Below are 115,343 nucleotides of genomic sequence, written 5' to 3'. Positions count from 1 at the left end.
AGCAGAACGGTTATGACGGGAACGTCGTCGTCTTCGCCCGCCTGGTCGCGGTGAGCTGAGGCCACCGCGGCCGGGCGGGCGAAGAGCCGGGAGACGGTCACACGCGCCGGGTCGGCACGGTCATGTGATATCCGGAGTCCAGGAGATGGGGCAGCCATGTGCGGATCGCACGGACGGTCTGCGACCGGTCGCCCCCGGCGTCGTGGGAGAGCACCACCACGCCGGGGGCGGCGCCGCTCTCCACCCGGTCGACGATGGTGCCGGTGCCGGGCTCCGTCCAGTCGGTGGTGTCGACCGTCCAGGCCATCGGCTCCATGCCCAGCTCGGCGCCCAGTTGGAACGCGGCCCGGTTCCAGGCGCCGTAGGGAGCGCGGAACCACTGCGGGCGCTCGCCGTAGGCGTCCTCGATGACATCGCTGGTCCGCTTCATCTCGGAGCGGATCTGCTTGCGGTCGAGGGTCGGCAGCAGCGGATGGGTCCAGGTGTGGTTGCCGACGACATGGCCTTCGTCGGCCATCCGGGCCAGCAGTTCCCTGTGCTCGACGACGCACTCGCCGCACACGAAGAACATGGCCCGCACGTCGTACTTGGCGAGGGTGTCGAGGATGTGCGGGGTGTAGTCCGGGTCGGGACCGTCGTCGAAGGTCAGCATCATCCGGCGTCCGCGCCCGGAGATCCGGAGGATGGGCTCCTTGCGGACCGTCAGCTTGTGCGGCGCGGCACGCGGCGATGCGTCCCCGGTGAGGGGCTGGAGCCGGAAGGCGGAGGGCCTGAGCGCCTGACGGGCCTGCGGTCCGGGAGCGGGGGCGGGGGCGGCGGTCCCGGCGCCGTCCTCGGCGCCACCCGCCAGGAAAGCCCCCGCGCTACCCGCCGCCCCCAGCGCGGCGGCGCCGGCCAGGAGCATCCGGCGCCGGCTGAGCAACTGATCCTTCTGCATGACTCATCAGTCGCCCCACCGGACTCCGGCGCACCCCAGCGACACCGGTACGGCAGCGGGAAAGCACCCGAACAGCCGAGTGCGGTGCCGTGGTGGTCCGCCGCACCGGCTTCTGACAAGCAGTCAGTCCAGGACAAGTGCCAAGAGGGACACGGGGGTCGAGCCGAGTGGCCGCACACGGGGGAACGCACACGAACGGCATACCGCGCAGCGTCCTCGCGGTGGTGCTGCCGGCCGTCGCCCAGTTCCTGGTGGTCTTCGACACGACGGCCTTCGCGGTGGCGCTGCCGTTGGTCGCGAGGGACCGGGGGCTGCCCTCACCGGGCTGACCTGGCTGCTGACCGCGTACAGCGTGTGTTTCGCCGCGCTGCCGGTACTCGCGGGAGCCCTGGGCAGGGCCTTCGGGCAGCGGCGGGTGTGATGGGCGGGCCGGCGCTGTCGGGCGTCGCCGCGGCGGCACCCGCGGTGTTCTCCGCCCCATGGGTGCTGATGGCCTCGCGTGCGGTGCGGGGGATCGCGGCGGCGGCGATCACGGCCGGTGCGCTGGCCCTGATCGACGCCACACATCCGGCAGGCCCGGACCGGGACCGGGCGCTCAACGTGCACTTCGCGGTCGTCGCCTGTGCCACTCCGGCGGCGCTGCTGCCGTGCGCCCTGTTGGCGGACGCCTCTCAGACCGAGAAGACGATCTTCTGGTGCAGGCCGCCGCCGGGGCGCTGCTCCTGCTGCTGGTTCCGCCGGCGCCGGCCGAGTCCACGCCCGAGCCGGCGGCCCGGCGCCGGGTGGGGCCGGCCGCGCCGGCGGTCGTGCCGCTGGGCCTCCTGGCCCGGTTCGCCGACTGGCTCGGCGACCGGAGCGGGTCCGCGACCACGGTCATCGCCGTGGCCGGTGCGCTGGTGCCGTCCGTGCTGGGCTGGTTCGGCCGGGGCGAGGGCATGCCGGAGCTGCTCGCCCGACTGCACCGGGAGCGGGCCACGTTCGGCGCCTACGCGGTGGCGGCGCTGCCGGCGGCCGGCCTGTCCGGTGCCGTGCTCGTCCTCACCATGGCCCCGCAGACCGTCGGCGGCCTCTCCCCTCTGCAGGTCGGCCGGGCCCTGCTGCCCGCCGTCGCCGGGGTGGTGCTCGGCTGTCTGGTGCTGCCCGGCCTCACGGCCCGCGTCGGGCTCGGCGCCACGGTGGCCGGGGCGTGCGCCGTGTCGGCCGTGGGGTGCGTCCTGCTCGGCGTTCCGGGCGCGGGCCACCGGTTCGCGCAGGTGCTGCTGCCGCTGCTGCTGATCGCGTTCGGCTGCGGTGTGCTCGCGCTGCCGGTGGGCTTCGCGCGGTCCGGGAGCGGTGCGCTGCCCCGGGGTCTGAATTCTTCCCGGCGGCTCGGCGCCGGTCCGGGCGCGTCGCTGTTCGTCGGGATCGTCTCGGTGGCCCAGCAGCGGTTCGGGGCCGTCACTCTCTTCGCATGAAGGAGTACCGCTCCTTCCTCTCGGGCGCGTTCCGCGACTGCTTCGCCCTCGGTACGGCCCTCTGTGCGACCGCCGCCGTGATCGCACTGCTGACCCGCCCCGGCGCGGCGACCGGGTGGCCGCCGGAGACCCGGGGCTCAGCGGCGGCGCACCAGCGGGAACGGCAGGGTCTCCCGGATCGTCAGGCCGGTGAGGAACATCACCAGCCGGTCCACGCCGATACCGAGCCCGCCGGTCGGGGGCATGGCGTACTCGAGGGCCTGAAGGAAGTCCTCGTCCAGCTCCATGGCCTCCGGGTCACCGCCGGCGGCCCGCAGCGACTGCTCGGTGAGCCGCCGGCGCTGTTCCACGGGGTCGGTCAACTCGGAGTAGGCGGTGCCGAGTTCGGTACCGAAGGCGACGAGGTCCCAGCGCTCGGCCAGCCGCGGGTCGGCGCGGTGCTGCCGGGTCAGCGGGGAGACGTCGGTGGGGAAGTCCTTGTAGAAGGTGGGGAGTCGGGTGCGTCCCTCGACGAGCCGCTCGTACATCTCCAGGGCGATGTCCCCGGGCCCGTCGTCCGCGGTGTACGGCACCCCGGCCCGGTCGCACAGCCGGTGCAGCCGCAGCAGTTCGGTGCCGGGGCCGATCTCCTCCCCCAGCGCCTCGGAGATCGCGCCGTACACGGTCCTGACCGGCCACTTCCCGGAGATGTCGTGCTCCTGCCCGTCCTTGCGGGCCACCGGGGAGCCGAAGGCGGCGATCGCCGCGCCCTGGATCAGCTCGCGGGTGAGGTCGAGCATGACGTCGTAGTCGGCGTAGGCCTGGTAGGCCTCCAGCATCGTGAACTCGGGGTTGTGCTTGTAGGAGACGCCCTCGTTGCGGAAGGTGCGGCCCAGTTCGAAGACCTTCTCCAGGCCGCCCACGCACAGCCGTTTCAGGTACAGCTCGGGGGCGATACGCAGATGGAGGTCGAGGTCGTAGGCGTTGATGTGGGTGGTGAAGGGGCGGGCGTTGGCGCCGCCGTGGATCTGCTGGAGCATCGGCGTCTCGACCTCGACATAGCCGCGGTCCAGCAGGCCCTGGCGCAGGGCGTGCACGGCCGCGGAGCGGGCCCGGATCACGGCGCGGGCGGCGGGGCTGGTCGCGAGGTCGAGGTAACGGCGGCGGACTTTCGCCTCGGGGTCGGTGAGACCGCGGCGTTTGTCGGGCAGCGGGTGCAGGCACTTGCCGGTGAGCTGCCAGGAGGTGACGAAGACGGTGGGTTCGCCCGTGTCGCTGAGGCCGGTGCGGCCGGTGGCGGTGAGGTGGTCGCCGATGTCGCATCCGGCGGTGAAGCGGTCGAGGGCGGCGCCGGAGCGGTCCCGGGTGAGGGCGATCTGGTGGTCGCCGGACCAGTCGCGCAGCACGGCGAAGACGATGCCGCCGAGGTCGCGGACCAGCATGAGCCGGCCGGCGACGGTGACGTCCTCGTCGGGGGGCACGTCGGCGAGGGCGTGGGTGGGCGCGGGGACGCCGACGGGATAGGGGTCGGTGCCGCCGGCGCGGAGCCGGTCGAGCTTGTGGTGCCGGACGCGGACCTGGTCGGGCAGGCCCGCGTCCGGTGCGGCGGGCCCGGTCTGGCCCCCTCCGTCGAGGCCGAGCGCCGCCAGGGGCGGCAACCCGTGCGTGGTGGCGGGCCGCTGCCCGTTCTTCGGGTGCCCTTTTCCCCAGAGTTTGCGCAACGACGGTACGGAGACGAAGCCTTCGGCGATGCCGGAGGCGAGGCCGATACGGGCGAGGGAGGCGGTGTCGCAGTAGCAGATGAAGCGCGGGTACCACTCGGGGTGGTATTTGGCGTTGGAGCGGTACAGGGCCTCCAGTTGCCACCAGCGGGAGAAGAACAGCAGCAGGCGGCGCCAGAGCCGCAGGACGGGTCCGGCGCCGATGCGGGCGCCCTCCTCGAAGACCGAGCGGAAGACGGCGAAGTTCAGCGAGATCCGGTGGACGCCCAGTTTGGGGGCGGCGGCGCACAGTTCGGCGACCATGAACTCCATGACCCCGTTGGGGGCGGCGCGGTCACGGCGCATCAGGTCCAGGGAGACGCCGTCCCGGCCCCAGGGCACGAAGGAGAGCAGGGCGAGGAGCCGTCCGTCCTCGCCGAGGGCCTCCACCAGCAGACAGTCGCCGTCGGCGGGGTCGCCGAGGCGGTCCAGGGCCATGGAGAAGCCGCGCTCGGTCTCGGTGTCGCGCCAGGCGTCGGCCTTGTCGACGACCTCCTCCATCTCGTGTTCGGCGAGGGTCGCGTGGCGGCGGATGCGGCAGGTGGCGCCGGTACGGCGGACGCGGTGCACGGCCTGCCGGGTCACCCGCATGTCCCGGCCGTCCAGGTCGAAGGACGCCACCTGCACGATCGCCTCGTCGCCCAGTTGGAGGGCGCCGAGTCCGGCGCGGACGTAGGCGCGGGCGCCGTCCTCGGAGGCGCCCATCACGGCGGGTGCCCAGGCGTAGCGGCGGGCCATGTCCAGCCAGGCCGCGATGGCGTGCGGCCATGCCTCCATGTCGCCGACGGGGTCGCCGCTGGCGAGGCACACGCCCGCCTCGACGCGGTAGGTGACGGCGGCCTTGCCGCTGGGCGAGAAGACGACGGCCTTGTCGCGTCGGGTGGCGAAGTAGCCGAGGGAGTCGCGTGCGCCGTAGGCCGCGAGAAGGGCGCGGATGCGGGCCTCCTCGTCGCCGTGCAGGGCGGCCTCCAGGCGCTGGGAGCGGAACAGGGCGGCGGCGGCGTTGAGCAGGGCGAGGGCGCCGAGCAGGCCGAGCACGAAGGTGACCTTGCGGGGCGGGCGGCCGGAGAAGGAGCGGCTCGAGACCAGTCCGCCGCACACCCGGTCGGCCGCCCAGGCCAGGTGCTGGTTCGCCGGCAGCGTCCCCGGAAACACCATGACCAGGCCCCAGCCCAGCAGGATGGCCACGGCGAGGCCGCCCAGCAGCACGGCGAGCGCCCGCCACACGGCGCCGCGACGGGAGGCGGCGTAGAACTCCCCGCGGGCCACGACGAGCAGGAGCAGCAACAGGCCGCACAGCACCAGCGACGGCAGCGACTCGGCGTACAGGCCGAGGGCCACGCCGAGCGCGTCGGTGAGGACGAGCAGGCCGAGGTAGACGACGACCAGCCACCAGGCGACCTTCTTGCGGGCGGCAGTGGCTGCGGCCAGCAGGAACAGGAAGACGGCGTACGCCAGGTTGGCGCTGATGGGCACCAGCAGCAGGTCGAGGGTGTGGGCGACCGGGCGGAGCAGGCGGCGCAGCGGTTCGATCAGCGCGAGCAGGGCGCACAGCAGGCCGAGCGCGGCGAACAGCGCCGCGAAGGCCTCGGGCACCCAGCCGAGGCGCCCACCGGCGGGCGGGCGTATCGGGGCCGTGGGGTCCCTCCGTGCGGCGGGCTCCGCGCTGGCGGTCATGGTTCCGACTGTAGGAAGGGCCCGCACGGCTCGCCCGTCGAAACGACACCGGGACGCCCGGCAGGCCGGCGCCCCGGTCCGGGTTGTCCGCCCCACAGGGCGTACGCCCGCCCGGCGGTCCGCCGGACAGGCGCCTGGCCTGGGTCGGAACGCGCCCGGGGCTTAGCGGGAACCGTGGATTCCGATAACCTCACGGCCGTGACGGAACAGCACTCGCAGCCGGACTCGCATTCACACCAGTTCGAGCGCGGTACGGACGGGCCGAAGGTCATCGTCGTCGGGGTCGACGGCTCCGACTCCTCGCTGCGTGCCGCGGCGTACGCGGGCGGGCTCGCGCGGCGCCAGCACGCGCTGCTGGCCGTGGTGTACGTCCAGCCGATGCTGGCCGCCGGGGCGGCGCTCGGGGCGCCGGTGGCGGAGACGACCGACGAGATCGCCGAGGACCTGGTCAGCTACATCCGGGAGGCGGCCGAGCGGGTCAAGGGGATATTCGAGGTGCGCTGGGAGTTCCACACCTTCCGCGGCGACCCGTACAGCGGGCTGGTGAAGGCGGCCGACGAGCTCAAGGCGGACGCGGTGGTCGTGGGCGCCTCGGAGCAGGCCGGCCACCGGATCATCGGCTCGGTGGCGATCCGGCTGGTGAAGGCGGGGCGCTGGCCGGTGACGGTCGTGCCGTAGCCTCCCGGGAGTCCCGCAGCAGCAGGGGTGGCGTCGCCAGGAGCAGGACGCCGGCCACGGCGATGGCGGCGCGTGGGCCGATGAGGCTCGCCAGCAGCCCCCACAGGGCGGTCAGCGCGGCCGTGGTCGCCTTGCCGGTGATCGACCAGGCGGACAGGGTGCGGGCGACCCGGTCGTTCGGCGTGCATTCCAGGCGGCGGGTGGCGTACACCGGGCTGTAGACGCCCGAACAGGTGATCACCCCGAACTCCACGGCCATCACCAGCAGCAGTCCGGGCAGCCCGGGCTGGACGAAGGCCAGCCCGAGGGGCCACACGGCACGCAGGGTGCCGGCGGTGCGCAGCACCCGCCGCTGTCCGTAGCGGGCCGCGAGCGGGCGGGCCAGCCGGGAGCCGAGGAGGCCGCCGAGGCAGGGCACGGCGAAGGCGAGGCCGTACTGCCAGGGGGTGAAGCCGAGCGGACCGAGCATGAGGACGGCCAGCGGCGGCGCGGCAACCATGATCAGCGCGTTGGCCGCGAGGTTGTTGAAGAACAGGGGCCGCAGGACCGGGCTGGTGAGGATGTGCCGCCAGCCGTCGAGCAGGTCGGCGGCCCGCAGGCGCTCCCCGCCGGTACGCTCAGGAAGCGGCTCGTCGCCGCCGACGGCCCGGATGCCGAGGGCCGACAGCAGAAAGCTGACCGCGTTCGCCATGACCGTGGTGACCGGGCCGAACAGGCCGATCGCGGCGCCGCCGAGGGGTGGCCCGAGGACCAGGGCGGTCCAGTTCGTGGACTCGAACCGGGAGTTCGCGGTGAGCAGCCGGTCGGCCGGTACGAGACTCTTCAGGAACGCGCCGGAGGCCGCGGTGAAGGTGATGTCGGCCGCCGCGACCGCCACGGACACGAGCAGCAGCTGCCCGAGACCGAGCCCGCCGAGCGCGTAGGCGGCGGGGACGGTGAGCAGCGCGGCGAACCTGACCAGGTCCATCGCCATCATCACCGGTCGCTTGCGGCGGAACTCCACCCACGGCCCGAGCGGCAGCGCCGCCACGGCGCCCACCGCGGGCCCGGTCGCGGCGAGCAGCGCCACCTCGGACGGCCCGGCGTGCAGCGCGAGGACCGCGATCACCGAGAACGCGTCGAAGGCGAGATAGGTGCCGAGCGCACTCACCGCGTACGCGGCCCACAGCCACCCGAACTGCCGACCCAGCCTCATCCACAACCTCCCGTTGACCCGGGACATGAAAACGTGCAGGTGGGCGCCGAATCAAACAACCCAGGGGAAGGACCGTACAACCATCGGTTGTACGGTGACGACGTGGACCTCACGGCAGTGCGCACCTTCGTCACCGTGGCCGACTCGGGACAGTTCCAGGAGGCCGCCGCCGTCCTGGCGATCACCCAGCAGGCCGTCTCCAAGCGGATCGCCGCGCTGGAGAAGGAGCTGGGCGTGCGGCTGTTCACCCGGACCGCCCGGGGCGCCGACCTGACCGTCGACGGCCAGGCCTTCCTGCCGCACGCCCGCGAGCTGCTGCTGGCCGAGGAGCGCGCGGCCGCCTCCGTACGGCTCGGGCGGCGCGCTCTGCGGGTCGATGTGATCGGCGCGCGGCTCGCCCCGGCGGGGCTGCTGCGCGGCTTTCACGAGGCGCACCCGGACATCGCCCTGGACGTCGTCACGCTCTTCGACGTGGACTCGGCGCTCACCGCCCTGCGCTCGGGTTCGATCGACGCGTCCTTCCGCGCCGTGGCCATGCCTGGCCGGCCGCTGCCCAGGGGCGTCGGGGCCGCCCGGGTGTACGACGAGCCGATCCAACTGCTCACCGGCCCGGGGCACGCCCTGGCCGGACTGCGCTCGGTCTCGCCCGGGGAGCTGGCCGGGCACCGGATCTGGATTCCGGGCATCGTGGAGGGCACCGAGTGGGCCGCCTACTACGCCTCCCTCGCCGCCGAGTTCGGGCTCGTCATCGACTCCTCGGGCCCCAACTTCACCGGGGCGGTGCAGAACGCGCTCGCCGGCTCCGACACCCTGGCGACCCTCGTCAGCGAGCAGACCCGGCTGACCTGGCCGGCCGGCCACGATCTGCGCCGTATCCCGCTCCGCGACCCGACACCGGTCTACCCGCACTCCCTCCTGTGGGTCACCGCCAACCCGCACCCGGCACTCGCCACCCTGCGCGCCCATCTCGCCGCAACGCAACCGCCGTGCACCGCCACCCCGACCTGGACGCCCGCCTGGGCCGTGCGTGGTGTCTTCCCTGCGCGGCGCCCCTGAGCCATCATGATCCGCCGTCAGCCGTTACCGTCGGCGAAGAGGTGAGGCGCATGGCCAGGCTCCGCGCGGGCGAGGGGATTCTCCGCCGCAAACCCATCGAACACATCGAGGAGACCGAGGTCGGCGAGGGCACCCGGCTGGACCGCTCGCTCGGCCTGTGGCAGCTCACCGCGATCGGGGTGGGCGGCATCATCGGCGCCGGCATCTTCACGCTCGCGGGCACGGTCGCCAACGGCACGGCGGGTCCGGCCGTGCTGGTGTCATTCCTCATCGCCGGTGTGGCGAGCGCCTGCGCTGCGCTGTCGTACGCCGAGTTCGCCGGGCTGATCCCGAAGGCGGGATCGGCGTACACCTACGGCTACGCGGTGCTCGGCGAGTTCGCGGGCTGGTTCATCGGCTGGGACCTGCTGCTGGAGTACACCGCGATCGTGGCGGTGGTGGCGATCGGCATCTCGGGCTACTTCGGCTTCCTGGTCGAGGAGATGGGCGCGAAGCTGCCCCACTGGATGCTGGGGGCGCCGGGCACCGGGGCCGGACACCGGGTGGACCTGTTCGCGGCGATCCTATGCCTGCTGATCGCCTGGCTGCTCAACCTGGGCATGCGCAGCGCGGCCCGCTTCGAGACGTTCGTCGTCGCCTTGAAGGTGCTGGTGGTGCTGCTGGTGATCGGGGTGGGCGTGTTCCACATCGACAAGGCGAACTACCACCCGTTCTTCCCGTTCGGCATCGGCGGCGCCTTCACCGGCGCGGCGACCGTGTTCTTCGCGGTGTTCGGCTACGACGCCATGTCGACGGCCGCCGAGGAGTCCAAGGATGCCCAGCGGCACATGCCGAAGGCCATCATCTACTCGCTGGTGATCTCGATGGTGCTGTACGTGGCGGCCTGCCTGGTGCTGACGGGCATGCAGGACTACAGGCACATCGACCCGGAGAGCGGCTTCTCCAGCGCGTTCAAGTCGGTGGGCCTGAACGCGCTCGCGGACGTGATCGCGGTGGGCGCGATCATCGGCATCCTCACCGTGATGTTCACGTTCATGCTGGGTGTGACCCGGGTGTGGTTCTCCATGTCCCGTGACGGTCTGCTGCCCCCGTGGTTCGCCAGGACCCACCCGACGCGGCATGTGCCGACCCGGGTGACCTGGATCGTCGGGGCCGCCTCCGCCGCCATCGCCGGGTTCGTCCCGATCGGCTCCGCCGCCGAACTGACCAACATCGGCATCCTGCTGGCGTTCGTGGTGGTGTGCGCGGCGGTGATCGTGCTGCGCTACCGGCGCCCGGAGCTGCCGCGCACCTTCCGCACGCCGTGGATGCCGGTCGTGCCCGCGCTGGGTTGCGTGTTCTCGGTCTGGCTGATCACGTTCCTGCAGTGGCAGACCTGGGTGCGGTTCGCCGTGTGGTTCGTGATCGGGTGCGTGATCTATTTCGGCTACTCCTACCGGCGCTCGGTACTGGCCGAGGTACGGCCCACGGAATGAACACCGGCTGATCACTCCGCCAGGCACACACGTACGCCTCTCCGCGCCGGACCTCTGCGCGCCGGACCGCTCCGCGCCGGACCGTTCGTCCGACCGTTCGCCGACGCGATCGACCGTCCGTCGCAGAACCGTGCGCGCGCCCTGTCCCCGGGCCGTGCCCTGCGCTGCCATACGGCCATGACGGCCGGACCCTCACCGATCCACCAGGCGGCGGCACGGGCCCACGGGACGACGACCGCCGAGCACGAACTGGCCGCGCTCCAGCGCGAGCACGGCGGTCCGCTCTTCGCCCTGCTGCTCAGGCTCTGCGACGGCGACCGGCAGCGCGCCGAGGACCTCGTCCAGGAGACGCTGGTGCGCGCCTGGCAGCATCCCGAGGCGCTGCACGCCGAGAACTTCGACTCGGTACGGCCCTGGCTGCTGACGGTCGCCCGGCGGCTCGCGATCGACGCCCGGCGGGCCCGGCAGGCCCGGCCCGTGGAGACCGGCGCCGAGATCCCGGAGAGCGCGCGGGTGACCGCCGATCACGCCGAACGGGCCGCCGCGATGCTCGATGTCCGGGAGGCTGTGAAGACACTCACGCCGGAACACCGTGACGTACTGATACTCGTGTATTTCCTCGGGGCCAGTGTGGCGGAAGCGGCGCAGACCCTGGGCGTTCCACCCGGTACCGTGAAGTCCCGCGCGTACTACGCGCTGCGCGCGCTGCGCCGGATCCTTCCGGATTATGCGGCCGACCTGCACTGAAACCGGCCGCAGAGCAAAGCTCTCGCAAAGCGCCTTGCTGTGGCCCCCGTTCGGGCAATGGGCTGTCCTCATCCACTTTCCGGGCAGGCAGCCGGAGCCGCGGCCCCGACCGGGGCTCGGGCGACGCGCACGTACCGGAGGAAGGGCAGGAAGGGATGCTGCACAGAGGGCACGAGAGCACGGACGGCACCGACGGTGGTGAACTGGCCGTCCCCATGGCCTGGTTGTACGCCGAGTACATCGCGGACGAGCTGCTGCGCACCGGCGATCTGATGCCGCCGACCTCCTTCGAGTTCCGGGCCGGCCGCGACGCGCTGGCGCTCACCGTCTTCCTGTCCGACACCGACGGGGAGCTGTCCGGCATCCGGGTGATCTCGCAGCTGGAGAACTGGCTCTCCCTGACCGCCTACGATCAGCCGTGGCGGGACTGGGTGCGCGAGCGCATGGCCGAGCTGGCCGAACGGGACGAGCGGTCCGGCACCCGCTCGCCCGACCTGGCCCTCGCGGCCGACGCCTGGCGCTGGCTGGAGGAGACCGAGCTGCTCGCGCCGGACCTGGACGCGGTGCCGGGCGGCGGGCCGGCCGGCGAGGACGACGGGCCGAAGGTGTGGACACCGGCCTGGCGGCTCGGACTGCCCCTCGGGCACCTCGCGATCCATCTGTTCTGACCCCTCGCTCCGGGGCCTTCCGAAGTTTTCCCGAATCGGACCAATCCGCTGGCCGCGCGGCTCCGAATCTCTCGTCCGGGAATCTGTGGTGGCTTGAGTGATTCGGCTGTCGGCTGCGTACGGATGGGTGCACGGAGTAACCCCACCCGCACCCATCGGCACGAGGATTCGGCATGAGGTCCCTGGAAAGGCATCGCGACGTCGGCGCGTACGCGCTCGGCGTGCTGGACGAGGCGGAGGCCTTCCGCTTCGAGGACCACCTCATGGAGTGCCGCCAGTGCGCGGCACAGGTGACCGAATTCGGTCCCGCCACCCGACAGCTGATGCTGTACCGCCGGGCCACGCCGCGCTTCGTGCACCCCATGGCACAGCCCGGTCCCCGGCTGCTGGACCGGCTGCTCGGCGACGTCGCGCACCGGCATCGGGCGCACCGCCGGCGCCTTCTGTACGGCCTGGCCGCCTCGGTGGTGCTGGCCGTGGCCGGTCCGGGGATCGTGGCCTTCGGCGGCCGTGCGGCACCGGCCGCGCACGTCACCGCGGCGACCGATCCGAAGACCGGGGTGTGGGCCGAGGTCACCGCGGACGACGGAGACGCGGGCAGCCGGCTGCTCCTGCGCGTGAAGGACGGCACCGGTCCGCATGCGTGCCGGCTGGTCGTCGTGGGCCGCGACGGCTCCGAGGAGGTCGCCGGCACCTGGATGGAACCCGGGCACGCCACGAACGCCTTCACCGCACTCGGATCCTCCACGATGCACGCCGACGACATCGCCCGCTATGACGTGCGCACCACGGACGGACAGCACCTGGTGTCCGTCGACGCGCCGTAGCTCCTACTTCAGCAGCCGGGACAGTCTGCGGTCCGCCAGGGGCTTGCCGCCCGTCTGGCAGGTGGGGCAGTACTGCAGCGAGGAGTCGCTGAAGGAGACCTCACGGATGGTGTCGCCGCACACCGGGCAGGGCTCGCCGGTCCGGCCGTGGACGCGCAGGCCGCTCTTCTTCTCGGCCTTCAGCCGCCCGGCGGCCACGCCCCGGGAGCGCTCGACCGCCTCGACGAGCGTCGAGCGCAGCGCCTCGTGGAGCCGGTGGATCTCCTCCGGGGTGAGGGAGTCGGCGAGCTTGAACGGGGACATCTTCGCGGCGTGCAGGATCTCGTCGCTGTAGGCGTTGCCGACGCCGGCGATCAGGGACTGGTCGCGCAGGGCGCCCTTCAGCCGGCGTCTCTCGTCCCTGAGCAGGGCGGCGAGGCGGTCCTCGTCGAAGTCGGCGGCGAGCGGGTCGGGGCCGAGGCGGGCGATGCCCTCGACCGCTTGCGGATCGCGGACGACGTAGACCGCGAGGCGCTTCTGGGTGCCGGCCTCGGTGAGGTCGAAGCCCTCGCCGGTCTCCAGGGCCACCCGCAGCGCGAGCGGGCCCTTGCCCGGCTTGGGCGGGCCCGACGGCAGCCGGTCCTTCCACTGCAGCCAGCCGGCCCGGGCCAGGTGGGTCACCAGGTGCAGCCCGCTGTCGGCCGCCAGGTCCAGGAACTTGCCGTGCCGGTGCACGGCCGTCACCTCGCCGCCCTCGAAGGCGGTGACCGGAGGGTCGTACGTCTTCAGGACGCTGACGGCGACCGGCAGCACCCGCGCCACCCGGCGGCCGACCAGGTGCTCGGTGAGGAAGTCCTTCAGCGCTTCTACCTCGGGCAGTTCCGGCATGGGTCCAGAGTGCCACCCGGTACCGACATCGAGCGCCGAGGCGCTTCAGCCGCCCCGGCGGAACTCGCACCAGACCGCCTTGCCGCCGCCCCGCGCCTCCACGCCCCACTCGTCGGCGAGCATCTCGACGAGCAGCAGACCCCGGCCGGAGACGCCGTCCTCCCCCGGCTCGCGGCGGCGCGGCAGGGCGCTGGAGGAGTCCTCCACCTCGATCCGCAGTTTGCGGTGGCCGCCGTCGAGGGCCCGCAGGGTGACGATCGCGGAGCCCTCGGTGTGCATCAGCGCGTTGGTGATCAGCTCGTCGGCGACCAGCTCGATCTCGTCGGCGCGGTCGCGGTAGCCCCAGGAGCGGACCGCGGCGCGGATCAGGTGCCGGGCCTGGGTGAGGGCCGCCGGGTCGCCGGGTGCCACGTGCTGCTGGAGCCGGCCGCCGGCGGGCGGGGCCTCCGCGGTGCGCCGGCGCAGCAGGAGCAGCGCCACGTCGTCGTCGCCGCCGCGCTCCTCGGCCACGTGGATCAGCCTGTTGGCCAGCGCGCGCACGTCCTCGGGACCCTCCGCGACGAGCGCCGTCAGGCGGCGCATGCCGTCGTCGAGGTCGGCACCGGGCTGTTCGACGAGCCCGTCGGTGCACAGCAGCAGGGTGTGGCCGGGGTCGAGTTCCAGGGTGGAGACGGGGTACTCCAGCCGGCCGAACTCGGCGGACAGGCCGAGCGGCAGCCCGCCCTCGACCTGTACCCGGCGGCAGCTGCCGTCGCCGTGCCGGATCAGCGGGTCGATGTGCCCGGCCCGTACCGCCTGCACGACCCCGGTGGACAGGTCGGCCTCGGCGTACAGGCAGGTGGCGAAGCGGTCGGTGTCGAGTTCGTGCAGGAAGACGGAGGCACGGGCCATCACGGCCGCCGGGGTGTGCCCCTCGGCGGCGTAGGCGCGCAGCACGATCCGCAGCTGGCCCATGACAGCCGCCGCGTGGGTGTCGTGGCCCTGGACGTCGCCGATGACCGCGCCGACCCGGCCGCCGGGCAGCGGTATCAGGTCGTACCAGTCTCCGCCGATGTCCCGGCCGAGGGCGCCCGCGGCGGTGCCGGCGCGGTAGCGGACGGCGATGTCGGCGCCGCGGACACTGGGGATGGTGCGGGGCAGCATGGCCTGCTGCAGGCCCTGGGCGAGGTCCTTCTCCTGTTCGTAGAGCATGGCGCGCTGCAGGCTCTGCGCGATGCTGCTGCCGAGCGCGACGAGGACGGCGCGCTCCTCGGTGGAGAAGCCCCGCCGGTCGCTGTAGAGCAGCCCCATCGCGCCGATCGGGCGGGCCTGGGCGATCAGCGGCAGATAGGCGGCCGAGGTGACGTGCAGGTCGGTGAGGTGCGGCCAGAGGATCGGGTACCCCTCGGCGAACTCCTCCGGGGACTCGATGAACCGCGGGACGAGCGTGCGGACGACCTCGCTCATCGGGTACGGCTCGTCGATCCCGGTGACCTGGGTGCCGGGGACCGAGGCGTCGACGGGCCCCTCGGCCACCAGCCGGATGCGGCCGGCCTCCACCAGCCCCATGACCAGGCTGGCCGCGCCGAGATGGCGGATGCCGTGGGTGTCCTTGAGGGCGTCGATGACCTCCTGGACGCTGCGGGCGTGGGCGAGGGAGGCGGAGACGGCCTGGACGACGTTGGTCTGCTGGCGGAACGCCTCGTCCTGGGCGGCCCGCATGCTGCGCCCGTCGCTCTCGGCGAGTTCCTCGGTGGCGTCGCGAACGATGCCGATGACCCGGCGCGGGCGGCCGGTGTCGTCCCGGCGGATGTAGCCCTGGGTGTGGGTCCAGCGCTGGGTGCCGTCGCGGCAGCGGATGCGGAAGTAGGCCCCGTAGTTCTCGCTGCCGTCCTTGATGGCGCGGGCAACCATCGCGTCCAGCCGGGCCGCCTCCGCCGGCAGCACCCGGACGGACAGGGTCTCGGGGTGTCCGTCGTATTCCTCGGGCAGCAGGTCGAACACCGCGTGTGCCTGGGCGTCCATGTGGAACAGGCCCGTGTCCAGGTCCCAGTCGAAGGTGCCCATGCGGTTGAGCGCCAGGATCGGGTCCGGGTGGGCGGGCCAGTCCTCCGGGAGTGACACGGCACTCGCTCCCCGAACTGCCATGGGCCCACCTTGCCAGGATTTGTCCGATTCTTCGACTGTTCCTCCCGGTCGGCCCACGGGCGTACGCGTCCGCCGCCGGAGGGGCTCAGCCGCCGGAGAGGTGCGCGGTGACCTCGCCGTCCGCCGCGCCGGGGACCGCGCTGGACCTGGCGGCGTCCGGCGTGCCCTCCGGGACCGGTCCGCCGCGGTCGGGCGGGCCGAGGGTGTCGGGCATGCCGGGCGGTCCGATCCCGTCCGGCGGGCCGATCTCGTAGGGCGGGTCCGGGCTGCCGGGGGCCTCCGGATCGGGATCGAGGTTCGGCGGGGACCACGGGCCGGCCGTGTCCGGGGCCGGGGCCGGGGTGCTCCGCCCGGAGGCCGGGCCCGGCGCCGTCTGGCCGGCAGCCGTGGGCGGCCCGCCGGTCGCGCCCGGAGAGGTGCCCGGCAGGCTCCGCAGCGGACCGGGCGGGGTGGTGTACGGCGGTGCGCTGCCCGGGGAGGCGGTGTCCGCCGGGTCGGGGGCGGTGCCGGGCGCGGCGGTGGCCCAGGAGGGCGCGGGGACGACCTGGTCGTGGCGTACGTCGTGACCGACGCGGCGTTCGATCCAGGTGCGTGTCTCGGCGTTGACGATCGTGATGCTGGTGACCGCCCGGGGTGCCGGCGCCACCGCGATCACCTGGCCCGGACGGTAGCCGGACCACGCGCTGCCGCGGGCGCCGAAGCCGCCGCGGGTCGGCGCGGGCGACGCCAGCGGGTTGCCGCAGGCGCAGCGCACACGGGGCAGCCCACGGTTGTCGACGAGGACCGCGGTACCGGCCTGGAGGACGGCCTGATAACCGAAGGCCTCCCCGTCCCGGTAGCCGTGGTCGGTGACCCGGGTGTCGGCGCGCAGCACGACGGGGGTCAGGCCGCGCAGATAGCCGCCGAGGCCGCTCGCGGAGACACCGGCCGCGCGGGCGAAGGCGTCCCCCTTGGCCCGGTTCCCCGCCAGATACCCGATCTGCCGTTCGACGTCGCAGCCGGCCTTGCGCGCGGTACCGCCGTAGAGGCCGGGAGTCGCGCCGGACAGGATGCGGAAGGGGCGCGGGGGTACGGCGACCAGCCCGGCGGGCAGTGCCGGCGGGGACGACCCGGGGACGGGCGGTCCGGTGGCGGCGGGATCGGCCGTACCGGTGTGCGGTGGCCCGGTGGGACCGGCGCTCCCCGCACCAGATCCCGTCGGCACGGTGACCATGGAACCGGTGAAGGGGTCGGGCCCTTGGGCCGTGGCGGGCAGGAGATAGACCTCGTCGCCCATCCTGGCCTCCTTGACGCCAGGGCGGTCGCAGCCGGCCACGAGGAGCGCCACCGAGAGCGCGCAGGCCATGACGATGGATCCGGTGGGTATCCGCACCGTACACTCCGCATCACTGTGGGTGATTTCTCCCCATTGTTTGCATCGCACCCGTTTGGCTGGCAACTCGGGGGCGGGTCATGATGAACACGACACCGGCGGTTTGGCCGCGACGAAGGGCGCAGAGCCGTGAACTGGTTCACCGCTCCCGACTACTGGCTGACCCGGCTGGTCTTCCAGCGGGCTCTGGCCGCCGTGTACCTGGTGGCGTTCCTGACGGCGGCCCTGCAGTTCCGGGCACTGCTGGGCGAGCGCGGCATGCTGCCGATCCCCCGGTTCGTGGCGCGGATCCCCTTCAAGCGGGCGCCGAGTCTGTTCCATCTGCGTTACTCCGACCGCTTCTTCGCCGGCTGCGCGTGGGCCGGCTGCGCGGTGTCGGCGGCACTGACAGCCGGCGCGGACTCCCTGCTGCCGCTGTGGGCCGGGATCCTGCTGTGGCTGGTGCCGTGGGCGCTGTATCTGTCGATCGTCAACGTGGGCCAGACGTGGTACGCGTTCGGCTGGGAGTCGCTGCTGCTGGAGACCGGCTTTCTGGCCGCGTTCCTCGGCAACGACGAGGTGGCGCCACCCCTGGTCGTCCTGTTCCTGCTGCGCTGGATCCTGTTCCGGGTGGAGTTCGGCGCCGGGCTGATCAAGATGCGGGGCGACGCCTGCTGGCGGAAGCTGACCTGCCTCGACTACCACCACGAGACCCAGCCCATGCCGGGCCCGCTGAGCTGGTTCTTCCACCATCTGCCGAAGCCGCTGCACCGGGTCGAGGTGGCCGCGAACCACCTGACCCAACTGGTCGTGCCGGTGCTGCTGTTCACCCCGCAGCCGATCGCCTCGGCCGCCGCCGCGCTGATGACCGTCACCCAGTTGTGGCTGGTGCTGTCCGGCAACTTCTCGTGGCTGAACTGGATCACCATCGTGCTGGCCCTGTCCGCGCTGCGGATTCCCGGGTCCGCGCCGTCGGTGCCCGCAGCGCCGCTGTGGTACGAGGTCCTGGTGCTCGCTCTCGCCGCGCTGCTGCTCTTCCTCAGCTACCGCCCGGTGGTCAACATGATCTCCCGCCGCCAGGTGATGAACCGCTCCTTCGACCCGCTGCACCTGGTGAACACCTACGGCGCCTTCGGCAGCGTCAGCCGGGTCCGCTACGAGGTCGTGGTCGAGGGCACGCTGGACGACACACCCCGCGAGGACTCGGAGTGGCGGGAGTACGAGTTCCGCGGCAAGCCCGGCGACACCCGGCACTGGCCGCGCCAGTTCGCCCCCTACCATCTGCGCCTGGACTGGCTGATGTGGTTCGCGGCGCTGTCCCCGGCCTATGCCGGTGAATGGTTCGGCGGTCTGGTGGAACGCCTGCTGGAGAACGACCGCGACACCCTGCGCCTGCTGCGCCGCTCGCCCTTCCCACCGGACACCCCACCGCGGTATGTCCGTGCCCGCCTCTTCCGTTATCGCTACACCACCTGGCGGGAGCTGCGGGAGTCGGGCGCCTGCTGGGAGCGGACGTTCGTACGCGAGTACCTGCCGCCCATTAGGCTGGCCGAGGTGGCGCAGCGGCCGTAGCGGGAACGACGGTACGCAGGGTTCCGGGTGAACCTGCGCGGTAGTCCGTTCACAGGCCGTAGACCCGGGTCGCGGTGCCCGTGAAGATCTGTTCGCGCTCGCCGGCGGTCAGCTCGGCGGTGAGCGTGCGGGTGGTGTCCAGGACCCGCGGGTACGGCGCGGCGAGCGTGCACACCGGCCAGTCGGAGCCGAACATCAGCCGGCCGGGACCGAAGGCCTCCAGGGCCGTGTCCGTGTACGGCCGCAGGTCGGCCGGCGTCCAGGAGGCGGGGTCGGCCTCGGTGACCAGGCCGGAGAGCTTGGCGACGGTGTTGGGCAGGGCGGCGAGCGCGCGCAGGGCGGACGCCCAGGGTTCGCGTTCTCCCGCGGCGATCGGCGGCTTGCCCAAGTGGTCGAGCACGAACGCGAGTTGGGGCAGGCGCGCGGCGGCCTCGACGCAGGCCGGGAGCTGGTGGGGCAGCACGACCAGGTCGTACACGAGCCCCGCCGCCGCAACGGCCGCGAGGCCGCGCCGTACATCCTTCCGCAACAGCCACCGCGGGTCCTGTTCGGCCTGGACCTGGTGCCGGATGCCCTTCAGGAAGGTCCCTCCGGGGAGTTCGCGCAGCCGGGACAGTTCGTCGGCGATGCCGCGGCGGGTGAGGTCGGTCCAGCCCACGACCCCGGCGACGAGGTCGTGCCCGGCCGCGAGCGCGAGGAACTCGGGCGTCTCCTCGGCGACGGTGACCGTCTGGACGAGGACCGTACGGTCCACCCCGGCCGCGCGGGCCTCCGGCTCCAGGTCGGTGAGGCCGAAGGTGCGGCGCAGCGGCTGGAGTTCGGGCCCCTTGATCCAGTCCTGGTCGCGGACGGAGAGGTCCCAGACGTGGTGGTGGGCGTCGACGGTCACGGCAGCTCCCGTACGACGGGCAGCCCGGCGTCCGCGCCGCCCGCGGAGTAGTCGTGCACGACGTCCAGCAGCTCGGCCATCCGGGCCTGCCAGGCCACGTTGACCGGCAACTGCTCCAGTTCGGCGAGCAGGCGGCCGTAGTCCTCGCACTCCAGCAGAGGGAACAGATCCGTGCCTCCCCCACGCTCGGCTTCGCTCGCGCGGGGCGACCGCCACCGCCAGATGGTCCAGGAGGTGGCACCGGCGGCACGGATCGCGGCGGTGAGTTCCGTCGGCACCTCACGGTGGGCCGCCTCGTACGCGGCGATCCTGTCGCAGCGGACCTTGGTGTGCAGGGCGACTGTCATGACGGGCCCTCCTCTCGGGGCAGCAGACCGGACTCCCGCAGTTCGTGCCAGAACTCCGCCGGGACGGGGGACTCGAACTGGTCGGCGCAGTCGTGGACTTCGGGTGCCGAGCGGGGCCCGGGCAGGACGGAGGCGACGGCCGGGTGGGCGGAGGCGAAGGCCAGTGCGGCGGCGCGCAGGGTGGTGCCGTGCCGCTCGGCGACCGCCTTCATGCGCAGCACCCGGTCGAGCAACTCCCGAGGGACGCGGCCGTAGTCGTACGTCGATTCGGGCGTCGGGTCCGCCAGCAGACCCGAGTTGAAGACGCCGCCGAGCACCACCGACACTCCGTGCTCGGCGGCCGTGGGCAGCAGTTCGGCGCCGGCGCCCTGGTCGAGCAGGGTGTAGCGGCCCGCGCACAGGACCACGTCCACATCGGTGTCGCGGACGAACCGGGTGAGCATCCCGGTCTGGTTCATGCCCGCGCCGATCGCGCCGACGACGCCTTCGGCGCGCAGCTTCTCCAGGGCCGGGTAGCCCTCGCGGAAGGCCTGCTCGGCGTGATCGTCGGGGTCGTGCAGGTAGACGATGTCGACGCGTTCCAGGCCGAGGCGCTCCAGGCTCGCCTCCAGGGTGCGGCGGACGCCGTCGGCGGTGAAGTCCCACACCCGGCGGTGGGTGTCGGGTACGGCGAATCCGTGCGCGAGGTCGTCGCCCGTGCCGGCGGTGGGTTCGAGGCGGCGGCCGACCTTGGTGGAGACGGTGTACTGGGCGCGGTCGTATGCGCGCAGGGCGGCGCCGAGCCGGCGTTCGGACAGGCCGAGCCCGTAGTGCGGGGCGGTGTCGAAGTACCGGATGCCGCGCTGCCAGGCGGCCCGTACGGCCTCCCGCGCCTGCTCGTCGGCCACCGGGCGGTAGAGGTTGCCGAGCGTCGCGGCGCCGAAGCCGAGCGGGGTGACCTCGACGCCGCTGCGGCCGAGCCTCGTCACCGGCCCGCCGGACGCAGCCTGAGGCCCTGCATGCCGCCGTCGACGGCGAGGGCGGTGCCGGTGGTGGCGCCGGACAGAGGGCTCGCCAAGTAGGCGATGGCGCCCGCGACTTCGGCGGCGGAGACCAGCCGCCCGGTGGGCTGGCGGGCCTGAAGGGCGGCGCGCTCGGCGGCCGGGTCGGGGGCGGCGTCCAGCAGCCGGCCGATCCACGGGGTGTCCGCCGTACCGGGGTTGACGCAGTTGACGCGGATGCCCTCACGGACGTGGTCGGCGGCCATGGCGAGGGTCAGGGAGTACACGGCGCCCTTGGTGGCGCTGTAGAGGGCGCGTTGGGGCAGTCCGGCGGTGGCCGCGATGGAGCAGGTGTTGACGATCGCCGCGTGCGTGGACCGGCGCAGGTGCGGCAGGGCGGCACGGGCGGTGCGGACCATGCCGAGGACGTTGACGTCGAAGACGTGCCGCCACTCGGCGTCGTCGTTGTCCTCGACCGTGCCCTGGGCGCCGATCCCGGCGTTGTTGACCAGCACGTCCAGGCCGCCGAGGTCCTCTGCCGCCCGCTCGACGGCCGCGCGGACCGAGGCGTCGTCGGTGACATCGGCGCGGTGGGCGAGGAGCGGCTTGTCGACGTCCGCCGGGTCCCGGTCGAGGACGGCGACCCGGGCGCCGCGGGCGGCGAGCAGCTCGGCGGTGGCCCGGCCGATGCCGGACGCCCCACCGGTGACCAGGGCCTTCAGACCCTCGAAGTCGCTCATACGGCCTGTCCCTTCTGGGTCTCGGGATCGGCGGCCCAGTAGGTGCCACCGGGGAAGGTGTACCGCGCGATCGCCTCCGGGCGCAGGGCGGCGGAGAAGCCGGGCGCAGTGGGTGCGGTGTAGTGGCCGTCGCGGATGACGACCGGGGTGACGAAGTGCTCGTGCAGGTGGTCGACGTACTCGACGACCCGGTCCTCGGTGGTGCCCGAGACGGCCAGGTAGTCGAACATCGACAGGTGCTGGACGAGTTCGCACAGGCCGACGCCGCCCGCGTGCGGGCAGACCGGGACGCCGAACCGGGCGGCGAGCAGCAGGATGGCGAGGTTCTCGTTGACGCCGGCGACGCGGGCCGCGTCGATCTGGACGATGTCGAGGGCGCCCGCCTGGAGGAGCTGCTTGAACATGATCCGGTTGTGCACGTGCTCGCCGGTGGCGACCTTCACCGGGGCCACCGCGCGGCGGATGGCGGCGTGGCCGAGGACGTCGTCGGGGCTGGTGGGCTCCTCGATCCAGTACGGGTCGAACTCGGCGAGGGCCTTGGTCCAACGGATCGCCTCGTCCACGTTCCAGCGCTGGTTGGCGTCGACGGCGAGCCGGATGTCCGGTCCGACGACCGCGCGGGCGACCCGGCAGCGCCGGATGTCGTCGTCGAGGTCGGCGCCGACCTTCAGCTTGATCTGCGTGAAGCCGTCGGCGACGGCCTGTGCGGCGAGCCGGGTCAGCTTGTCGTCGTCGTAGCCCAGCCAGCCCGGGGAGGTGGTGTAGGCGGGGTAGCCGCGCTCCAGCAGCCCTGCCCGGCGCTCTTCGGCGCCCGCTCTCCCGCGCCTCAGCAGGTCCAGAGCCTCCTGTGGAGTGAGCGCGTCCGCGATGTACCGGAAGTCGATCTGGCGCACCAGCCACTCGGGCTCGGCGTCGGCGAGCAGCTGCCACAGCGGCTTTCCGGCCCGGCGGGCGGCGAGGTCCCATACGGCGTTGACGACGGCCCCGACCGCCATGTGCATCACGCCCTTCTCGGGGCCGAGCCAGCGCAGCTGGCTGTCGCCGATCAGGTCCCGGAAGAGCGAGCCGGGGTCGGCGCACAGCTCGGCCACGTCACGGCCGAGCACATGGTCCCTGAGCGCGTCGATCGCGGCGACCTGGACGTCGTTGCCCCGCCCGATGGTGAAGACGAACCCGTGCCCCTCGTGTCCGTCGGCGGCGTCGGTGCGCAGCACCACGTAGGCCGCCGAGTAGTCGGGGTCCGGATTCATCGCGTCGGAGCCGTCCAGCTCGCGCGAGGTGGGGAAACGGATGTCGTGGGTGTCGACCGCGGTGACGCGGGCGGGGGCCTGGGACACTGAAGTCCTTTCGGTGGTCGGGTACGTGACGGCCGGTCAGTCCTGGGCGCGGCCCGTCGTCACGCGCGCGATCACGAGGGCGACGAGGATGATCCCGCCGTAGATGGCCTGGATCCAGAACGACGGGACCTGGGCGAGGGTGAGCAGGTTCTGTACGACGCCCAGGAGCAGGACACCGGTCAGGGCGCCGAACATGGTGCCCTTGCCTCCGTCCAGGCTGATGCCGCCGATCACCGCGGCCGCGAACACGGTGAAGATCATGTTCTGGCCCTGGTTGGCGCTGATCGCTCCGACGTACCCGGTCTGCAGCAGGCCGCCGAGCGACGCGAGGACGCCCGCGACGACGTACACGCCGAGCATGACCCGGTCGACGCGGACACCGGCCGCGCGGGCGGCGTCCGCGTTGCCGCCGATCGCGTACAGGGCGCGGCCCGTGCGGTGGTACTTCAGCACGAACCCGGCGACGGCGAAGGCGACCGCGGCGAGCCACACCGACAGCGGTACGTTGAGGAAGGTGGTGGTGGCCAGGGAGTAGAAGCTGTCGGGCATGCCGAAGAGGGTCTTGCCCTTGGTGGCGCCGACCAGCAGGCCGCGCAGCACGATGAGCATCGCGAGCGTCACGATGAACGCGTTGAGCCGGAACTTGACGACGAGGACGCCGTTGAAGGCGCCGATGACCGCGCCGACCACGGGGATCGCGAGCAGGGCGAGCCCGGCAGGGAATTCGGTGCCCCAGCCGGACTGGCTCGCGGGCAGCACCAGCAGGGCGCCGACGGCCGGCGCGATCCCGACCACCGACTCCAGGGACAGGTCGAACTTGCCGGTGATCAGCACGAGGGCCTCGGCGAGCACGACCATCGCGAGCGCGGCGGAGGCACCGAGGATCGAGATCAGGTTCCGCTCGGTCAGGAACGAGTCGTTGACCACCGCACCGAGCACCATGAGCAGCAACAGGGCCGGAACCAGGGCGAGTTCACGGGCGCGGCGGAGCAGGACGGTCCTGGCCGAGCGGGCGTCCGGGGTCTCGAGGGGTGCGAGCGGCGGGGCGGCCCGGGTGTCAGCCATGGTCAACTCCTTCGATGGAGGCGATGAGCTCGTGGTCGCGCCAGCCGGCCGGGTGCTCGGCGACGACACGGCCGTGGAAGAGGACGAGGACGCGGTCGCAGCGGCGCAGGTCGTCGAGTTCGTCGGAGACGACGAGGACGGCGGTGCCGTCGTCGCGGGCGCTGTCCATGCGGGCGAGCAGCGACTCCTTGGACTTCACGTCGACGCCGGCGGTGGGGTTGATCAGGATCAGCAGACGGGGGTCGGAGGCGAGGGCGCGGGCCATGACGACCTTCTGGGCGTTGCCGCCCGACAGGTCGGACACGGGCTGGTCGGGACCCTCGGCGTGGATGTCGAGGCGGTCGATCAGCTCGGCGGCGAAGCGGCGCCGGCTGTCCGTGGCGACGAAACCGAACCGCCCGATCCGGTCCAGCACGCTCAGCGTGGTGTTGTCGCCGATACTCATGCCGGACACCAGTCCCTGCTCGTGCCGGTCGCGCGGCACACAGCCGACCCCGGCCCGCAGGGCGGCTCGTACGTCTCCGAACGGCAGCCGTTCGCCGCCGAGTCGAGCGGTTCCGCCGGCCGGGGTGTGCAGTCCGGCGAACGACTCGGCCAGCTCGGTCTTGCCGCTGCCGCTGGAGCCGGCGAGCCCGACCACCTCGCCGCGGCGGACGATGAGGTCGACGTTCTCGTACGCAGGTGAGGTGAGCCCGTGCGCCTCCAGCAGGACCGGGGCGCCGTCCTCCACTCCCCCGCCGGGTACGGCCTGTTCGGCGACCGACTCCCCCGCCATGGCCTCCACCAGCGCCGCCTTGGACAGGTCGGCGACGGGTGCGGTGGTGATCCAGCGGGCGTCGCGCAGGACGGTGACCGTCTGGCAGACCTCGTACACCTCCTGGAGGTGGTGGGAGATGAACAGGAAGGTGACGCCGGAGTCCTGCAGCGAGCGCATGCGGGTGAAGAGCCGCTCGATCTCGCGGTTGTCGAGCTGGGCGGTGGGTTCGTCGAGCACGATGAACCGGGCGCCGAAGCTCAACGCGCGGGCGATCTCCACCATTTGCCGGTCCTCGACCCGGAGGTCGGCGGTGCGCGCCTCGGGGTCGACGTGCACGTCCCAGGTGTCGAGGAGTTCGGCGGCCTGCCGGCGCAGCCGGCGCCAGCTAATGACGCCGCGGCCGGTCGGCTGCCGGTTGAGGAACAGGTTCTCGGCGACCGTCAGCTCCGGGACGACCGTGGGCTTCTGGTAGACGCAGGCGACCCTGCGGCGCCAGGCCTCCCGGTCGGCGAGCGGGGGCGCGGCCTCGCCGTCGAAGCGGACCGTGCCCGCGTCCGGGGCCTGGAGGCCGGTGAGGACGTTGACCAGGGTGGACTTGCCGGCGCCGTTGCGGCCGACCAGGGCGTGGGACTCGCCGGGCCGGACGGTGAGCCGGCCGTCGGCGAGCGCGACGGTGGGGCCGTACCGTTTGACGACACCCTCGGCTTCCACAAGCGGAGTGCTCATTTGACCGTGTTGCCCCACAGCTTGGGGTCGTCGACGTTGGCCTTGGTGACCAACGGCGCGGGCAACTGGTCCTCCAGGATGCCGCTGGGCAGCCTGACGATCACCGAGCCGTGGTCGGTGGGGCCGGGCTTGAACGTCTTCCCGGCCATCGCCGCCTTGATGTAGTACAGGCCGTACTTGGCGTAGGCGTCGGCGGGCTGGGAGACCGTGGCGTCGATCTGGCCCTTGCGGATGGCGTCGTACTCCTGGGGGATGCCGTCGTTGGAGACGATCGCGATGTGGCCCTTCTGCCCGGCCGGCTTGAGCATGTTCTTGGACTTCAGGGTCTGCAGGGTCGGCGCGAGGTAGACACCGCCCGCCTGCAGGTAGATGCCCTTGATGTCCGGATTGGCGCCCAGCAGGGTGTCCAGCTTGGCGGCAGCGGTGTCGGACTCCCACTTGGCGGGGATCTCCAGCACCTTGAGCTTCGGGTACTTCTTCTTCACGCAGGACCGGAAGGCCTCGGAGCGGTCGCGGCCGTTGACCGAGGCGAGGTCGCCCATGACCTGGACGACCTTGCCGCTGCTCACGTGCTGTCCGAGGTAGTCGCAGGCCTTCTCGCCGTAGGCCACGTTGTCGGCGCGCACCACCATGGCGACCTTGCCCTTGTCGGGCGCGACGTCCACGGCGACCACGGGGACGCCCTTGCGCTCGGCCTGGTCGAGTCCGGCCTGGACGGCGGCGCTGTCCAGCGGGGCGACGACCAACCCCTTGACGCCCTGGTTGAGTTCGTTGTCGATGTCGGTGATCTGCTGCGACGGGTCGCTGTTGGAGTTGACCGTCTTCAGCACCTGGACGCCCTCGGACTGGGCCATCTTGGGCACGTAGTCGTTGTACGACTGCCAGAACGGCGAGGTCAGCAGCGGCAGGATCACGCCGACCCTGCCGGTGCCGCCACCGCCCGCGCTCGCGGTGTCCTTGGTGCTGCCGCAGGCGGCGAGCATGAGCGAGGCACCGGCGGCCAGTGCCACCGCGCCGATGATCCGGGACCTGCTGCGCTTCCTGACCGTGCTGGCGGGCATCTCGCGGCTCCTCGTCGAGGGTGTTCGAGCAGACGCCGCATACTTATCAGACCAATAGGCCGAGTCAACACCCTCATGCAGGGAAAATTCCGCGCCTTCAGCCGTAGTGGTCGGACCACTTGGCTGGCTAGACTGCGGCGAACCGGGGGGGAAGGAGGAGTGGCGTGGACGAGGAGGCCCCACAGAAGGGCACGGTGACCCAGCGCGCCATCGAGGAGATCAAGGCGATGATCGCCGAGGGCCGGCTGGAGCCGGGCCAACGGCTGCCCACCGAGCGGGATCTGGCGGCCCGGCTGGGCATCTCCCGCAGCTCGATGCGGGAGGCGATCCGCGCCCTGACCGTGATGGGCGTCCTGGAGGCCCGGCACGGCTCCGGGATCTACGTCACCGCACTGGAGGCCGGCGACCTGCTGGAGACCTTCGGGGTGGTCGCGGACCTGTCTCGGGGTCCGCGCCTGGTGGAACTGCTGGAGGTCCGCCGGATCCTGGAGTCGACGGCGACCGCGCTGGCCGCCGCGCGCATCACCGAGGACCAACTCGCCGCCGTGGAGAAGCACTTGGCGGCGATGAACGCCACCGACGATCCCGAGGTGATCCTGGCCCACGACCTCGCCTTCCACCGCGAGATCGCCGCCGCCGCGGGCAACGAGACCATGGCCGCCATCCTGGAGGGCCTGTCCTCCCGCACCTTCCGCGCCCGCGTCTGGCGCGGCTACCAGGAGGAGGGGGCCTTCGCCCGAACCCGCCGCGAACACGCCGCCATCCACCGTGCCCTCACCGCCCGCGACCCGGAGGCGGCGCGAGCGGCGGCAGCGGCCCACGTCGGCGAGGTGGAGGAGTGGCTCAGGACGCAGCTGGGGCCCTGACCAGCTCCTTCGGTCAGGCTCCCACCGAGGGCAGAGGCGGTTCCGGGCGCCCGCTCTGCGCCTCGGACCAAGCGCGCAGCTCGTTCGCTCCGACCTCCTCGACCACCGTCTGCAGCGCCTGCCGGGCCGCCGCGTCACGTTCGGTCTCGGGCAGGAGCAGGTAGCGGTCGAGTGCCCGGCGCAACGACTCCCGCGCCTGCGCGGCCAGCACCCAGCGCGAGCCGGCGCCGTACAGCTGGCGCATGCCGGTGAAGAAGACGGCGCCGCCCGCGATCAGCGCGGTCAGCCAGGCGGGAGCATGCAGACCGGCGGCCACGACCGTCACCGACGTGGTGAGGAGAGCGCCGAGTTCGGTCCCGTGGTGCAGCCGCCTGGCGCGGTCGGAGGCCCTCGCGTAGAACGTCAGATCCCTTCGGGCGAGAGCCAGCAGGGGATCCGGCTCCACGGCCCGGGAGCTCTCGGGGACCCTTGTTCGTCTCATCGGCACATCATGGTGGCTGTGCCCGCGCCGGGGAAAGCCCCGACGGTGGGCGAGGGCGGCCGCGCCGGGCGCCCTCGCCCTCCATGGGTCACGCCCTGCGCAGCCTCAGCGTCACCAGTTCGAACGGGCGCAGCCGTACGGTGATCCGCTCGCCGTCGCGCACCGGTGGCTCGGCGCCGCCGCCCGGCCGTTCCAGCAGGTCGGTCACGGTCACCTCCGCCACCTCGAACCCGGCCGTGAGCGTGGCCCTGGCCCGGCCGCCGTGGGCCTCGTGGAAGCGGACCACCACGTCCCCGCTGCCGTCGTCGGCCAGTTTGACCGCGGTGAGCACGACCGCGTCGTCGTCCACCGTGACCAGCGGCGCGACCTCCTGGCCGCCGGTCAGGCGCCGTTCCGGCAGGTTGATCCGCCAGCCCTCGCGGACCGCGTCGGCGATCGAGGCGCCCGGGACGAGGGCGTGCCGGAAGCGGTGGACGCCCTGGTCGGTCTCGGGGTCGGGGAAGCGCGGGGCGCGCAGGAGGGAGACACGCACAGTGGTCGTCGTACCGCGGTCGCCGTCGGTGCGCACCGTGCGGGTCACGTCGTGGCCGTACGTCGAGTCGTTGACGACCGCCACGCCCCAGCCGGGCTCCTCCAGGTGGACGAAGCGGTGGTTGCACGCCTCGAACTTGGCCGCCTCCCACGAGGTGTTGGTGTGGGTCGGGCGGTACACGTGCCCGAACTGGGTTTCCGACGCGTACCGTTCGGCGTGCAGATCGAGCGGGAAGGCCAGCTTCAGGAACTTCTCCGTCTCGTGCCAGTCGACCTCGGTGTCGACGACCAGCCGCCGCTCGCCGGGCGGCAGCGACAGCACCTGGGTGACCCGGGAGTCGCCGAAGGAGCGGGTGACCCGCACCGAGATCCCGTCCTCGCCGGCGCTCACCTCGTCCACGTCCGTGAGGTCCGTGACCGTGTTGCGGTAGAAGGCGTCCACGTCCCAGGCGTCCCACATGTTCGGGAAGTCGGGGTGCAGTTGGAGGAGGTTGGCGGCCCCGCCGGGGGCGACGGTGTCGCGGTCGGCCCCGATGTCGTACGCGGAGACGACCAGGCCCCGGGCGTCGATCTCGACGCGGAGAAGGCCGTTGTCCAGGACGTGACCGCCCGCGGCACGGGGTGACAGCCGCGTTCCCTGCGGCGGGCGCGGTGCACCGGCACCTCCGGCGGGAACGCCGTCACGGCTGTGCGGTGCCGAGTTGAAGACCAGTTCCCGGGACCCCTCCCCCGCCAGCGCCTGCTGGGCCGCAGCGACGATCCCGGTCAGCTCCCCGGCGATCCGTTCGTACGTCGCCCGCGCCTCCCGGTGCACCCAGGCGATGGACGAGCCGGGCAGGATGTCGTGGAACTGGTGCAGCAGGACCGTCTTCCAGATGCGGTCCAACTCCTCGTAGGGGTAGGGGAATCCGGTGCGTACGGCCGCGGTGGCCGCCCACAGCTCGGCCTCCCGCAGGAGATGTTCGCTGCGCCGGTTGCCCTGTTTGGTCTTCGCCTGGCTGGTGAGGGTGGCGCGGTGCAGTTCGAGGTACAGCTCACCGACCCAGACGGGTGGTTCGGGGTACTCTGCCTCGGCCTTCTCGAAGAAGGCGCGGGGAGTCTCCCAGACGACGGCGGCGGAGCCTTCGAGGTCGCCCAGCCGGGCCGCCTTGGCGACCATCTCGCGGGTGGTGCCGCCGCCTCCGTCGCCCCAGCCGGTGGGTGCCAGGGAGTGCCGGGCGCGGCCCTTGTCCTTGAAGTTCCGCGCGGCGTGGGCGAGTTCGCTGCCCTTCATGGAGCAGTTGTAGGTGTCGACGGGCGGGAAGTGGGTGAAGATCCGGGTGCCGTCGATGCCCTCCCACTGGAAGGTGTGGTGCGGGAACCTGTTGGTCTGCGACCAGGAGATCTTCTGCGTCAGCAGCCACTTGGAACCGGCCGCCCTGATGATCTGCGGGAGTCCGGCGGCGAAGCCGAAGGTGTCGGGTAGCCAGGCCTCCTCGTTGTCGACGCCGAACTCGTCGAGGAAGAACCGCTTGCCGTGCACGAACTGCCGGGCCATCGCCTCGGAGCCCGGCATGTTGGTGTCCGACTCGACCCACATCCCGCCGGCCGGCACGAACCGCCCCTCGGCGACGGCCTTCTTGACCCGCGCCCACACCTCGGGCCGGTGCGCCTTCACCCAGGCCCACTGCTGCGCCTGGGACATGGCGAAGACGAACTCCGGCTCGTCCTCGATCAGCGCGGTCATGTTGGAGGTCGTACGGGCCACCTTGCGGACCGTCTCCCGCAGCGGCCACAACCAGGCCGAGTCGATGTGCGCGTGCCCGACGGCGCTGATCCGGTGCGCGGACGGTACGGCGGGGGCCGACAGCACACCGGTGAGGGCGGCGCGGGCCCGGTCGGCCGTGCCGTTCACGTCCTGGAGGTCGACGGCGTCCAGGGCGCGTTCGACCGCGCGCAGGATGTCGTGCCGGCGCCCGGAGTCCACGGGCAGCTCGGCCATGAGCTCGCCGAGCACCTCCAGGTCCATGACCAGCTGCCACACCGACTCGTCGAAGACGGCGAGGTCCATGCGGGTGAGGGTGTACTGCGACTCCTGCCCGGCGGTCTCCTTGTCGCCGAGTTGCGTGGGCAGGAAGGGGTGGTAATCGAGGATGACAGGGTTGGAGGCGGCCTCGATGTGCAGAACCACCTCCTCGCCGCCCGCCACCGGGGCGCCGATGCGCACCCACTGGTTGCGCGGGTTGAGGCCCTTCACCGGGGTGCCGTCGGGCCGGTAGACCAGGCCCTCGCACTGGAACCCGGGCATGTTCTCGTCGAAGCCCAGGTCGAGCAGCGCCTCGACGGTCCTCCCGGCCCACGCCTCGGGCACGGTCCCGGTCACCCGGAACCAGCTGGTGCCCCAGGGAGCACCCCACCGGGCGCCGACCTCGACGGGCTCGGGCTCGGCGGCCAGTCCCTCTTCGACCGGCACGGGCTCGCCGGGCGCGTGCCACACCGCGACCTGCAGCGGCACGGACTCGGGGTACACGGCGGGGCGGATGCGTTCGTCGAGGACGCGCCGGAGGCGGGCTTCCACCAGGGTGCGGTCGTCATGCATGCGGGATGCTCCTGCGGGTTCCGGGTGATCGCGGTCGTTACCAGGGGTGGGTGACGATGACGGGGGTCGAGGCGTTGTAGAGCTCCCCCACGGCACGCAGTTCGAATCGTGCGGCCTTCTCCCCCTGTTCGGGCTCGAGGCCGGTGAGGAAGGAGGCGCACTGGCAGGTGCCGGCGAGGAAGCGGCGGGTGCCGTCGGGCAGGAGGCGGTGCAGCTCGTAGTGGCGGACGGCGCCGGGCGCGGCGTTCCAGGCGAGCCGGAGGTCCCCGCCGGTCGCGGCGGTGACGCGGGCGCCCGTGGGCGCGGCCGGGGCGGTGACGGCGTCCCGGACGGCGAGGCCGCCGAGGCGCCAGCGCGCCGGGCCCTCGGTGGCGGTGAGCCGGACACCGAGGGCATGAAGGGTGGCTGTGCCCGTGCCGGTCAGCCCGGTGAGCGGAAGCGTCACGGTCTGCCAGCCGTTGACCGACTTCACGCGCATGCGGCTATTGACCGGGTTCACAGCTATGTAGGTGTACGGCGGTGTCGCCCCGGCGCCGCTCGGCTCGGCCGTCGCCACCGCCAGCTCGACGTTCACGGCGCCGGCGTCGGTCCGGTACGTCAGCTCGAAAACCGTGTTCACACCGACCGGCAGCCGGGTCGCGTACAGATCGACCACGGCCGGTTGATCGAGTTCACCGTCCACCAGCACACTGCTCCCGCCCCGCCAGGCGTCGGCGAAGTCGAAGGAGACCGCCGGCCGCTCCCCCGCCGTGCGCACCACCCACCGCCGCCCCGGCAGCCGGTCCTGGAGCCCGAGGTGGTTCCAGGCCGCGTCCGAGGTGGCGGAGCCGTCCTCGTACCAGTGCAGCCCGTGACCGGTGTTGAACACGGTCGCGAACGGCAGCGAGGTCACCGTGGACCGGTCCGCCACCGACACCGCGGGCGCCCGCCACGGATCACTCGCCTCCGGCCGGGACGGGTCCAGCGACCGCCCGGTCCAGAACCGGTCGTCGGCGGCGTGGAAGTCCTCCGGGGCACGCTGGTCGGCGGGCAGATGGTTGCGCGTCCACTCCGGCCGGTAGAAGCCGAGCGAGGTGACGTGCGGCTTGCCGGACGGCACGATCGCGTCCCAGTCCACCGACGTACCGGACCCGCTGGACTCGACGTCGACCCCGGCCCACAACTCGTACCGGCTGCGCCCCAGTCGGTCGGCCTCGGTACCTGAGGCCGCGAGCGTGGCCGCGCTCCACCGGAAGTCCACGAACATGTCGTCGGCCGCCTGGAAGAAGGCCTCGTTCTGGCTGTTCAGCGCGCCCTGCCAGCTGACCGTGCCGTTGACCGTCATCGCGTCGTACCAGGTCACCCGCTGTCCGCGCGCCGCCCCGAGCGCCTTCAGCTCCGTGACGAAACCAAGCATGGACCGGCCGAGCGCGGTGTTCCCGCCGCCCGTCTCGGCGTTCACGAACCAGCCGTCGAAGCCGTAGGCCGCCGCGACCGCGACGAGTTGCGCGGCGAGCGGGTAGTGCCCGGCGGCGTCCTTCTGCACGAGGTCCCGGGTCCACTGGAGCTGTCCGCCGTACGCCACCGGCGGCAGGAAGATGTTCCCCAGCACCGGGACGCCGTGCCGGTGGGCCGCGTCCACGATCGGCGCGTTCGGCGCGAGGATCAGGCCCTCGCCGGCCGAGCCGCCCCAGAAGACCAGCTCGTCCAGGTAGGCCCAGTGGGTGAGGGCGTAGTAGTCGGCGGTGGCCGAACCCTGGGAGGGGTTGCTCGACGTCGGCCCGAAGGAGACCAGGGCCTGGACGCGGGCCTCGCCGGAGCGGGCGGTGGTGTTCGCCGGGGTCGGGGTGAAGCGGCCGGCGAGCGGCACCGACGCGGCGTTGAAAGCGAGGTCGGGGTCGTCGGCCGGGCGCCAGCTCTTCAGGCTGCGCCAGGTGATGCCGGGGCCGGGGCTGCCGGCGGGGAGCGAGTCGGGGTACCAGTACGAGGCGTACGGCGGTGTCGCCGCGGCTCTGGGGCGGGCGGCCGCGAAGGCGGGCAGCGGGAACAGACCGGCGGCGGCGCCGGCGATCAGGACGGTGCGTCTGGTGGGGTTCACGAGCGGGTGCCTCCGTGTGGGGTGGGGAGTACCTGATCGGGAGTGACGACCTCGGTGATGCCGCGCGCCGCGAGGTGGTCCCTGTCGTCGGCGCGGGTGTCGAGGACGGTGGTGGGGCGGGCGCCGTCGGCGACGAGCCGGAAGAACGCGTCGAAGACGGCCCCGCCGGGGGCGCAGTGGGAGCGGCGGCCAGGGTCCTCGGGTACGACGAGGGCCGTGGTGCGCGGGGCGGGGTCCGTGTGGGGCCGGCGTGCCGCCTCGGCCAGGACGCGGGCGATGTCCTTGGGCTTCCGGTCGTTGGTGAACAGGCCGAGCCCGTACTCGAGTTCGGGGAAGTCGGCGAGGTCGCGCGAGACGTCGTAGGAGCACCACCAGGTGACGCCCCACAGGTCCGGACAGTCGAGGACGTTGCCGATCGTCGCCTCGGCGAAGGCGGCGGCGTGCTCGGCGGGCACGAGCGGGGCGGGCGCGCCGACCTCCTGGAGCCAGACGGGCCGGTGCGGCTCCTCGGCCCAGGCCTTGCTCAGCTCCACCAGGTAGGCGGCGTGGTGCTCGGCCGGCACGGAGGTGCGGCCGTGGCGCTGGGCGGTGCCGTTGAACACCCAGGAGTGCACGGCGGTGAGGTCGCCGAGCCGGGCGGAGTGGCCGGGGGTGAAGGGCTGGTCGTCCTGGTACCAGGCGGCGTCGTAGGAGGCGTGCAGGTGCGGCCGGTCCGGGGCCCCCTCGGCGCAGGCGGCCAGCATCCGCACGAGCCACTGCTCGGCCTCTTCGGCCGTGATGCGGTCGGGGTCGGGGTGCGGGCCGGCGGCGAACTGGTTGACCTCGTTGCCGACGGTCATGCCGAGGAAGGTCGGCCGGTCGGCGAGGGCGGCGGCGAGGGCGCGCAGATAGGTGGCCTGGCCCTCAACCACGTCCGGGTCGGTGAACAGGTTGCGCCGGTGCCAGGTGCGCGTCCAGGCGGGCAGGAAGTCGAAGCTGCTCACGTGCCCCTGCAGGCCGTCGACGTTGACGTCCAGGCCGCGTTCGGCGGCCGCGTCGGCGAGGGTCACGAGCTGTTCGACGGCGCGCGGACGGATCAGGGTCCGGTTGGGCTGGAAGTAGGGCCACAGCGGGAAGACCCGGATGTGGTCGAGGCCGAGCGCGGCGATCGCGTCGAGATCGGCGCGCACGGAGTCGAGGTCGAAGTCGAGCCAGTGGTGGAACCACCCTTCGCTCGGGGTGTAGTTGACGCCGAAGCGCACGGCAGGGGGCATGGAGTGTCCTTGTGACGTACGGGTGTTCAGCCCTTGACGGCGCCCTCGCCGACCCCGCGGAAGAAGTACCGCTGCAGGCAGGCGAACAGCGCGATGAGCGGGGCCACGGCGATCACGGTGCCGGCGGCGACGATGCGTTCGTCGTTGGCGAAGGTGCCGTGCAGATAGTTCAGGCCGATGGTGAGGGTGAACTTGGAGGGGTCGCTGAGCACGATCAGGGGCCACAGGAAGTCGTCCCAGGCGCCCATGAAGGCGAAGATCGCCACGACGGCCAGTGTCCCCTTCACCGAGGGCAGGGCGACACGCAGGAACCGCTGCCAGACGTTGGCGCCGTCGACATAGGCGGCCTCCTCGATCTCGTACGACAGGTTGCGGAAGGCGTTGCGCATCAGCAGCACGTTCATCGCGCCGATCGCGCCGGGCAGCACGACCCCGATGAGCGTGTTGTTCAGGCCGAGTTCGCGCATGGTGGTGAACTGGGCGATGACGATGCCCTCGACGGGCACGAGCATGGCCAGCACGAACACCAGCGTGATCACCTTCCGGCCGCAAAAGCGCAGCCGGGCCAGGGCGTATCCGGCGAGCGCCGAGCCGACGCAGTTGGTGACGACGTTGGCGGTGGCGACCTTCAGGGAGTTCAGGGCGTAGTCCCAGACGGGGATGGTGCCGGCGACCCGCGTGTAGTTGTGCAGGGTGGGGTGCGCGGGCAGAAAGCCCGGCGGCGAGCTGTAGATGTCCTCGGTGGGGCCCTTGAGGGAGGTGGAAAGCTGCCACAGGAACGGGCCGACGGTCAGCGCGAGGACGGCGAGCAGCAGCAGATAGCGCCAGACCAGCTCGCCGACGCGGATACGGCGGCCGTGTTGGTCGGTGACGCGCGGTTCCTTGCGCACGGTGACCGGCGGCGCGGGCCGTACCTTCTCCAGGACGCTCATGACTCCTCCCGGCGGTCGGCGCGCAGCACGAGCAGCATGAGCGCGACGGTGACGACGAACACGACGACCGAGAGCGCGGAGGCGTAGCCGACGCGGCCGGTCAGGCCGGTGCCGGTGCGCTGGACCAGCATGACGAGGGTGGTGTCCTCGCCGGCCGGGCCGCCGCTGGGGCCGGCCATCAGGTACACCTCGGAGAACACCTTGAAGGCGGCGACCGAGGAGAGCGCGGCGACCAGCACCATGGTGGAGCGGACGGCGGGAACCGTGACCGAGAAGAAGCGGCGCACCGGGCCCGCACCGTCGACGGCGGCGGCCTCGTGCAGTTCGCGCGGCACGTTCGCCAGCGCCGCCAGATAGATGACCATGTAGTAGCCGAGGCCCTTCCACACCGTGACGGCCATCGCGCTCAACAGGAGCAGCCACTGGTCGCTGAGGAATCCGACCCGGCCGATCCCGACGGTCTCCAGCAGCGAGTTGACCATTCCGCGTTCGTCCAGCAGCCACACCCAGATCAGCCCCACGACCACGATCGAGGCGACGACCGGGGTGTAGAAGGCGGAGCGGAAGAAGGTGATGCCGGGGATGTTCTTCTGCACCAGCAGCGCGAGCAGCAGTGGCAGGACGACCAGGGCGGGTACGACCCCGACGATGTACAGCGTGCTGTTGCGCAGGCCGGTCCAGAACATGTCGTCGTGGAGCAGTTCGCGGAAGTTGGCGAGGCCGACGAAGTGGCCCGGCAGCAGGGTGCGGCGGTCGGTGAAGGAGTTCACCAGGGTGGAGACGAACGGGTAGAGGACGAAGGCGCCGGTGACGAGCAGCCCCGGGGCGGCGAACAGCCAGGGGCTGGTCGGCAGCTGCCGTCGTACGCGGGGTGTCCGCGCGGGTGCGGTGGGCGTCGCCATGGCCGGTCAGCCCTGCTGGAGCAGCCGGTTGGCGGCGTTGACAGCGTTGTCAAGAGCTTGCTTGGGGCTCTCCTTGCCCTGGAGCGCCTTGGCCACCTCGTTGCGCAGTGCGGTCTTCATCTGGTCGCTGAACAGCACGGGCGTGTAATTGACGGCCTTCTTGAGGGAGTTTGCGGCGGCGATGCGCACCCGGGTCTCGTCGCTGCCGTCCTCCTTGGTGAAGTACGGGTCGTTCAGGGAGCCGGCGGTGCTCGGGAAGATGGCGACCTTCTTGGCGAAGGACATCTGGTTCTGCGCGTCGGTGACGAAGTGGGCGAAGGCGACGGCGGCCGGGGTGTGCTTGGTGCGGGAGTTGACCATCACGCCCATGACGTACATGTTGACGTGCCCGGTGCTGGTGATCTGGTCGGTGATGCCGATGTTCCTGTACAGGCTGGGCGCGTTCTTCTTGAAGTTGTCCAGGTCGAGGGCGCTGCCGGGGTTCATGGCGACGGCGCCGGTGAGGAACTTCTTGCCGGAGGACTCCGGGGTCGCGGTCAGCGCCTGCGGATCGAGGGCCTTGACGTCGTACAACTCCTTGTACTTGCCGAGGAGTTCGACTCCCTTGGCGTCGTTGAAGGCGAACGCGGTGCCCTGCTTGTTCATGAGGGTGACGCCGTAGCGGCCGAAGTCCTCGATGGTGGGCACGTTGGCGAGGGTGGCGACCTTGCCGCCGCTCTTCTGCGCCATCTGCAGGGCGTCGGCGAAGAGTTCGTCGTACGTCTTCGGCGGCTGGTCGGGGTCGAGTCCGGCCTTCCTGAACAAAGCCTTGTTGTAGAACAGCGGGCCCGTGTTCAGGTACCAGGGGAAGGCGTACGTGCCGCTCATGCCCGGCACCTGGTGGCTGGCCCAGGCGCCGCCGAGGTACTCGGACCTGTACTGTCCGGCGGCCTTGTCGAGGTCGAGGGCGAGGCCCGCCTTGGCGAGCGGGGCGACCAGGTCCGGAGAGACGTTGACGACGTCGGGCAGGGTGCCGCCGCCGGCGTCGGCGCTGAGCTTGTCGGGGTAGCCCTCGGCGGGCTGGTCGATCCACTTCACATGCGTACCGGGGTACTTCTTCTCGAAGTCGGCTATGAGGCCGTCGAAGTACGACTTGAAGTTCGCGCGCAGATTCCAGGTCTGGAAGGTGATGTCGCCCTCGACCTTGCCGGAGGCGTCGGTCGAGCCGCCGTCGTCGCCGCCCGAACCGCAGGCGCTCAGCGGCAGGACGAGGGCGACGGCAGCGGCGGCGAGGGCTCTGCGAGACATGGGCACGATGACACGGCTCCCTTGCTGTGTCGGGCGGTCGGGTGGCGCCAGAGACCTTGCCCGCGCCGTTCGGAGAAAGTCAATGCATTCCACCCAACTAAAGAAATCAACCGTTCATTAGTGCAGGTCAGGCGCGTTTGACCGAGCACTTGCGGTCAATTGCTAATGCGCTTTAGGGTCTTGACACTCAAGCGCTTTAGCGAGCACTGTCAGGAAGGGGGAGAAGCGTGCCGACCAGACGGTCCCCCGCACGCCGGCCCACGATGAAGGACATCGCCCGGCGGGCCGGGGTCTCCGAGAGCGCCGTCTCCTTCGCGCTCAACGACCGCCCCGGCGTCTCCGAGGTCACCCGGGCGCGGGTCCGCCGGGTCGCCGAGCAGCTCGGCTGGCGTCCCAGCACGGCCGCCCGCGCCCTGTCCGGCGAGGGCGTGGCCACGGTCGGCTTCGTCCTGGCCCGCCCCGCGCACACCTTGGGTGTCGACTCCTTCTTCCTCCAGCTCGTCTCCGGCATCCAGGAGGTGCTCGCCGAGCGGCACCTGGGCCTGCTGTTCCAGGTCGCGGAGGACGTGACCGAGGAGTGCGCGGTGTACCGGCGCTGGTGGGCGGAGCACCGGGTGGACGGCGTGCTGGTGGCCGACCCGCGCGCCGAGGACCCGCGCCCCGGCCTGCTGGACGAACTCGGGCTGCCCGCCGTGGTGATCGGCGGCGCACCCGACGTACGCCACCCCGGCCTGTCCACCGTCTGGGCGGACGACGCGGGCGCGATGGCCTCCGTGGTGGACGAGCTGACGGCGCTGGGCCATCGCCGGATCGTGCACATCGCCGGACTGCCCGACCTGGCCCACACCCAGCGCCGTATCGCCACGCTGCGCGCGGAGGCGGAGCGGCGCGGGCTCACCGAGGTCCGCTCGGTCACCACCGACTACTCCGACGCACAGGGCGCCGCCGTCACCCGCCGTGTCCTCGGCGACTCGCCCGTCCCGACGGCGATCGTCTACGACAACGACGTGATGGCCGTGGCCGGCCTCGCCGCCGCCGCCGAACTGGGCTTCCGTGTCCCGCAGGACGTGTCGGTGGTCTCCTGGGAGGACTCCGCCCTGTGCCGCATGGTCACCCCCCGGCTGTCCGCGCTCTCCCGGGACAGCGCCGAGTTCGGCCGCACGGCGGCCCGCGAGCTGCTGGCGCTGCTGGACGGCGACGCGGCCCGCTCGGTGGGGGTGCCGGTGCCACGGCTGACGGGGCGGGGCAGTACGGGGGCGGCGGCCGGCGCGACGTGAGACCCGGGTCCCCGGAGGCAGACCGGCCTCCGCCTACGATGACGGGGCGTCCGTGCGCGACACACGGGTGTCTCCATCCGTCTCCTGTGAGTGCCGCCCTCTCGACGTACCACTCCCGGCCGGGCACAGTTCTCCCTGCGCCGTGATGCGTACCAGCGAGTAGCCGACGACCGAGCGAGGAGTGCCCGTGGGTGACTGGGCCGGGCGGAGTGCCGCCGAGATTGCAGCCGCCGTACGCGAGAAGCGGGTGACACCCCGGGAGGTGGCGGCCGAGCACCTCGCGCGGATCGAGCGGCTCGACGGCCGGATCGGGGCATTCCGGAAGGTGCGGGCCGAGGCTGCGCTCGCCGAGGCCGACGAGGTGGCCTCCCGCACCGACCTGGCCGAACTGCCGCTCGCGGGCGTGCCCGTGGCCGTGAAGGACAACCTGGCGGTGCGCGGCGAGTCCCACCGCGACGGCTCCGCCGCCACCCCCGACACCCCGGCCGCCGAGGACCACGTCACGGTGGCCCGGCTGCGGGCGGCCGGCGCGGTGATCGTGGGCCTGACGAACGTGCCGGAGCTGTGTGTCTTCGGGACCACGGAGGGCGTGTTCGGCACCGCCCGCAACCCGTGGGACACCACGCGCACGGCGGGCGGCTCCTCCGGCGGCAGCGCGGCCGCGGTGGCCGCGGGCCTCGTGCCGATCGCGCTCGGCAACGACGGGATGGGCTCACTGCGCATCCCGGCCGCGAACTGCGGCCTGGTCACGCTGAAGCCGGGGCACGGCGTGGTACCGGCGGGGATCGGCAACGGCGACTGGTTCGGCATGGCGGAGAACGGACCGCTGGCCACGACCGTCGAGGACCTGCGGCTGATGCTGGGCGTGCTGGCGGGCTCCGCTGTCCCGGCCTCGCAGGAGGCACCGCGCCGGCGGATCGCCGCGGCCGTGCGCAGTCCGCTCGCCGGGGTGAGCGTGAGCAGGCCGTATACGACCGCGGTCCGGGAGGCGGCCGGGGTGCTCGCGCGGGCCGGGCACAGCGTGCGGCGGGCCGAGCCGCCGTACCCGCTCTCGCTGGGTGTGACCGCGCTGCGGCACTGGACGGCCGGGACCGCGGTGGACGCCGAGGACCTGGATCCATCTCGACTGGCCCGGCGGACCCGGGTGCATGCGGCGGTGGGACGCCGGTTCGTCGGTTCGGCGCGGACCGGGGACAGCCGCGAGCGCCTGCGCGCCCGGCTGAGCCCCTTCTTCACCGAGTACGACGTCCTGCTCACCCCGGCCCTGGCCCGGCGCTCCCCCGGGGCCGGCCCGTGGCACGAACGCGGCTGGCTGCGCAACGTGCTGGTCAACACCGCGTACTCGCCGTTCACCCCACCCTGGAACCTGACCGGCTGGCCCGCGATGTCGGTGCCCTTCGGCGCCCTGCCCTCGGGCGCCCCCTGTGCCGTACAGCTCGTGGGCCGCCCGGGCGCGGAGTCCGTGCTGCTGGAGCTGGCGGAGGAACTGGAGACGCTGCGCCCGTGGCAGCGGACGGCACCGGTGGCGGGCTCCTGAGCGCCGGCCGTTCGAGGCCCCCGAGCGCCGGCCGTTCCAGGCCCAGAGCACCGGTCGTCCGACGCTCCTGAGCCTCGCCTAGTCGAGCGACCGGTACATGATGTGCAGCCCGACCCTGCCGTGCCGGGGATGCTCGTAGGCCTCCGGGACCGTGCCGAGGACGGTGAAGCCGAGGGACGTCCACAGGGCGACGGCGGGGTTGGTCTCGACCACGGCGTTGAAGACCATCGCCCGGTAGCCGTGGACCCTGGCCTCCGCCAGGACGTGTTCGGCGAGGGCGCGGCCGATGCCCTCTCCCGTGCGGTCGGGGTCGACCATGAAACCGGCGTTGGCGACGCGGGCGGCGGGGCCGCCGTAGTTCGGGGTGAGGTAGGCCGAGCCGACCACGGCTCCGGTCGCGTCCTCGGCGACGTAGACGCGCTTGGCGGGGTTCATCCAGAGCGCGCGGGCGGCCTCCTCGGAGGTATCCGGATCCCAGGCGTAGGTCTCTGCGGCGGCGACGATCCGATGCCAGAAAGGCCAGATCCGCGGCCAGTCGCCGGCCACGGCTTCTCTGATCAGCATGGGCGTGAGTCTGTCAGGTCGTCACGCCCATGCGTGCGGCGATCGCGAAGGGTCCGACCCGGGGGTCAGTCCACGCTGGGAAGGATGTGGGGCTCGGCGAGGTCGTCCTCGTAACCCGCCAGGCGGATCGGGGCGGACCGGGCCCACACGTCGAGACTGCCGAGTTCTCCGGGCTGCCGGCCCGTGCGCTCCGTGCGTTCCTTGGGGCGCTGATCGCGATTCGTCTTCTCCGGTGTCACCGCGCACTCCTTATGTGTCGGTCACCCTCGGGGCCTGCCGGACAGCCTGCGCTCCGGCACTCGGCGCCCGCTCGGGTCTGGATGGAAGGCCAGTTCGGACGCGGTGGCGCCGGTGCGGAGGGTTGGGTCTGGGTGGGACCCGGTCCTGCTGTCCACCCCTACAGATTACCCAAATGAGCGGACTCGCGCTCGATCGGGAGTGCAAACAAGGTGTAACTATCAGAAGTCGTTCGCCCTAAATATCCCTCGATATGCGGCTATGTGCCCCCGGAAGCGTCACCCGACCGGCGGAGCGATTCACCCACTCGGCCTCCATGCGGCTCAGTTCAGGTGCCGTTGGCCGGGGCGCAAGCTCGTCATGATCTGCTGATGAGCTGCAACGGCTGTCTCGCGGAAGGACTGACGCATGGAGCTGCGCAGCGTCGAGGAGCTGATGGATCTGCTGCACTCCGGCCGGCACCAGCACGCGCTGAGAACCGCCGCGCTGCTGCGTCGCCGCCGCCCCGCCGACAAGGAGCTCCAGGTGGCCGGGCTGGTGCACGGCATCGGGCCGGTGCTGTGCCCGGGCGAGGAGACGGGCGGGCCGCTCAGCGCGGCCGAAGCGGTGCGCTCCCTGCTCGGGGAGCGGGTGTTCCGGCTGGTGCGCGGGGACGCGGACCCGGCCGACGACGATGTGCTGCGATTGCGCCAGGCCGACGAGGAGAGCCGTACGGCGATGTTCGACGCAGGCGTCCTGGAAGACTGGCGGACGGTGCTGGAGCTGGTGGCGGCCCGGCATTCCCGGCTCGGTGCCGTCGACTGACGCCGAAGGCATGTGCTCAGGGGGCTGACGGGCCGTCACGGAAACGCGCGCGCGGGGTGCCCGAGATCCGGGCGGCTACGCGCCGGCCCCGGAGGGCCCGCAGTCCCGCTGGGGTCTGCTGGTGGATGACAACCATGAAGAACGCGTCACCTGCGCACCGGTCACTCCGGCACGACCGTCCCCCCAGGGCAGGGACGGTCGCGCAGGCCACCGGATTCGGCGCCGGTCACCACTTGCCGGGCGCGTAGTCCTTCAGGAAGACGCCGTACAGGTCCTCGCCCGCCTCACCGCGCACGATCGGGTCGTAGACGCGGGCGGCGCCGTCGATCAGGTCGAGCGGGGCGTGGAAGCCGGCCTCGGCGAGGCGCAGCTTGTCGTAGTGCGGGCGCTCGTCGGTGATCCAGCCGGTGTCGACGGAGGTCATGAGGATGCCGTCCGAGTCGAACATCTCCTGGGCGCTGGTCCGCGTGACCATGTTCATGGCCGCCTTCGCGGCGTTGGTGTTGGGGTGCCCGGCGCCCTTGTAGCCGCGACTGAAGACGCCCTCCATCGCGGAGACGTTGACGACGTACGCGCGGCCGCTGGCGGCCTTCTTCGCAGCGTCCGCCATCGCCGGGCGCAGGGCGCTGATCAGGATGAACGGGGACGTGTAGTTGCACAGCTGGGTCTCCAGCAGCTCGACCGGCGAGATCTGGTCGATGGTCTGCACCCAGGTGTTGGTGTCGACGACGTCGGGGACGAGGCCGCCGGCGTCGATGGCGGTGCCCTCCAGGTGCCGGGCGACGCTGGCGTTGCCCGCGACGAGGGCGAGGTCGGCGACCTTCTGGGCGTCCAGGCCGCTGGTGCCGAGGGGGAGCGCGGCGATGCCGTCGACGGCGCCGGAGTTGAAGGCGCCGATGACGTGATGGGCGGGCAGTTCCCCGGCGGGCAGGGGCGCGCTCTCGCCCTCGACCAGGGCGGCGTACGCGGAGGGCAGACGGCGCACGGTCTGCGTCGCGTTGTTGATCAGGATGTCCAGCGGCCCCGCCCCGGCGACCTGCTCGGCCAGGGCCACGGACTGTGCCGGGTCGCGCAGGTCGATGCCGACGACCTCCAGCCGGTGCAGCCAGTCCGCCGAGTCGTCCATGGCCTTGAAACGGCGAATGGCGTCCTTCGGGAACCGGGTGGTGATGGTGGTGTGCGCGCCGTCGCGCAGCAGCCGCAGCGCGATGTACATGCCGATCTTGGCGCGGCCGCCGGTGAGCAGGGCGCGCTTGCCGGCGAGGTCGGCGCGGACGTCGCGCTTCACCCGGTTCGTTCGGGCACAGTCCGGACACAGCTGGTGGTAGAAGTAGTCGACCTCGACGTATCGGGTCTTGCAGGTGTAGCAGGAACGCGGGCGCTGGAGTATGCCCGCGATCTTGCCCTCCTCGACCTGGGAGCTGGGCAGCAGGCCCTCGGTCTCGTCGTCGATGCGCTCGGCGGAGCCGGTGGCGGTGGCCTCGGTGACGGCGCGGTCGTGCGCGGTCTTGGCGGCGCGGCGTTCCTGGCGGCGGCGCTGCTTGACCGTACGGTAGATGTGCGAGGTGGCCCGGCGGACCTTGATCGCGTCCGGGTGGTCGACCTCGATCCGGTCGAGTTCCTCCAGCACGCTGAGGCAGACGGCCAGCCGCTCCGGGTCGATACCGGGGCCGTAGACCACTTCCTCCGTGGCCATGGAGGCCATGGAGCCGTCCTCTGTCACCGTCATCGCGCTGCCGTTCCCTGATCACCCGCGCAGCGCTCCGACTCGCGCCCGCTGTCGAACGGGGAATCTTACGGAGCACACCGGCTCCCCGCCAAACCCACCCGCACCGGCGCCGAAGCCGGCCCGGCCCGACGCCCCTGTCACGGACCACCCCGTCCCACCGCCCCGACCGACCGAACCGGCACCGCCCACCTGCTCCCATGGCCGACGGCCGGAGATCCGGTCGGCTTACGGGTGACGGTGATCTGGTCGGCTCCCGCGTGAGCAGAGACACGGTTGCCAAGTCGGAGGGGGAGATCGGATCGGCTCGCACGTGGCCAGAAATCCGACCGGCTCCGGGGTCGGCGCAGATGTGGTGGCCATGCGGGGAGACGGAGAGCGGATTGCCTTGCGCCCCGCCAGAAATCCGATCAGCCCACGGATCGACACAGATGCGGTGGCCAAGCGGGGGGCGGACATCCGCATGGCCCGCGCGTGAGGGGAGATCCGGTTGGCTCCCGGGTCGGCGACGATGTGGTGGCCATGCGGGGAGAGGGAGATCGAGTTGGCTTGCGCGCGGCCAGAAATCCGATCAGCTCCCGGGTCGGCGCAGACGCGGTGGCTATGCGGGGAGAGGGAGAGCGAGTTGGCTTGCGCCCGGCCAGAAATCCGATCAGCCCACGGATCGACACAGATGCGGTGGCCAAGCGGGGGGCGGACATCCGCATGGCTTGCGCGTGACTGGTATCCGGTTGGCTCCCGGGTGAGCTGAGATCGCTTGCCATGCGGGTGAGCGGCGGCCCGGTCGGTTTGCGCGGCACCGGAGATCCGATCGGCCGCCAGGTGAGCGAAGGCCCGCTTGCCATGCGGGGGGGCGGAGAACCGGTGGGCCTGGGCCCGCAGCCGCAGGCGGTGGATCCGCCCCACCGGGGCCACCCGCACCCGGCGACGAAAGCCGCACGGGTGGTGCGGGTGGGAACCCCATGACGGCACGCGTCACCACGTCACGCGTCGCACGCCGCCAACAACGCCAACACCTCGGCCGACACCGCGTGGGCGAACCGGTCCAGGTCCGGCACGGCCTGCGCATCGGCGACCAGCCCGTAGTGCACACGGCCGCGATACGTCGAGATGGCCACCGCCAGCGACTGCCCCGGCGCGAGCGGCGCCAGCGGATACACCTCGTTCAGTTCGTGGCCGCCGAGCCGCAGCCCCAGCCCCGGCAGGGGCACGCTGGTGACCAGGATGTCGAACCACAGCCGGGCCGCCTGCCCGACGAGCGGCCCGCCGAGCCGGTGCCCGAGGGCCGGGACATGATCGGCGAGCAGCGCCACCGCACCCGCACCCCGGTTCGGCCCCGCGTCCTTGTTGCGGACCATCGCGGTGCGCACGGTGCCGAGCCGGCCGAGCGGATCCGGCTCGTCCACCGGGAGCCGTATCAGATAGCCGGAGAGCCGGTTGCCCTGTGGATGCGCGGTGCGCGGACGCCGCCGCGAGACGGGGATGAGGGCGCGGGGCGCCACGCCCTTCGTGCAGTCGCCGCGTTCCTCCAGCCAGCGGCGCAGCGCCCCGGCGACGACGGCGATCAGCACGTCGTTGACGGTGCCGCCGACGGTCTTGCGCACGCGGTGCACGTCGTCGATGTCGAAGACGACCCCGGCGGTGCTGCGGGTGCCGCTCGGGGCGGAGGTGAGCGCGGAGACGGGCCGCATGCCGAGGGTCGACCGGGCCAGGGAGGCGCCGATGTCCAGGGCCCGGCCCACGTCCGACAGCGCGCCCTTGACCAGGCCCGGGACGAGCCCCGGCAGCTTGCGCACGTCCGGCAGCAGCCCGCGCGGCGGCTCGATGACGCGGGGCGCCCGCTGCGGCAGGTCCACCGGGTCGAGGACGCCGGCGGCGAGCTTCAGCGCGCGCAGCCCGTCGGCGAGGGCGTGGTGGAACTTGAACAGCACGGCGAAGGACATCCCGTCCTCGCCGGGCAGCACATGCGCCTCCCACGGCGGCCGGCCGCGCTCCAGCGGCCGCTCCATGAGCCGGCCGGCGACCGCGTGGAAGTCGGAGGTCGGGGCGTGCAGCCGGACATGGTTCAGCGGGTCGAAGTCCGGGTCGGGTTCCCGGGCGGCGCTGCCGAACGCGAGCGGCTGCCACACGTCGCGGATGCGCAGGCGCAGCCCCGGTACGGCGGCGGCGCGGGCGGCGAGCAGGTCGGCCGCATGGGCGCCGGCCGTGGGCGAGTGCGCGCCGAAGACACCGAGCGCGCCGAGGTGCATCGGATGCCGGTCGGACTCGATGTTCCAGAACGCCAGGTCGAGGGGAGCGAGCAGGTCGGAAGTCAAGGGCGTGCCTCACGCGTCGACGACGGGTGGATCTGCAGTCACTCGCAGTCAATCTCTGTCAACCGATTACGGTCAAGTACGATCAGGCTACGCTCAGTTAACAGAAGATTAAGTCCCGCCCCTTCCGCAGGGGCGGGACCTAGGGATACGTGAGATCACTTCAGGACCGGCTGCGCCGCCCCGGGTGATGTACCCCACTCAGACGGGCGCGGGCCGACCGTGAACGCCAGCGAGCGCAGGGAGCGCAGCGCACCGGTCGTCAGATAGGTCTGCCCGTGCGGTGTTCCGTCGGTGCGGACGGTCTGGATGTAGCGGTCGGTGGCGGAGGTGCCCGGCGCGGCGACGGTCAGCCGGCCGCTCGGCCAGTACCGGCGGTCCAGGGTGAGGTCGACGCGGTCGAAGACCGGCGTGGACAGGCCCCAGGTGCCGTAGCCGGGCTGGATCGGGAACAGCCCGATGGACGACAGCACGTTCCAGGCGGACATCGTGCCCAGGTCGTCGTTGCCGGTGATGCCGGTGGGTCCGTCGGTGAACAGGGTCAGGGCGGCGTGCACCACGTCGGTGGTCTTCCACGGCTGACCGGTGGCCAGATAGGTGTAGGGCGCGATGAGGTCGGGCTCGTTCATGGGGTTGTACTTGTCGGCGTTGTAGTACGCGTACGCGTCGCCGTGCACCCACACCTCGCGGGCCGTCTTCCCGGGGTCGGCCAGCAGCCGGTCGTAGGCGAAGAAGGAGTCCAGCCGGTCGTTGGCCGCGCGCTCGCCGCCGATGAGCCGCACCATGCCGGGCACGTCCTGCGGCACGAGCCACTGGTACTGCCAGGCGGTGCCCTCGTGGAAGCCGGTGCCGCGCGCCGGGTCGGCGGAGCCGGTGAAGGCGCCGGAGGCGTCGCGGGCGCGGAAGAAGCCGGTCGTGGGATCGAAGATGTTCCGGTAGTTCTGTGCCCGGGCCGCATAGCGGGCGGCGTCGGCGTCATGGCCGAGGCCCCGCGCCATCTGGGCCAGCATGGCGTCGGCGAGCGCGTACTCCAGCGTGACGGAGGCTCCGTGGTGGTAGTCGGAGTCGCCCATCTTGGCGTACGGCCGGTCCTTGTCGAACGGGGCGAATCCGTGTGCGAGGTACTCGGCGTTGGCCTCCCGGCCGATGCCCGGATACGCGGGCGGGGGGACGCCGTCGGCGTTCTTCTTCAGTGCACGGTAGGCCCGCTCCTCGAAGCCCTTGAGCAGCCCCGTGTGGTAGGCCGTGGTCAGGAACGGGGTGACGGGGTCGCCGCTCATGATGTTCGTCTCGACCGGGCCGTACCCCCACTTGGGCAGCCACCCGCCGTCCTCGTCGACCGCGACGACCGAGCGGGCCATGTCCCGGGCCTCGCGCGGCGCGAGGAGCGCGAGGAGCTGGACCTGGGTGCGGTAGGTGTCCCACAGCGACCAGTTCTGGTAGTACGTGAAGCCCTCGGCGCGGTGGACACGGCGGTCCCAGCCGAAGTACCGGCCGTCGGCGTCGCTGCCGACGTTCGGCGCGAGGAAGGACCGGTACAACGAGGAGTAGAAGGTCCGCCGCAGCGTGCCGGTGCCGCCCTGGACGCGGACGGCGGCGAGCCGCCTCTCCCACTCCTCGCGGGCCCGCTCGCGCACGGCGTCGAAGGACCGGCCGGCCTCGGCGGCCAGGTTCCCGGCCGCGCCGCGCGCGTCCACGTACGACATGGCGGTGGTCGCCTCGACCGTACGGTCCTTGGTCGCATCGAAGCGGACGTAGGCGCCGCCGGGTCCGCTGCGGGAGCCCGGGGTGAGCGTCCGGCCGTCCCAGGTGCCGTACGCGGTGAAGGGCCGGCTGAAGCGGGTGATCGTGTGGACCGTGTAGGGCCCGGTGTCCCGGCAGAAGCCGTGCCCGGTGATCTCGGTGCGCACGGTGTGGTCGTCGAGGATCTCGACGGAGCTGGAGACCCCCTGGTGCAGCGACTGGGCCGCGTTCAGCAGGACGTTGGCCTTGTCGGTGGCGGGGAAGGTGTAGCGCTGCACGCCGGTGCGCTCGGTCGCGGTCAGCTCGGCACGGATGCCGGAGGAGAGACCGACCCGGTAGTAGCCGGGGCTCGCCGTCTCGTCCTGGTGGGAGAAGCCGGCCGCGTACCGGGTGTAGTCCGTCTCCGTGACGTCGCCGGTGGTGGGCAGCACGGGCAGGTCGCCGCCGATGCGGCAGCCGACGCCCGACAGATGGACCAGGGAGAAGCCGCGGATGCGGTTCTGTGTGTAGTCGTAGCCGGTGTTGTGCCCGGTGTCCGGGGAGAACTGCACCATGCCGAAGGGCACGGCCGCGCCGGGGAAGGTGTTGCCCTCGTCCTGGCTCCCGATGAACGGGTTGACCAGGTCGGTGAGGTGGCCGTCGGTCCGCTCGGCGGCCCGTGCGGCGGGGGTGGCGATCAGCGCGGACGCTGCCATCACCCCGGCCAGGCACAGCCGCGTGCGCCGGGTCCCTCTCATGTCGCATGACCTCCGCAGGTTCGACATCGATGTCTGAATCCTGAAGGTCGAACGACTCAGATCCGGGCAAGGTACGGCGATCGGTACGAACGCGTCGCGCCGGGCATCGGCCACACGGTGACGGTTCGTCAGAGCGTCAGCTCGAAGCCCACGTGGCTGCGGGCGAAGCCCGGCGCGGCGTGGAGCCGGTGCGCGTCCGCACGGCTGTGGGGCAGCGGACCTGCGCCGACCCTGACCCGGCGCCCTGGCGAAGCCGGTCACGGTCGGGCAGCGCCCCGCGGCACACGGGGCATGTCGATGTGCGGCTCCGCCGCGTGGGCGCGAACGGTCACGACGGACCCGCCGACGGCAGGCGGCCCGGCACGGCACTTCCCCGGAGCGCTGACGCGATTCAGGGCACCCGCTGCCCCTTCCCCAGGGCGATCACGCCGCCCTTGGACACGGTGTACAGCTCCGCGTCCCGCTCCGGATTGACGCCGATGGTGGCGCCGGGCGGGACCTCGACGTTCTTGTCCAGGACGGCGCCGCGCACCACCGCGCCCCGGCCTATGCGCACGTTGTCGTGCAGGACCGAGCCCTGGACGACCGCGCCGGGGTCGACCCGTACACCCGGGGAGAGGACCGACCGGGTGACCTGACCGCGAATGAGGCAGCCCGCGCTGATGATGGACTCGCTCGCGATGCCGCCCGCGTTGAAGCGGGCCGGGGACAGCTGGCCCGAGTGGGTGTAGATGGGCCACTGGCGGTTGTAGAGGTTGAACGCGGGCCGCTCGGCGATGAGGTCCATGTGCGCCTCGTAGTAGGCGTCCAGGGTGCCCACGTCCCGCCAGTAGCCCTGGTCGCGGGTGGTCTCGCCGGGCACGTGGTTGTCGTTGAAGTCGTACAGCTGGGCCTCGCCGCGCAGGGTGAGCTGGGGCAGGATCGAGCCGCCCATGTCGTGCACCGACTGCCCGTCCTCGGCGTCCCGTTGCAGCGCCTCCACGAGCGCCTTGGTGGTGAAGACGTAGTTGCCCATCGAGGCGAACACGGTCTCCGGATCGTCCGGCAGGCCCGGCGGATCGGCGGGCTTCTCCAGGAAGCGCTGCACCGAACGGCCGTCCGAGCCCGGCGTGATCACCCCGAAGGACGAGGACTCCACGCGCGGCACCCGGATGCCGGCCACCGTCACACCCGCGCCGCCCTCGATGTGCTGGGCGAGCATCTGCCGCGGGTCCATGCGGTAGACGTGGTCGGCGCCGAACACGGCCACGTACTCGGGCTGTTCGTCGTGGATCAGGTTCAGCGACTGCAGGATCGCGTCGGCGCTGCCCAGGTACCAGCGCGGGCCGAGCCGCTGCTGGGCCGGGACCGGGGTGACGTAGTTGCCGAGCAGGCTGGACATCCGCCAGGTGGTGGTGATGTGCCGGTCCAGCGAGTGCGACTTGTACTGGGTCAGCACACAGATGCGCAGCACGTCGGCGTTGACGAGGTTGGACAGGACGAAGTCGACGAGGCGGTAGGTGCCGCCGAAGGTGACGGCTGGTTTGGCGCGGTCGGCGGTCAGCGGCATCAGACGCTTTCCCTCGCCGCCCGCCAGTACGATCCCGAGTACGGAAGGCCCTCCACGACGCATGGCCGCTCCCCTCACCCCTGGTTGAACCATGGCTGCCCCGAGCGCACGGGACTAAGCCTGCTTGAGGATCTCCTCGTACAGCGCGGCCGTGCGCCGGGCCACCGCGTCCCAGCCGAACTCCCCTACCGCGCGCCCGCGTCCGGCCTCCCCCATCCGCCGGGCCGCCTCGGGGTCGCCGAGGACGGCGTCCAGGGCACCCGCGAGACGTGTCTCGAACTCCTCGTCCACGTCGACCAGCACGCCGGTACGGCCGTCGTCCACGACCTCCGGGATCCCCCCGACCCGGGAGGCCACGACCGGCGTGCCGCAGGCCATCGCCTCCAGGTTGACGATGCCGAGGGGTTCGTACACCGAGGGACAGACGAACACGGCGGCGCGCGTGAGAAGTTGGATCACCTCGGGGCGCGGCAGCATCTGCGGGATCCAGAACACGCCCGCGCGAATGCGGCTCAGCTCCTCGAACAGTTCCCGGAACTCCCGGTCGATCTCCGGGGTGTCGGGCGCGCCGGCGCACAGCACGACCTGGACGCCCGGGTCGATGTCCCGTACCGCGCGCAGCAGATGGGGAACGCCCTTCTGACGGGTGATCCGGCCGACGAACAGGACGTACGGGCGGGCGGGGTCGATGCCGTGCCGGGTGAGGGCGTCGGTGCCGTGGTCGGGGCGGTAGAGGTGGGTGTCGATGCCGTTGTGCACGATGTGCACGGTGGCCGGGTCGAGCGCCGGGTAGCAGGCGAGGATGTCCTCGCGCATGGCGCCGGACACGGCGATCACCGCGTCGGCGGCCTCGATCGCGGTGCGTTCGGCCCAGCTCGACAGCGCGTATCCGCCGCCCAGTTGCTCGGCCTTCCAGGGCCGCAGCGGCTCCAGCGAGTGGGCGGTGAGCACGTGCGGGACGCCGTACAGGAGCTTGGCGAAGTGGCCGGCGAGGTTCGCGTACCAGGTGTGGGAGTGGACGAGTTCGCGGCCTTCGAGCGCGGCGGCGATGGACAGGTCCACGGAGAAGGTGCGCAGCGCGTCGTTGGCGCCGTCGAGCGCGGACCAGGGGCGGTGGCGCACGACACCGACACCGCGGCCCTCGCCCCAGCAGTGCACCTCCAGGTCCACCAGTGAGGTCAACTCCCGGGCCAGGAACTCCACATGGACACCGGCGCCGCCGTACACGTCCGGGGGGTACTCCCGGGTCAGCAGTCCCACTCGCACCGGACAACCCCCTGGCATCGGCGGCAGGTTCCCTTCATGGTCACCCAGAAGCGGCCCCTGGGGAAGAGCGCGGCGGCCGGGTGAAGCAGCAGTCGCCGCAGACCCCGCCGCCGGGCACCCGGTAGTACAGGCAGCAGCTGCGGCGGCGGAAGGCGGTGCCGGCGCGGGTGCCGGTGGTGCGCAGGAGGGGGTGGTCGAAGAGTTCGCCGGTCAGGGCCCGGGCCCGGCCGGCCAGATCGGTACGGCCGTGCGCGCGGGCCCAGCGGTCCAGTTCGCGGGCCGCCCCGGCGAGCGCGGAGCCCGCGTTGCCCCACAGCAGTCCGGGCGCGCTGCCGTAGCCGGCGGTCACGGCCTCCGCCAGGGGCTCCAGGTGTCCGTGCAGCACGGCGGCGGCCAGGGTGGTGGCGTCGCCGGGCAGCGGGCGCAGCTCGGTCAGGTACAGGTCGTCGGGGGCGGAGGCGAGCGGGTCCCAGCGCAGCAGGCGCGGGTCGAGGTCGGGCAGCCGGCCGTAGCGGACGGCACAGCCGAGGGCCGTCGACCACAGCCGGGCGGCCAGGCCCTGTTGGGCGATGGAGGCGGCCACGCGTGGCTCGCGGGTGCGGAGCCGGTCCGCGACCACGGCCACCCGCGCCGCCAACGGGTCCGGCGTCACCCGCTCGTAGGTCTCGGCGAGGGTCGGCAGTGACCCGGGATCCGGTCCGCCGCCGGCTCCGGCCGGGCCCGGGACCGTACGCAGGACGAAGAAGCCGCCGAGCGGGCGGAGGGCGGCGAGAGCGGGGTCGAGGTCCACGACGAGTACTGCTACCAGGTGCCTTTCCCGGTCCTCGCACGGGGTCCCGTACGGGGTCTCGGCCTTCCGTCACCCGTCGCGAGGATGATCGCGCGGCTGGTGTACTCCATCGGCAGTAGGACCCATTGCGTGCTCAGGGACGACGACGGGAAGAGCGCGGCCGGGCAGAGTGTTGGCCATGGAAGCCGTGCGTACGTCGCGCCGGGCCCAGCGCCCCCGCCACCCGCAGAGGAGACGCCGATGAGCGCCCTCGCGCTGTCCGTGCTCCTGTCGTTCGCGTCCGCCCTCGCCTACGCGGCCGGTGCGATCGTGCAGGAGCAGGTGGCGATGTCCTCGCCCGGCAGCGCGTACCTGCCGCTGCGCCGGCCCGGCTGGTGGGGGTCGCTGGCCCTCAACGGTCTCGGCGGCGTGCTGCACGTGGTGGCGCTGGCCTACGGTCCGCTCAGCCTGGTCCAGCCGCTCGGTGCGCTGACCATCGTCTTCGCCCTGCCCATGGCGGCGCTGTTCGTCGGCCGCAGGGCCGGGGCGACCGCCTGGCGCGGCGCGGTGATGGCCACCGTGGGCCTCGCCGGTCTGCTGGCCCTTGTCGGTTCCTCCGACGGCCACTCCCTGGACACGGCCCAGCGGGTTGCGGTGGCCCTGGTCACCGGCGGCGCGGTCGTGGCGCTGATGTGCGCGGGCCGGGCCGCGCAGCGGCACCCGGCGGTGCGCAGCGTGCTGCTCGCCACCGCCTCCGGCATAGCGTTCGGCATGTCCTCGGTGTTCACCAAGACCGTCGCCGTCGACTGGACGCACGGCATCGACCTGGACGACCTGCCGTCCCTCGCGGTGATCGCCCTGTTCGCCGTCGCCGGCGTCCTGCTGTCCCAGGCCTCCTACCGGGGCGGCGGCCTCGCCGCGCCGCTGGCCACGCTCACCGTGGTCAATCCGGTGCTGGCGGCCGCCGTCGGCATCCTGATGTTCGGCGAGACGTTCCGCTACGGCGGCACGGGCGCCGCGCTCGCCGTGAGCTGCGGGGTGGTGGCGGCGGGCGGACTGATCATGCTGACGACCGAGCGGATCGGCCGCGCCGAGGCGCCCGCGCTGCCGGACGGCGGCCCCGAGTCGGTCTGCGCTGCGGTTTCGGTTGCCGTCTCCGCCGCCGGTGCGGGTGCTGGTGCTGGTGCCGCTGCCGCGCAGGGACTGACGGGCATGCCGCAGCAGCGCAGGGCGGCCGAGGCGGCGGTGGAGCGGGCCGAGCGCGACGGGCTTCCCGAGGGCGGTGGCGCCATGGACGCGCCGATGCTGCCGGGCCTGCTCGTGCCGGGGCCGGGCGGCGGCCTCGGCCCTGGGCGCGGTGCCGGTTTCGCACCGGCACCGGGCGCCGGCGGTGAGGGGGCCGACGGCGGCGCGCCGCCCGACGCCCGCGCGCTCCCCGCGTCGTGCATCGCCCTGTCCTCGGCCATCGGGTCACCGCTGCCGGTCCCGGACGGGCGCTGTACACGGGTCAGATCCTGACGCCTCCGGCCCGCAGATAGGCGAGCGGGTCGATGTCCGTACCGAAGCCGGGTCCGGTCCGCACCTCGAAGTGCAGGTGCGGACCCGTGACGTTCCCGGTGGCTCCGGAACGGCCGATGCGCCGGCCCGCGGCGACGTTCTGGCCGATCCGCACCGCGATGGCCGACAGGTGGCCGTACTGCGTGTAGCGGCCGTCGGCGTGCCGGATCACGACCTGGTAGCCGTACGAGCCGCCCCACCCCGCGGCCACCACCTGCCCGGCCTCCGCGGCCCGCACGGAGGTGCCGGTCGGCACGAGGAAGTCGACGCCGGTGTGGTAGCCCTTCGACCAGTGCGAGCCGGCCACGCGGTAGCCGGTGCCGATGGGCGCGTCGACCGGGGCGACGAGCGTACGGCCGGTGCTCTTGGTACTCGTGGTCCGATGGGGTGCGGTGCGGTGGGGTGCGGTCCGGTGCTCCGAAGGGTCCTTCTTCTTCGGGGACTTGGTGCCGGCGGCGGCCGCGCCGCGCAGGCCGATCCGCTGGCCCGGCAGGATCAGGTCGGGATCGGCGCCGATCGTCGCTCGGTTGGCGGCGTAGAGCGCGTGCCAGCCGCCGCGGACGTGGTGCTCGTCGGCGATCCCGGACAGGGTGTCGCCGTGCACCACCGTGTACATCTCGGCCCGGCCCGCGCGCGACTGCGGGGTGGTGTGCGCCTGTACGTCCTTCAGCGCGGCGTTCTTCGCGGGGCGCGTGGTGCTGCTGTCGGTGTGCACTCCGGGGTCCCCGTCCCCCCGGGTGAGCCCGGCCCGCACCGAGCAGACCGGCCAGGCGCCCGGCCCCTGCCCGTCGAGCACCTTCCCGGCGACGGCGATCTGCTGGTCCCTGGTCGCGAGGTCGGCGCGCGGGGCGTACCGGGTGCCGCCGTAGGCCTCCCAGGTGGACTGGGTGAACTGCAGCCCGCCGTAGTAGCCGTTGCCCGTGTTGATGCCCCAGTTGCCGCTGGACTCGCAGGCGGCGACCTTGTTCCAGGTGGAGGCGTCGGCCGCGTCGGCCGTGCCGGCGGCGACCAGCGGGATCGCGAGGCCGGCGCCGCCCGCCGTGACGGTGAGTGAGGCGCGGTTGATCCTGTTCGGCTGGTACCGGCGATGCCGGCCGCGTACGGCCATGTCCGAATTCCCCTCGGCATGCGTCAGGAGGGGGCAAAAGTAAGCGCCGCGAACAGGCCATGACAAGACGGAAAACCGGCCTCGCACACCGCCCAAGTGGCCGGGAACGGACCTTCGTTGACCGGATTCCCCGAAGGCTGAGGCTTCGGGTGGCCGCACCTCGTACTGAGGGCATGGCGGGTCGGATGTGCGCTCGCCGTGGCGGCACGTCAGGATGGGCGGGACCGGTACTGACGGAGCCGTAGTCATGAGGCAACCAGGGAGCAGGCGGTATGAGCACTTCAGCGCAGATCGGTGTCACGGGCCTCGCGGTCATGGGCCGCAACCTCGCCCGGAACTTCGCCCGCAACGGCTACACGGTCGCCGTGCACAACCGTACGGCGTCGCGCATGAAGGCGCTGGTGGAGGAGTTCGGGAACGAGGGCGACTTCATCGGGGCCGAGACCGCCGGGGAGTTCGTGGCGGCGCTGGAGCGCCCGCGCCGCCTGGTGATCATGGTGAAGGCGGGTGAGCCGACGGACGCGGTGATCCAGGAGTTCGCGCCGCTCCTCGAACCCGGCGACATGATCATCGACGGCGGCAACGCCCACTTCGCGGATACCCGGCGCCGGGAGCGGGAGCTGCGCGAGCGCGGCATCCACTTCGTCGGCACGGGCATCTCCGGCGGCGAGGAGGGCGCGCTGCACGGCCCGAGCATCATGCCGGGCGGCTCGACGGAGTCGTACGGCTCCCTCGGCCCGATGCTGGAGAAGATCTCCGCGAAGGCGGCGGACGGCGCGCCCTGTGTCACGCACTGCGGCCCCGACGGCGCCGGGCACTTCGTGAAGATGGTCCACAACGGCATCGAGTACGCCGACATGCAGCTGATCGGCGAGGCCTACCAGCTGCTGCGCGATGTCGCCGGGTACTCCCCCGCCGAGATCGCGGAGATCTTCCGTACGTGGAACACCGGCCGGCTCGACTCGTACCTGATCGAGATCACGGCGGAGGTGCTGTCGCACATGGACGCGGCGACGGGCAAGCCGTTCGTGGACGTGGTCGTGGACCAGGCCGAGCAGAAGGGCACGGGTCGCTGGACCGTGCAGATCGCGCTGGACCTGGGCGTGCCGGTGTCCGGCATCGCCGAGGCCGTCTTCGCGCGCTCGCTGTCCGGTCACGCGGGGCTCCGCGAGGCCTCCCAGGGGCTGGCGGGCCCGACGGCGGTGCCGCTGGGCAAGGAGGAGGCGGCCGCCTTCGCGGACCGGGTGGAGCAGGCCCTGTACGCGTCCAAGATCGTGTCGTACACGCAGGGCTTCCACGAGATCGCCGCGGGCAGCGAGGAGTACGGCTGGGACATCGACCTCGGCGCGGTGGCCTCGATCTGGCGGGGCGGCTGCATCATCCGGGCCGCGTTCCTGGACCGGATCCGCGCCGCGTACGACGCCCGCGCCGATCTGCCGAGCCTGCTGTCGGACGAGACCTTCGCGCGCGAGATCGCCGAAGCCCAGGACGACTGGCGTGAGGTGCTGATCGCCGCGACGCGACAGGGCGTGCCGACGCCGGGCTTCGCGGCGGCGCTGGCGTACTACGACGCGCTGCGGGCGCGTCGCCTGCCGGCGGCTTTGACCCAGGGGCAGCGGGACTTCTTCGGGGCGCACACGTATCGGAGGGTGGACCGGGAGGGGTCGTTCCACACGTTGTGGGGTGGGGATCGGTCGGAGGTGTCCGCCTGAGGCGGTCGGTGTCGGGGTGTCCGCCTGAGGGGTGGGGGAACTTCGCGGCCGGCGTGTGGGGGTTCGTCGTGGCTGGTCGCGCAGTTCCCCGCGCCCCTGAAGACCCGGCGCTCCGCGCCCGGCTTTTCACGTCAGTGGTGGACCGGGCTCGGGGTTGGGTACCGGCTCCGGGCCCGGCGGGATGGGAGACGGTGAGGGCTCCGGGGGCCCGGGGGCCGGGGGCGCCGGGGGTGGGGTCGGGTCGGGGCCCGGTGGGGGTGGGGCGGGCTGGGGGCCCGGCTCGGGCGGTGGGACGGGGCTCGGGTAGGGGTCCGGTGGCCTGGGGCCTGGACCCGGGGTCGGGCCCGGGGGAACCGGGTCGGGATGCGGGTTCGTCATGGCGTCCTCCGGGCAGTCGCTGAACGTCGCCTCTGGACTACTCCCCCGCCTACCCGACCCCCGTGCGGCCACTCACCCGACAGGACGAGCGCCGCCCGCTCCGGGCGCTCCGGTCGCTCGGTCAGGCGCGGACGGCCTGCGGGCTGCGCCGCTGGTCCGAACCGCGCACCGGCTCGGAGGGGTCGGCGCCGAGGGAGACGATCCGGTTGCCCGCGTCGACGTGCACGACCCGCGGCGTCAGCTCCCGCGCCTCGACGTCGGTGACCTGGGCGTAGCTGATGATGATCACCAGGTCTCCGGGATGCACGAGATGGGCGGCCGCCCCGTTGATCCCGATCACCCCGGAGCCGCGCTCGCCCTCGATGACGTACGTCTCCAGCCGGGCGCCGTTGGTGATGTCGACGATGTGCACGAGCTCGCCCGGCAGCAGGTCGGCGGCGTCGAGCAGGTCGGCGTCGATGGTCACCGATCCCACGTAGTGCAGGTCGGCCTGGGTGACGGTGGCCCGGTGGATCTTGGACTTGAACATGGTACGAAGCACGGAGAAACTCCCGGTTTGTCTGCTCCCTGCCCGCTTTTTGCAGGTCAAGGGCGGTCTTCGGAGCGTACAACGATTCGCATGTTCGGTCAGCTGTCCCCGGGTGTTTCAGGACTCACACCGACCCGTTGCTGACTTTCCCGACGGAGCATCAGATCGACGTCAAGGCCGCCCCAGTCCCTCATTCCCTGCGCCGATGAGCCGCGAAGCCCTCCTGGCGGCGGCCAAGTCGTCTGCCTGGGATGGGAGGTCTGACAGCCCGCCGAGGGTACACAGGCGCAGCGGCAGGCTGTCGATGAACGGCAAGCTGCTGTTCAAGGGCCGGGTGGAGAGCTACCGTTCCGCATTCCGATGCAGCAAGCCTTCGAGATGGAGCGCGCCGAGGGCGAACGTCACGTCGCGGGTGACGGGGCGACGGCGGTACAACCCGGCATCCTGGTCAGCCGTGGTGTCCAGACCGGTGTGCCCGCGGCGGTCCGCGGCACGCAGACCGTCCCTTGGCGCGCGTAGGACTCCACCGTCGCTTCGACTGCCGTATCCGTCATCGCCCACTGCGTCTGCGCGTCGCAGACCTTGCCCGCCGAGTCCCACATCCGCGCGGGCGGCGCCTTGAACACCGTACGGCCACTGTCACGGATGGTCTTCTTTTCCTCCGTCGTCGGCCGGCTCGGCCTCGCCGGCGAGCCGACCGCTGGGTGAGATCGACGCGCGCCGTCACCGAGCCGTCGGCGCGCGACAAGGCATCGGGTCTGCCTGCCCAGCGAATGCCCAGGCGGGCAGGACCGATTCGAGAACCTCGACCCTGCTTTTCCCGAGCTCGATCGGTGCGGCGGAGGCACAACGCCGCAGCGCGGTCGACTGCCGGCCAGTCCTCAGGCCGCATCCCTCGGCGGCGCCATGGAGACCGCCGCCAAGGCGATGGCGAGGGAGCCGGCGCCTTTGCCGAGAAGCGCGGCAGTAGCCACCGGCGAAAGACTTCCGCAGGTGGACCGCATTCGGCATCAGCCGACTGGTGCCACGTGAAGCCCTTGGCCAGGCCGCCGGAAACGATCGCGGGCGACCCGCGAACGACCAGGCAGGCTGCCGGGGCACGGCTTCCTGGCCAGTCACTGCTCGCGCCTGGTCGTTTCAGACGAGCGCCGGTGCGGGAGCGGGCAGGTAGGGGGTGATGTTGCGCCACGCGCGCTCGATGTATTCCTCCTTCTCGCCGACCGGGGCGACATAGTGCAGTGCGCTTTCGGCGGCGTCGTTGCCCTTGAGGCGGGCGATGATCCAGGCGGCGAGGTAGTGCGAGGCGAGGCAGCCGCCGGCGGTGGCGATGTTGTTCTTGGCGTAGAAGGGCTGGTTGAGCACCTCGACGCCGGCGGCGATGACCCAGGGCTTGGTGGTCAGGTCGGTGCAGGCGGGGATGTCGTTCAGCAGGCCGAGCTTGGCCAGCACGAGCGCGCCGGAGCACTGCGCGGCGATGAGTTGGCGCGAGGGGTCCAGGCCGCGCAGGATGTTCACGATCGCCTGGTCTTCGACGACCTCGCGGGTAGCGATGCCACTGCCGACGATGACGGCGTCAGCGGCGCACGCCTCCTCAAGAGTGGACATCTGCTCGATGGTCACCCCGTTCATCGACGTCACCTTGGGGCTGGGGGTGGCGATGGTGACGCGCCAGCCGTCGGTCTTGACGCGGTTGAGTACACCGAGCGCGATCAGGGAGTCCAGCTCGTTGTAGCCCTCGAAGGTGAGGATGGCGATGTGCACGGCGGCTGTCCTTCCGGATGAGTGGGTCTTGACGGTAAGGACCCACGAACGGGACAGTCAAAGAATTGTCATGGATACAATCCGGTGCATGGCAGCCTCGCGGTACAAAATCCTGGTCGACGCGCTGGCGTCCGACATCCGGACAGGCCGGCTCGCCGCAGGCGTGCGGCTGCCGACACACCGCGGGCTCGCCGCCCGCGAGGGCATCGCCGTGGTGACCGCGACCCGGGTGTACGCCGAGCTGGAAGCGATGGGCTTGGTAAGCCGGGAACAGGGCCGCGGCACATTCGTGCGTGACATCGCGGTTCCCGCCGGTCACGGCATCGATCAGCAAGTCGTCGCCACGGATGCGGTCGACCTCAACTTCAACTATCCGTCGCTGCCCGACCAAGCCGATCTCCTACGGCAGGCTCTGCGCGAGGTGGCCACCTCTGGTGAACTCGACTCGCTGCTGCGCTACCAGCCACATCGAGGGCGCCCACAGGACAGAGCCTCGATCGCACGGCACCTGAGGCGTCGGGGAATCACTCCTGACGCGGATCAGATCCTCATCGTCAACGGTGCGCAGCACGGCCTGGCCATCACCGTCATGGCCGCGCTCAACGCCGGCGACGTCGTCGCGGTCGACGCACTCACCTACCCGGGTTTCAAGGTGCTCGCGCATGCCTTTCATCTCGACCTGGAGCCCATACCCACAACCACCGACGGGCCGGATCTCGATGCCCTCGAGAAGCTGTGCGCGACCCGCCCTGTGCGCGCGATCTACACCATGCCGACCTTGCACAATCCTCTGGGGTGGGTCATGTCGGCGACCGACCGCACCCGTCTGATCGAGATCGCTCGGCAGCACGGTCCGCTCATCATCGAAGACGCCGCATACGCCTACCTGGTCGAGGACCCTCCACCGCCGCTGGCCGCAGGTGCACCGGACATCACCGTCTACGTCTCGGGACTGTCCAAGAACGTCGCGACCGGCCTCCGGGTCGGCTTCGTCGTCGCCCCGCCGTCCAGGGTGCCGTCGCTCGAACGCGCGATTCGGGCAACCACCTGGAACACCCCGGCCCTCACCACCGCGATCGCCTGCCGCTGGCTCGAGGACGGCACGGTGGACCGCTTGGAAGCGCAGAAACGCGACGACGCCAAGGCCCGCCAAGCACTCGCCAGACAAGAACTGGCAGGCCTACCACTCACCAGCCACCCCTCGTCCTACTTCACATGGCTGACGCTGCCCGACGACGCACGCGCCGATCGCCTGACCGCCACCCTCGCGCGTCAGCACATCTCCGTGAGCACGGCGGAGCCCTTCACCACCTCGAAGCACACACCACAGGCGCTCCGCCTCGCTCTCGGCTCGACCGATCTGGACAATCTCCAGTCGACGCTGCGCACGGTGCGGCGAGTCGCTGTCGAGGACGCCTACGCCTGAACTCCACTCGGCCGACCGATTCCCTCCCGCACTGCCCCTCTGTCCGGCGGCCGTCGGTTCGGCCGCGGTGGTGGCAGACGCGGCGGTGTTCCACACCGAATCACCCAGGCCGGCGCTCAGGCCCGGCGGCGTCGTGGCCCGGTGCTGTGGCAGCGAGGTGGGTTCGGTGTTGAGCTGAGCGTGCCCAGGGGCACCGCCACAGCTGGCGTGCATGTGGCCGAGCGGCGCCATCGGTACGGATTCAATGACCGCCAGCAACTTCTCTTGCATGTTCTATGGCATACACCTTAAGTTACTGATAGGTAGACCGTTTGGTGGGCCGTATGGCCATGGGGAAGCTGGTGAGCGGATGAGCCCGCGCAAGAGTGAAAGCCGTGACCGGATGGTCCTCAGTGCTGCAGCTCTGCTGCGTGAATACGGTGCGAGCGCGACCAGCATCGACCGGGTGCTCGCCCACAGCGGAGCTCCTCGGGGCTCGGTGTATCACCACTTCCCCGGCGGGCGGGCGCAGCTCATCGAGGAGGCGTTGGCACTGGCGGGGGACTTCCTCACGGGGCTGATCGACACCGCGATGCAGGTGGATGACCCGGTGGCGGCCGTCGACGCGTTCTTCCGGCTGTGGCGTGACCGGCTCGTGGAGAGCGGCTTCCGGGCCGGCTGCCCGATCGTGGCGGTGGCCGTGGAGACCAACGACGATGCACCCCAGCTTGCCCGCTCCGCCGCCGCCGTCTTCACCCGCTGGCAGGAGGACCTCACGGCCTTTCTCGTCCGGCACGGCCTGACCGAGGAACGCAGCCGCCGGCTCGGTACCTTCATGATCGCCGCCGTCGAAGGCGCGGTGATCATGTGCCGGGCCGAACGGAGCACCGCCCCGATCGAGGCAGCTGCCGCCGAGATCCACGACCTGCTCCTCCACGCCCTACGCGACCGCCCCGGTGCCGAATCCGGTCCCCGGCCGTAGCCCGCAGTCGCTTGTCCGAGTCAGCTCAGCCCGAAGGAGTCGCCATGCCCTCACTCGACCGTCAGGACAACGTCTTCGTCCTCGACCTGGGAGACGGAGAGAACCGCTTCCACCCCGACTGGCTCACCGCCGTCAGCGCCGCCCTCGACGAGGTGGAGAAGGCGGAAGGCCCTCGCGCCCTGGTCACCGCCGCCACCGGCAAGTTCTACTCCAACGGGCTCGACCTGGACTGGCTGTCCGCCCACACCGACCACTACCAGGACTACGTCGTCACCGTCCATGAGCTGTTCGCGCGGATGCTGTCGCTGCCGGTCATCACGGTGGCCGCGCTGCAGGGGCACACCTTCGCCGCCGGCGCGATGTTCTCCCTCGCTCACGACTTCCGCGTCATGCGCGCCGACCGCGGCTACTGGTGCCTGCCCGAAGCGGACATCAACATCCCCTTCACCCCCGGCATGGCCGCCCTCATCCAATCCCGGCTGGCGCCGCAGACCGCGCACGAGGCCATGATCACCGCCCGCCGCTACGGCGGCGCCGACGCCGCGGCCACCGGCATCGTCGACCAGGCTGTCACCGAGGAAGCCGTGCGCTCCACCGCGATCGAGATCGCCCAGGCACAGGTGAACAAGGCCGGCGACACCCTCGGCACCATCAAGGCCCGCATGTACGCACCGGCTCTGGCCACCCTGCGCGACACCACCAACCCGCTCGGCTGACCAGCACCTCACCGACCGCACCAAGCCGTGCCTCGGGCGCCGTCCCCCGGGGGCACGGGCTGCCCAACTGCCCACCGCATCAGGGCGTTCACCGCAAACACCATCTTCCACGACAACACCTGGCGCGAGCGCGGCCAACAGGACGCCCTGCGCGTCAGCCCGCACGCCGCCGAACAGCTGAGCCTGTCCGACGGCGCCCTCGCCCAGAGCACCGCGTCGCGCGGCACCGCCGAGGCGGTGGTCGAGAGCGGCGACCGCCTGCAGCCCGGGCACGCGGCCCTGCCGAACGGCTTCGGCCTCGACCTGCCCACCCACGACGGCGGCACCGAACGCACCGGCGTCGCCCTGAACACCCTCACTGACCTCGCCTGGCGCGACCCCATCGCCGGAACCCCCTGGCACAAGCACGTTCCCGCCCTTGTCCAGCCCCTCCCCGCCTGATGAACACCCCGCCCCTCGGGGCGGTACCACCAGCACCACGCAAGGAGAACGACCCGTGACCACCACCGACCTCACCGCCATGACCGGCCTGGAACTGATGCGCTGGGTGCAGACCGAACGCCCCACTGACATCCCCTCCATCGGCCGCCTGCTCGGCATGCGCTTCGACGAGGTCGCCCACGGCCGCGTCGTCATCTCCCTAGACACCCGCCCCGACTTCGCCAACCCTCTCGGCACCGTCCACGGCGGCATCGCCGCCACCCTCCTCGACTCCGCCATGGGCTGTGCCGTCCACACCACCCTCCCCGCCGGCACCGGCTACACCACCCTCGAACTCAAGGTCAACTACATCCGCGCCGCCCGCACCGACGGCCAGACCCTCACCGCCGAGGGCACCGTCATCCACGCCGGCCGCCGTACGGCGACCGCCGAAGGCAAGGTGCTCGACGACCAGGGCAAACTGATCGCCCACGCCACCACCACCTGCATGATTCTTTAGGTCGCTCGCCGAGGTCGGCTTCACCTGCCGTGAAGGTCACGTTCCGCGTGGGCCGTCGGCGGAGGTCGGTGTCGTCGCGGCCGGCCCCGAGCAACGCGTCGTAGGCGTCGAAGCAGATCTCGGCCAACGCCACGACCAGCTTCTCCCTGTTCGCGAAGTAGTGCGTCGTTCGCGAAGTAGTACGTCACCGCCCCTGTCGTGCACCCGGCGCGCTGTGCCACCTTGCGCAGCGACGCGTTGGCATAACCCTCCTGCGCGATCACCGAGGCAGCCGCATTCACCAACTCGGCTCGCTTCGCCGCATGGTCACCGGTCGGACGGCCACGCCGCACGACCGGTTCCGTGCCGGCCTGACCGACGCCCACCTCGTGCCCGGGTCGGATCGGCTTCATGGCTCGGCCAGCGAGTGCTGGCACATCCCGTCAGGGCAGTTCAGCGCGCATGGCATGCGCTATGACCTCTCCGATGAGTACGGCTGTTGCCGCTGGGCCCCGCAGTGGGGCTGTGGGCAGGATCGAGGTGTCGGCGACGCGGAGACCGTGAACGCCGTGGACTCTCCCGTACTGGTCGACCACCGCGTCCGCAGTATCCGGGCCCATCGGTGCGGTCCCGCACGTGTGGTGAGCGGTGCCGATGTTCCGGTTGATCCACCCGTCCAGTGCGTGATCGCAGTTGAGAACGTCCGGACCCGGCTGGAGGAGCCCGTGGGAGATGTCGTCGAAGGCCGGTGTGGTGATGAGCTCCGCGGTGGCGCGTACGGCTTCGCGCAGGCGACGCCGGGTTGCGGGGCCGGCCAGGTAGCCGTATTCGATGCGCGGGGGCGTCGCTGGGTCCGCAGAGGTCAGGGACAGGCGGCCGGTCCTTCCGGGTGACTGGGCCGAGACGAGGAAGGGCAAGGGCGCGCCAGGCACGGTCGTCGTGCCGCCGACGAGTCCTGCCACGGGGACCAGCGACTGCAGGATCTCCAGGTCGCCCGGATGGGTTCGGTCCGAGGAGGACAGGTGCAGGCAGCCGCCCAGCCAGGAGCCGCGGGGTGCGCCCAGCTCCTGCCGTGGGGCCCACTCCAGGACGAGCTGAGGGTGGTCGCTGAAGCGGGTGCCGACGGCCGGGGCGTCCACGACGACGGGGATGCCGAGCCGCTCCAGGTCGGCTCGCGGGCCGATGCCGGACAACTGGAGCAGATGCGGGGTGACGAAGGACCCGGCGCACAGGACGACCTCGCCGCCGCACAGGTAGGTGTCCTGCCCGTGTCGGCGTACGACGACTCCCGTGGCGCGACCGTCGCGGATGACGATTCTGCTGACGTGACAGTCGCCGACCGCGGTGAGATTCGGGCGGCCCAGCGCCGGCAGGACATAGCTGAGACCGGTGTTGAGCCGCACGCCGTCGACGGCATTGCAGGGGACGGGGCCGAAGCCCGGCGGCGCTTGGTCGTTCTTGTCGGGTTCGCGCGGGTAGCCGAGGTGGTCCGCCCCGGCGCGGAAGGCATCCGCGGCAGGGTGGTCGAGGGCGGCGCGGCGTACGCGCACCGGTCCACAGCCGCCGTGCAGGTCGTCGGCGCCGTGGTCGAGGTCCGTCTCCAGGGCGCGCAGCAAGGGGAGCAGACGGTCGTACGTCCAGGCCGGGTTGCCCGCTGCCGCCCAGCGGTCGAAGTCCCCGCGCCGGGCGCGGACGAAATAGCCGCCGTTGACGGTGGTCGAGCCACCGAGGTGGCGCCCGCGGACCACTGTGTAGGGCCGCTCGGGCGTGAGGTGCGCGGCGTACCGCTGGACGGCCGGGTGGTCAGGCTGGGCTCCGGGAATCAGCCGCGCGTCGAACAGTTCGGGTGCGAAGTCGCCAAGACGGCGCGGAGACGGCCCTGCTTCGAGAAGGAGTACGGTGCGTCCGGCGTCCTCGCTCAAGCGGGCCGCCAAGGCGGCGCCGGAGGCCCCCGCACCGACCACGATCACATCGGCGGACGTCCGGCCCGTGGTCTCACCCACGGGGACGTCCGGACGGAGGGGTGACGCCGTCGGCGGAGAACCACCACAGTCTCGGGCGAAGCGGCTCGGTGGTGCGCTCCCGGACGCAGCCCTTCCAGACACCGACGCTGTACGCCAGGTCGTCGGCGAGACGCGTGACCGTCCAGGGCAGGGCCGGAAGGCTTGGGCGGCCGCGTCGGTGTTCCAGGAGTGGGGGCACAAGGGCGGCCGCGGCCAGCGGGATCCTCAGCCGGGGTACGGCTGCGGCCAGCGGCAGGGCCAGCGGCCACCAGGTTCGTGTCACGGCACGACCGAGCTGCTCGCCTGCCAGCAACGTGCCGCCTGCACTCAGCCGGGCCGCGGTGGCCCACGGTCGGTCCGACCAGGCCGCGAGTTTGCGCGCCAGCAGTCCGGTCGTCCCTGCGGTGACCAGAGCACCGGCGAGCGGCCGCCCTCCCAGGGCCAGTCCCCACGCGAGCGCGCTCCAGCCGGCCATCGACGTGGCCGGGAGCAGGCCCGGGTGCCGGGCAGCCAGCGGCGCGGCGGAGGTGCCGTACTGAATGCGCTGGGCCAGCCACTGGCGCGGACGCGTCCGGTGCCGGTGGGCCACGGTGACCGAGGGGTCGTAGCGGACGTGGTGACCGTCGGCCGCGAGCCGCCACACCAGGTCGACGTCCTCCCCGACGCGCAGCGTCTCGTCGAAACCCCGGCCCACCGCGGTACGCCGCACCACCAACGCCGCGCTGGGCACATAGGGCACGTGCGAGCCGGGTCGTACGAGTGCCTGCCTGGGCCCCATGTCCAGGGCGGAGCGCTCGCACTCGTAGGCCGCGAGGAGACCACGTCCCGGCCCCGCCGCCACGATGCGCGGCGCCACCGCGGCCACGGCGAGATCCGCGAAGTGCGGCAGCAGGGCGTCGGCCCATCCGGGGGCCGGCAGGCAGTCGGAGTCCACGAACGCCACCAAGTCTCCGCCCGCGTGGGCGAGTCCGGTGTTCCGCGCGGCCGCCGGGCCGCCGTTGACAGGGCGGCGGACCAGCCTGGCGCCGGCCGCCCGCACGACGTCCGCCACCGCACCGGGATCGATCGAGGCGTCGTCCACGACGATCACCTCCGGCCCACCGCTGAGACCGGCCAGACAGCGGGCGAGGTGCTCAGGCCGGTCGCGGACCGGTACAACGACCGTCACCGACGGGCGCGGCCCCTCGGACGGCGGTACGGGGTGCATCATGCCCGCCTGGACCAACCGGCGGGCCAGGAGCCCGGCCGCTCGCCCTTCCCCGACCGGCTTCCCGTCGAGCCACGCGCTCACGACCGGCACGGCGCGCGCCGTCAGCCGCATCAGCCGGTACGGCGAGCCTCCCAACAGCACCCGCCCGTCCCGTATCAGGCGCAGGCCGGGGTCGGGGCGCAGCCGGAAGGCCGCGGGGAGAGGGGGAATGTCGATCACCAGGTGTCCTCGAACGTCGGGAAAGCCGGGCGCCCAGCCTTCACCCGGGCGTCTCGACTCGTCGATCCCCCAGGTGGGCAGCAAGTGCGGCGCACCGGCCCGTCCACGGCACCGCGGCTGCCTACCGTCACCCTGCGACGGGACACCCCGCCGCGCCGCGGACGACGAAGGGAACCTCCATGACCGACGACTCGCAGACCTCGAGCGCAGACCGTCTCCCCGCCGAGGACGACCAGCTGATCGAGGAGGACCTGCTCGTCGAGGACGTGTCCATCGACGGCATGTGCGGCGTGTACTGAGGCGTGGAGACCATGCCCACGCACAGGAACGGGTCCGAGCGGTTCGACCTGGACGCGGCCTGGGCCGTGCACCCCCAGGTCGCCGTTCGTCCGGAGCCCTTCGGGGCGCTGCTCTACCACTTCGGCACCCGGCAGCTGTCCTTCCTCAAGGACCGCCGGCTGCTCACCGTCGTACAACAACTGGCCCACTGCCCGAGCGCAGCGGAAGCCTGCCGGGTGGCAGGAGTCGAACCCGCCGAGTCGAGGCGCTACCGGGACGCGCTGGCGCGGCTGGCCGAGTCCCGGATGATCACCGAGCGCACCGGTCGAGCGAGCCGCGGTGACGCTCATCTGCAAGGAGAGGAGGCGCCATGACCGTGCCTTCCGCAGCACCGCCGAGGCCGGCCCGGGCGGGCCGCCTCGTGGACCATTTTCAGCACGGCCTCGACGCGCCGATCTGTCTGACCTGGGAGCTCACCTACGCCTGCAACCTGGCCTGCGTGCACTGCCTGTCCAGCTCCGGCCGGCGCGACCCGCGCGAACTCACCACCGACGAGTCCAAGGCGGTCATCGACGAGCTGCAGCGCATGCAGGTCTTCTACGTCAACATCGGCGGCGGCGAGCCGACCGTGCGCCCGGACTTCTGGGAACTGGTCGACTACGCCACCGCCCACCAGGTGGGCGTCAAGTTCTCCACCAACGGCGTCAGGATCACCCCGGAGGTCGCTCGACGGCTGGCCGCCAGTGACTATGTGGACGTCCAGTTGTCCCTGGACGGGGCCACGGCCGACGTCAACGACGCCGTACGCGGCGAGGGTTCGTACGCGACCGTGCTGCGGGCGATGGACAACCTCGCCGCGGCGGGCTTCGCCGGGTTCAAGATCTCGGTCGTGGCCACCCGCCACAACATCGGGCAACTGGACGCCTTCAAGGCACTCGCCGACCGGTACGGGGCACAGTTGCGGCTGACGCGGCTGCGGCCCTCCGGCCGGGGCGCCGACGTGTGGGACGAACTGCACCCCACAGCGGCGCAGCAACGGCAGCTGTACGACTGGCTGGTCGAGCACGGCGACAAGGTGCTCACCGGGGATTCGTTCTTCCATCTCTCCGCCTACGGCGAGGCGTTGCCCGGGCTGAACCTGTGTGGCGCCGGGCGGGTGGTGTGCCTGATCGACCCGGTCGGTGAGGTGTACGCCTGCCCGTTCGCCATCCACGACGCGTTCCGCGCCGGCAACGTCCGTGACGAGGGCGGATTCACCCGGGTGTGGCGCTCCTCGTCGCTCTTCCAGGAGCTGCGGCAGCCCCAGACGGGCGGCGCCTGCACGAAGTGTTCGGCGTTCGACGCCTGCCGGGGCGGGTGCATGGCCGCCAAGTTCTTCACGGGACTGCCGCTCGACGGCCCCGATCCGGAATGCGTCCAGGGGCACGCGGAGGCGGCGCTGGCCGGCGACCGGTCGTCCGCTCCCCGGCCCAGCGAGGACCACTCCCACCGGGGGCCGGTGCGGGGGCAGCCCGTGCTTCTCGGCCTGCCGGTCCGGCGGGAGAGCCGGCCCACGCGCATGTGCGACGAAAGTCCTCTGGCCTAGCCGAAGGGCCGCTCGGTTCATGAGAGACGCCGAAAGGCCGCTCGGTCCACGAAAGAAAGGGGCGTCATGCCCAACGCATGGTTCGAAACCGTCGCCGAGGCGCAGCGTCGAGCAAAGCGACGACTGCCGGCATCCGTCTACGGCGCCCTGCTCGCCGGTTCCGAGCGCGGCACGACCTATCAGGACAACATGGCGGCCTTCGCCGAGGCCGGCTTCGCGCCGCACGTCGCGGACCTGCCGGCCAAGCGTGACCAGGCCACGACCGTCCTGGGCCAGTCGATCTCCCTTCCGGTGATCATCTCCCCGACCGGGGTGCAGGCCGTGCACCCCGACGGGGAGGTGGCCGTGGCCCGCGCCGCGGCAACCCGGGGCACGGCGATGGGGCTGAGCTCCTTCGCCAGCAAGCCCGTCGAGGAGGTCGTCGCGGCCAATCCGCAGACGTTCTTCCAGATGTACTGGATGGGCGGCAAGGACTCCATGATCGCCCAGATGGAGCGTGCCCGGGAGGCCGGCGCCAAGGGCCTGATCGTGACCTTGGACTGGTCGTTCTCGCACGGCCGGGACTGGGGCAGCCCCCACATCCCCGAGCGCCTCGGCCTCAAGGCGGTGGCGCGCTTCGCGCCGGAGGGACTCACCCATCCGCGCTGGCTGCTCGCGTTCGCCCGGACCCGGCGGCTGCCCGACCTGACCACCCCGAACGTCACCGCCGTCGGCGAGCAGGCCCCGACGTTCTTCGGCGCCTACGGCGAATGGATGCAGACACCCCCTCCCACCTGGGACGACGTACGGTGGATGCGCGAGCAGTGGGGCGGGCCGTTCCTCGTCAAGGGCATCATCCGCGTCGACGACGCCAAGCGCGCCGTGGACGCCGGCGCCCAGGCCATCTCGGTCTCCAACCACGGCGGCAACAACCTTGACAGCACCCCTGCGACCATCCGTGCCCTGCCCGCCATCGCCGACGCTGTGGGCGGCCAGATCGAAGTACTCCTCGACGGCGGAGTGCGTCGGGGCAGCGATGTGGTCAAGGCCCTGGCACTCGGCGCCCGCGCCGTGATGATCGGTCGGGCCTACCTGTGGGGCCTGGCCGCGAGTGGCCAGGCCGGCGTGGAGAACGTGCTCGACATCCTGCGCGGCGGAATCGACTCGGCACTCCTCGGACTCGGGCGCTCCTCGATCCACGACCTCACGCCCGACGACGTGGTGCTCCCGCAGGGCTTCGCCCACGCCCTCGGAGCGCCGCGGCGGACCCAGGCCCCCTGATGACCGCGCTGGCGTCGCTGACCTGGACCGATGTCGCCGATCAGGCGCGGCGCAGGACCGTCCTCGCCGTGCCGGTCGGCGCCACCGAACAGCATGGGCCGCACCTTCCGATGTCCACGGACACCGACATCGCCGTCGCCCTGGCCGAGCGGCTGACAGCGCAGGTGCCCGATGTCGTCGTGGCCCCGGCCGTGGCGTTCGGATCCAGCGGCGAGCACCAGGGTTTCCCCGGCACGCTGTCCATCGGCCAGGAGGCCGTCGAGCTACTGCTGGTCGAGCTCGTGAGGTCGGCGACGGTGACGTTCCCCCGGGTCGTCCTGGTCTCCGCTCACGGCGGCAACGCGCAGCCCGTCCATCGGGCCGTGCGACGACTGCGTACCGAGGGGCGGCACGTCCTGGCCTGGGGCCCGCGCTGGGGCGGTGACGCCCACGCGGGCCGCACCGAGACCTCCGTCATGCTGGCGCTGGCCCCCCACCTGGTACGGATGGAGGCGGCGCGGGCCGGAAACACCGCCCCCGTCCACACACTCCTCCCGCGTCTGCGGGAGGCCGGCCTGTCCGCCTTCACCGCCAACGGCGTGCTCGGCGATCCCGGCGGCGCGAACGCCGAGGAGGGCCGGCTGCTCATCCAGCGAGCCGTGGCCGATCTCGCGGACCTGGTGACCCGGCATCGCCGGCACACCGACGCCGCCTCTTGAGCAGGTGTTCCCTCTGGCCGGACTCGAGCGCAGACGCCGCCACAGCCGGCGGGTGCACGCCTGCGCCGCTCGGTAGTTGAACGCCTGCGCTGCAGCTCGACACTCAGCCGACGAGTCCGAGCTCCTGGGCGCGTCCGGCCGCCTGCGCCCGGTTCCGCACCCCCAGCTTCCGGTACACCGAAGTCGTGTGCTGTTTCACCGTATGCCGGGACAGATTCAGCACAGCTGCCACTTCCGGGTTGCTCAACCCCAGGACCAGATGCTGCAGGACATCCAGTTCACGCTTCGAAAGGCGCACCACGGCGGGTCCCTCGTCCTTCGGGAAGACCCGCGCGCCCTCCGCGACACGCTTCACCGCCGTCACGATCGCCGCGGTCGGCATCTGCTTCGACAAGGACGCCACCGCGCCGTGCGCCGACGCCAGCGCCGCCGACACCCGCCCCTCTCCGGACAGCAGAACCACCTTGACGTGCGGCATCCGGTCCCGAAGGTCCCGGCACAGGTCCAGCCCAGACCGGCCCCCCAACGACGTGCTCACCAACACCAGCTGCGGATGATGCCGCCGCGCCACCTGCCAGGCGGCCTCCTGCGAATCCGCCGCCAGACACGACGCCACCCACGGCTGACTCAGCAACACCGCACGCAACCCCGCCAGCACCAGCTCGTGCTCCTCCGCCACCAGCACGCGCTGCATCTGACATCGGTCCTCCAGCACCGGGCGAACCCGACCCGTGGGAGCAACCCGCTCGGCCAGGACAAGTGTCATGACGACACCTCCGACTACTCCTAGAACATGCAAGAACGGACCGGCCGGCCAACCGCGGCAGGGGGGCTCGCCGGCCGCACCGACCGGAGAGGCTGAAGAAATTCACGGAATTCCCCATCCTGCGACGCCTCCGGCTCTCCCCGTCGTGACCTGGGGTTTCACCGGCGCGATCTGACCTCACAGCTTGACCATCGAACGGCGGACAGACGCCCGGGGAACTACCCGTACGAGTACCTGTCCCCGGGCTCGCGGGGTCTCGGCCCGGGATGTGTGCGGCGGTACGATCGGATCACCGCTCCCGAACTGCGCACGTGGGGACTCGATGCCTACTCCGAACGCCGTGCCGGCGGATCTCACAAGCTTCGTGGGGCGGCGAAAGGATGTCGCCGCGCTCCGACAGCTCTTCTCCACGACCCGCCTGGTGACGCTGACCGGCATCGGCGGGGTGGGCAAGACGCGGCTCGCTCTCCGCGTCGCCAGGGAGATGCAGCGAGCCTTCCCGGACGGCGTCTGCCTGGTCGAACTGGCGTCATTGAAAGACCCGGCCCTGCTCCCCCACATCGTGGTCGACGCCCTCGAGATCAAAGAGCAGTCGACCCGCGCACCGATGACCGTTCTGCGTGGTCATCTGGGGCAACGGCGCATGCTGCTGGTCCTGGACAACTGTGAGCACTTGGTGGACGCCGCCGCGGGCCTGGCCGACCAGGTGCTGCGTGCGGCGCCCGAGGTCCGGATTCTGGCCACCAGCAGGCAGGCGCTCAGAATCGCCGGGGAGCACATCTACCCCGTCCCACCACTGCCGACTCCACCTCCTGGTGACTCCGTCGAGCCCGGCACGGCGACTCGGTACCCATCGGTCACTCTGTTCGCCGACCGTTCGGCGGCCGTCGTTCCCGGCTTCTCGATCACGCCCGACAACGAAGCGGCGGTCGTCCGCCTCTGCCGGCGCCTGGAAGGGATCCCGCTGGCCATCGAACTGGCTTCGGTGCGGTTGCGGGTGCTCACCGTCCATGATCTCGCGAGCCGCTTGGACGACCGGTTCCAGTTGCTGCGGGAAGGTAACCGCAACCTGCCGGAACGGCACCAGACCCTCCAGGCGCTCATCGACTGGAGCTACGACCTGTGCACCCCGAATGAGCAGACGCTGTGGGCTCGGGCGTCCGTCTTCGTCGGCGGATTCGGCACCGACGCGCTCGAAGCGGTGTGCACCGATGAGGCGCTCCCCCGGCATGCGGTTCTCGACACCGTCGCCGGCCTCATCGACAAGTCGATCTTCATTCGCGAGGAGCAAGGAGAGCACGTCCGCTTCCGCATGCTGGAAACCATCCGCGCGTACGGTCAGGCCCGGCTCTCGGAGTCGGGCGAGGAACCGGCCCTGCGCCGACGGCACCGCGACTGGTACCGGCACCTCATGGAGACGGCGGGGGACGAGTGGAGCGGCCCGAAGCAGCAGGAGTGGGCGAGCAGGCTTCAGCTGGAGCACCCGAACCTGCGGCACGCACTGGAATACTGCCTGTCCCAGCCTGGTGAGGCGCGTATCGGACTGCGCATGGCGGCGGCGCCCTGGCTGTGGCTGGCGATGGGATACGCCACCGAGGCCAGGCTCTGGCTGGGCCGAGCGTTGGCGCTCGACGCGGAGCCCAGCCGCGAACGGGCCTGGGCGCTCGCCACTGTCGCGTACATCGCCGCATTCCAGGGAGACGAGGCGGCGGCAGCGGCGTCGGCCGAAGATGCCCGGAAGGTCGCCGTCCAACTGGACGACCCGGCTGCGCTCGCCTATGCCACGCACGTGCGCGGAATGAGCAAGTTGCTCAGCACGGACCTGTCCGGCGCGATCCCCCTGCTCACCGAGGCCCTCGAGCAGTACACCGAGACCGAAGCACCTGCCACCTATCCGGACAATCTCCAGATGGAGTTGGCGGCGGCCCTCATCCTCCTGGGCGAACTCGACAAGGCTGCGGAGATCATCGAGGAGCTGTTCCGGCGCTGCACAGCGGCCGGCGAGCAGTGGGTACTGTCGTGGGCGCTGTGGGGGCGCGGATTCCTGCGGTTGATCCACGGCGAGCTCGACGGGGCGGAAGCCGACTTGTGCGAGGCGCTCAAGATCAAGCGGTTCTTCCACGACACCCTGGGTATGGCTCTCGCGCTCGACGTACTCGCCTGGACCACGGCGGCGAAGGGCAACGCCGAGCGAGCCGCCACGTTGTTCGGCGGGACGAACCCGCTGTGGCAGGCTCTCGGGGCCCCACTGTTCGGCTGGGCACTCCTGCTCGCGCAGCGGGACAAATTCGAGACGATGGCGCGGAAGAAGATGGGAGACGCCGAGTTCGACGCAGCTTTCGAACGTGGCAGTGCCCTGGCCATCGAGGAAACGCTCGCCCTTGCCCTGCGAGAGCGCACACAGCTCGCAAGCAATGCGTCACGTCCTGCTTCGACGCTGACCCGGCGTGAACGCGAGGTGGCCGAACTGGTGGCGCAGGGCCTGTCGAACAAGGACATCGCGGCGCGGCTGGTCATTTCGCTGCGGACCGCGGAAGGGCATGTCGAGAAGATCCTCACCAAGCTCGGCTTCAACACGCGTACCCAGATCGCGAGCTGGGTCGTGCAGCGACAGCCCGATCGGACGTGAACCACCCTCGTGGTCAGGGCAGGGCAGGTATCGGAACAGGTAGTTCCACCCTCAACGGCGCGATGCCCGACCGGCAGATTGGAGGCTGTTCAACCCCTAGCACAGGTAACCGGAGACGATGGCCATGTACGTCACGCCCCCTTCCCATGACAGTGGCCCTGGCCTCATGGCTCCTTCAGGGACCGCAGGCGCACGCCCGGCCCTCGGACGCGAAGCCCGCCAGTGGGACCTGCCGCACGCCCCGCAGGCCGCGGGCATCGCACGCCGCCTGGCCCGCGACACGCTGAAGGGCTGGGGAGTCCGGGAAGACGAGGCCCACCAGGTCGTTCTCACGGTCTCCGAACTGGTCGCCAACGCCGTCGAGCATGCCCTGCCCCCGGTCTCCCTGCGGCTGGTACCGCCCAGCGAGCACCAGATGATCCGCGTCGCGGTCACGGACGGCGGCCCGGCGAACGACCGCGGTGCGCGGACCGCCGGCTGCGAACCCCACGAGCACGGGCGCGGAAGCGCCATCATCGACTTTCTCGCCGCCGCCCGCGGTACGCGCATGTGCGGGGGAAGCGCCACGCACTGGGCGGACCTGCCCCTCGCCGCCTAGTGTGCGCCGCTCCCCCGTGATCCTTTCCATGCGGGGCATCCCCCACTCGGGCTGGTTTCGGTCAGTCGCACCAGAGGGTGGCCTGAAACTGGCCGTACGTTCGCCCGGCTTCGGCTGGTTCCTCTGACCGCGATGGCGGCGAACGACCATGGGAGACGGGCATGACTGAATTCACCGAGTCGGTTGACATACCCAGAGCAGATGCAAAGAGCGTCACGGCGCGGCGTGGCGCACTGATCGCCGTTGCGGCGGTCCTGGCCACCGTGACCAACGCGGTCGCCTTCATGCTCCCGCCGCTCCTGCCGCTGATGCAGGAGCAGTTCGGGCTCGGGGTGGCGGCGTCGGCCTGGATCTTCACCGCCATGACGTTGGGCGGAGGAGCAGGCTTCGTCCTCCTTCCCCGTCTCACCGACGTGCTCGACGATCGCACCACTTCGCTGTTGTCCGGTGGTTTCCTGGTCGTCGGGGCTCTCGTGCCGGCCATCGGTAATTCCTACCCGGCACTCCTGGTCGGGTCCGTACTCCTCGGGTTCGGCGGCGCCGCGCAGCTGCTGCCGCTGAGCTTCCTGCGCCGGCACCTGACCGATGGTGCGGTCGCAACGGCGGTCAGCGTGCTGATCATGGCTACCGGCTCCGGGACGGTACTCGGGATGGTCGGCGGCGGACTGACGGTCAAGTACTTGTCGCTCGCGAGCTTCTTCTACATTCTGGCCGCGGCCTTCGCGGCGACCACGGTGGCCCTGCTCATCATCGTCCCCTCGTCCCGGCCGGAGTCGTCCGGACGTATCGGCATCCTCGGAACCGTGTGGTTGATCGCCTGGGTCACGGCCGTCCTGCTCGCCTTGACCCAGGGCCTCACGTGGAGCGGCACGGCGATCCTCGTGGTCCTGGCCGCGGGTGTCGTCGGCGGCGTCCTGTGGGGACTGGTCCAGCGCCGTTCCGCGACGGCGGTGTTCGACGTCAAGCTGCTGAAGAAGCCCCTGGTCTCACCGGCATGCTTCGCCGCTGGAATATTCGGCGCCATCGATGCCGCGTTCCTGCTGCTGGTGACCTACTACGCCCAGACTCCCGCTGAGGTCGGATACGGACTGGGTGTCGACGCTCTGGGCACCGGCCTGCTCATGCTGCCGTTCGCGCTGATGATGTTCGTCGGTGGCAAGGCCGCCGAAAGGGCCGTCCAAAAGGGCCGTCCGGCCACCGTCCTCGTGATCGGCACCGCGGTCTCCGTCGTAGGGCTCGGCTGGCTCGCCTTCGCCCACGATCAGAAGTGGCAGTACCTCGTCGGTGCCGCCTTCGTCGGCCTCGGCAGCCGAGTGGGCTACAGCGGCGCCTTCGCCGTGCCGCAGCTGGTCGTCCCCGAGGACAAGGCCGGGATGGCCGCGGGCATGGCGGGCACCACCATGGCCATCGGCTTCGCGTTCGGATCGGCAGTGGTCACCACGCTGCTCACCTTTGACACCATCCCCAGGATCGGCCTGCCGAAGGAGTACCTCTACACGGTTGGGTACGAGGTCACCGTCGGGCTCTCGCTGCTGGTCCTGGTCGTCACGCTCATCTCGCGACTGCGCCACGGCGGCGAGCTCAAGGCAAGCTCCGTGGAAGCGTAGCGAGCCGGCCTGCCGGGAGATTGTGCACCGACCGCCGCGCGTTCGGAGGCAGCCGGCCGCAGTCCGGCCCGCTCCGAACGCGCGGCGTGTGGCGTCCGGCCTCGGTGCACACCCCCCACTCGGGCAAGGTCTTCGCCTGCCCGCACCCAACAGCCTCACAAGCCACCTACGTTGCGCGGAACGCCAATGGAGGTGGCTTGTGCCTGTACCCGGTAATGCAGCAAATCGTCACAGCATCGCAGTCAACGGCTCTGACGTATGGCGGAGCGAATTCCGCCTGCGGTTCGGCGATTTCGACGGCCTCGGCCATCTCACGGCGTCGGCCTACCTCGCCTTGTTCGAGGAGACCCGCTCGGCCTGGATGACCGGAACGCTCGACGTCGCGTATCCGACCTATGTGGTGGCGACCCAGCACATCGAGTACCTGCACGAGGTCACGCCCGACGATGGAGCCGTGACCGTCGAGCTGGCCCTGCGTGAGGTGCGGACCTCCAGTTTCCGTGTGGTGGAGCATTTGACGACGGCCGACTCCCTCTGCGCTCGTTCGACAGCGACGCTCGTCATGTGGGACATGGAGCGCCGCCGGCCTCGGCCGATCACCCCGGACGAGCGCGCCGTGTTCGAGGCATACCTGACGGAGCCGACGCACCCGATGGCGCCCTGACGTCCTGCGCAACGCACCGACTCACCCCGCCATCCCCCAGCCGGGCAAGGTTCCGGGCGTCCTCGCTCATGCCATCAGCTCCCGTCGTACGTTCGCCGCATCACAAGCAAGCGCTTAGTCAATCAGGGAGTGCCCATGCCCGAGGCCGTCATCGTCGCCACCGCCCGCTCGCCGATCGGCCGGGCCGGCAAGGGGTCGCTCCGGGAGATGCGTCCCGACGATCTGACCGTGCAGATGGTGCGGGCGGCACTGGCCAAGGTGCCGCAGCTCGACCCCACCGAGATCGACGACCTGGTGCTGGGGTGCGGCCAGCCCGGTGGCGAGTCCGGTTTCAACATGGCCCGGATCGTCGCGGTGCTGGCCGGTCTGGACTCGGTGCCCGGAACCACGGTCAACCGTTACTGCTCGTCCAGCCTGCAGAGCACTCGGATGGCGCTGCACGCGATCAAGGCCGGAGAGGGCGACGTCTTCATCTCCGCCGGGGTCGAGACGGTCAGCCGGTTCGTCAAGGGCAACGCCGACGGCCTTCCGGACACCGAGAACCCCGTCTTCGCCGAGGCGCAGGCCCGCACGGAGAAGCTCGCCTCCGGTGGCGGAACCTGGGTCGACCCGCGCACCGAGGGCGCTCTGCCCGACGTCTACATCGCGATGGGGCAGACCGCGGAGAACGTCGCCCAGTCCACGGGGGTGACGCGCGAGGACCAGGACGCCTTCGCGGTGCGCTCGCAGAATCTGGCGGAGCAGGCCATCGCCGACGGCTTCTGGGCCCGTGACATCACCCCGGTGACGCTGCCCGACGGCAGCCAGGTCGGCCGGGACGACGGCCCGCGCCCCGGCGTCACCCTGGAGGCGGTCTCCGCGCTCAAGCCGGTCTTCCGCCCCGACGGCACCGTCACCGCCGGCAACTGCTGCTCCCTCAACGACGGCGCGGCGGCACTCGTGATCATGTCCGACACCAAGGCGAAGCAACTCGGCATCACGCCGCTGGCGCGCATCGTCAGTACGGGGGTCACCGGTCTGTCCCCGGAGATCATGGGCCTCGGCCCGGTCGAGGCCTCGAAGCAGGCGCTGCGCCGTGCCGGACTGACCATCGGCGACATCGACCTGGTCGAGATCAACGAGGCGTTCGCGGCCCAGGTGATCCCCTCGGCCCGGGAGCTGGGCATCGACTTCGACCGGCTCAACGTGAACGGCGGCGCGATCGCCGTGGGCCACCCGTTCGGCATGACCGGCGCCCGCATCACCAGCACCCTGATCAACTCCCTGCGGTACCACGACAAGCAGTTCGGCCTGGAGACCATGTGCGTCGGCGGCGGTCAGGGCATGGCCATGGTGCTGGAGCGGCTGTCGTGACCAGGCGCTTCGAAGGCAGGACGGCGATCCTGACAGGGGCCAGCCGAGGCATCGGGCTCGCCATCGCCGAGCGGCTGGTGTCCGAAGGCGCGAAGGTCGTCATCACCGCCCGCAAGCAGGAGGCGCTCGACGCGGCGGTCGCGCAGCTCGGCGGACCGGAGCACGCGATCGGGGTGGCCGGGCACACGGCCGACATCGACCACCAGACCGAGGTCGTCACGCGCGCGGTCGACTCGTTCGGCAGCGCCGACCTGCTCGTCAACAACACCGGCATCAACCCGGTGTACGGCCCGCTCGTGACGCTGGATCTCGACGTCGCCCGCAAGATCGTCGAGGTCAACTGCCTCGCCGCGCTGTCGTGGACCCAGCAGGTGTACCGGGCGTGGATGTCCGCGCACGGCGGCGCCGTCGTCAACGTCTCCTCGGTCGCCGCCGTCCGCCCCGCGCCCGGCATCGGCCTGTACGGCGCCAGCAAGGCGATGCTCACCCACTTCACCGAGGAACTCGCCGTCGAACTCGGCCCGGACATCCGGGTCAACGCGGTGGCCCCGGCGGTGGTGAAGACGAGGTTCGCCACCGCGCTCTACGACGGCCGCGAGGACGAGGCCGCCGCGGCCTACCCGCTCAAACGGCTCGGCGTCCCGGGGGACATCGGCGGCGCGGTGGCCTTCCTGCTTTCCGACGACGCCGCCTGGATCACCGGGCAGGTCCTGGTGGTCGACGGCGGTGTGACCCTCACCGGCGCCGGCTGATGGCGCCCACCCTTCTTCCAACAGGAGAGAACTGATGACCACCACCCGTACCGCCATCGTCACCGGCGCGGCCCGAGGCATCGGGGCCGGCGTCGCCGCACGGCTCGCCGCTGACGGCCTCGCCGTGGCGGTCGTCGACCTCGATGAGAGCGCCTGCAAGCCGGTCGTCGAGCGGATCGAGGCCGCCGGAGGCCGGGCGCTGGCGGTCGGCGTCGACGTGAGCGACGAGCCGGGCGTACAGGCCGCCGTGCAGCGGATCGCCGAGGAACTGGGCGAACCGACCGTGCTCGTCAACAACGCCGGGATCATCCGGGACAACCTGCTGTTCAAGATGAGCGTCGCCGACTGGGACGCGGTGATGAACGTGCACCTGCGGGGCTCGTTCCTGATGTCCCGCGCGGTGCAGGGCTTCATGACCAAGGCCGGCTGGGGCCGCATCGTGAACCTCTCCAGCACGTCGGCGCTCGGCAACAAGGGCCAGGCCAACTACGCCGCGGCCAAGGCCGGGCTGCAGGGTTTCACCAAGACGCTCGCGCTGGAGCTGGGGAAGTTCGGCGTGACCGCCAACGCGATCGCGCCCGGTTTCATCGAGACGGAGATGACCGCCGCCACCGCGGAGCGGATGGGGATGTCGTTCGACGACTTCAGGAAGGCCGTGACGGCGCAGATCCCGGTGGCGCGCAGCGGCCTGCCCAAGGACATCGCGCACGCCGTGTCGTTCTTCGTCAGCAAGGACGCGGGATACGTCTCCGGCCAGGTGCTCTACGTCGCCGGAGGGCCGCAGGCGTGAAGGTCTTCCAGGGCATCGAAGAGCTGCGGAACGCGGTCGGCACCCACCTCGGGTACTCGGACTGGCACACCGTCACCCAGCAGCAGATCGACACCTTCGCCGACGCCACCGGCGACCACCAGTGGATCCACGTCGACGTGGAGAAGGCGACGGCCGGACCCTTCGGCGGCACCATCGCGCACGGCTACCTGACGCTGTCGCTGGTGCCGATGCTGGTCTGGCAGGTCTACCGGGTCGAGGGGGTGTCGATGGGCGTCAACTACGGCGCGAACAAGCTCCGTTTCCCCTCTCCCGTACCGGTCGGCTCCAAGGTGCGCGCCGGCGTCGAGCTCGTGTCGGTGGAACCCGGCGGCGGTGGGTACCGCGTCACGACCCGGGTCACCGTCGAGCGCCAGGGCGCGGGCAAGCCCGCCTGCGTGGCCGAGACGCTGAGCGTGGTGGCGTGATGCCGACGACACAGCACAGCCTGCCGGGCCTGCATCTGGCCCGGCTCGGCCGGTGGTTGACCGAGGCGGTGCCGGAGGCCGGGCCGGACCTCACCGCCCGGCTGCTCGCCGGCGGCAGGTCCAATCTCACGTACGAGGTCACGGACGGGGTCTCGACGTGGATCGTCCGCCGGCCTCCGCTGGGCCACGTGCTCGCGACGGCCCACGACATGGCCCGCGAGTACCGGGTGATGTCAGCGCTGCAGGACACCGCGGTGCCGGTCCCCAGGACTTACGCCCTGTGCTCCGACGACGGCGTGCTGGGCACCCCGTTCTACGTGATGGAGCGGGTCGCCGGCACGCCGTACCGCAACGCCGACGAGCTGGAACGGCTCGGCCCGGAACGCACCCGGGTGATCTCGACGGGGCTGGTCGACACCCTTGCCACGCTGCACGAGGTCGAACCAGCCGCGGTCGGGCTCGCCGGCTTCGGTCGCCCGGAGGGGTTCCTCCCTCGGCAGCTGCGTCGCTGGAAGGCACAGCTGGACGCCTCGTACTGCCGCGACCTGCCCGCCGCCGAAGAGCTGTACGACCGGCTCGCCGCCGGCGTTCCCCCGCAGTCCGCACCCGGCATCGTGCACGGCGACTACCGGCTCGACAACGTGCTGACGGACGAACAGGACCGGCCTGCCGCGGTCATCGACTGGGAGATGGCAACCCTGGGCGATCCGCTGACGGACCTGGCGCTGCTGGTGCTGTACCAACGGCTGGGCACGCTGCTCGGCGGGAGCGCGGTGGCCCCCGACGCCGCGTCGGCGCCGGGCTTCCTCACCGAGAGCGAGATCGTCGAGCGGTACGCCGCGCGCAGCGACCGTGACCTGTCCCGTTTCGGCTTCTACCTCGCACTGGCGGCGTTCAAGCTGGCCGCGGTCGCCGAGGGCATCCACTACCGCCATCTGCACGGCCAGACCGTCGGCTCCGGCTTCGAGCACGTCGGCGCTGCAGTGCAGCCCGTGCTCGACACCGGGCTCAGCGCACTGAAGGAGTACCGCTGATGGACTTCGCCCTCGACGCCAGGACCGAGGAGCTGCGGGCGGACCTGCTCGACTTCATGGCGAGTCACGTCCACCCGGCCGAGCCGCTGTTCGCCGAGCAGCTGGGACGGCTCGCGAACCGCTGGGCATGGGACTCGGTGCCGGTGCTCGCCGAGCTGCGGGCCGAGGCCCGCCGCCGCGGCCTGTGGAACCTGTTCCTGCCCGGCGAGCACGGCGCGGGTCTGAGCAATCTGCAGTACGCGCCGCTCGCCGAGATCACCGGCCGGAGCATGCACCTGGCCCCGGCCGCCCTGAACTGTGCAGCGCCGGACACCGGCAACATGGAGGTGCTGGCGCTGTTCGGCACCGAGGCGCAGCGCAAGGAGTGGCTGGAGCCACTGCTCACCGGCGAGATCCGTTCGTCGTTCGCGATGACCGAGCCCGACGTGGCCTCGTCGGACGCCACCAACATCTCGACCCGGATCGAACGCGACGGTGACGGTTACGTCCTCAACGGCCGCAAGTGGTGGATCACCGGTGCGATGAACCCCAACGCGCGGATCTTCATCGTGATGGGCAAGACCGACCCGGAAGCCGACCGACACCGGCAGCAGTCGATGATCCTCGTGCCACGTGACACCCCAGGGCTCGAGATCAAGCGGGGCATGGAGGTGTTCGGTTACGACGACCACGAACACGGCGGCCATGCGGAACTGTCCCTCACCGACGTCCGGGTCCCCGCGGCGAACCTGATCGGCGGCGAGGGCGACGGCTTCGCGATCGCCCAAGCCAGGCTCGGGCCGGGCCGCATCCACCACTGCATGCGCTCCATCGGCGTCGCCGAGCGGGCTGTCGAGCTGATGTGCGCCCGCGCCGACGAGCGGGTCGCGTTCGGCAAGCCGCTCGCCGAGCAGGGCGTCGTCCGGGACTGGATCGCCGAGTCCCGGGTGCGGATCGAGCAACTGCGCCTGCTCGTGCTCAAGGCCGCCTGGTTGATGGACACCGCCGGCAACAAGGGAGCGCACACCGAGATCCAGGCCATCAAGATCGCCACGCCCGCCACCGTGCAGTGGATCCTGGACAAGGCCATCCAGGTACACGGCGCCGGCGGGCTGTCCCAGGACTTCCCACTCGCCGGCGCCTACGCCGCGATCCGCACCTTGCGCTTCGCCGACGGACCGGACGAGGTGCACAAGAACGCCCTGGCCCGAGCCGAGCTGCGGCGCCGCAGGCAAGCGTGATGACCATCGGCGGTTCAACCGAAGAGGACTGCTGGGGGACCGCGTACGCGCTATGGCCGGACGCGCGTTTCGACTGGTATCCGTTCCGGACACCAGGCCTTGTCTCGGTGCCGGCGGCTTTCCTCCTGGGGTGGCTCGGCAGCGTCACCTCGCCATAGCGACAGGGGACTGAAAGGGGGCGCGGAAACCGTGATGTCTCGCGATTCCCGCGCCCCGAGGAGGGTCAGGCCTGCTCGTCGTTGGGCAGAATCACTGCCCGCCCGTTGACCTTTCCCGCACGCAGCCGCTCGTAGGCGAGTGGCGCCTCGTCGAACGAGTACGTCTCAACATGCACCTCGATCGAACCCGCTCGCGCGAGATCCAGTACTTCGATCAGCTCGCCACGGCTGCCCCAGTACGGCGACATCACGTTCACCCCGTACGGCAATGCTCCGAACCCGACCGGCAGTGTGCCGCCGCCGAGTCCGACGATCGTGACATCGCCTTCCATCGCCACGCAGGCCCCGGCGGTAGCCGTGGTCGGGGGCGCACCGACGAAGTCGAGAACCGCGGTGGCACCGCGCCCATCGGTCAGCTCCCGTACCCGACTGGCCGCCCGCCCGTCGGAGATCACCGTCTCGTGGGCACCGACGGACCGAGCCAGCGCCAGCTTGTCCTCGCCGACATCGAGCGCGATCACGCGCGCCGGAGTGAGCGCGCGCAACAGCTGAATGGCCACGTGGCCGAGTCCCCCCACGCCGATGACCAAGGCGGTCGACCCCGGCACCAATTTCCGCAGCGACCGCTTGATGGCGTGGTACGGCGTCAGCCCAGCGTCGGTGAGCGGCACACATCGCACCGGATCCAGGCCGTCCAACGGCACCAAGTGGCGCACATCATCAACGATCACGTACTCCGCGATGGCGCCCGGGGCGCCCAACCCCGGTGGATGGATGCCGAGTTCGCTCGCGTGCGCGCAGTAGTTCTCCTTGCCGGCAGCGCAGGCCGGGCACGTCCCGCAGCCCCAAGCGCCGTACACCACCACCGAATCCCCGATCCCGAGACCGGTGACACCATCACCGAGCGCGGCCACGGTGCCGGCGCCCTCGTGGCCGAGCGTCAACGGGAGCAGCTCGGACGGAACCTCCGGGTCGGACATCACGGCGATATCGGAGTGGCAGACACCGGCCGCGGTCACCCTCAGCAGCACCTGTCCCGGTCCCGGCTCGGGGTCGGGCACCGTGACGACCTCGGGAGCGGCACCGATGGCGCGGAATTGCAGAGCCTTCATGAGCGGTATCTCCTTCTGCTTCTGCCGGCAGGAATGCCGGATCTACTGCGCCGAGTAGCCGCCGTCGACCAGGTGGTAGCTCCCTTGGATGAACGAGGCGCGGCCCGAGAGCAGGAAGACGATGAGCTTGAAGCCCGGCCCGACCGCGTTGATCCGGATACCCTGCGACGCGTACTCCAGGGCAGCGGTTTTGGTCAGTCCGACCACGCCATGCTTGGCGGCCACGTAGGCGGGTGATCCGGCGAATCCGTTGGTGCCCAGGATCGATGAGACGTTGACGATCGCCCCCGAACCCTGAGCGGCCATGACGGGCAGCTCGTACCGCATGGAATAGAACACGCCGCTGAGGTTGGTGGCGATCACCTCGTTCCACGCGTCGACGTCGTGTTCGCCGGTGGGCAGCGACGGCCCGCCGATACCCGCGTTGTTCACCGCCAGATCGAGGCTGCCGAAGGTGTCGACCGCGAATTTCACGGCCGATTCGAGGCCCGCCGGATCGGTGACGTCGACGCGCGGGGTCGCAGCGGCCTTGGCGCCGGCGGCGACCAGCATTTCGGCGGCGGCGCGGGCACCATCGGCGTTGTGGTCGGCGAGGACAACCGCGGCACCGCCCGCTGCCAGCCGTTCGGCTACTGCCAGGCCGATGCCGGAGGCGGCACCGGTGACGAGCGCGGTCTTGCCGGTGAAATCCAAGGCGTCGTCAGGAGCGTTCAGGGCGGTCATGTCAGCTCGAACCCGTGGTAGTGCGCAACGGCGACTCCGTCCGCGATCTGTTTGTAGACGCCGACGCCGCCGACGAACGGCATGAAGACCCGCTGCTTGCCGGGGATGTTGGCGCCCATGTACCACGACGCGGCCTGTGGCATCAGCGTGAGCGCGGCGAGGTCGTTCGTGGTGTTGACCCAGTTGTCCTCGTTGTCAGGCACGGCCTCCATGCGGGTCAGGCCTTGATCACGGAGGTGCTGCAGTGCCCCCGTGATCCACTCGACGTGATACTCGATCGAGGTCAGCATGTTGGACAACACCGACGGGCTCTGCGGACCGCAAACGGTGAAGAGATTCGGGAAGCCGGCCGACATCAGGCCGAGATAGGTACGCGGCCCGTGGGCCCACTTGTCCTTCAGGGTCTGAAGGCCGTTACGGATCTCCATGGCATTGAGTGCGCCGGTCATCGCGTCGAAGCCCGTCGCGAGCACGATCACGTCGAACTCGTGCTCGGTCTCGCCGGCCAGGATGCCGTGCTCCGTGAAGCGGCGGACGGGCCGCTCGTTGATGTCGATCAACGACACGTTGCTCTGGTTGTAGACCTCGTAGTAGCCGGTGTCGACGCACATGCGCTTGCTGGCGATCGGATAGGTGCGGGGCGACAGCTTCTCCGCCAGCTCCGGATCACGGACCTTCGCGCGGATCCGGCTCCGGACGTAATCGGCCACGACATCGTTGGCCCTGATGTCGGTCAGGACGTCCGGAAAGGAACGGTCGAAGCACAGGCCGCCCTCGTCCCAGCGTTTGTCCAACTCCCGCTGGACTGCATCGGGTTCGGTCTCCAGCAGCGGCACGGTACCCCCATGGCACTGGAAGCCGTCGGGCGAGGTGCGGTTGTGCTGCCGGATCCCGGGATAGCGGCTCTTCGCCTCGCTCAGGCGCTCGACGATCGGCCCGTTGTGTGCCGGTACGGCGAAGCAGGGCGTGCGCTGGAAGACGGTGAGCTCCCCGACGACGGGTGCGATCGCGGTGATGGTCTGCAGCCCCGAGGAGCCGGTGCCGATCACCGCAACCCGCTTGCCCGAAAGGTCGACCCCGTCATGGGGCCAGCTCGAGGTCCGGTAGAGCTCGCCCCGGAAGTCGTCGGCCCCGGCGAAGTCGGGCCGGGAGGGCATCGACAGACACCCCGTTGCAGCGATCACATGGCGAGCCGTCCGGGAAACACCGTCGTCGGTGAGCACCGTCCAATGGGTGGCGGCATCGTCCCACTCCAGCTTCTGGACACGGGTGCCGAAGGTGATGAACTTGCGCAGGTCGAATCGGTCGGCGACTTGCTGCGCGTACGACAGCAGCTCCGGCTGCGCGGCGTACCGCTCGCTCCAGTTCCACTCCTGCTCGAGGTCCGCGTCGAAGGAGTAGGAGTACTCGATGGACTCGATGTCGCAGCGAGCCCCGGGGTAGCGGTTCCAGTACCAGGTGCCGCCGACGTCGTCACCCGCCTCGAGGACGTGCGCGTCGAACCCGAGCCTGCGCAGGCTGTGCAGTTGGTACAGGCCGGCGAAGCCGGCGCCGATGACGAGGACATCGTGGTCAGGCACGGCGGGGCCCCTTGCTGCCGAAGGAAGAGATGAAGGCGTTGAGGTGGTCGGCCACCAGTCGCATGCCCTCGTCGTAGCCGGGCAGCAGGTTGGCCATCTGGAAGAAGGCATGCATCTGCCCCTCGGCCTCGCTGAGTGTGACCGGCACTCCGGACGCGCGCAGGGCGTGCGCGTAGGCGACGCCCTCGTCATGCAGGGGGTCGTACTCCGCCACGTAGACCAGGGCCGGCGGCAGGCCGGCCAGGCTCGCGGCGCGGAGCGGGGATGCGTCGGGACTTGTGCGCGCCGTCTCGTCCGGAAGGTAGTGGCCCCAGAACCAGCTCATGCTGTCGCGGTCGAGGAGCAGTTGGTTCTCCGGCGCGCGGTAGGACTCCGTGTCCATGGCGCAGTCGGTCACCGGGTAGATGAGCACCTGGTGGTCGATCCACGGCCCCGCCTTGTCCCGCGCCCACTGGGTCATCACGGCGGCGATGTTGCCGCCGGCGCTGTCGCCCGCGACGACCAACGGCACGCCGTCGGGCGCGAGCTGCGCGGCGTGGTCGGCGACCCAGCACAGCGCGGTGTAGCTGTCCTCGATCGCCGTGGGGAACGGATGCTCGGGCGCCTTGCGGTAGTTGACGAGCACGACCGTGGAACGGGTCTCGTTGGCCAGGTGGCGGCCCACGTGGTCGTACTGGAGGTCGATGTCGCCCAGCACCCAGCCGCCGCCGTGGAAATAGACGATGATCGCCTGCGGCGTGTCCTTGGGCTTCAGCACCCGGGTGCGGAACGTACCGCCCTTGGCGTCGAGCTTGACGTTCTGGACCGACCCCACCTCCGGGCCGGCTCCGCTCAGGCCGGCGGCGATCATGTCGCTCATCCGGGCAATCGCGGGTGTCGATTCGGGAATCGCCGGGCCTCCGGCCTCGGCGATTCCCGTCAGGAGAGCTCGGGACGTTGGTTCCAACGGCATGGCATGTTCTCCTCGTTCGCGTCGTACAGGGCGCCCACCGCTTGTGCGTCGTGGTCATAGCCCTCACTGAAGAGCCTTCGCCTCGAAGGACTACGGCAGCGCGAAACGCGTGGTCGGGTCGCGACTCAGGCGCTGTCTGAGCGCGGGTTCGACGTTTGCCGTCATGGCCGCGGCGTTTCCTCTCCGCGGCGAGCTGGTACCCACGGGTACCACACGTCGAAGGTATGGTAATCACGAGTACCGCAACGCCGTCAATGATCGAGGACGACCGACGCGACATGAGTAAGCAGACGCAGACCGCACAGCACTCCACAGCGCCCAGCGCCCAAGCTCGGGTCGAACCGTCGACGGCGTCTGACGCCCTCGTGCCCCCGCGACAGCGGTTGCTCGACGGCCTGGCGCGGGCGATCCGCGACAAGGGCGTGCAGAACACCAAGGTCTCCGACATCGTTCGCAACGCACGGACGTCCAAGCGGACGTTCTACGAGTGCTTCACCGACAAGGAGGCGTGCCTGGCCGAGCTCGCCGACGACTGGGCCGACAGTCTGCGCCAGGCCGTGGTCGCGGCTGTCGACCGGACGGCCCCGTGGGACGAGCAGATCGACGCGGCGGTGGACGCCTTCCTCGCGGCGATCGCGCGCGACCCGGTGCTGTCGGCGGCCATCCCGCGAGAGTTTCCGGCGCTCGGCGGGCAGTATTTCGCACTCTTCGAGAAGGACATCGAGTTCTACGCCGCGTTCTACATGGAGTTGTCGCGGGGGCCGATGATGCGCCGAGCGGGCGTGCAGCCGCTCTCCTGGGAGAAGGCCATCATCCTGGTCGGGGGCCTGTCGGAGCTCACCGATCGCGTCCTGCGGACCGGCGGGTCACTGGCCGCCGCGGGCGATGCGATGAAGGAGTCGATGAAGCTGCTTGTGCGTGGGCGGGGTGATGCCAGCGAGTCGGCCGTCATCTGACTGGGCGCTGGAAATGGGGGTTGAGAGGGGGGCTTGGTGTGACGGTGACGATGTTGACCGTCGCTAGGTGACCAAGTCGCTTGTGGTTCGCGTATTGCCCTGGCTGCCGACTTCTGGAGAGCTGTCTCAAGGCGCGGGCGTGTCCGGCGAACCACGAAGCTCGGCGGTGCGGCCGGTGACGGCGCAGACGGTCTTCGCGGTGGCCTTGCCGGTGGTGTGGTCCAGGGGGCGAGCCGGTGGATCTTCCGGTCTCGGGCCTGCGCGGCGCCGCCCAGGCCCGAGGAGACCCGCGGATCAGAACCACTCCGGCCTGCAGCCCTTCGTCGTGCCGTCCAGGCTGTCGAGCAGGTCGAACTGCGGCCCGGTGCGCGGAAGTTCCCAGCGGAAGAAGTACCTGGCCGCCTGCCGCTTGCCCTCACGGAAGTCGTCCCTGTCATCCCCCAGCGCGAGGAACTGCTCCAGCCAGATCCAGGCCAGCACCACGTGACCGACGGCTTCCAGGTAGACGGAGGCGTTGGCCAGCGCGGTCGCGGGGTCCGCCGTCGACCACAGTGTGGCGGTGGTCCGCTCGACGCGGGCCGTGGACTGTTCCAACCGGGCGCCCAGCTCGGCCGCTTCGCCACCGGCCGCCGCTGCGCGGGCGGTGGTCGCCGCGAGGGTCTCCAGGAGCAGCCTCAGCCCAGCGCCGCCGTTCATGACGACCTTGCGGCCGAGCAGGTCCAGTCCGTGGACACCGTGAGTGCCCTCGTGGATGGGGTTGAGGCGGTTGTCCCGGTAGAACTGCTCGACGTTGTACTCCCGGGTGTAGCCGTAGCCGCCGTGCACCTGGATGGCGAGGTCGTTGGCGGCCAGGCACCACTGCGACGGCCAGCTCTTGGCGACAGGCGTCAGGACGTCCAGCAGCAGCCGGGCGCGGGCGCGCTCGGACTCCTGCTCGGCGGTGCGCTCTTCGTCGAGGAGGCGGCTGCAGTACAGGACGAGGGCGAGGGCGCCTTCCACGTAGCTCTTCTGCGCCAGCAACATCCGCCGCACGTCCGGGTGTTCGATGATGGGGACCTGTGGGGCGTTGGCGTCCTTGCCCGTCAGCGGGCGCCCCTGCGGGCGGGTGCGGGCATAGTCGAGGGCATGCAGATAGCCGGTGTAGCCGAGCGCCGTGGCGCCCTGGCCGACGCCGATGCGGGCCTCGTTCATCATGTGGAACATGTACGCGAGCCCCTGATGGGCCTCGCCCACCAGGTATCCCACCGCACCGGGCGCTCCGTCCGGGGTGTACCGGCCCTCGCCGAAGTTGAGCAGCGTGTTGGTGGTGCCGCGGTAGCCCATCTTGTGGTTCAGGCCCGCCAGCACCACGTCGTTGCGCTCACCCAGGGTGCCGTCCGGGCCGACCAGGAACTTGGGCACGATGAACAGGGAGATGCCCTTGACGCCCGCCGGGCCTCCGGGGATCTTGGCCAGCACCAGGTGGACGATGTTCTCGCTGAGGTCGTGCTCGCCCCCGGAGATCCACATCTTGGTACCGGAGATCCGGTACGTACCGTCGTCCTGGGGCACCGCCCGGGTCGTGATGTCGGCCAGCGAGGACCCCGCCTGAGGCTCCGAGAGGCACATGGTGCCGAAGAAGCGGCCCTCGACCATGGGGCGCACATAGGTGTCGATCTGCTCCTTGCTTCCGTGCGCCTGGAGCAGGTTGGCGTTGCCGATGGTGAGGAACGGGTACGCGGCGGTGCTGATGTTGGCTGCCTGGAACCAGGCCGTGCAGGCGTTCGCGACCACGGCGGGCAGCTGTTGTCCGCCGATGTCGTAGTCCATGGCGGCACCGGTCAGGCCGGCCTCGGCGAAGACCCGCAGGGCCTCCTTGACCTCCGGGATGATGTGCACCCGCTCACCGTCGAAGTGGGGCTCCACCGCGTCGTTCTTCTTGTTGTGCGTGGCGAAGTGCCGGGTGGCGATGGCCTCGCTCAGGTCCAGAACCGCGTCGAAGGTGTCCCGGTCGTGGTCGGCGTGGCGGGGGCGGCGGGTCAGCGCTGTGACGTCCAGCCAGTCGTGGAGCAGGAAGTCGAGGTCGCGACGGGAGAGCAGCAGGGAGTCCATGGTCAGGCATCCGATCGGGAGGGCGGGGGCAAACAGCCGGCCACAGGGGGATACTAAGCGGTCGCTCAGGTAGGGGCAACGTGAGTCGGCGTACGGCGGACGCGGCAGCACCGATGCAGTGATCGCCGGCGTCCCCGCGCGAGCGGTGGCCCTGCCGGCGGTCACGGGCTTCGGTCACTGCGCGGTGTAGCCGCCGTCGACGACGAGCACCTGCCCCGTCATGAAGTCGGAGGCGGCCGAGGCCAGGAAGACGGCCGGGCCCGCGTACTCCTCCGGCTGGGACCAGCGGCCCTGCGGCGTGGTCTTGCGGACGTACGCCGCCAGCGCCTCGTTCCCCTGCAGATCACCCGGCATCGCGGTCTCCACGTATCCCGGCGCGATCGCGTTCACTTGGACATTCTTGCGCGCCCATTCGAGGGCGACGGCCTTGGTGAGACCGACCAGGCCGTGCTTCGCCGCGATGTAGGCGCTGTTGTCGCGGATGCCGACGAGGCCGAGCACCGACGCGATGTTGATGACCTTGCCGCCACCGTCCTTGAGGAACGGCGACGCGGCCCGGACCATCACCCAGCAGGACTGAAGGTTCAGTTCCTGGACCCGCCGGAAGACCGCGAGGTCGGTCTCCTCGATCGACGAGTCGTGGTCGTCGGCGGCGTTGTTCACGAGAATGTCGACGCCGCCGAGCCTCTCGGCGGCGACAGCGACGGCCGCCTCGACGGCCTCCGGGGAGCGAAGGTCGGTCGCGTGGCCGTCAAAGGTTCCGGGAGCGCCCGCGGCGCGCGCGGCCGTCTCCTTGAGGCCGTCCTCGGAGCGCGCCATGCCGATGACATGCGCACCGCGCCGCGCGAAGGCGATCGCGATCGCCCGGCCGATGCCGCGGCTGGCGCCGGTGACGATCGCACGCCGTCCGGTGAGGTCGAAGATGTCGGCGGATCCGCCTGCGGAAGTCGTGGTCGAGTTCATGGCCGGAGCATGCAAGCAGTAGGCCGCCGCGGCCCACGTGCGCGCCAATGACCTGCCCAGTTGGGTGATGCCGGTGCGGGAGCGCTCAGCCGGCGCCCTTCCCCCGGCACGGAGCAAACCATGGCACCCTCAAGTGATCGCCCAAGGGCTCGGCGAAGTGGGCTTCTGGGCGGGGATCTGTTGGCAGCGCCCAAAGGGCCCCCTCGCGGGCGGTTCCACCGTGCCGCTCGGCGGCAAGCGGGACGGCGCCTTCTTCGAACCCGACCGTTCTCGGCGACATCAGCCCGGCAACAGAACGGGCGGCCCGGCCGAGGAGATCGGCCAGCCCGTCTTCCGGCGTAGAGCGCAGCCTCAGCGGCTCATGCCCTTGGCGATGATCATCTTCATCACCTCGGACGTGCCGCCGTAGATACGGTTGACCCGGCTGTCGGCGTACAGGCGGGCGATCGGGTACTCGTTGATGTAGCCGTAGCCGCCGTGCAGTTGCAGGCAGCGGTCGATGACCCGGTCCGCCACCTCCGTGCAGAACAGCTTGACGCTCGCGGCCTCGGCCGGCGTCAGCTCGCCCGCGTCCAGGGCCTCCAGCGCACGGTCGGTGACGGCTTCGGCCGCGTCCACCTCGGCCTGACAGGCTGCCAGCTCGAACCTGGTGTTCTGGAAGTGGGCCACCGGCTTGCCGAAGACCGTGCGCTGCTCGACGTACTCCTGCGCGAAGCGCACTGCCGCTGCGGCCTGCGCGTAGGCGCTGTGGGCGATGCCCCAGCGCTCGGACGACAGGTTCCTGCCGAGGTAGGAGAAGCCCTTGTTCTCCTCACCCAGCAGATCTTCGGCCGGCACCTTGACGTCGACGAACGCCAGCTCTGCGGTATCGGAGGTCCTCAGACCGAGCTTGTCCAGCTTGCGGCCGATGGAGTAACCCTCGGACTTGGTGTCGACCGCGAACAGCGAGAGCCCGAAGCGGCGGTCGTCCTCGCGCGGCGGGACCGTGCGGGCGCAGACGATGACTCGGTCGGCGTGCACACCACCGGTGATGAAGGTCTTGGCGCCGTTGAGGACATAGTGCGTGCCGTCCTCGGAGAGCTTGGCCGTGGTCTTCACACCGGCGACGTCCGAGCCGGTTCCCGGCTCGGTCATGGCGAGCGCCCACATCTCCTCGCCGGTGACGAACTTCGGCAGGTAGCGCCTCTTCTGCTCGTCGGTGGCGAGCATCGTGATGTACGGCAGCGAGAGCAGCACGTGCGCGCCGGTGCAGCCGAACAGGACGCCCGCGCGGGCCGACTCCTCGGTCAGCACGGCTTCGAACTTGTGCGTGTCCAGGCCCGCGCCGCCGAACTCCTCGGGCACGCTGATGCCGAAGATGCCCAGCTCACCGAGCTGGTGATAGAAGTCTCGGGGCACCTGGCCGGCCGCGTACCACTCGTCGTAGACGGGGAGCACCTCGGCCTCGATGAAGGAACGAAGGGTCTGGCGGAAGGACTCGTGGTCCTCGTCGAACACGGTGCGGCGCATGGGTCTTTCCTTCGACAAGAGGGGTCGGGCGGCACGGTCGGCCGCCCTGCGTACGTCAGTTGCAACTCTCGGCGGGGCGGGGGTCGGTCAGTTGGACTGCGGCGCACGGCTCGCGCGTTCCGCGTCCCATGCCGCCTCGGTCAGCCCCGCTCACGAACGAGGTCCTTGTTGACCCGCTCGGTCGGTCTCCAGCCACCGCGCCCCGCGTGCCCGGACAGGAAAAGCGCGAGGCGCTGGCTCGCGCACCTCCCAGAAGCCGCGCACACTGAACCGCCTACCGACGGCCAGGCGCGCGCCTGCAACGCGACGGCCGATCACGAGTACACGGTCAGGTCACGCATGGGTCTCCTCCCCCGCCAGTCGTCATCCAGCTCGGGGCCGTCGCGTCCTTCGCTCATGGAGGCAGCAAAGCGTCACCCGCACAGCGCGCCGATCCGCTCCGTCCGATCCGCACCCGGTTGGGGGAATGGGCTGGTCATCCGCCTCGGGGCCGTCGAGAGAGCGGCGTCCGCTCCGGCCAGGCCGCAGCCGGTCCCCCAAGTGGGCGATGTTTCCCGCCGAAGCGGTCGTGGCCGTCCCGTCCACTGCTTACTTCAGGGGCTTCATTCGCCCTACGAGCCCAGGGAGATGCCGATGGCCTCGACTGATCGTCCTGATGAGGACCTGACGGTCGCGGACATGGAACGGTGGAAGGAGGGAGCGCCGCACGCGCTCTTCGCGGAACTGCGTTCGAAGTGCCCGGTGCACTGGTCCCCCGGAATCGCCGGGATGCCGAACGAGCCCGGCTTCTGGTCCATCACCCGGGCCGAGGAGATCGAGAAGGTCAGCCGGGACTGGAAGACGTTCTCGTCGCACCTCGACGGAGCCTGGGACATCGCCTTCGGAGACATCCGACTTCAGTACTCCTTCCAAGAGCTACGGCGTCGCAGTCATCGGCTGCGGCTTGACGGGCTCCGCGACGGCGCGCGCCGTCGCCGGCAAGGGCCTCTCCGTCGCCGTCTGGAACCGGACTCCTGACCGTGCGGAAGCCCTCACCGGCGACGGGATCACCGCGCGGCGGTCCGTCGATGACGCGGTGCGGTCATCCCGTCTCGTCATGGCCCGCACGTCGACGTACGGCAGCACGCCGGCGTCGCTCGACCCGGTCACCGACTGGTGGGGAACCGCCCTCTCGGGCTCGTCGGCGGTCTGGTCGCGAGCGTGTGGATGCCGCCATCGCGCTCGCATCGCGCCGGCCTCCATCCGGGCCACCGGTCACCGGGGCAGGCTCCTCGAGGCGGCGGTCGCGAACCTGACGACGGCCGAGACCGCCGGACTCGGCGGTCTCGGCCGTCTCGCCTTCTACGCCCAGACCAACATCGCCGCCTGGGCGAACACTCCTGCGCCGGGTGGCCCCGCTGCTCCCCGCCCCACAGATATCCGATCACCGTCCAGACCAAGGGAGACATCCATGAAGACCAAAGCCGCCGTCCTCACCGGCCTCAACCAGCCGTTCGAGATCCTCGAGCTCGACCTGGACGGGCCGCGTGAGGGCGAGGTCCTGATCCGCTTCGTCGCGGCCGGCCTGTGCCACTCCGATCTCCACCTGCCGAGCGGCGACCTTCCGTCCCGCCTCCCCATCGTCGCCGGTCACGAGGGAGCCGGAGTCATCGAGGAGGTCGGCCCCGGCGTCACCAAGGTCAAGCCCGGCGACCACGTCGTGTGCAGCTTCATCCCCAGCTGCGGGGTCTGCCGCTACTGCTCCACGGGCCGGCAGAACCTGTGCGACCTCGGCGAGTTCCTGCTGGACGGCCAGATGCTCGACGGCACCTTCCGCTTCCACCACGAGGGCACGGACGTCGGCGGCATGTGCTCGCTCGGCACGTTCTCGCAGTACGCGACGGTGTCCCAGTACTCGGTGGTCAAGATCGACGAGTCGATCCCGCTGGAGAAGGCCGTCCTCGTCGGCTGCGGCGTCCCGTCCGGATGGGGTACCGCGGTCAACACCGGTAACGTGCGCGCCGGCGACACCACGGTCATCTTCGGTGCCGGTGGCCTCGGGATGAACACGGTGCAGGCCGCCGTTCACGCCGGCGCGAAGAACGTGGTGGTGGTCGACCCGCAGGAGTTCAAGCGAGAGACCGCCCTGAAGTTCGGCGCCACGCACGCCTTCGCCGACGCCGCGCAGGCACACGAGGCGATCACGGAGATGACCCGGGGGCAGATGGCCGACCAGGCCCTGGTCCTCGTCGGCACGGTCGACGAGACGGTGGTGCAGTCCGCCTTCTCGGCCATCGGCAAGGGCGGCGTCGTCGTCGTGACCGGTCTGGGGAACATGGAACACCTCACGGTGCATGTCTCGGGCGCGGAACTGACGCTGTGGGAGAAGACGATCAAGGGGTCGCTCTTCGGCAGCTCCAACCCTCAGTACGACATCGTCAAGCTGCTCGGCCTCTACCAGGCCGGCCAGCTCAAGCTCGACGAGCTCATCACCCGGCAGTACCGGCTCGAAGAGATCAACCAGGGGTACGAGGACCTGGTCGAGGGCAAGAACATCCGAGGCGTACTCATCCACGAACACTGAGACACTTCCCCTCACATCCCGGCGCGATGCGGCCACAACACGGTCGCACCGCGCCGTTTCGTTTCCACCTCGCAGCGACCGGGGTGACCCCGCTCACACAAACAGGTACCGGTGCGGGTAGTTCCCCGGGTGCCCCGGCAGCGGTCGGCCAGCAGTCTCAGAGGCGCAAACGCTTGTGAAACAGAGCCGTCCTCGAGGAGGAACGATGGGTGAAGTTCTCCCGCAAACCCGCTCACAGTGCGACGTCAGCACTGTGCTTCGCGGGCCCGCCCCCGAGGACCGATGTCGGTTGCAGCGAGTCCTCTGCGTGGACGAGAACGAGCTGGTGCAGGCCGGGCTGCGCTCCATTCTGTCGGATGAGCCATGGGTGGCGTCGTGCCTGGTGGCGGCGTCGGCCGAGATGGCGTGGCATGTGGCCCAGCGGCATCATCCGCAACTGGTTCTCGTGAGTGCCTCGCTCGGTGGCAAGTCCGGGCTGGAGCTGTGCCGGACGTTCAAGGAGCACATGTCGCACGTCCGGTTGGTGCTGATGTCGAGCGAGGGGCGCATGTCCGCATCCATGGCTCTTCAGCACGGAGCGGTTGCCTCCCTCTCGAAGCACATGCCGCGAGCGACCATCGCGGCCGCGCTGCGGCGCGTTGCCGAGGGGGCCCGGGTCTTCCCGGTCGACGCGAGGCCGTCGGCTCTTCAGCTGTCCCCGCGCGAGCGTGACATCCTGCGACACGTGGCCGCAGGGCTCAGCAATCCCGAGGTCGCGGCGTCATTGAACCTCTCCCGGCACACCGTCAAGCAGCACACGAGCGCTGTCTACCGCAAGCTCGGAGTGCGCAACCGGGCCCAGGCGGCCAGCCGCGCCCAGGAACTCGGCCTCCTCGTCTGAGCCCGGCACCCATGCCGCTTCATCCCCCGACCGCCCATGTCCGGTGCTCGGCAGCCACCCCCCACTCCGCGGCACCTGTACCGGGGCCCAAGTCGGTCCCGATCGAGCGCTCGCGCGGGATCGCGAACTCGCCCACGCGCCGCGGAGGTCGACGGTCGCGGACAGGCCGAGCGGCTCACCCCTGGTGAGCAGCCCCACGTCCGTGTCGGCGCGACGCTCCGGGTGGACGACCGACGCCGTCACCACGTGTTCGGTCTGCCGGAGGGGGCACAGACCACTGGTGCCGCGCCGCCGCCCTTCCCTCCCCCAGCCGGGCGGTATCGGCATCCCTCGCCGATCCCGAGGCGTTCGGCAGCGCCGATCCTGGGACCATGACGTTGAGCAACCACAACCCGGCCCGGGTCCTCGTGGTGGGTGCCGGGCCGGCCGGCCTCACCGCCGCTCGTGCCCTCACCGCGGCCGGTGCAGACGTGACGGTGCTCGAGGCCCGCAAGCGGGTCGGCGGGCGCACCCGCACCGTGCGGAAGGGCTTCACCGAAGGCCAGTACGGCGATCTGGGGGCCGAGCTGGTGACCGCCGACCACCACGCACTGACCCGTTTGTGCGCCGAGGTCGGCGTCGGCCTCTCCGACGAGGTGTGGATCGAGCGAGCGGACACCCGGCCCGACGAGACGCCGTTGGAGGGCTACCTCGCCGACGGACGCATCATCGTGGGCACCGAGTTGCTGACCGGGCCACGGTTCGCGGCGGTCGACGACGAGATCCGGGTCGCGCTGCGCGACACACCGCCGGCGCCGCACGAAGTGGCCGAGCAGTGGATCCGGCGCGCGGGGCTGTCCACTTTCGCCCGGGGTGCGATGGCCGGGATCGCCCGGATGCCGGTGCAGTACGACCTGTTCCAGGTCGACACGCACTACCTGGTCGGCGCCCACGTCGGCTCGATCCGACGCGTCCTGGGCGGCGCACAGCAGCTGGCCGACGCGCTCGCACGCGATCTCGACGTACGCCTGGGGACTCCGGTACGCACCGTCCGCCAGGCCGGCGGTCGCGTCCAGGTCGAGCTGGAGAGCGGCGAGCGGCTGCTCGCGCATCAGGTCGTGATGGCCGTGCCGGCGTTCGTGCTGCCGACGATCGGCTTCGACCCGCCGCTGCCGGCGACGCTCACCGGCGCACTCACCTCGTTGCAGCGCGCGTCCGGCGGCAAGGTGATCGCGCAGTACGCCGAGGGCGACGCCGTACGTGCCGCGCTCACGCACGGCGTGTTCACCGACGGACCGGTGAACACGGCGTGGGTCAGCAACCACCACGTCACGGACGGGCCGGCCGTGGTGAGCGGGTTCGTCTCCGGCACCCGACGGCACGTTCTCGAGTGCGATCACACGGCGCTCGGCGTTCTCGACGAGGTGGTGCGCATCGCCGTCGGCGCACCGGTCACCCGGATCGCGAGCGGCCGCAAGAACTGGACGGCGGACCCGTTCGCGCTCGGCATGGGGGCGACGACGGGCTGCACGTCACGGCGTGCCCTCGTCGCGCAGTTCGCGACACCGGATCGGCGCGTCCACTTCGCCGGCGACCACACCGACGTCGACATGGGCGGCACCCTGGAGGGTGCCGTGCGGTCCGGGTTGCGCGCGGCCGACGAGGTGCTCCGGCTGCCGCCACGCATGTCACCGGACGAGATCCACGAGAGGTTGGTGCGCGCATGAGCACGCTCGTCATCGGCGCCGGGCTGGCCGGACTTGCGGCCGCGCGGCGGCTGGCCCGCCACGGGGAGGAGGTCGTCGTGCTCGAGGCGCAGCCGTACGTCGGCGGCCGCACCCGGACAATGCGCGACCGGTTGTGTCACGGCCAGCCCGCCGACCTGGGCGCCTCGTTCATCGACATCGGCCAGGACAAGCTCCTCCAGTACTGTGCCGACCTCGGGGTGGCCATCACCCCCCAGTTCGCGCTCTTCCCCACCGACCCGGACGGCCGGCTGACCGCGGCCTCGCCGCTCCGCGAGACCTTGGTCGTCGACGGCCGACGGCTCGATGACGACGAGCGCGACCAGATCGCGGACGAGGTCCGCGCGGCGCTCGACGCCGTACCACCGTCGCCGACCGAGACGGTCCAGGCCTGGGCAGCGCGCGTCGGCCTCTCCCCCACCGCCCGGCGGATGTTCTGCCGGCAGACCGGGTACAACCCGGTGCACGAGGCGTCCCAGATCCCGATGTCGACGTTCGAGCCACCTCATGTCGGCCGGGTCTGCTGGATGATGGCCGACGGCACCGACTCGCTCGCGCAGGAGATGACCGCGGGCCTCGACATCAGGCTGGAGCAGCCCGTGCGCCTGGTGCGCCGGGGCCGCGGCGGCCTGGTCGTCGAGACGGACACGGACCGCTTCACCGCACGGGACGTCGTCGTCGCGACACCTGTCACCCCGACGCTGCGGATCGGTTTCGCCCCCGTGCTGCCCGAGTGGAAGGTCAACGCTCTGCTCAGCACCCCGATGGCCCAGGGCGGCAAGGTGATCGGCCAGTACGCCGCCGGCGCGGAGCTCACCCGCCGCCTCGGCCGGTCGGCGATGAGCGACGGCCCGATCTCGCTGATCTGGGCACGGCCGCTCGGACCGCAGGACACGGTGGTCGTCCTCGGCCTGCTCGCCGATCGCGGTGACGGCGTGCTGCGCGACGAGGCGCGAGCGCTGGACGCCCTCGACCGGCTGGTCGCGAGCGCCACCGGGCGGCGGCCCGAACGCCTCGCGGGACTCGTGCAGGACTGGACACAGGAGCAGTACGCCGGCGGCGTCGTGTCGACGCTGATGGGTGACTTCCCGAGGCTCCCCAGCCTGCTGGCCCAGAGTGTCGGCCCGGTCCACTTCGCGGGTGAGCACACTGCCGAGATGTGGGCCACCGGCATGGACGGTGCCCTCCGCTCCGGCGAGCGCGCGGCGGACGAGGTCCTGCAACGGCGACGGGTTCGGCAGCCGTTGGTCGCAGCGACGAGCTAGTGCCGTCTCTGCGCGCGACATCCCTTCCGGTGGTGCGGCTGCGCTGATACGTTCGCGAGCCGTACCGCAGCCGCACCACGAAGGATCCCCTTGGCATCACCGTCGGCGAGATCCGCGCGGGCCGTGCCGGCCGACCTCACGAGCTTCGTGGGCCGGCGGCACGATCTGGCCGCAGTCCGGCAGCTGTTCTCAGCAACCCGGCTCGTGACACTGACCGGGATGGGCGGGGTCGGCAAGACCCGGCTGGCGCTGCAGGCGGGCAACGAGATGCGACGCGCCTTCCCCGACGGGGTCTACTTGGTGGAGCTCGCCTCGCTGACGGATCCGGACCTGCTGCCGCAGGCGGTCAGGGACGCGATCGGCCTTCGTGAGCAACCCGCCGTGGACCCGCTCGCCGTGCTCGAGGACTTTCTGGGCGAGCGACGCCTGATGCTCGTCCTGGACAACTGCGAACACCTCGTCGACGCGACCGCGGACCTGGTGGACCGGCTGCTGCGTGCCGCACCTGGTGTGAAGGTCCTGGTCACGAGCCGCCAGGCGCTGCGGACAGTGGGCGAGCACATCTATCCGGTGGCGCCCCTGCAGACGCCGGACCCCGACGCACTGGAGTCCGGAAAGGCGACGCGGTACCCGGCGGTGGCGCTGTTCGCCGACCGAGCGGCCGCGGTGCTCCCCGGCTTCGCGATCACTCCGCAGAACGAAGTGGCGGTCGTCCGGCTCTGCCGCCGGCTCGAGGGGATCCCGCTGGCCATCGAGCTGGCGTGCGTGCGCCTACGCGCCCTCACCGTCGACGAGCTCGCGAGCCGGCTCGACGACCGGTTCGAGCTGCTGCGTGAGGGCAGCCGGAACCTCCCGGAGCGGCACCAGACGCTGCAGGCCCTCATCGACTGGAGCTACGGCCTCTGCACCCCGATCGAGCAGCTGCTCTGGGCACGGGCCTCGGTCTTCGCGGGTGGATTCACCACGGAAACGCTCGAGGCGGTGTGCACCGACGAGCGCCTGCCGGCCTCCGCTCTGCTGGACACCGTCGCGCGCCTGGTCGACAAGTCCATCCTCATCCGCGGTGAGCACGCGGGGCACACGCGCTTCCGGATGCTGGAGACCCTTCGCGAGTACGGCCGTGCCCGGCTGGCGGAGTCGTCGCAGGACACCACCACCGCACGACGCCATCGCGACTGGTACGCCGAGCTGATCAGAACGGCTGGTCGTGAGTGGGCCGGTCCACGGCAGGAGGAGTGGGCGACCCGCCTGCAGCTGGAGCACGCCAACATCCGGCAGGCACTCGAGTACTGCATGTCGCTGCCCGGCGAGGCCAGGATCGGCCTCGAGATGGCGGCAGTGCCGTGGTTCTGGGGTGCGATGGACCACCTGACCGAGGCCCGCCTGTGGTTGGACCGTGGTCTGTCGCTGCACCAGGAGCCGACCATCGAGCGCGCCTGGGCGTTGGCGACGACCGCCTACATCGCGGGGTTCCAGGGTGACTACGACGCTGTGAGGACGCTCGCCGACCAGGCTCACGAGCTGGCGGTCGACCTCGACGACAGAGCCCGGGCTTTCGCCGATCACGTCCGCGGCTTCGGTCGCTCGCTCGGCGGCCCGGCGGACCTCGAGAGCGCGATCCCGCTCTTCACCGAGGCGCTGGCCCAGTACACCGCCACCGGGATCGAGGCTCAGTACGCCGACAGCCTGATGGTCGAGCTCGCCGCCACGCTCATCATGATGGGCGACTACGACCGCGCCAGGGCGATCGCGGACGAGCTGCGGGCACGCTGCGCCGCGATCGGAGAGCGGTGGAACCTGTCCTACGCACACTGGCTGCGCGGGATCCTGGAACTGATCCACGGAGACCCCGAGCGGGCCGAGCACGAGCTCTTCGAGGCACTGCGGATCAAGCAGGTCTTCCGCGACACGCTGGGGCTCGGGCTGACCCTCGAGAGCGTCGCGTGGACGGCCGCGGTCCAGGGGGAGGCAGAGCAGGCGGCGCTGCTCTTCGGGGCTACGGATCAGATCTGGCGCACGCTCGGTGCGCGCCAGATGCACGGGTTCCGCCGGCGCTACGAGGCGATGGCGCGCGACCGTGTGGGGGACGCCAGGTTCGAGGTCGCCTTCGACCGTGGCAGCCGGCTCAACGTCGACGAGGTGCTCGCGGTGGCGTTGCGCGAGCCCGCCGCCGACGAACCGCCGCCGCCGTCCTCACCGACGATCCGGCTCACCCCGCGTGAGCGACAGGTGGCGCAGCTGGTCGCGGAGGGGATGTCGAACAAGGAGATCGCAGCGAAGCTGGTGGTATCGCTCCGGACCGCGGAGGGGCACGTCGAGCGGATCTTGGCGAAGCAGGGTTTCACGTCGCGCGCCCAGATCGCGATCTGGGTCACGCGGCAGGCCGGGCAGGACTGACGCCCGTCCGCGCGACGCGGTCTCCGTCGACCAGGCCACGAGCACGCAACGCCGCTGCCGGTGCGAGCGCGGTCGGATCGCAGGCGTCCCGTGCCGACGGAGCCCCGCCCGCGGACCTCCCCCGACTAGGGGGTCCTTGCGAGCACCGGCGGCCCATGTCACGCCGGGTCGCCCAAGGTGGACGTCAAGCGCCCGGCGATCGAGAAAGAAGGATGTCGTGAGTACTTACGCGGTTGTCGACCCCACCACCGGGGAGACCGTCAAGAAGTACGCCGCATTGTCGGACGACGAGCTGGCAGCGAAGCTCGACCGTGCCGACGCGGCGTACCGCACGTGGGGTCGTACCTCGTCGATCGCGGATCGCGCGACGCTGCTGCGCAACGCCGCGGCGCTGTTCGTCGAGCGCCGGGAGGCGCTGGCGACCATCATCAGCCGCGAGATGGGCAAGCCGACCAACCAGGGTGTTCTCGAGGTCGACTTCGCAGCAGCCATTTTCGAGTACTACGCGGACAACGCCGGGGAGTTCCTGGCCGACGAGCCGGTCCCGCTGCAGTGGGGCGAGGGCACCGCGGTGGTCCGGCGCCAGCCCGTCGGGATCCTGCTGGGCGTCATGCCGTGGAACTACCCCTACTACCAGGTCGCGCGCTTCGCCGCGCCCAACCTGATGGCCGGGAACACCATCCTGCTCAAGCACGCCTCCCAGTGCCCGGAGTCCGCGGCGGCCATCGAGCAGCTGCTGCTGGACGCCGGCTTCCCCGCCGGCGCCTACGAGAACGTCTACGCCACCTATGCCCAGATCGACGCCGTCATCGCCGACCCTCGGGTCGCCGGTGTATCGGTCACGGGTTCGGAGAAGGCCGGTGCGATGGTCGCGGCGACTGCCGGACGTCACCTCAAGAAGGCGGTCCTCGAACTCGGCGGCTCGGACCCGTTCATCCTGCTGAGCACCGATGACCTCGACGCGGCCGTGGAGGCCGCGCTGGGTGCCCGCTTCTACGACAATGCCGGTCAGGCGTGCAACGGCGCGAAGCGGTACATCGTCATCGACGAGCTCTACGACGCCTTCGTGGAGAAGGTGGTCTCGACGCTGGCCGAGCTCAAGCCGGGCCCTCCGGCGTCCGAGGACACCGTCCTCGGACCGGTCTCCTCGGTCGGCGCCGCCGAGGGGCTCGAGAAGCTGCTGAACCGTGCGGTCGAGGGCGGAGCCAGGGTCGCGCTGGGCGGCACGCGCGACGGGAGCTTCTTCGATCCCACCGTGCTGGTCGACATCGACCCCGGCAACCAGGCAGCCAAGGAGGAGTTCTTCGGGCCGTTCGCACACGTGTACCGCGTGGGTTCGGAGGAGGAGGCGATCGCGGTCGCGAACGACACGCCGTTCGGTCTCGGCTCGTACGTGTTCACCACCGACCCCGAGCAGGCGCAGCGCGTCGCCGACCGGATCGAGGCCGGCATGGTGTACGTCAACGTCGTCGGCGCCGAGGAGCCCGGCCTCCCGTTCGGTGGCGTCAAGCTGTCCGGGTTCGGTCGCGAGCTCGGTCGGTTCGGCGCCGAGGAGTTCGTCAACCGCAAGCTCATCCGGGTCGGCGCCTGACGATCCACCACCGCATCACCAGTGGCTCGCGCACCGGCGGTGCGCGAGCCACTGGTGTTCCCGCAGCAATCACCCCACAGACGTCCGCAGGACGGCAGGCACCAGAGGAGACCCCCATGTCCGGAACCACGACCACACCCACGACCTACGACGTCGCCGTCATCGGCTGCGGGCTGATGGGCGCCGCGCTGGCGAAGGCACTCGCGGATGCCGGTCACACCGTCGCCGCGTGGAACCGCACCCCGGAGCGGGCGCAGGCGATCGCGGGCGGCGGCGTGACCGCCGTACCGTCGATCGATGAGGCGGTCCGGTCGGCCGGTCTCGTCATCGCGTGCACATCGACGTACGACGCGGCACGCGTGGCGCTCTCGGCCGTCACCGACTGGGGCGGGGCGCCGCTGGTGAACCTGGGCTCGGCAGCGCCCCACGAGGTGACGGCGATGGCGCAGTGGGCCCACGAGCGCGGCATCGGATACCTGGACGGGGCGATCCTCTGCTTTCCCGGCCAGGTCGGGACCGCGGAGGGGTTGGTCCTCTACTCCGGCTCTGCCTCGGTGTGGTCGGCGCACTGGGCCACCCTGATGAGCCTCGGCGCGGGTTCGGCGCACATCGCAGAGGAGGTCCAGGCGGCCTGCGTGATGGACGCCGCCATCGTCGGCTCCTTCTACGTCGGCTCAATGAGCGCGTACCTCGAAGGCGCCGGCTTCGCCCTCGCCATGGGGGTCACCGCCGACACGCTGAGGTCCGTCACCGAGTCCGTCATCGGGGGCATCCGGCGTGCGACCAGGGAGGCCGTCGCGGCGATCGAGAACGACAGCTACGAGACGGACCAGGCGACGCTGGCGGTGTACGCCGAAGGCTCTCGCCACGTCCTCGCAGGGATGCGTGCCGCCGGCCACCACCCGCGGCTGCTTGCCGCGGCCGTCGAAGGCCTCCAGGCGGGCGAGGCCGCCGGGCTCGGCGACCTCGGGCTGTACGCGCTCGCCAAGGTGGCACGGCAGGACGCCCCGAGCTGACTCGGCGGAGCTTGTCACCTCCGGCCGAGCGCGACGTTCGCGTCCCAGGCCGCAGCCGTGATGCCGCGCTCGCGCACCTTCGCCTTCTCTATGCGCTCCGACGGCGTCTTCGGCAGCCCGTCGACGAACTCGACGTAACGCGGAACCGCGAACGTGGGCAGGTCCTTGGCGACGAACTCGACGAGCTCCTCCGGAGCGAGGTCCTGGCCCGGCAGCGGAACGACCAGGACGGCCACGTCCTCCTCACCGACCTCGGACGGCACCCCGATCGCGGCGACCTCCAGGACCTTGGGGTGGGCCGCGACGGCCTCCTCGACCTCCCAGGCAGACACGTTCTCGCCGCGTCGGCGTATCGAGTCCTTCCTCCGGCCGACGTACTCGAGCCCGTCCGGGTGCTCGCGCACCAGGTCTCCGGTGTGGAACCACAGGTTGCGCCACGCTTCGAGCGTCGCCTCGGGCTTGGCCCAGTAGCCCTGCATCATCGCGAACGGCTCCCGCGGGCGGTAGACCAGCTCGCCCACCTCGCCGGGTGCGACCGGCGTGTCGGTGTCGTCGACGAGCCGGACGTCGAGCTCGGGGATGGCCCTGCCGATCCGGCCGGGCGTCGTGTCGCCCGCAGGTGCCGAGGTGATGAGCACGCACTCGGTCATGCCGTATGCCTCGATGAGGTCCACGCCGAAGCGCCTCTCGAAGCCGTGCAGGATCTCCCGCGGCGTGGACGAGCAGATGGCCAGCCGCGCCGGCAGGTTGTTGTCGTCCGCACGCGGCTCCTGCTTGAAGAGCATCCACAGCATGGTGCCGATGGTCGAGAAGATGGTCGCGTCGTGCTCCCGGACCTCGTCCCAGAATGTGGAGACGCCGAACCGCCGCCCGATCGCCACGACTCCGCCGGCGACCCAGGTCGTGACCACGAAGGCACGGGCGTCGATGTGGAACAGCGGCTGCACGCAGAGCACGACGTCGTCGGCCCCCACACCCATCAGGTTCGCGGCATGCTCGCCCTGGGCCGGGTAGTACCGCTGCGGCAGCATCACACCCTTGGACGGTCCGGTGGTGCCGGAGGTGTACATCACGGTCGCGGTGTCACTCGCCCGCGGCGCAGGCAGCTCCTCCGTCGACTCCGCGCCGAGCGCAACCAGTTCGTCGAAGCCGATCTGCCGAGCGCGGTCACCGAACGGCGTCCCGCTGGACTCCCCGATGCAGACGACGTAGTCGGGATCGTCGGTGATCGCGTCGGCCAGGATCCGCAGGTAGTCCTCGGTGCCGACCAGCACCCGGGGTCCGACGTCGTGCACGAAGTAGTCCAGGAGCCGCCCGCGGGCCTCGGCGTTGAAGGGCACGTCGATCGCGCGGGCCGCGTTGACACCGAGCCAGATGAAGAGAGTCTCGGGGCGGTTGTCGCACATCACGCCGACGCGGTCACCGGCCTCGATGCCGAGGGCCCTCAAGCCGCGCCCCACGCGCTCGACCTGGTCGAGGGCCTCCTGGCGGGTGAACGACCGGCCGCCGATCCGCAGGTACTCGCGGTCGGGGTCCTCGGCGGCCGAGGTACGGATGACGGAGAGGATGCTGTCCTGGGAGCACATACCGGGATCGTCGTCGCCGTTCGCGGGGCGCGGGGCGGCCCTTGTGGTGCACGTCACCCGGTTGGGGGAGGACGATTCCCGCCTCCCGCGCTCCCGGGCTCGGCAAGGCGGCCCAGCGAGTGCCTCCCCGGAATGGACCCGCCGGGGTCGGTGGCGACGTCTCCCACCATGTCGGTGGCGATGACCGGCGCGCACGAGGACTGAGCGGCACCGGTCACCGCGCGAGCTGTGCTTCGATGCCGTCCCGCTCGGGAGTGGGACGGCATCGAGCGACGGCGTTCGCGGTCCCATCGGACCAGGATCGCCGTCGCCCGGTGTGCGCCGTGGGGTGCCGAGCGCAACTCCTCCCGCACCGTGACCGTGCTGCACGTGAGTCGCACCGGCACGACGGAGACGGTGAGGGATTCGTCCGCCCGGAGCAACTCGCGCCGTAGTCCGGTTCGAGACGCACGAGTGCGAACGGCGGTGCCGGTTCGGCCATCGGCTCGGCGAGCCAGTGCCGGTGCGCGAGCCCGATCTCCCATGGTGCGTTCACTGGCAGCCTCACGACGATCGGGTCCAGGTTCTCCCTCCAGGCCGACTCGCCGGCTGGGTCTCAACCGGCATCGCGCTGCTCGCGCCCTCGCATCTGCCGGCCGAGGAGACCGAGCTCCTGCGCCCGGCCGGCGGCCTCCGCGCGATTGCGCACACCGAGCTTGCGGTACACCGCGCTCGTGTGCTGCTTGATCGTGTGGCGAGACAGGTGCAGGGTGGCGGCGGTCTCGGGGTTGCTCAGCCCCGACGCCAGGTGCCGCAGGACGTCGAGCTCCCGCTCGGAGAGCTTGACCCTCGGTGCCGGCTTCCCTTTCGGGAAGACTCGCCCGCCCTCGGCCACGTGCTTGAGCGCCATCAGGATCGCACCCGGCACCATCATCTTCGACAGCGCGGCCACCGCGCCCAGCGATGCCGCCAGCGCCGCCGGCACGCGGCCCTCCGCGAACATCAGCACCACCTTCACGTGCGGCATCCGCTCCCGCAGGGTCCGGCACAGGTCGGGCCCTGACCAGCCGCCCAACGACGTGCTCACCAGCACGAGTTGCGGGTGGTGGCGACGTGCCACCTGAAGCGCTGTGTCCGCCGAGCTCGCCACGAGGCACGCGTCCACCCATGGCGCATCGGCCAGGATCGCGCGGAGTCCCGCCGACAGCAGCTCGTGCTCGTCGACCACCAGCACCCGTTGCGGGCGTAGGCCGTCCGCCCAGTCACGCCCTCCCGTGTCAGAGGTTCCGGAAGATCGGGGCTCGACCATCGTCATCGCAGCAGCACCTCGTTCGACGTCTCGTTCGCCAGGCGTTCGCCTGCCACTCGCACAGTCGTCATCCGCCCGCTCACGGGCACGCGTGGAACTACCTGTTTCGGCTACCTGCCAACCGGGGGGCCACCCCGACCGAGCGATGGCCACCTGCCTTCCTCCGGCACCAGGCGACGGGGCGCGGTGCCGGAGGCAGGCGACCGATCACCCGGCGCGGCGGCCCAGCTTCACCGTCAGCGCCTTGACCTGGTTGATGAAGAACGACTCGGCGTGCGGCGCCCCGCCGACGATCTCCATCTCCGGGTAGCGCTTCAGCGTCTCCTCGATCATCAGCCGCAGCTCGAGCCGGGCCAGCGCGTTGCCGAGACAGAAGTGGCGGCCACCGGCTCCGAACGCCTGGTGCTCCGGGTTGCGGGTCACGTCGAAGCGGTGCGGGTCGTCGTACTTGTCCTCGTCCCGGTTGGACGACGGGTACCACATGATGACCTTGTCGTCCTCCTTGATCAGCCGGCCGCCGATCTCGACGTCCTTGGTCGCCGTACGCCGCATCATCGAGAACGCCGGGAACATCCGCAGGGCCTCCTCGACGACGCTCGGCACGAGCGACATGTCGTCGAGGACCAGCTGGCGCTGGTCGGGGCTTTCCATCAGCGCCTTCATCGCACTCACGTACGTCGCCATCGTGCTGTCGTTGCCGGCACCGATCAGGAGCAGCGTGCCGTACATGATCTCCTCGGCGGACAGCGTCTGCCCGTCGATCTCGGCGTGCACGAGGACGCTGATCAGGTCGTCGGTGGGGTTCGCCCGGCGCGCGTCGATCATGTGGGTGACCTCCTGCATCAGGGTCGGCAGGAGCTCGTTGACGTAGGCGTCGATGCCGCCCGGGTTCAGGTCCGGGTCGTCACGACCCATGTACCGCTTCATGTAGTCGGCCCACTTGACGTCCTCCTCCTCCGGGATGCCGAGGAGGCGGTGGATGACCCGCGCGACGACAGGCTGGGAGACGGCGCTCACCAGGTCGCAGGTCTCCTCGGCGTCGAGGCGGTCGAGTACCGCGACGACGATCTCGCGGATCCAGTCCTCGTGCCCGGCGATCTGCTCGCTCGTGAAGCCCGCCAGGAAGAGCTGCTTGATCCGGTCGTGCTTCGGCGGGTCCATGCCGATGAACTCGGCACGCGCGAATTCGATCGGGATCTGGTGGTTGGTGATGTCGATGCCCATGCGCTCCGACGAGAAGGTCCGCCAGTCGCGGCTGACCCTGGCGATGTCGTCGGCCTTGGTCAGTGACCAGAAACCCTCCTCCTCGGGCAGGACGGGGATGCCGGGTGACCAGTGCACCGGGCACTTCGCACGCAGGTCGCTGAAGATCCCGTGCGGCGGCCCGTCCTTCCACAGGTCGAAGTCCGCGAGGGTCAGGTCCTCCGGCAGTTCGTCCGCGGTCATCGGTCCTCCTTCGTCAGGGGCGGCCCGTCCGCCTGGGTCGCCCGACTGGGTCACTTGTCCCACTGAGCGAGGACGCTAGGACGCCATGGGCGGGCCACCGCAGTGGCGGGAGCCGATCCGCGCCCGCCTGGGGGATGCATCAGGCCTCGACGTAGCGCGCCCGCAGATGTGCGGCGAGCATGACCGCGGCCTCCGCGGTGTTCCGGCGTGTCTGCGCGTCGTCCTGGTGCGAGAGCATCTGCAGGCCGAGCCCGTCCGCCAGGGCGATGATGAGGCGGACGGTCGCGTCGAGCTCCGCGGCCGTGAGCCCGGGGTCCGCCTGCCGCAGCGTCGCGGTCCACATGTCGATGAAGCTGGCGTACATCTGCACGCCGAGGCCGGTCTCCTGGCGGGCCGCCCACAGGGCGAGGTCGAACTCGGCGCGGGCCTCGTCCTGGTTGCGAAGGCCCCACTCGAGGGTGCGGCTGAGCAGGTCCACCGCGACGTCGGCCACGCTCTGGCCGCGGCCGTCGATCGACGCGGTGTCGGCACGGTGCGACTCCAGAATCCGGTCGAACACGTCGAGGAGCAGGCGCTCCTTGTTCCGGAAGCAGTAGTGGAGGGCGGCCAGGGGCGCCTTGGCCGCCTCGGCGATCCGTCGCGTGCTGGCGCCCTCGACACCGACCTCGGCGATCACCGCGACCGCCGCGGTGATGAACTGCTCGCGCCGCTCATCGGCCGGAATGTGTGCCATCTGACTCCTGTTCATCGATCGGCCGGCCGACAACCGGGGTGTCACCCGGACCGACGCGGTATTTCATGGGCGCTCTCCTGCGCCATCGCGCCTGCCCAGGTTGCACGTTGCAGCACGCTACGGCCGAAGATCGCGCACGTGTGGCCGAACGTCTCGGCGCTCCACCGGCTGGGGGATCGACACACCGAGGGCCAGGAAGCCCCGTCGCCCCCGGCCGTCCGCCCCATCCCGACATCACCCAACCGGGCGGTCCTCGCCTGTTGTTCGCGGCGGCTCACCACCGGTTGCGTGCATCGTCGGCGCATGACTTCAACGACCACCGGCATCTTCGACATCACCGGCAAGCGCGCACTCGTCACGGGAGCCAGCCGCGGCATCGGCCGCGCCATCGCCATCGCCCTCGCCGAGGCAGGCGCCCACGTGGTCGCCGCCGCGCGCACCGAGAAGGCCCTCAAGGAGACGGCTGCGCTCGCCGCCGACGCCCCGGGCCAGATCGACATCCTGGCGACGGACCTGCGTACACCGGAGTCCGCCGAGGCCGCGATCCACTGTGCCGCGGAGACCCTGGGTGGTCTCGACATCCTCGTCAACAACGCCGCCGACGACCACGACTCCTCCATCGAGGAGACCGACCTCAAGGTCTACCAGCGGGTCATGGACCTCAACCTGCAGTCCTGCTGGGTGATGACCAAGGCGGCGTCGCCGTACCTCAAGGACGGTGGCGGGAAGGTCATCAACATCGCCTCGGTGCTCGGCCTCGTCGGCATGCTCGACGACAGCGTGTACATCGCCGCCAAGCACGGTCTGATAGGCCTCACCAAGGCCGTGGCGCTGGAGTGGGCGCGGGCCGGGGTCCAGGTCAACGCGATCGCGCCGGGCTTCGTGGACACCGCGATGATCGGCAACCTCAAGGAGAACGAGGCCCTCCAGGCGTACGTCAAGAAGAAGACCCCGATGGGCCGCGCCGCGCAGCCCGAGGAGTACGCCGGTCCGACGGTCTTCCTCGCGTCCTCCGCCTCGGACTTCATGACCGGTCAGGTGCTCGTCGTCGACGGTGGCTACTCCACCCAGTGACACGTCCGACCGCTCCCGACGAATCGGCCGGTGTGAGCTCGTTGCTCACGCCGGCCGATTCGTTTGTGCGTCTGTCAGTTGCCGGCCGTGGCGTCGGCCCAGGACACGCCGTTGAGGATGTCCCGCTTGCTCAACGCCGGCTGACGCGGCGCGTTGATGCACAGCGCGCCTCGGAGCCGGTCCCCGCGGCCGAACAGGGCGACCAGCGACGTGTCGTCCGCCTGGGTGATCTTCACCTGGTCCTGGCCGTCCACGTGGCCGACGAACTTGACCTTGGCCTCGAACTGGTCCGACCAGAAGTACGGGACGGGCGCGAACGGCTCGTTCTCCCCGAGCAGCGTGCGCGCCGCGTGGGTGCCCTGCTCGACGGCGTTGAGCCACTGCTCGACCCGCATCGTCTCTCCGAACAGCCGGTTCGGCCAGCGCACGATGTCGCCTGCTGCGACGACGTCGGGAGCCGTCGTCCTGAGAGTCTCGTCGCACACCACGCCGTTCGCGAGCTCGATGCCGCTGCCCTCGAGCCAGCCGGTCTCCGGCTGGACCCCGACGCCGGCGACGATGAGATCGGCGGCCAGGACCGTGCCGTCGGCCAGGTGGACCTTGTTCCCACCGGGGGTGACCTCGACGCGGTCGATGCCGCTGCCGCAGTACAGGTTCACGCCGTGTCGGACGTGGTGGTCCTGGAACCAGTGGCCGAGCTCCGAGCCGAGGACCCGGGTCAGCGGGACGGGAGCGATCTCCACGACCGAGACGTCCAGGCCCATCTTCCGGGCGGTGGCGGCGACCTCCAGCCCGATGAAGCCGGCACCGATGACCACCAGGTGACGGCCGGGCCGCAGCTGCTCGTGGAGGGTCAGTGAGTCGGCGAGTGACCTCACCTCGTAGACGTCCGGCACGCCGTCGAGCAGCTCCAACGGACGGGTCCGGCATCCGGTGGCGACGACGAGGCCGTCGTACGACACCTGCCGGCCGCCCTCGAGGAACAGCGTCTTGTCGGCGGCGTCGAGCCCGACCGCTGCCGCGCCGAGGCAGACCTCGACGGCGTTGTCGTCGTACCAGCCGGGCTCCTTGATCAGCAGGCTGTGGTGCTCGTGGCCCTCACGAAGTGCCTCCTTGGACAGCGGAGGCCGGTCGTACGGCAGCAGGTCCTCCGCGCTGACCAGCGTGATGTCGCCCTCGTGACCCGCGTGCCGGAGCCCGTCGACGGCGTTCACCGCCGCCACCGAGCCGCCGACCACAACAATGCGGTCCACGGCGTCAGTCCTGCTCGAGGGCGATGACGCCCTCGGGGCACGAACGGACGGCGCGCTCCGCCTCCTCGAGGCGGTCGTCCGAGGGGTGCGGCTCGAGGAGAATGGCCTGGCCGGACTCGTCGTCGATGTCGAAGAGGTCCGGGCACTCCATCATGCAGCAGGCACAGCCCGTGCATCCGTCGAGGTCGATCCTGAGCGTCAGCGCCATGGTGGCTCTCCTTGCGTTCTGGCCCGTGCGTTCTGGCGGGTCTGCCGACAAGGCTGGAGCCGTTCGTCGCCGCCTTACGGGCCGAGCCCCGAAGAATGCCCAACCGGGGGGTCTCTCGCAGCGCGAGCCGCCGACTGCGCGGTCGTGTCATGCCGCCTCGCCGGATCGACGGCCCGCGGGAAGAGGACCGCCATGCCGGACGAAGCAAGGCTGAGCGACCTTTCGGTCGCCGACACCAGCCTGTGGCGTCCACTGGGCTCGCAGGTCCGTTGCACGGACCCGGGCGCCTGGCCGGCGGGGGCGAGCGCGCCGCCGGCAGCTGATGGAACAGGTGGAGCACCGGCATCGTGAAGCCGGCACCCGCCCCACCCGCCTCGGCAGCGCCGCGGCCGGCCGGCACCCGGGAGAACGACCCGCGCGGCCGGGCTCACACCAGGCTCTGCATCACCTTCCGGGCAGCTCGCTGGCCCGACGCCGCGGCCACGGCCAATGAGGGGTCGCCGAGGTAGTCGCCCGCGAAGCAGATCGGACCGAGCGGAGCGCGTAGGGTCTGCTGGGACGCGTCGCGCTTGCCCGGCTCCCAGTAGGACACCACGCGCGGCTGCCGCTTCACGACCACGCGGTCGATCTGGCCGTCGAGCTCCGGGAACATCCCGATCAGGTCGCGGAGGAACGCGTCCTCGATCTCCTCGTCGGAGAGTTTGCCCAGCCGGTCGGCCAAGGACCCGCCGGACAGCAGCGCCAGGGCGCCGCCCGGCTTCCGGGGGCCCTGGGCTCGCAGCGGTGCCGCGTGATTGAACACCATCTGGAAGGACAGTTCCGGCGTCGAGATGCCGTAGTAGTCGTCCCACCGTTGCGGGCCCTGCTCCTTGGTGAAGACCCCGGCCAGGATGTAGCGGCCGTACTTGATGTCGGTCAGCGCCGAGTACTGGGCGTCCGGCAGGTCGGGCATGATCTCGACGGCCCGGTCCGCGGGGGTGGCGACGACGGCACGCTTCGCCGTCAGCCGTGCCGGACCGGCCGCGTCGACGTACTCGACGGTCACGCTGTCGTCGGCCCAGGTGATCCGCTGCACCTCGGCGCCGAGCCGCAGCCGGTCACCGAGGTCCTGAGCGAGCGCGTCGGTGAAGGCCTGGTTGCCTCCGACCGGAAGGGCGAAATTCGGCACCTCCGCCGCCTTTTCGAGGGCGGTGCCGATCGAGGTGGCGAGCTGCCGCGCCGCGGTCTCCTCGGGGTCGCAGCCGATCCACTGGCCGGACCAGGCATTGAACAGGGCGATCAGCTCCGGGGACCGGACCCCTGCCATCAGCGCCTCGACGCCCGACTGGGAGTCCAAGCGAGCCCGGACCGCGCGCGCGGCCTCGGCGTTCTTCCCGAAGAGGCGGGCGCACGCGTACTTGATGCGCAGCCCGACCCGCGCCAGCTCGACTTTGGCTGCGAGCGGCATGCGCGAGCGCAGCAAGAGCAGAGGCGCGCTGTCGGTGGTCACCATCCGGCCCTTGAGGTACAGCGCCGCCTTCCGGCCGGCGAGCGAGCCGCGCTCGATCCGGTAGCGGTCCATGACGTCGAAGAGCGGTCCCCCGCCCTCGGTGAACTGAGTGCCGATGTTGAGCCAGTAGTCCCCGTGGCGGACCGACTCGACGCGGCCACCGGCTCTCGTCGCGGCTTCCAGGACCACGACGTCGGTCGACTCGGCTGCCAGTGTCGAGCCGGCCATGAGGCCGGCGGCACCGGCACCCACGACGACGACCTCGCACTGCTGTTCGCGGATGTTCCCCTTACTCTGCATCGGGCGATCGTGCTCTCCGGTCGGCGTCGCGGGCTCCCGCACCGCGGCGAGGCGCCCGGTCGGGGGATGCCGCCGGGACCGGCCCGCCTCTCTCCCCCAGCCGGGTGCCGCTCGACCGCAGCCCGGCCGCCCGGGGGCATGGAGCGGTTTGCTGCCCTCCGGCCATCGCGCCGCGCACTGCCGATCGAGACCGGGCCACCGGTTCACTGAGGAGGAGCTCTCCACCATGGGTGACGCCACCGTTTTCGCCGTGCTGAAGGAGCAGGCCGAGCAAGCACCTGATGCTCCGGTCCTCCTGATCGACGGCAAGGAGTACGCGCGGGCCGAGCTGTTCGAGTCGGTCCACGCCCTTGCAGCCGGCCTGCGGGCGCTCGGTCTCGACCCCGGCGACCGAGGCCTGATCGTGTCGGACAACAGGCTCGAGACCGTGGTGGCATGGCTGGGAGTCGACTCCGCCCGGATGATCGACGTCCCGATCAACCCGGAGGCCCGCGGCGCGTTCCTCGAGTACCTCGTCAGCGACTGCGGCCCGCGGGTGATGATCGGGCTCCCGGAGTACCTGCGTGCGGTGGCCGAGGTCGTCCCCGAGCACCCCGAGTTCGCCGTACTGATCGACCCCGACGACGGCGACCTGCCGTTCGGGACGGGCACCCGGCACCTCACCTTCGACGAGGTGATCGAGCTGGGCCGCGACGGCACCGTGGAGCCGCCGCTCGAGAGCGACATCGCGACGATGATCTACACCTCCGGCACGACCGGGCCCTCCAAGGGAGTGCTGCTGCCTCACGCCTACCAGGTCACCTGGGCCCGCCGCGGCTCGTCCGCCCTCGGCATGGAGCCGGGGCAGACCGTGTACACGCCCGAGCCCCTGTTCCACTCCGACGCACGGTCGTACGTACTCGCCGCCCTTCTCACCGGCGGCCGGGTGGCCCTCGGCAAACGATTCAGTGTGAGCCGGTACTGGGACGAGGTGCGCGCCGCCGACGCGTCGTACTTCGGGTACCTCGGCACCATGCTGTCGATGCTGTACGCCGCCACGCCCACCGATGCCGATCGCGACCACCCGGCAGTGATCGGCTCCGGCGGCGGTGTGCCCGCAGCGCTCCAGAGGGATTTCGAGGAGCGCTACGGCGTCAGGCTGATCGAGATGTACGGCATGACCGAGGCGCTCTGCATCACGATGAACACACCGGAGCACAACCGGATCGGCTCGGTGGGCGTGCCCACCCCGGAGGTCGAGGTGCAACTGGTCGACGCGGAGGACAAGCCGGTACCCGTCGGGGAGATCGGCGAGCTCATCGTGCGACCCCGGTCGCCGCACATCATGATGGCCGGCTACTGGAACAAGCCGGAGGCGACCATCGCAGCCTGGCGCAACCTGTGGTTCCACACCGGCGACCGGATGCGGGCTGACGAGGACGGCTTCCTCTACTACATCGGACGGCTCAAGGACTCGATCCGCCGGAGGGGCGAGAACGTGTCGGCGTGGGAGGTCGAGGGCGCGGCCAACAAGCACGACGACGTGCTCGCCGCCGCCGCCATCGGCGTGCCGTCGGAGCTCGGCGAGGAGGACGTCGCGATCCTCGTCGTCCCCCGGGAAGGGCGCACGATCGATCCGCCCGCGCTGCGCGACTTCCTGGCCGCCGACCTCCCCAAGCACGCCGTTCCCCGCTTCATCGAGGTGGTCGACGACCTCCCGCGGACACCCACCGAGCGGGTCAACAAGGACAAGGTGCGCTCCCGCGGCATCAGTGCAGCGGCGTGGGACAACGAGGTTCCCCGGGCGTAGGCACGGGGCCCGAACGCCCGCACGCGAGCCGCACTCCCCCAACTGGGCGGATCCCGACGTCGGCCGCGACGGTGCCAGGTCGCACGACCTACGTTTCGCCGCACCGGCTTTTCGCCAAGTCACTCTGGAGGAGCGATGAGTTCGATCAACGACCCCGGTTTCACGGTCGCGGACATGGAGCTGTGGGTCGACGGCCCCCCGCACGAGGTCTTCGCCGAGATGCGCGGCAAGTGCCCGGTGCACCACTCGCCCGGCATCGCCAGCCTGCCCGAGGCGCCCGGGTTCTGGTCGATCACGAAGGCCGAGGACATCGCGAAGATCAGCCGTGACTGGAAGACGTTCTCCTCCCACCGTGAGGGGGCTGTCGACCTGACCTGGGAGGGCATGCCCGAGGACCTCAAGGAACTGTCCAAGATGGACATGATCAACCTGGACCCGCCGCGGCACGACCGGCTCAAGCAGCTCTTCCTCGCCGGCTTCACCCAGGAGCGCATCGCGGCCGAGGAGGTCAAGGTCCGTGAGGCCGTCGCGAACGTGCTCGACCGCCTCGACGGCAAGGAGACCTGCGACCTCGTCAACGACGTCGCCAAACCCATCGTCGCCCGGGTCATCCACGGATTCATGGGCATCCCCGCGCAGGACGACGCCCGCTGGATCCACAACATCAGCCGCTACATCGCCCTCGACGACCCGCACTTCAACCCCGGCGGCCTCGAGGAGTGGCTCACGGTCTTCATCCCCGGCCTGATCGAGCAGTGCGTGGCGCTCATCGAGGACCGCAAGGCCAACCCTGGCGACGACCTCATCAGCATCCTCG

General features: G+C 71.2%; 99 protein-coding genes (2 of these 99 cut by a window edge). 48 read left to right on the top strand and 51 right to left on the bottom strand.

From position 1 onward, the window contains the following. Positions 1 to 59: the 3' portion of a class F sortase gene (locus tag SRB17_RS09480; protein ID WP_153536718.1), read on the top strand. Its footprint begins 613 nt before the window's first position; only the last 59 of its 672 coding nucleotides appear in the window; its start codon lies beyond the left edge, outside the window; its stop codon occupies positions 57 to 59. Positions 60 to 97: 38 nt separating this feature from the next. Here SRB17_RS09480 and SRB17_RS09475 read toward each other — a convergent pair whose 3' ends face one another. Beyond that, positions 98 to 937 (bottom strand): polysaccharide deacetylase family protein, encoded by an 840-nt coding sequence (locus SRB17_RS09475; protein ID WP_153536716.1) that lies wholly within the window; start codon positions 935 to 937, stop codon positions 98 to 100. 167 nt (positions 938 to 1,104) lie between these two features. Between SRB17_RS09475 and SRB17_RS09470 the strand changes: the two genes are divergently transcribed. After that, positions 1,105 to 1,266 (top strand): hypothetical protein, encoded by a 162-nt coding sequence (locus SRB17_RS09470; protein ID WP_153536714.1) that lies wholly within the window; start codon positions 1,105 to 1,107, stop codon positions 1,264 to 1,266. 366 nt (positions 1,267 to 1,632) lie between these two features. After that, entirely contained in the window at positions 1,633 to 2,391 is a 759-nt protein-coding gene (locus SRB17_RS09465) for a hypothetical protein (protein ID WP_153536712.1), read from the top strand. A 137-nt stretch (positions 2,392 to 2,528) separates the two neighbouring features. Here SRB17_RS09465 and lysX read toward each other — a convergent pair whose 3' ends face one another. Continuing rightward, positions 2,529 to 5,807: a bifunctional lysylphosphatidylglycerol synthetase/lysine--tRNA ligase LysX gene (gene lysX, locus SRB17_RS09460; RefSeq protein WP_153536710.1), complete on the bottom strand. Its 3,279-nt coding sequence runs from the start codon at positions 5,805 to 5,807 to the stop codon at positions 2,529 to 2,531. Positions 5,808 to 6,005: 198 nt separating this feature from the next. Here lysX and SRB17_RS09455 point away from each other — a divergent pair, with 198 nt between their 5' ends. Then, positions 6,006 to 6,485 carry a universal stress protein gene (locus SRB17_RS09455; protein ID WP_323375231.1) on the top strand — a complete coding sequence of 160 codons (480 nt, stop codon included), beginning with the start codon at positions 6,006 to 6,008 and terminating at the stop codon, positions 6,483 to 6,485. Here the strand turns inward: SRB17_RS09455 and SRB17_RS09450 are convergent. Beyond that, entirely contained in the window at positions 6,421 to 7,680 is a 1,260-nt protein-coding gene (locus tag SRB17_RS09450) for an MFS transporter (RefSeq protein ID WP_228395935.1), read from the bottom strand. The two genes, SRB17_RS09455 and SRB17_RS09450, sit on opposite strands and share 65 nt — an antisense overlap. Positions 7,681 to 7,782: 102 nt before the next feature. Between SRB17_RS09450 and SRB17_RS09445 the strand changes: the two genes are divergently transcribed. The 5 genes from SRB17_RS09445 (at position 7,783) to SRB17_RS09425 (ending at position 12,453) form a co-directional block, all read left to right on the top strand. Then, positions 7,783 to 8,736 carry a LysR family transcriptional regulator gene (locus SRB17_RS09445; protein WP_323375230.1) on the top strand — a complete coding sequence of 318 codons (954 nt, stop codon included), beginning with the start codon at positions 7,783 to 7,785 and terminating at the stop codon, positions 8,734 to 8,736. A 50-nt stretch (positions 8,737 to 8,786) separates the two neighbouring features. Beyond that, a complete protein-coding gene (locus SRB17_RS09440; RefSeq protein ID WP_153536704.1) occupies positions 8,787 to 10,211 on the top strand; it encodes an amino acid permease in 1,425 nt (474 codons plus the stop codon). Between the two features lie 177 nt (positions 10,212 to 10,388). Continuing rightward, positions 10,389 to 10,958 carry a sigma-70 family RNA polymerase sigma factor gene (locus tag SRB17_RS09435; protein ID WP_153536702.1) on the top strand — a complete coding sequence of 190 codons (570 nt, stop codon included), beginning with the start codon at positions 10,389 to 10,391 and terminating at the stop codon, positions 10,956 to 10,958. A 155-nt stretch (positions 10,959 to 11,113) separates the two neighbouring features. Then, positions 11,114 to 11,626 (top strand): hypothetical protein, encoded by a 513-nt coding sequence (locus tag SRB17_RS09430; RefSeq protein ID WP_153536700.1) that lies wholly within the window; start codon positions 11,114 to 11,116, stop codon positions 11,624 to 11,626. Positions 11,627 to 11,799: 173 nt separating this feature from the next. Beyond that, complete coding sequence (locus SRB17_RS09425) at positions 11,800 to 12,453, top strand: zf-HC2 domain-containing protein (RefSeq protein ID WP_153536698.1); 654 nt, start codon at positions 11,800 to 11,802, stop codon at positions 12,451 to 12,453. 3 nt (positions 12,454 to 12,456) lie between these two features. On the opposite strand, the gene SRB17_RS09420 is transcribed toward SRB17_RS09425, so the two are convergent. From SRB17_RS09420 to SRB17_RS09410, 3 genes are all read right to left on the bottom strand, one after another. Continuing rightward, positions 12,457 to 13,320 (bottom strand): Fpg/Nei family DNA glycosylase, encoded by an 864-nt coding sequence (locus SRB17_RS09420; RefSeq protein ID WP_153536696.1) that lies wholly within the window; start codon positions 13,318 to 13,320, stop codon positions 12,457 to 12,459. A gap of 45 nt (positions 13,321 to 13,365) precedes the next feature. Then, entirely contained in the window at positions 13,366 to 15,447 is a 2,082-nt protein-coding gene (locus SRB17_RS09415) for a SpoIIE family protein phosphatase (protein ID WP_153536694.1), read from the bottom strand. An 85-nt stretch (positions 15,448 to 15,532) separates the two neighbouring features. Next, on the bottom strand, positions 15,533 to 16,819 hold the full coding sequence (locus tag SRB17_RS09410) for a DUF6777 domain-containing protein (protein ID WP_323375229.1): 1,287 nt from the start codon (positions 16,817 to 16,819) through the stop codon (positions 15,533 to 15,535). Positions 16,820 to 16,948: 129 nt separating this feature from the next. Here SRB17_RS09410 and SRB17_RS09405 point away from each other — a divergent pair, with 129 nt between their 5' ends. Further along, positions 16,949 to 18,370, top strand: a complete 1,422-nt coding sequence (locus SRB17_RS09405) for a lipase maturation factor family protein (RefSeq protein ID WP_323375228.1) — start codon at positions 16,949 to 16,951, stop codon at positions 18,368 to 18,370. 49 nt (positions 18,371 to 18,419) lie between these two features. Here SRB17_RS09405 and SRB17_RS09400 read toward each other — a convergent pair whose 3' ends face one another. From SRB17_RS09400 to SRB17_RS09365, 8 genes are read right to left on the bottom strand one after another with little or no spacing between them, the layout of a single operon-like run. Next, positions 18,420 to 19,259 (bottom strand): amidohydrolase family protein, encoded by an 840-nt coding sequence (locus SRB17_RS09400; RefSeq protein ID WP_323375227.1) that lies wholly within the window; start codon positions 19,257 to 19,259, stop codon positions 18,420 to 18,422. Next, positions 19,256 to 19,606, bottom strand: coding sequence for an L-rhamnose mutarotase (locus tag SRB17_RS09395; protein ID WP_153536692.1), 351 nt, complete (start codon positions 19,604 to 19,606; stop codon positions 19,256 to 19,258). Before SRB17_RS09395 ends, SRB17_RS09400 begins: the two co-directional genes overlap by 4 nt. Next, positions 19,603 to 20,574 carry an aldo/keto reductase gene (locus tag SRB17_RS09390; protein WP_323375226.1) on the bottom strand — a complete coding sequence of 324 codons (972 nt, stop codon included), beginning with the start codon at positions 20,572 to 20,574 and terminating at the stop codon, positions 19,603 to 19,605. Before SRB17_RS09390 ends, SRB17_RS09395 begins: the two co-directional genes overlap by 4 nt. Further along, positions 20,571 to 21,326: an SDR family NAD(P)-dependent oxidoreductase gene (locus SRB17_RS09385; RefSeq protein WP_153536690.1), complete on the bottom strand. Its 756-nt coding sequence runs from the start codon at positions 21,324 to 21,326 to the stop codon at positions 20,571 to 20,573. Before SRB17_RS09385 ends, SRB17_RS09390 begins: the two co-directional genes overlap by 4 nt. Next, positions 21,323 to 22,663 carry an L-fuconate dehydratase gene (locus tag SRB17_RS09380; RefSeq protein ID WP_323375225.1) on the bottom strand — a complete coding sequence of 447 codons (1,341 nt, stop codon included), beginning with the start codon at positions 22,661 to 22,663 and terminating at the stop codon, positions 21,323 to 21,325. The genes SRB17_RS09385 and SRB17_RS09380 overlap by 4 nt, the downstream gene beginning before the upstream one ends. Before the next feature lie 36 nt (positions 22,664 to 22,699). Beyond that, the gene (locus SRB17_RS09375; protein WP_153536688.1) at positions 22,700 to 23,728 is read right to left on the bottom strand and encodes an ABC transporter permease; all 1,029 of its coding nucleotides are present in this window, start codon (positions 23,726 to 23,728) and stop codon (positions 22,700 to 22,702) included. Further along, a complete protein-coding gene (locus SRB17_RS09370; RefSeq protein WP_153536685.1) occupies positions 23,721 to 25,211 on the bottom strand; it encodes a sugar ABC transporter ATP-binding protein in 1,491 nt (496 codons plus the stop codon). The genes SRB17_RS09375 and SRB17_RS09370 overlap by 8 nt, the downstream gene beginning before the upstream one ends. Next, complete coding sequence (locus SRB17_RS09365) at positions 25,208 to 26,272, bottom strand: sugar ABC transporter substrate-binding protein (protein WP_153536684.1); 1,065 nt, start codon at positions 26,270 to 26,272, stop codon at positions 25,208 to 25,210. The genes SRB17_RS09370 and SRB17_RS09365 overlap by 4 nt, the downstream gene beginning before the upstream one ends. 164 nt (positions 26,273 to 26,436) lie before the next feature. On the opposite strand from SRB17_RS09365, the gene SRB17_RS09360 reads away from it, so the two are divergent. Then, positions 26,437 to 27,138: a FadR/GntR family transcriptional regulator gene (locus SRB17_RS09360; protein WP_323375224.1), complete on the top strand. Its 702-nt coding sequence runs from the start codon at positions 26,437 to 26,439 to the stop codon at positions 27,136 to 27,138. A gap of 13 nt (positions 27,139 to 27,151) precedes the next feature. On the opposite strand, the gene SRB17_RS09355 is transcribed toward SRB17_RS09360, so the two are convergent. The 7 genes from SRB17_RS09355 to SRB17_RS09325 all read right to left on the bottom strand — a co-directional run bounded on the left by SRB17_RS09355 (position 27,152) and on the right by SRB17_RS09325 (position 37,185). After that, on the bottom strand, positions 27,152 to 27,619 hold the full coding sequence (locus SRB17_RS09355; RefSeq protein ID WP_153536682.1) for a DUF4231 domain-containing protein: 468 nt from the start codon (positions 27,617 to 27,619) through the stop codon (positions 27,152 to 27,154). An 88-nt stretch (positions 27,620 to 27,707) separates the two neighbouring features. Continuing rightward, positions 27,708 to 30,728 carry an alpha-mannosidase gene (locus SRB17_RS09350; protein WP_153536679.1) on the bottom strand — a complete coding sequence of 1,007 codons (3,021 nt, stop codon included), beginning with the start codon at positions 30,726 to 30,728 and terminating at the stop codon, positions 27,708 to 27,710. Positions 30,729 to 30,765: 37 nt separating this feature from the next. Further along, positions 30,766 to 32,805 (bottom strand): endo-beta-N-acetylglucosaminidase, encoded by a 2,040-nt coding sequence (locus tag SRB17_RS09345; RefSeq protein WP_323375223.1) that lies wholly within the window; start codon positions 32,803 to 32,805, stop codon positions 30,766 to 30,768. After that, positions 32,802 to 34,058: a glycoside hydrolase 5 family protein gene (locus tag SRB17_RS09340; RefSeq protein WP_153536677.1), complete on the bottom strand. Its 1,257-nt coding sequence runs from the start codon at positions 34,056 to 34,058 to the stop codon at positions 32,802 to 32,804. The genes SRB17_RS09345 and SRB17_RS09340 overlap by 4 nt, the downstream gene beginning before the upstream one ends. Before the next feature lie 26 nt (positions 34,059 to 34,084). Further along, the gene (locus SRB17_RS09335) at positions 34,085 to 34,990 is read right to left on the bottom strand and encodes a carbohydrate ABC transporter permease (protein ID WP_153536675.1); all 906 of its coding nucleotides are present in this window, start codon (positions 34,988 to 34,990) and stop codon (positions 34,085 to 34,087) included. After that, on the bottom strand, positions 34,987 to 35,892 hold the full coding sequence (locus tag SRB17_RS09330; protein WP_153536673.1) for a carbohydrate ABC transporter permease: 906 nt from the start codon (positions 35,890 to 35,892) through the stop codon (positions 34,987 to 34,989). Before SRB17_RS09330 ends, SRB17_RS09335 begins: the two co-directional genes overlap by 4 nt. Before the next feature lie 6 nt (positions 35,893 to 35,898). After that, on the bottom strand, positions 35,899 to 37,185 hold the full coding sequence (locus SRB17_RS09325) for an ABC transporter substrate-binding protein (protein ID WP_323375222.1): 1,287 nt from the start codon (positions 37,183 to 37,185) through the stop codon (positions 35,899 to 35,901). A gap of 221 nt (positions 37,186 to 37,406) precedes the next feature. Between SRB17_RS09325 and SRB17_RS09320 the strand changes: the two genes are divergently transcribed. Then, positions 37,407 to 38,456: a LacI family DNA-binding transcriptional regulator gene (locus SRB17_RS09320; RefSeq protein WP_323375221.1), complete on the top strand. Its 1,050-nt coding sequence runs from the start codon at positions 37,407 to 37,409 to the stop codon at positions 38,454 to 38,456. A 187-nt stretch (positions 38,457 to 38,643) separates the two neighbouring features. Continuing rightward, the gene (locus tag SRB17_RS09315; protein WP_323375220.1) at positions 38,644 to 39,993 is read left to right on the top strand and encodes an amidase; all 1,350 of its coding nucleotides are present in this window, start codon (positions 38,644 to 38,646) and stop codon (positions 39,991 to 39,993) included. A 78-nt stretch (positions 39,994 to 40,071) separates the two neighbouring features. Here the strand turns inward: SRB17_RS09315 and SRB17_RS09310 are convergent, their stop codons facing one another. Together SRB17_RS09310 and SRB17_RS09305 are read right to left on the bottom strand one after the other, a co-directional pair. Then, a complete protein-coding gene (locus SRB17_RS09310; protein WP_153536669.1) occupies positions 40,072 to 40,557 on the bottom strand; it encodes a GNAT family N-acetyltransferase in 486 nt (161 codons plus the stop codon). Positions 40,558 to 40,622: 65 nt separating this feature from the next. After that, the gene (locus tag SRB17_RS09305) at positions 40,623 to 40,796 is read right to left on the bottom strand and encodes a hypothetical protein (protein ID WP_323375219.1); all 174 of its coding nucleotides are present in this window, start codon (positions 40,794 to 40,796) and stop codon (positions 40,623 to 40,625) included. 406 nt (positions 40,797 to 41,202) lie between these two features. On the opposite strand from SRB17_RS09305, the gene SRB17_RS09300 reads away from it, so the two are divergent. Further along, the gene (locus SRB17_RS09300; RefSeq protein ID WP_153536668.1) at positions 41,203 to 41,598 is read left to right on the top strand and encodes a hypothetical protein; all 396 of its coding nucleotides are present in this window, start codon (positions 41,203 to 41,205) and stop codon (positions 41,596 to 41,598) included. 226 nt (positions 41,599 to 41,824) lie between these two features. Here the strand turns inward: SRB17_RS09300 and SRB17_RS09295 are convergent, their stop codons facing one another. The 6 genes from SRB17_RS09295 to SRB17_RS09270 all read right to left on the bottom strand — a co-directional run bounded on the left by SRB17_RS09295 (position 41,825) and on the right by SRB17_RS09270 (position 51,721). Continuing rightward, positions 41,825 to 43,327: an SDR family NAD(P)-dependent oxidoreductase gene (locus tag SRB17_RS09295; protein ID WP_153536666.1), complete on the bottom strand. Its 1,503-nt coding sequence runs from the start codon at positions 43,325 to 43,327 to the stop codon at positions 41,825 to 41,827. 980 nt (positions 43,328 to 44,307) lie between these two features. Next, the gene (locus SRB17_RS09290) at positions 44,308 to 45,639 is read right to left on the bottom strand and encodes a wax ester/triacylglycerol synthase family O-acyltransferase (protein WP_153536664.1); all 1,332 of its coding nucleotides are present in this window, start codon (positions 45,637 to 45,639) and stop codon (positions 44,308 to 44,310) included. Between the two features lie 155 nt (positions 45,640 to 45,794). After that, positions 45,795 to 48,116 (bottom strand): GH92 family glycosyl hydrolase, encoded by a 2,322-nt coding sequence (locus SRB17_RS09285; protein WP_153536662.1) that lies wholly within the window; start codon positions 48,114 to 48,116, stop codon positions 45,795 to 45,797. A 391-nt stretch (positions 48,117 to 48,507) separates the two neighbouring features. Continuing rightward, positions 48,508 to 49,728 carry a glucose-1-phosphate adenylyltransferase gene (gene glgC, locus SRB17_RS09280; protein ID WP_153536660.1) on the bottom strand — a complete coding sequence of 407 codons (1,221 nt, stop codon included), beginning with the start codon at positions 49,726 to 49,728 and terminating at the stop codon, positions 48,508 to 48,510. 51 nt (positions 49,729 to 49,779) lie between these two features. Further along, positions 49,780 to 50,931 (bottom strand): glycogen synthase, encoded by a 1,152-nt coding sequence (glgA, locus tag SRB17_RS09275; RefSeq protein WP_323375218.1) that lies wholly within the window; start codon positions 50,929 to 50,931, stop codon positions 49,780 to 49,782. Between the two features lie 40 nt (positions 50,932 to 50,971). Beyond that, positions 50,972 to 51,721, bottom strand: a complete 750-nt coding sequence (locus SRB17_RS09270; RefSeq protein ID WP_323375217.1) for a (2Fe-2S)-binding protein — start codon at positions 51,719 to 51,721, stop codon at positions 50,972 to 50,974. A gap of 240 nt (positions 51,722 to 51,961) precedes the next feature. Between SRB17_RS09270 and SRB17_RS09265 the strand changes: the two genes are divergently transcribed. Next, positions 51,962 to 53,218, top strand: coding sequence for a DMT family transporter (locus SRB17_RS09265; RefSeq protein WP_153536654.1), 1,257 nt, complete (start codon positions 51,962 to 51,964; stop codon positions 53,216 to 53,218). Here the strand turns inward: SRB17_RS09265 and SRB17_RS09260 are convergent. After that, positions 53,208 to 54,365: a transglycosylase family protein gene (locus SRB17_RS09260; protein ID WP_153536652.1), complete on the bottom strand. Its 1,158-nt coding sequence runs from the start codon at positions 54,363 to 54,365 to the stop codon at positions 53,208 to 53,210. The genes SRB17_RS09265 and SRB17_RS09260 overlap by 11 nt on opposite strands. A gap of 272 nt (positions 54,366 to 54,637) precedes the next feature. Here SRB17_RS09260 and gndA point away from each other — a divergent pair, with 272 nt between their 5' ends. Beyond that, a complete protein-coding gene (gene gndA / locus SRB17_RS09255; RefSeq protein WP_153536650.1) occupies positions 54,638 to 56,077 on the top strand; it encodes an NADP-dependent phosphogluconate dehydrogenase in 1,440 nt (479 codons plus the stop codon). Between the two features lie 499 nt (positions 56,078 to 56,576). Here gndA and panD read toward each other — a convergent pair whose 3' ends face one another. Then, a complete protein-coding gene (panD, locus tag SRB17_RS09250) occupies positions 56,577 to 56,996 on the bottom strand; it encodes an aspartate 1-decarboxylase (RefSeq protein WP_323375216.1) in 420 nt (139 codons plus the stop codon). 348 nt (positions 56,997 to 57,344) lie between these two features. Between panD and SRB17_RS09245 the strand changes: the two genes are divergently transcribed. Continuing rightward, positions 57,345 to 57,503, top strand: coding sequence for a hypothetical protein (locus tag SRB17_RS09245; RefSeq protein ID WP_153536648.1), 159 nt, complete (start codon positions 57,345 to 57,347; stop codon positions 57,501 to 57,503). Positions 57,504 to 58,121: 618 nt separating this feature from the next. Here SRB17_RS09245 and SRB17_RS09240 read toward each other — a convergent pair. Continuing rightward, positions 58,122 to 58,745 carry a DJ-1/PfpI family protein gene (locus SRB17_RS09240; protein ID WP_323375215.1) on the bottom strand — a complete coding sequence of 208 codons (624 nt, stop codon included), beginning with the start codon at positions 58,743 to 58,745 and terminating at the stop codon, positions 58,122 to 58,124. Positions 58,746 to 58,833: 88 nt separating this feature from the next. On the opposite strand from SRB17_RS09240, the gene SRB17_RS09235 reads away from it, so the two are divergent. The 5 genes from SRB17_RS09235 (at position 58,834) to SRB17_RS09215 (ending at position 62,788) form a co-directional block, all read left to right on the top strand. Next, a complete protein-coding gene (locus SRB17_RS09235; RefSeq protein ID WP_153536644.1) occupies positions 58,834 to 60,171 on the top strand; it encodes a PLP-dependent aminotransferase family protein in 1,338 nt (445 codons plus the stop codon). Positions 60,172 to 60,415: 244 nt separating this feature from the next. Beyond that, on the top strand, positions 60,416 to 61,132 hold the full coding sequence (locus SRB17_RS09230) for a TetR/AcrR family transcriptional regulator (RefSeq protein WP_228395934.1): 717 nt from the start codon (positions 60,416 to 60,418) through the stop codon (positions 61,130 to 61,132). A 44-nt stretch (positions 61,133 to 61,176) separates the two neighbouring features. Continuing rightward, complete coding sequence (locus SRB17_RS09225; protein WP_073898657.1) at positions 61,177 to 61,848, top strand: enoyl-CoA hydratase-related protein; 672 nt, start codon at positions 61,177 to 61,179, stop codon at positions 61,846 to 61,848. A gap of 27 nt (positions 61,849 to 61,875) precedes the next feature. Then, a complete protein-coding gene (locus tag SRB17_RS09220) occupies positions 61,876 to 62,289 on the top strand; it encodes a molybdopterin dinucleotide binding domain-containing protein (RefSeq protein WP_323375214.1) in 414 nt (137 codons plus the stop codon). Between the two features lie 55 nt (positions 62,290 to 62,344). Continuing rightward, complete coding sequence (locus tag SRB17_RS09215; RefSeq protein WP_323375213.1) at positions 62,345 to 62,788, top strand: PaaI family thioesterase; 444 nt, start codon at positions 62,345 to 62,347, stop codon at positions 62,786 to 62,788. Positions 62,789 to 62,808: 20 nt separating this feature from the next. On the opposite strand, the gene SRB17_RS09210 is transcribed toward SRB17_RS09215, so the two are convergent. From SRB17_RS09210 to mftF, 3 genes are read right to left on the bottom strand one after another with little or no spacing between them, the layout of a single operon-like run. Then, on the bottom strand, positions 62,809 to 63,180 hold the full coding sequence (locus SRB17_RS09210; RefSeq protein WP_228395933.1) for a helix-turn-helix domain-containing protein: 372 nt from the start codon (positions 63,178 to 63,180) through the stop codon (positions 62,809 to 62,811). A gap of 30 nt (positions 63,181 to 63,210) precedes the next feature. Continuing rightward, positions 63,211 to 64,770 (bottom strand): mycofactocin system GMC family oxidoreductase MftG, encoded by a 1,560-nt coding sequence (gene mftG / locus SRB17_RS09205; RefSeq protein WP_323375212.1) that lies wholly within the window; start codon positions 64,768 to 64,770, stop codon positions 63,211 to 63,213. Beyond that, the gene (mftF, locus tag SRB17_RS09200) at positions 64,763 to 66,199 is read right to left on the bottom strand and encodes a mycofactocin biosynthesis glycosyltransferase MftF (protein WP_323375211.1); all 1,437 of its coding nucleotides are present in this window, start codon (positions 66,197 to 66,199) and stop codon (positions 64,763 to 64,765) included. The genes mftG and mftF overlap by 8 nt, the downstream gene beginning before the upstream one ends. A gap of 179 nt (positions 66,200 to 66,378) precedes the next feature. On the opposite strand from mftF, the gene mftA reads away from it, so the two are divergent. The 5 genes from mftA to mftE all read left to right on the top strand — a co-directional run bounded on the left by mftA (position 66,379) and on the right by mftE (position 70,021). After that, the gene (gene mftA, locus SRB17_RS09195) at positions 66,379 to 66,498 is read left to right on the top strand and encodes a mycofactocin precursor MftA (RefSeq protein ID WP_153536642.1); all 120 of its coding nucleotides are present in this window, start codon (positions 66,379 to 66,381) and stop codon (positions 66,496 to 66,498) included. 12 nt (positions 66,499 to 66,510) lie between these two features. Continuing rightward, positions 66,511 to 66,852 (top strand): mycofactocin biosynthesis chaperone MftB, encoded by a 342-nt coding sequence (gene mftB, locus SRB17_RS09190; RefSeq protein WP_153536640.1) that lies wholly within the window; start codon positions 66,511 to 66,513, stop codon positions 66,850 to 66,852. Continuing rightward, the gene (mftC, locus tag SRB17_RS09185) at positions 66,849 to 68,063 is read left to right on the top strand and encodes a mycofactocin radical SAM maturase (RefSeq protein ID WP_153536638.1); all 1,215 of its coding nucleotides are present in this window, start codon (positions 66,849 to 66,851) and stop codon (positions 68,061 to 68,063) included. Before mftB ends, mftC begins: the two co-directional genes overlap by 4 nt. A 66-nt stretch (positions 68,064 to 68,129) precedes the next feature. Further along, complete coding sequence (gene mftD / locus SRB17_RS09180; protein ID WP_153536636.1) at positions 68,130 to 69,323, top strand: pre-mycofactocin synthase MftD; 1,194 nt, start codon at positions 68,130 to 68,132, stop codon at positions 69,321 to 69,323. Continuing rightward, complete coding sequence (gene mftE / locus SRB17_RS09175; RefSeq protein WP_153536634.1) at positions 69,323 to 70,021, top strand: mycofactocin biosynthesis peptidyl-dipeptidase MftE; 699 nt, start codon at positions 69,323 to 69,325, stop codon at positions 70,019 to 70,021. Before mftD ends, mftE begins: the two co-directional genes overlap by 1 nt. 103 nt (positions 70,022 to 70,124) lie before the next feature. Here the strand turns inward: mftE and SRB17_RS09170 are convergent, their stop codons facing one another. Beyond that, the gene (locus tag SRB17_RS09170) at positions 70,125 to 70,787 is read right to left on the bottom strand and encodes a response regulator transcription factor (RefSeq protein ID WP_153536632.1); all 663 of its coding nucleotides are present in this window, start codon (positions 70,785 to 70,787) and stop codon (positions 70,125 to 70,127) included. Positions 70,788 to 71,127: 340 nt separating this feature from the next. On the opposite strand from SRB17_RS09170, the gene SRB17_RS09165 reads away from it, so the two are divergent. From SRB17_RS09165 to SRB17_RS09120, 10 genes are all read left to right on the top strand, one after another. Continuing rightward, positions 71,128 to 73,416 (top strand): ATP-binding protein, encoded by a 2,289-nt coding sequence (locus SRB17_RS09165; protein WP_323375210.1) that lies wholly within the window; start codon positions 71,128 to 71,130, stop codon positions 73,414 to 73,416. A 166-nt stretch (positions 73,417 to 73,582) separates the two neighbouring features. Continuing rightward, complete coding sequence (locus SRB17_RS09160; RefSeq protein ID WP_194293956.1) at positions 73,583 to 74,014, top strand: ATP-binding protein; 432 nt, start codon at positions 73,583 to 73,585, stop codon at positions 74,012 to 74,014. A 161-nt stretch (positions 74,015 to 74,175) separates the two neighbouring features. Beyond that, positions 74,176 to 75,621 (top strand): MFS transporter, encoded by a 1,446-nt coding sequence (locus tag SRB17_RS09155; protein WP_153536628.1) that lies wholly within the window; start codon positions 74,176 to 74,178, stop codon positions 75,619 to 75,621. Between the two features lie 199 nt (positions 75,622 to 75,820). After that, a complete protein-coding gene (locus SRB17_RS47980; protein ID WP_194293955.1) occupies positions 75,821 to 76,285 on the top strand; it encodes an acyl-CoA thioesterase in 465 nt (154 codons plus the stop codon). Between the two features lie 135 nt (positions 76,286 to 76,420). After that, positions 76,421 to 77,638 carry an acetyl-CoA C-acetyltransferase gene (locus SRB17_RS09145; protein WP_153536624.1) on the top strand — a complete coding sequence of 406 codons (1,218 nt, stop codon included), beginning with the start codon at positions 76,421 to 76,423 and terminating at the stop codon, positions 77,636 to 77,638. After that, complete coding sequence (locus SRB17_RS09140) at positions 77,635 to 78,390, top strand: SDR family oxidoreductase (protein WP_323375209.1); 756 nt, start codon at positions 77,635 to 77,637, stop codon at positions 78,388 to 78,390. The genes SRB17_RS09145 and SRB17_RS09140 overlap by 4 nt, the downstream gene beginning before the upstream one ends. 34 nt (positions 78,391 to 78,424) lie before the next feature. After that, entirely contained in the window at positions 78,425 to 79,180 is a 756-nt protein-coding gene (locus SRB17_RS09135; RefSeq protein ID WP_153536622.1) for an SDR family oxidoreductase, read from the top strand. Then, a complete protein-coding gene (locus SRB17_RS09130) occupies positions 79,177 to 79,626 on the top strand; it encodes a MaoC family dehydratase (protein ID WP_323375208.1) in 450 nt (149 codons plus the stop codon). The genes SRB17_RS09135 and SRB17_RS09130 overlap by 4 nt, the downstream gene beginning before the upstream one ends. Then, positions 79,626 to 80,660, top strand: a complete 1,035-nt coding sequence (locus tag SRB17_RS09125) for a phosphotransferase family protein (RefSeq protein ID WP_153536620.1) — start codon at positions 79,626 to 79,628, stop codon at positions 80,658 to 80,660. Before SRB17_RS09130 ends, SRB17_RS09125 begins: the two co-directional genes overlap by 1 nt. Beyond that, positions 80,660 to 81,880, top strand: a complete 1,221-nt coding sequence (locus SRB17_RS09120; RefSeq protein ID WP_153536618.1) for an acyl-CoA dehydrogenase family protein — start codon at positions 80,660 to 80,662, stop codon at positions 81,878 to 81,880. The genes SRB17_RS09125 and SRB17_RS09120 overlap by 1 nt, the downstream gene beginning before the upstream one ends. Before the next feature lie 223 nt (positions 81,881 to 82,103). Here SRB17_RS09120 and SRB17_RS09115 read toward each other — a convergent pair whose 3' ends face one another. Genes SRB17_RS09115 through SRB17_RS09100 form a run of 4 tightly spaced genes read right to left on the bottom strand, consistent with a single transcriptional unit; the run spans position 82,104 to position 86,312 of the window. Continuing rightward, positions 82,104 to 83,150: an NAD(P)-dependent alcohol dehydrogenase gene (locus tag SRB17_RS09115; protein WP_153536616.1), complete on the bottom strand. Its 1,047-nt coding sequence runs from the start codon at positions 83,148 to 83,150 to the stop codon at positions 82,104 to 82,106. 42 nt (positions 83,151 to 83,192) lie between these two features. Then, entirely contained in the window at positions 83,193 to 83,873 is a 681-nt protein-coding gene (locus SRB17_RS09110; protein ID WP_153536614.1) for an SDR family NAD(P)-dependent oxidoreductase, read from the bottom strand. Next, positions 83,870 to 85,453: an NAD(P)/FAD-dependent oxidoreductase gene (locus tag SRB17_RS09105; protein ID WP_323375207.1), complete on the bottom strand. Its 1,584-nt coding sequence runs from the start codon at positions 85,451 to 85,453 to the stop codon at positions 83,870 to 83,872. Before SRB17_RS09105 ends, SRB17_RS09110 begins: the two co-directional genes overlap by 4 nt. After that, on the bottom strand, positions 85,446 to 86,312 hold the full coding sequence (locus SRB17_RS09100) for an alpha/beta hydrolase (protein WP_228395930.1): 867 nt from the start codon (positions 86,310 to 86,312) through the stop codon (positions 85,446 to 85,448). The genes SRB17_RS09105 and SRB17_RS09100 overlap by 8 nt, the downstream gene beginning before the upstream one ends. Before the next feature lie 347 nt (positions 86,313 to 86,659). Between SRB17_RS09100 and SRB17_RS09095 the strand changes: the two genes are divergently transcribed. Next, on the top strand, positions 86,660 to 87,361 hold the full coding sequence (locus tag SRB17_RS09095; protein WP_194293954.1) for a TetR/AcrR family transcriptional regulator: 702 nt from the start codon (positions 86,660 to 86,662) through the stop codon (positions 87,359 to 87,361). Positions 87,362 to 87,655: 294 nt separating this feature from the next. Here SRB17_RS09095 and SRB17_RS09090 read toward each other — a convergent pair whose 3' ends face one another. The 4 genes from SRB17_RS09090 to SRB17_RS09075 form a co-directional block, all read right to left on the bottom strand. Further along, the gene (locus SRB17_RS09090; RefSeq protein WP_153536606.1) at positions 87,656 to 89,452 is read right to left on the bottom strand and encodes an acyl-CoA dehydrogenase; all 1,797 of its coding nucleotides are present in this window, start codon (positions 89,450 to 89,452) and stop codon (positions 87,656 to 87,658) included. Between the two features lie 174 nt (positions 89,453 to 89,626). Continuing rightward, positions 89,627 to 90,415, bottom strand: a complete 789-nt coding sequence (locus tag SRB17_RS09085) for an SDR family NAD(P)-dependent oxidoreductase (RefSeq protein ID WP_153536604.1) — start codon at positions 90,413 to 90,415, stop codon at positions 89,627 to 89,629. Between the two features lie 351 nt (positions 90,416 to 90,766). After that, complete coding sequence (locus SRB17_RS09080) at positions 90,767 to 91,924, bottom strand: acyl-CoA dehydrogenase family protein (protein ID WP_153536602.1); 1,158 nt, start codon at positions 91,922 to 91,924, stop codon at positions 90,767 to 90,769. 611 nt (positions 91,925 to 92,535) lie between these two features. Then, positions 92,536 to 92,814, bottom strand: a complete 279-nt coding sequence (locus SRB17_RS09075) for a hypothetical protein (RefSeq protein WP_153536600.1) — start codon at positions 92,812 to 92,814, stop codon at positions 92,536 to 92,538. Positions 92,815 to 92,855: 41 nt separating this feature from the next. Here SRB17_RS09075 and SRB17_RS09070 point away from each other — a divergent pair, with 41 nt between their 5' ends. From SRB17_RS09070 to SRB17_RS09040, 7 genes are all read left to right on the top strand, one after another. Then, positions 92,856 to 94,487, top strand: coding sequence for an NDMA-dependent alcohol dehydrogenase (locus SRB17_RS09070; protein ID WP_323375411.1), 1,632 nt, complete (start codon positions 92,856 to 92,858; stop codon positions 94,485 to 94,487). Between the two features lie 307 nt (positions 94,488 to 94,794). Next, a complete protein-coding gene (locus tag SRB17_RS09065; RefSeq protein ID WP_194293953.1) occupies positions 94,795 to 95,367 on the top strand; it encodes a response regulator transcription factor in 573 nt (190 codons plus the stop codon). Between the two features lie 371 nt (positions 95,368 to 95,738). Next, positions 95,739 to 97,073, top strand: coding sequence for a flavin monoamine oxidase family protein (locus SRB17_RS09060; RefSeq protein ID WP_153536594.1), 1,335 nt, complete (start codon positions 95,739 to 95,741; stop codon positions 97,071 to 97,073). Continuing rightward, positions 97,070 to 98,356, top strand: a complete 1,287-nt coding sequence (locus SRB17_RS09055) for a flavin monoamine oxidase family protein (RefSeq protein WP_153536592.1) — start codon at positions 97,070 to 97,072, stop codon at positions 98,354 to 98,356. Before SRB17_RS09060 ends, SRB17_RS09055 begins: the two co-directional genes overlap by 4 nt. A 90-nt stretch (positions 98,357 to 98,446) precedes the next feature. Next, complete coding sequence (locus tag SRB17_RS09050; RefSeq protein WP_153536590.1) at positions 98,447 to 100,753, top strand: LuxR C-terminal-related transcriptional regulator; 2,307 nt, start codon at positions 98,447 to 98,449, stop codon at positions 100,751 to 100,753. 217 nt (positions 100,754 to 100,970) lie between these two features. Continuing rightward, entirely contained in the window at positions 100,971 to 102,344 is a 1,374-nt protein-coding gene (locus tag SRB17_RS09045) for an NAD-dependent succinate-semialdehyde dehydrogenase (RefSeq protein ID WP_323375206.1), read from the top strand. A 116-nt stretch (positions 102,345 to 102,460) separates the two neighbouring features. Then, positions 102,461 to 103,360, top strand: coding sequence for an NAD(P)-binding domain-containing protein (locus SRB17_RS09040; RefSeq protein ID WP_153536586.1), 900 nt, complete (start codon positions 102,461 to 102,463; stop codon positions 103,358 to 103,360). Positions 103,361 to 103,374: 14 nt separating this feature from the next. On the opposite strand, the gene SRB17_RS09035 is transcribed toward SRB17_RS09040, so the two are convergent. The 4 genes from SRB17_RS09035 to SRB17_RS09020 form a co-directional block, all read right to left on the bottom strand. Beyond that, positions 103,375 to 104,946 carry an AMP-binding protein gene (locus tag SRB17_RS09035; RefSeq protein WP_194293952.1) on the bottom strand — a complete coding sequence of 524 codons (1,572 nt, stop codon included), beginning with the start codon at positions 104,944 to 104,946 and terminating at the stop codon, positions 103,375 to 103,377. 595 nt (positions 104,947 to 105,541) lie between these two features. After that, positions 105,542 to 106,240 (bottom strand): response regulator transcription factor, encoded by a 699-nt coding sequence (locus SRB17_RS09030; RefSeq protein ID WP_153536582.1) that lies wholly within the window; start codon positions 106,238 to 106,240, stop codon positions 105,542 to 105,544. Between the two features lie 201 nt (positions 106,241 to 106,441). Further along, complete coding sequence (locus SRB17_RS09025; protein WP_153536580.1) at positions 106,442 to 107,680, bottom strand: cytochrome P450; 1,239 nt, start codon at positions 107,678 to 107,680, stop codon at positions 106,442 to 106,444. Between the two features lie 139 nt (positions 107,681 to 107,819). Beyond that, positions 107,820 to 108,413, bottom strand: a complete 594-nt coding sequence (locus tag SRB17_RS09020; protein WP_153536577.1) for a TetR/AcrR family transcriptional regulator — start codon at positions 108,411 to 108,413, stop codon at positions 107,820 to 107,822. Positions 108,414 to 108,716: 303 nt separating this feature from the next. Here SRB17_RS09020 and SRB17_RS09015 point away from each other — a divergent pair, with 303 nt between their 5' ends. Beyond that, on the top strand, positions 108,717 to 109,487 hold the full coding sequence (locus SRB17_RS09015; protein WP_153536575.1) for an SDR family NAD(P)-dependent oxidoreductase: 771 nt from the start codon (positions 108,717 to 108,719) through the stop codon (positions 109,485 to 109,487). 74 nt (positions 109,488 to 109,561) lie between these two features. Here the strand turns inward: SRB17_RS09015 and SRB17_RS09010 are convergent, their stop codons facing one another. From SRB17_RS09010 to SRB17_RS09000, 3 genes are all read right to left on the bottom strand, one after another. Continuing rightward, positions 109,562 to 110,740 carry an NAD(P)/FAD-dependent oxidoreductase gene (locus SRB17_RS09010; protein WP_153536573.1) on the bottom strand — a complete coding sequence of 393 codons (1,179 nt, stop codon included), beginning with the start codon at positions 110,738 to 110,740 and terminating at the stop codon, positions 109,562 to 109,564. Between the two features lie 4 nt (positions 110,741 to 110,744). Then, positions 110,745 to 110,948: a ferredoxin gene (locus SRB17_RS09005; protein WP_153536571.1), complete on the bottom strand. Its 204-nt coding sequence runs from the start codon at positions 110,946 to 110,948 to the stop codon at positions 110,745 to 110,747. 427 nt (positions 110,949 to 111,375) lie between these two features. After that, positions 111,376 to 112,737 (bottom strand): flavin monoamine oxidase family protein, encoded by a 1,362-nt coding sequence (locus SRB17_RS09000; RefSeq protein WP_153536569.1) that lies wholly within the window; start codon positions 112,735 to 112,737, stop codon positions 111,376 to 111,378. Positions 112,738 to 112,963: 226 nt separating this feature from the next. On the opposite strand from SRB17_RS09000, the gene SRB17_RS08995 reads away from it, so the two are divergent. Together SRB17_RS08995 and SRB17_RS08990 are read left to right on the top strand one after the other, a co-directional pair. Continuing rightward, entirely contained in the window at positions 112,964 to 114,526 is a 1,563-nt protein-coding gene (locus SRB17_RS08995) for an AMP-binding protein (protein WP_194293951.1), read from the top strand. A 135-nt stretch (positions 114,527 to 114,661) separates the two neighbouring features. Continuing rightward, positions 114,662 to 115,343: the 5' portion of a cytochrome P450 gene (locus SRB17_RS08990; RefSeq protein WP_153536565.1), read on the top strand. Its footprint extends 566 nt past the window's final position; 682 of the gene's 1,248 nt are visible here — the first part of the coding sequence; the start codon lies at positions 114,662 to 114,664; its stop codon lies off the right edge, out of view.

It is taken from the genome of Streptomyces sp. RB17 (genome assembly GCF_009604455.1).
Lineage (GTDB): Bacteria > Actinomycetota > Actinomycetes > Streptomycetales > Streptomycetaceae > Streptomyces.
This window is presented reverse-complemented; position numbering and strand designations above follow the sequence as displayed.

Bases quoted from the DNA above. Each gene is read 5' to 3' on its own strand.
- SRB17_RS09475 (WP_153536716.1), bottom strand. From the start codon at position 937: ATGCAGAAGGATCAGTTGCTCAGCCGGCGCCGGATGCTCCTGGCCGGC.
- lysX (WP_153536710.1), bottom strand. From the start codon at position 5,807: ATGACCGCCAGCGCGGAGCCCGCCGCACGGAGGGACCCCACGGCCCCG.
- SRB17_RS09450 (WP_228395935.1), bottom strand. From the start codon at position 7,680: ATGAGGCTGGGTCGGCAGTTCGGGTGGCTGTGGGCCGCGTACGCGGTG.
- SRB17_RS09440 (WP_153536704.1), top strand. From the start codon at position 8,787: ATGGCCAGGCTCCGCGCGGGCGAGGGGATTCTCCGCCGCAAACCCATC.
- SRB17_RS09435 (WP_153536702.1), top strand. From the start codon at position 10,389: ATGACGGCCGGACCCTCACCGATCCACCAGGCGGCGGCACGGGCCCAC.
- SRB17_RS09430 (WP_153536700.1), top strand. From the start codon at position 11,114: ATGCTGCACAGAGGGCACGAGAGCACGGACGGCACCGACGGTGGTGAA.
- SRB17_RS09425 (WP_153536698.1), top strand. From the start codon at position 11,800: ATGAGGTCCCTGGAAAGGCATCGCGACGTCGGCGCGTACGCGCTCGGC.
- SRB17_RS09420 (WP_153536696.1), bottom strand. From the start codon at position 13,320: ATGCCGGAACTGCCCGAGGTAGAAGCGCTGAAGGACTTCCTCACCGAG.
- SRB17_RS09415 (WP_153536694.1), bottom strand. From the start codon at position 15,447: ATGGCAGTTCGGGGAGCGAGTGCCGTGTCACTCCCGGAGGACTGGCCC.
- SRB17_RS09395 (WP_153536692.1), bottom strand. From the start codon at position 19,606: ATGACAGTCGCCCTGCACACCAAGGTCCGCTGCGACAGGATCGCCGCG.
- SRB17_RS09385 (WP_153536690.1), bottom strand. From the start codon at position 21,326: ATGAGCGACTTCGAGGGTCTGAAGGCCCTGGTCACCGGTGGGGCGTCC.
- SRB17_RS09375 (WP_153536688.1), bottom strand. From the start codon at position 23,728: ATGGCTGACACCCGGGCCGCCCCGCCGCTCGCACCCCTCGAGACCCCG.
- SRB17_RS09370 (WP_153536685.1), bottom strand. From the start codon at position 25,211: ATGAGCACTCCGCTTGTGGAAGCCGAGGGTGTCGTCAAACGGTACGGC.
- SRB17_RS09365 (WP_153536684.1), bottom strand. From the start codon at position 26,272: ATGCCCGCCAGCACGGTCAGGAAGCGCAGCAGGTCCCGGATCATCGGC.
- SRB17_RS09355 (WP_153536682.1), bottom strand. From the start codon at position 27,619: ATGAGACGAACAAGGGTCCCCGAGAGCTCCCGGGCCGTGGAGCCGGAT.
- SRB17_RS09350 (WP_153536679.1), bottom strand. From the start codon at position 30,728: ATGCATGACGACCGCACCCTGGTGGAAGCCCGCCTCCGGCGCGTCCTC.
- SRB17_RS09340 (WP_153536677.1), bottom strand. From the start codon at position 34,058: ATGCCCCCTGCCGTGCGCTTCGGCGTCAACTACACCCCGAGCGAAGGG.
- SRB17_RS09335 (WP_153536675.1), bottom strand. From the start codon at position 34,990: ATGAGCGTCCTGGAGAAGGTACGGCCCGCGCCGCCGGTCACCGTGCGC.
- SRB17_RS09330 (WP_153536673.1), bottom strand. From the start codon at position 35,892: ATGGCGACGCCCACCGCACCCGCGCGGACACCCCGCGTACGACGGCAG.
- SRB17_RS09310 (WP_153536669.1), bottom strand. From the start codon at position 40,557: ATGCTGATCAGAGAAGCCGTGGCCGGCGACTGGCCGCGGATCTGGCCT.
- SRB17_RS09300 (WP_153536668.1), top strand. From the start codon at position 41,203: ATGGAGCTGCGCAGCGTCGAGGAGCTGATGGATCTGCTGCACTCCGGC.
- SRB17_RS09295 (WP_153536666.1), bottom strand. From the start codon at position 43,327: ATGACGGTGACAGAGGACGGCTCCATGGCCTCCATGGCCACGGAGGAA.
- SRB17_RS09285 (WP_153536662.1), bottom strand. From the start codon at position 48,116: ATGAGAGGGACCCGGCGCACGCGGCTGTGCCTGGCCGGGGTGATGGCA.
- glgC (WP_153536660.1), bottom strand. From the start codon at position 49,728: ATGCGTCGTGGAGGGCCTTCCGTACTCGGGATCGTACTGGCGGGCGGC.
- SRB17_RS09265 (WP_153536654.1), top strand. From the start codon at position 51,962: ATGAGCGCCCTCGCGCTGTCCGTGCTCCTGTCGTTCGCGTCCGCCCTC.
- SRB17_RS09260 (WP_153536652.1), bottom strand. From the start codon at position 54,365: ATGGCCGTACGCGGCCGGCATCGCCGGTACCAGCCGAACAGGATCAAC.
- gndA (WP_153536650.1), top strand. From the start codon at position 54,638: ATGAGCACTTCAGCGCAGATCGGTGTCACGGGCCTCGCGGTCATGGGC.
- SRB17_RS09245 (WP_153536648.1), top strand. From the start codon at position 57,345: ATGCAGCAAGCCTTCGAGATGGAGCGCGCCGAGGGCGAACGTCACGTC.
- SRB17_RS09235 (WP_153536644.1), top strand. From the start codon at position 58,834: ATGGCAGCCTCGCGGTACAAAATCCTGGTCGACGCGCTGGCGTCCGAC.
- SRB17_RS09230 (WP_228395934.1), top strand. From the start codon at position 60,416: ATGACCGCCAGCAACTTCTCTTGCATGTTCTATGGCATACACCTTAAG.
- SRB17_RS09225 (WP_073898657.1), top strand. From the start codon at position 61,177: ATGCCCTCACTCGACCGTCAGGACAACGTCTTCGTCCTCGACCTGGGA.
- SRB17_RS09210 (WP_228395933.1), bottom strand. From the start codon at position 63,180: ATGAAGCCGATCCGACCCGGGCACGAGGTGGGCGTCGGTCAGGCCGGC.
- mftA (WP_153536642.1), top strand. From the start codon at position 66,379: ATGACCGACGACTCGCAGACCTCGAGCGCAGACCGTCTCCCCGCCGAG.
- mftB (WP_153536640.1), top strand. From the start codon at position 66,511: ATGCCCACGCACAGGAACGGGTCCGAGCGGTTCGACCTGGACGCGGCC.
- mftC (WP_153536638.1), top strand. From the start codon at position 66,849: ATGACCGTGCCTTCCGCAGCACCGCCGAGGCCGGCCCGGGCGGGCCGC.
- mftD (WP_153536636.1), top strand. From the start codon at position 68,130: ATGCCCAACGCATGGTTCGAAACCGTCGCCGAGGCGCAGCGTCGAGCA.
- mftE (WP_153536634.1), top strand. From the start codon at position 69,323: ATGACCGCGCTGGCGTCGCTGACCTGGACCGATGTCGCCGATCAGGCG.
- SRB17_RS09170 (WP_153536632.1), bottom strand. From the start codon at position 70,787: ATGACACTTGTCCTGGCCGAGCGGGTTGCTCCCACGGGTCGGGTTCGC.
- SRB17_RS09160 (WP_194293956.1), top strand. From the start codon at position 73,583: ATGGCTCCTTCAGGGACCGCAGGCGCACGCCCGGCCCTCGGACGCGAA.
- SRB17_RS09155 (WP_153536628.1), top strand. From the start codon at position 74,176: ATGACTGAATTCACCGAGTCGGTTGACATACCCAGAGCAGATGCAAAG.
- SRB17_RS09145 (WP_153536624.1), top strand. From the start codon at position 76,421: ATGCCCGAGGCCGTCATCGTCGCCACCGCCCGCTCGCCGATCGGCCGG.
- SRB17_RS09135 (WP_153536622.1), top strand. From the start codon at position 78,425: ATGACCACCACCCGTACCGCCATCGTCACCGGCGCGGCCCGAGGCATC.
- SRB17_RS09125 (WP_153536620.1), top strand. From the start codon at position 79,626: ATGCCGACGACACAGCACAGCCTGCCGGGCCTGCATCTGGCCCGGCTC.
- SRB17_RS09120 (WP_153536618.1), top strand. From the start codon at position 80,660: ATGGACTTCGCCCTCGACGCCAGGACCGAGGAGCTGCGGGCGGACCTG.
- SRB17_RS09115 (WP_153536616.1), bottom strand. From the start codon at position 83,150: ATGAAGGCTCTGCAATTCCGCGCCATCGGTGCCGCTCCCGAGGTCGTC.
- SRB17_RS09110 (WP_153536614.1), bottom strand. From the start codon at position 83,873: ATGACCGCCCTGAACGCTCCTGACGACGCCTTGGATTTCACCGGCAAG.
- SRB17_RS09100 (WP_228395930.1), bottom strand. From the start codon at position 86,312: ATGAGCGACATGATCGCCGCCGGCCTGAGCGGAGCCGGCCCGGAGGTG.
- SRB17_RS09095 (WP_194293954.1), top strand. From the start codon at position 86,660: ATGATCGAGGACGACCGACGCGACATGAGTAAGCAGACGCAGACCGCA.
- SRB17_RS09090 (WP_153536606.1), bottom strand. From the start codon at position 89,452: ATGGACTCCCTGCTGCTCTCCCGTCGCGACCTCGACTTCCTGCTCCAC.
- SRB17_RS09085 (WP_153536604.1), bottom strand. From the start codon at position 90,415: ATGAACTCGACCACGACTTCCGCAGGCGGATCCGCCGACATCTTCGAC.
- SRB17_RS09080 (WP_153536602.1), bottom strand. From the start codon at position 91,924: ATGCGCCGCACCGTGTTCGACGAGGACCACGAGTCCTTCCGCCAGACC.
- SRB17_RS09075 (WP_153536600.1), bottom strand. From the start codon at position 92,814: ATGTCTCCGAAGGCGATGTCCCAGGCTCCGTCGAGGTGCGACGAGAAC.
- SRB17_RS09060 (WP_153536594.1), top strand. From the start codon at position 95,739: ATGACGTTGAGCAACCACAACCCGGCCCGGGTCCTCGTGGTGGGTGCC.
- SRB17_RS09055 (WP_153536592.1), top strand. From the start codon at position 97,070: ATGAGCACGCTCGTCATCGGCGCCGGGCTGGCCGGACTTGCGGCCGCG.
- SRB17_RS09040 (WP_153536586.1), top strand. From the start codon at position 102,461: ATGTCCGGAACCACGACCACACCCACGACCTACGACGTCGCCGTCATC.
- SRB17_RS09035 (WP_194293952.1), bottom strand. From the start codon at position 104,946: ATGTGCTCCCAGGACAGCATCCTCTCCGTCATCCGTACCTCGGCCGCC.
- SRB17_RS09030 (WP_153536582.1), bottom strand. From the start codon at position 106,240: ATGACGATGGTCGAGCCCCGATCTTCCGGAACCTCTGACACGGGAGGG.
- SRB17_RS09025 (WP_153536580.1), bottom strand. From the start codon at position 107,680: ATGACCGCGGACGAACTGCCGGAGGACCTGACCCTCGCGGACTTCGAC.
- SRB17_RS09020 (WP_153536577.1), bottom strand. From the start codon at position 108,413: ATGGCACACATTCCGGCCGATGAGCGGCGCGAGCAGTTCATCACCGCG.
- SRB17_RS09015 (WP_153536575.1), top strand. From the start codon at position 108,717: ATGACTTCAACGACCACCGGCATCTTCGACATCACCGGCAAGCGCGCA.
- SRB17_RS09005 (WP_153536571.1), bottom strand. From the start codon at position 110,948: ATGGCGCTGACGCTCAGGATCGACCTCGACGGATGCACGGGCTGTGCC.
- SRB17_RS09000 (WP_153536569.1), bottom strand. From the start codon at position 112,737: ATGCAGAGTAAGGGGAACATCCGCGAACAGCAGTGCGAGGTCGTCGTC.
- SRB17_RS08995 (WP_194293951.1), top strand. From the start codon at position 112,964: ATGGGTGACGCCACCGTTTTCGCCGTGCTGAAGGAGCAGGCCGAGCAA.